116 protein-coding genes and 1 tRNA gene (1 of these 117 only partly in view) are annotated in these 110,265 nt (G+C 57.3%); 50 read left to right on the top strand and 67 right to left on the bottom strand.

What is annotated here, in order from left to right; all coding sequences use genetic code 11:
- Together ACR0D6_RS11235 and ACR0D6_RS11230 are read right to left on the bottom strand one after the other, a co-directional pair.
- On the bottom strand, window positions 1-22 hold the start of the coding sequence (locus ACR0D6_RS11235) for a tRNA1(Val) (adenine(37)-N6)-methyltransferase (protein WP_480765560.1). The gene continues 758 nt to the left of window position 1, outside the view; the window shows 22 of its 780 coding nt (coding positions 1-22); the start codon lies at window positions 20-22; its stop codon lies beyond the left edge, outside the window.
- Window positions 19-234 (bottom strand): putative signal transducing protein, encoded by a 216-nt coding sequence (locus ACR0D6_RS11230; protein WP_170654620.1) that lies wholly within the window; start codon window positions 232-234, stop codon window positions 19-21. The genes ACR0D6_RS11235 and ACR0D6_RS11230 overlap by 4 nt, the downstream gene beginning before the upstream one ends.
- Before the next feature lie 56 nt (window positions 235-290).
- Here ACR0D6_RS11230 and ACR0D6_RS11225 point away from each other — a divergent pair, with 56 nt between their 5' ends.
- The gene (locus tag ACR0D6_RS11225) at window positions 291-1,289 is read left to right on the top strand and encodes a polyprenyl synthetase family protein (RefSeq protein WP_170654618.1); all 999 of its coding nucleotides are present in this window, start codon (window positions 291-293) and stop codon (window positions 1,287-1,289) included.
- On the opposite strand, the gene ACR0D6_RS11220 is transcribed toward ACR0D6_RS11225, so the two are convergent.
- From ACR0D6_RS11220 to soxR, 4 genes are all read right to left on the bottom strand, one after another.
- Window positions 1,282-2,103 carry a 4-(cytidine 5'-diphospho)-2-C-methyl-D-erythritol kinase gene (locus tag ACR0D6_RS11220; protein ID WP_480765559.1) on the bottom strand — a complete coding sequence of 274 codons (822 nt, stop codon included), beginning with the start codon at window positions 2,101-2,103 and terminating at the stop codon, window positions 1,282-1,284. The genes ACR0D6_RS11225 and ACR0D6_RS11220 overlap by 8 nt on opposite strands.
- Entirely contained in the window at window positions 2,093-3,808 is a 1,716-nt protein-coding gene (locus ACR0D6_RS11215; RefSeq protein ID WP_480451544.1) for a tetratricopeptide repeat protein, read from the bottom strand. The genes ACR0D6_RS11220 and ACR0D6_RS11215 overlap by 11 nt, the downstream gene beginning before the upstream one ends.
- 103 nt (window positions 3,809-3,911) lie before the next feature.
- Window positions 3,912-5,558 carry an electron transfer flavoprotein-ubiquinone oxidoreductase gene (locus ACR0D6_RS11210; RefSeq protein WP_480765558.1) on the bottom strand — a complete coding sequence of 549 codons (1,647 nt, stop codon included), beginning with the start codon at window positions 5,556-5,558 and terminating at the stop codon, window positions 3,912-3,914.
- 136 nt (window positions 5,559-5,694) lie between these two features.
- Window positions 5,695-6,150 carry a redox-sensitive transcriptional activator SoxR gene (gene soxR, locus ACR0D6_RS11205; RefSeq protein ID WP_170654610.1) on the bottom strand — a complete coding sequence of 152 codons (456 nt, stop codon included), beginning with the start codon at window positions 6,148-6,150 and terminating at the stop codon, window positions 5,695-5,697.
- 85 nt (window positions 6,151-6,235) lie between these two features.
- Here soxR and ACR0D6_RS11200 point away from each other — a divergent pair, with 85 nt between their 5' ends.
- The 3 genes from ACR0D6_RS11200 (at window position 6,236) to ACR0D6_RS11190 (ending at window position 8,237) form a co-directional block, all read left to right on the top strand.
- Window positions 6,236-6,616 (top strand): VOC family protein, encoded by a 381-nt coding sequence (locus ACR0D6_RS11200; RefSeq protein WP_480765557.1) that lies wholly within the window; start codon window positions 6,236-6,238, stop codon window positions 6,614-6,616.
- A gap of 135 nt (window positions 6,617-6,751) precedes the next feature.
- Window positions 6,752-7,222 (top strand): transcription elongation factor GreA, encoded by a 471-nt coding sequence (gene greA, locus ACR0D6_RS11195; protein WP_170654607.1) that lies wholly within the window; start codon window positions 6,752-6,754, stop codon window positions 7,220-7,222.
- Window positions 7,223-7,235: 13 nt separating this feature from the next.
- Window positions 7,236-8,237, top strand: a complete 1,002-nt coding sequence (locus tag ACR0D6_RS11190; protein ID WP_170654605.1) for a hypothetical protein — start codon at window positions 7,236-7,238, stop codon at window positions 8,235-8,237.
- On the opposite strand, the gene ACR0D6_RS11185 is transcribed toward ACR0D6_RS11190, so the two are convergent.
- From ACR0D6_RS11185 to ACR0D6_RS11160, 6 genes are all read right to left on the bottom strand, one after another.
- Entirely contained in the window at window positions 8,200-8,847 is a 648-nt protein-coding gene (locus ACR0D6_RS11185; protein ID WP_480765556.1) for a GNAT family N-acetyltransferase, read from the bottom strand. The genes ACR0D6_RS11190 and ACR0D6_RS11185 overlap by 38 nt on opposite strands.
- Window positions 8,844-10,889 carry a molybdopterin-binding protein gene (locus tag ACR0D6_RS11180; protein WP_480765673.1) on the bottom strand — a complete coding sequence of 682 codons (2,046 nt, stop codon included), beginning with the start codon at window positions 10,887-10,889 and terminating at the stop codon, window positions 8,844-8,846. Before ACR0D6_RS11180 ends, ACR0D6_RS11185 begins: the two co-directional genes overlap by 4 nt.
- A gap of 20 nt (window positions 10,890-10,909) precedes the next feature.
- Entirely contained in the window at window positions 10,910-11,401 is a 492-nt protein-coding gene (gene mobB, locus ACR0D6_RS11175) for a molybdopterin-guanine dinucleotide biosynthesis protein B (protein ID WP_170654603.1), read from the bottom strand.
- Entirely contained in the window at window positions 11,398-12,042 is a 645-nt protein-coding gene (gene mobA / locus ACR0D6_RS11170) for a molybdenum cofactor guanylyltransferase MobA (protein ID WP_480765555.1), read from the bottom strand. Before mobA ends, mobB begins: the two co-directional genes overlap by 4 nt.
- Before the next feature lie 60 nt (window positions 12,043-12,102).
- The gene (locus ACR0D6_RS11165) at window positions 12,103-13,056 is read right to left on the bottom strand and encodes an AEC family transporter (RefSeq protein ID WP_480765554.1); all 954 of its coding nucleotides are present in this window, start codon (window positions 13,054-13,056) and stop codon (window positions 12,103-12,105) included.
- 112 nt (window positions 13,057-13,168) lie between these two features.
- On the bottom strand, window positions 13,169-14,110 hold the full coding sequence (locus ACR0D6_RS11160) for a formate dehydrogenase accessory sulfurtransferase FdhD (RefSeq protein WP_480765553.1): 942 nt from the start codon (window positions 14,108-14,110) through the stop codon (window positions 13,169-13,171).
- Between ACR0D6_RS11160 and ACR0D6_RS11155 the strand changes: the two genes are divergently transcribed.
- Window positions 14,109-14,825, top strand: coding sequence for an AzlC family ABC transporter permease (locus ACR0D6_RS11155; RefSeq protein WP_480765552.1), 717 nt, complete (start codon window positions 14,109-14,111; stop codon window positions 14,823-14,825). The two genes, ACR0D6_RS11160 and ACR0D6_RS11155, sit on opposite strands and share 2 nt — an antisense overlap.
- Window positions 14,822-15,154, top strand: coding sequence for an AzlD domain-containing protein (locus ACR0D6_RS11150; RefSeq protein WP_480451560.1), 333 nt, complete (start codon window positions 14,822-14,824; stop codon window positions 15,152-15,154). The genes ACR0D6_RS11155 and ACR0D6_RS11150 overlap by 4 nt, the downstream gene beginning before the upstream one ends.
- Here the strand turns inward: ACR0D6_RS11150 and ACR0D6_RS11145 are convergent.
- From ACR0D6_RS11145 to ACR0D6_RS11115, 7 genes are all read right to left on the bottom strand, one after another.
- A complete protein-coding gene (locus tag ACR0D6_RS11145; protein WP_480451561.1) occupies window positions 15,143-15,775 on the bottom strand; it encodes a hypothetical protein in 633 nt (210 codons plus the stop codon). The genes ACR0D6_RS11150 and ACR0D6_RS11145 overlap by 12 nt on opposite strands.
- 17 nt (window positions 15,776-15,792) lie before the next feature.
- Window positions 15,793-15,927 (bottom strand): aa3-type cytochrome c oxidase subunit IV, encoded by a 135-nt coding sequence (locus ACR0D6_RS11140; RefSeq protein WP_170654591.1) that lies wholly within the window; start codon window positions 15,925-15,927, stop codon window positions 15,793-15,795.
- A 66-nt stretch (window positions 15,928-15,993) separates the two neighbouring features.
- On the bottom strand, window positions 15,994-16,554 hold the full coding sequence (locus tag ACR0D6_RS11135; RefSeq protein WP_480765551.1) for a hypothetical protein: 561 nt from the start codon (window positions 16,552-16,554) through the stop codon (window positions 15,994-15,996).
- Window positions 16,541-18,379 carry a glycerophosphodiester phosphodiesterase family protein gene (locus ACR0D6_RS11130; RefSeq protein ID WP_480765550.1) on the bottom strand — a complete coding sequence of 613 codons (1,839 nt, stop codon included), beginning with the start codon at window positions 18,377-18,379 and terminating at the stop codon, window positions 16,541-16,543. Before ACR0D6_RS11130 ends, ACR0D6_RS11135 begins: the two co-directional genes overlap by 14 nt.
- A gap of 64 nt (window positions 18,380-18,443) precedes the next feature.
- The gene (locus ACR0D6_RS11125; protein ID WP_480451566.1) at window positions 18,444-18,896 is read right to left on the bottom strand and encodes a DUF6173 family protein; all 453 of its coding nucleotides are present in this window, start codon (window positions 18,894-18,896) and stop codon (window positions 18,444-18,446) included.
- Between the two features lie 3 nt (window positions 18,897-18,899).
- Window positions 18,900-19,946 (bottom strand): MBL fold metallo-hydrolase, encoded by a 1,047-nt coding sequence (locus tag ACR0D6_RS11120; protein WP_480765549.1) that lies wholly within the window; start codon window positions 19,944-19,946, stop codon window positions 18,900-18,902.
- Window positions 19,946-21,649: an acyl-CoA dehydrogenase gene (locus tag ACR0D6_RS11115; protein WP_480765548.1), complete on the bottom strand. Its 1,704-nt coding sequence runs from the start codon at window positions 21,647-21,649 to the stop codon at window positions 19,946-19,948. The genes ACR0D6_RS11120 and ACR0D6_RS11115 overlap by 1 nt, the downstream gene beginning before the upstream one ends.
- A 136-nt stretch (window positions 21,650-21,785) precedes the next feature.
- Between ACR0D6_RS11115 and ACR0D6_RS11110 the strand changes: the two genes are divergently transcribed.
- On the top strand, window positions 21,786-22,736 hold the full coding sequence (locus ACR0D6_RS11110; RefSeq protein WP_480765547.1) for an L-threonylcarbamoyladenylate synthase: 951 nt from the start codon (window positions 21,786-21,788) through the stop codon (window positions 22,734-22,736).
- Here the strand turns inward: ACR0D6_RS11110 and ACR0D6_RS11105 are convergent, their stop codons facing one another.
- Window positions 22,737-23,291, bottom strand: a complete 555-nt coding sequence (locus ACR0D6_RS11105) for a YqgE/AlgH family protein (protein WP_170654579.1) — start codon at window positions 23,289-23,291, stop codon at window positions 22,737-22,739. It abuts the gene before it with no gap.
- A gap of 144 nt (window positions 23,292-23,435) precedes the next feature.
- Here ACR0D6_RS11105 and ACR0D6_RS11100 point away from each other — a divergent pair, with 144 nt between their 5' ends.
- Together ACR0D6_RS11100 and ACR0D6_RS11095 are read left to right on the top strand one after the other, a co-directional pair.
- Window positions 23,436-24,248: a protein-disulfide reductase DsbD domain-containing protein gene (locus ACR0D6_RS11100; RefSeq protein ID WP_480765546.1), complete on the top strand. Its 813-nt coding sequence runs from the start codon at window positions 23,436-23,438 to the stop codon at window positions 24,246-24,248.
- A gap of 3 nt (window positions 24,249-24,251) precedes the next feature.
- On the top strand, window positions 24,252-24,692 hold the full coding sequence (locus tag ACR0D6_RS11095; protein WP_480765545.1) for an NUDIX hydrolase: 441 nt from the start codon (window positions 24,252-24,254) through the stop codon (window positions 24,690-24,692).
- Here ACR0D6_RS11095 and ACR0D6_RS11090 read toward each other — a convergent pair whose 3' ends face one another.
- From ACR0D6_RS11090 to ACR0D6_RS11065, 6 genes are all read right to left on the bottom strand, one after another.
- On the bottom strand, window positions 24,693-28,088 hold the full coding sequence (locus ACR0D6_RS11090; protein WP_480765544.1) for an efflux RND transporter permease subunit: 3,396 nt from the start codon (window positions 28,086-28,088) through the stop codon (window positions 24,693-24,695). It lies immediately after the preceding gene.
- Window positions 28,089-28,093: 5 nt separating this feature from the next.
- A complete protein-coding gene (locus tag ACR0D6_RS11085) occupies window positions 28,094-29,548 on the bottom strand; it encodes an efflux RND transporter periplasmic adaptor subunit (RefSeq protein WP_480765543.1) in 1,455 nt (484 codons plus the stop codon).
- A gap of 107 nt (window positions 29,549-29,655) precedes the next feature.
- A complete protein-coding gene (gene moaB / locus ACR0D6_RS11080) occupies window positions 29,656-30,198 on the bottom strand; it encodes a molybdenum cofactor biosynthesis protein B (protein ID WP_480451578.1) in 543 nt (180 codons plus the stop codon).
- A 6-nt stretch (window positions 30,199-30,204) separates the two neighbouring features.
- Window positions 30,205-30,822 (bottom strand): LysE family translocator, encoded by a 618-nt coding sequence (locus tag ACR0D6_RS11075; RefSeq protein ID WP_480765542.1) that lies wholly within the window; start codon window positions 30,820-30,822, stop codon window positions 30,205-30,207.
- Entirely contained in the window at window positions 30,819-31,418 is a 600-nt protein-coding gene (locus ACR0D6_RS11070; RefSeq protein ID WP_480765541.1) for a metallophosphoesterase family protein, read from the bottom strand. Before ACR0D6_RS11070 ends, ACR0D6_RS11075 begins: the two co-directional genes overlap by 4 nt.
- Window positions 31,415-32,182: a uracil-DNA glycosylase gene (locus tag ACR0D6_RS11065; RefSeq protein ID WP_480765540.1), complete on the bottom strand. Its 768-nt coding sequence runs from the start codon at window positions 32,180-32,182 to the stop codon at window positions 31,415-31,417. The genes ACR0D6_RS11070 and ACR0D6_RS11065 overlap by 4 nt, the downstream gene beginning before the upstream one ends.
- Window positions 32,183-32,962: 780 nt before the next feature.
- Between ACR0D6_RS11065 and ACR0D6_RS11060 the strand changes: the two genes are divergently transcribed.
- From ACR0D6_RS11060 to ACR0D6_RS11025, 8 genes are all read left to right on the top strand, one after another.
- Window positions 32,963-33,898 carry an aspartate carbamoyltransferase catalytic subunit gene (locus ACR0D6_RS11060; protein WP_480729365.1) on the top strand — a complete coding sequence of 312 codons (936 nt, stop codon included), beginning with the start codon at window positions 32,963-32,965 and terminating at the stop codon, window positions 33,896-33,898.
- Window positions 33,895-34,413 (top strand): hypothetical protein, encoded by a 519-nt coding sequence (locus ACR0D6_RS11055; RefSeq protein WP_480765539.1) that lies wholly within the window; start codon window positions 33,895-33,897, stop codon window positions 34,411-34,413. The genes ACR0D6_RS11060 and ACR0D6_RS11055 overlap by 4 nt, the downstream gene beginning before the upstream one ends.
- On the top strand, window positions 34,398-34,784 hold the full coding sequence (locus ACR0D6_RS11050; RefSeq protein WP_480765538.1) for a hypothetical protein: 387 nt from the start codon (window positions 34,398-34,400) through the stop codon (window positions 34,782-34,784). The genes ACR0D6_RS11055 and ACR0D6_RS11050 overlap by 16 nt, the downstream gene beginning before the upstream one ends.
- Window positions 34,781-36,061, top strand: a complete 1,281-nt coding sequence (gene pyrC, locus ACR0D6_RS11045; protein ID WP_480765537.1) for a dihydroorotase — start codon at window positions 34,781-34,783, stop codon at window positions 36,059-36,061. Before ACR0D6_RS11050 ends, pyrC begins: the two co-directional genes overlap by 4 nt.
- Complete coding sequence (gene plsY, locus ACR0D6_RS11040; RefSeq protein WP_480765536.1) at window positions 36,061-36,666, top strand: glycerol-3-phosphate 1-O-acyltransferase PlsY; 606 nt, start codon at window positions 36,061-36,063, stop codon at window positions 36,664-36,666. Before pyrC ends, plsY begins: the two co-directional genes overlap by 1 nt.
- Window positions 36,663-36,932, top strand: a complete 270-nt coding sequence (locus ACR0D6_RS11035; protein ID WP_480765535.1) for a hypothetical protein — start codon at window positions 36,663-36,665, stop codon at window positions 36,930-36,932. Before plsY ends, ACR0D6_RS11035 begins: the two co-directional genes overlap by 4 nt.
- A 199-nt stretch (window positions 36,933-37,131) precedes the next feature.
- Entirely contained in the window at window positions 37,132-37,605 is a 474-nt protein-coding gene (locus ACR0D6_RS11030; protein WP_480765534.1) for a YHS domain-containing (seleno)protein, read from the top strand.
- 265 nt (window positions 37,606-37,870) lie between these two features.
- Complete coding sequence (locus tag ACR0D6_RS11025) at window positions 37,871-38,425, top strand: porin family protein (RefSeq protein WP_170654548.1); 555 nt, start codon at window positions 37,871-37,873, stop codon at window positions 38,423-38,425.
- A gap of 58 nt (window positions 38,426-38,483) precedes the next feature.
- On the opposite strand, the gene ACR0D6_RS11020 is transcribed toward ACR0D6_RS11025, so the two are convergent.
- Window positions 38,484-39,467: a quinone oxidoreductase family protein gene (locus tag ACR0D6_RS11020; RefSeq protein WP_480451590.1), complete on the bottom strand. Its 984-nt coding sequence runs from the start codon at window positions 39,465-39,467 to the stop codon at window positions 38,484-38,486.
- 194 nt (window positions 39,468-39,661) lie between these two features.
- Here ACR0D6_RS11020 and ACR0D6_RS11015 point away from each other — a divergent pair, with 194 nt between their 5' ends.
- Entirely contained in the window at window positions 39,662-40,519 is an 858-nt protein-coding gene (locus ACR0D6_RS11015) for a DUF2189 domain-containing protein (RefSeq protein ID WP_480765533.1), read from the top strand.
- A 45-nt stretch (window positions 40,520-40,564) separates the two neighbouring features.
- Here the strand turns inward: ACR0D6_RS11015 and ACR0D6_RS11010 are convergent, their stop codons facing one another.
- Both ACR0D6_RS11010 and ACR0D6_RS11005 read right to left on the bottom strand, forming a co-directional pair.
- Entirely contained in the window at window positions 40,565-41,551 is a 987-nt protein-coding gene (locus tag ACR0D6_RS11010; protein ID WP_480765532.1) for an NAD(P)H-quinone oxidoreductase, read from the bottom strand.
- A 70-nt stretch (window positions 41,552-41,621) separates the two neighbouring features.
- Window positions 41,622-42,314 carry a COQ9 family protein gene (locus ACR0D6_RS11005; protein ID WP_480765531.1) on the bottom strand — a complete coding sequence of 231 codons (693 nt, stop codon included), beginning with the start codon at window positions 42,312-42,314 and terminating at the stop codon, window positions 41,622-41,624.
- Window positions 42,315-42,424: 110 nt separating this feature from the next.
- Here ACR0D6_RS11005 and rpsU point away from each other — a divergent pair, with 110 nt between their 5' ends.
- The 3 genes from rpsU (at window position 42,425) to ACR0D6_RS10990 (ending at window position 45,472) form a co-directional block, all read left to right on the top strand.
- Complete coding sequence (gene rpsU / locus ACR0D6_RS11000) at window positions 42,425-42,631, top strand: 30S ribosomal protein S21 (RefSeq protein ID WP_005614280.1); 207 nt, start codon at window positions 42,425-42,427, stop codon at window positions 42,629-42,631.
- A gap of 299 nt (window positions 42,632-42,930) precedes the next feature.
- The gene (locus ACR0D6_RS10995; RefSeq protein ID WP_480765530.1) at window positions 42,931-44,037 is read left to right on the top strand and encodes a CAP domain-containing protein; all 1,107 of its coding nucleotides are present in this window, start codon (window positions 42,931-42,933) and stop codon (window positions 44,035-44,037) included.
- Between the two features lie 202 nt (window positions 44,038-44,239).
- Entirely contained in the window at window positions 44,240-45,472 is a 1,233-nt protein-coding gene (locus ACR0D6_RS10990) for a CAP domain-containing protein (protein WP_480765529.1), read from the top strand.
- Between the two features lie 62 nt (window positions 45,473-45,534).
- Here the strand turns inward: ACR0D6_RS10990 and ppk2 are convergent, their stop codons facing one another.
- A complete protein-coding gene (gene ppk2 / locus ACR0D6_RS10985; protein ID WP_480765528.1) occupies window positions 45,535-46,452 on the bottom strand; it encodes a polyphosphate kinase 2 in 918 nt (305 codons plus the stop codon).
- Between the two features lie 330 nt (window positions 46,453-46,782).
- On the opposite strand from ppk2, the gene ACR0D6_RS10980 reads away from it, so the two are divergent.
- Window positions 46,783-47,622, top strand: coding sequence for a CPBP family intramembrane glutamic endopeptidase (locus tag ACR0D6_RS10980; protein WP_480765527.1), 840 nt, complete (start codon window positions 46,783-46,785; stop codon window positions 47,620-47,622).
- Window positions 47,623-47,631: 9 nt separating this feature from the next.
- On the opposite strand, the gene ACR0D6_RS10975 is transcribed toward ACR0D6_RS10980, so the two are convergent.
- On the bottom strand, window positions 47,632-48,090 hold the full coding sequence (locus tag ACR0D6_RS10975; RefSeq protein WP_170654529.1) for an Lrp/AsnC family transcriptional regulator: 459 nt from the start codon (window positions 48,088-48,090) through the stop codon (window positions 47,632-47,634).
- A 137-nt stretch (window positions 48,091-48,227) separates the two neighbouring features.
- Between ACR0D6_RS10975 and ald the strand changes: the two genes are divergently transcribed.
- Window positions 48,228-49,346, top strand: a complete 1,119-nt coding sequence (gene ald / locus ACR0D6_RS10970) for an alanine dehydrogenase (RefSeq protein WP_170654527.1) — start codon at window positions 48,228-48,230, stop codon at window positions 49,344-49,346.
- An 88-nt stretch (window positions 49,347-49,434) separates the two neighbouring features.
- On the opposite strand, the gene ACR0D6_RS10965 is transcribed toward ald, so the two are convergent.
- Window positions 49,435-50,247, bottom strand: a complete 813-nt coding sequence (locus tag ACR0D6_RS10965; RefSeq protein WP_480765672.1) for a mechanosensitive ion channel family protein — start codon at window positions 50,245-50,247, stop codon at window positions 49,435-49,437.
- A gap of 207 nt (window positions 50,248-50,454) precedes the next feature.
- On the opposite strand from ACR0D6_RS10965, the gene ACR0D6_RS10960 reads away from it, so the two are divergent.
- The gene (locus tag ACR0D6_RS10960) at window positions 50,455-51,153 is read left to right on the top strand and encodes a glutathione S-transferase N-terminal domain-containing protein (protein WP_480765526.1); all 699 of its coding nucleotides are present in this window, start codon (window positions 50,455-50,457) and stop codon (window positions 51,151-51,153) included.
- A 76-nt stretch (window positions 51,154-51,229) separates the two neighbouring features.
- Here the strand turns inward: ACR0D6_RS10960 and ACR0D6_RS10955 are convergent, their stop codons facing one another.
- The 9 genes from ACR0D6_RS10955 to ACR0D6_RS10915 form a co-directional block, all read right to left on the bottom strand.
- A complete protein-coding gene (locus ACR0D6_RS10955; protein ID WP_480729327.1) occupies window positions 51,230-51,679 on the bottom strand; it encodes a YtoQ family protein in 450 nt (149 codons plus the stop codon).
- A 170-nt stretch (window positions 51,680-51,849) separates the two neighbouring features.
- Window positions 51,850-54,246 (bottom strand): phenylalanine--tRNA ligase subunit beta, encoded by a 2,397-nt coding sequence (pheT, locus tag ACR0D6_RS10950; protein WP_480765525.1) that lies wholly within the window; start codon window positions 54,244-54,246, stop codon window positions 51,850-51,852.
- A gap of 78 nt (window positions 54,247-54,324) precedes the next feature.
- Window positions 54,325-55,119: a CE1 family esterase gene (locus ACR0D6_RS10945; protein ID WP_480765524.1), complete on the bottom strand. Its 795-nt coding sequence runs from the start codon at window positions 55,117-55,119 to the stop codon at window positions 54,325-54,327.
- A 243-nt stretch (window positions 55,120-55,362) separates the two neighbouring features.
- Complete coding sequence (locus ACR0D6_RS10940) at window positions 55,363-55,932, bottom strand: hypothetical protein (RefSeq protein WP_480765523.1); 570 nt, start codon at window positions 55,930-55,932, stop codon at window positions 55,363-55,365.
- On the bottom strand, window positions 55,929-57,002 hold the full coding sequence (pheS, locus tag ACR0D6_RS10935; RefSeq protein ID WP_480765522.1) for a phenylalanine--tRNA ligase subunit alpha: 1,074 nt from the start codon (window positions 57,000-57,002) through the stop codon (window positions 55,929-55,931). Before pheS ends, ACR0D6_RS10940 begins: the two co-directional genes overlap by 4 nt.
- A gap of 131 nt (window positions 57,003-57,133) precedes the next feature.
- Window positions 57,134-58,504 (bottom strand): glutamate--cysteine ligase, encoded by a 1,371-nt coding sequence (locus tag ACR0D6_RS10930; protein WP_480765521.1) that lies wholly within the window; start codon window positions 58,502-58,504, stop codon window positions 57,134-57,136.
- A 66-nt stretch (window positions 58,505-58,570) separates the two neighbouring features.
- The gene (locus ACR0D6_RS10925) at window positions 58,571-59,098 is read right to left on the bottom strand and encodes a hypothetical protein (protein ID WP_480765520.1); all 528 of its coding nucleotides are present in this window, start codon (window positions 59,096-59,098) and stop codon (window positions 58,571-58,573) included.
- A complete protein-coding gene (locus tag ACR0D6_RS10920; RefSeq protein ID WP_480765519.1) occupies window positions 59,095-59,472 on the bottom strand; it encodes a hypothetical protein in 378 nt (125 codons plus the stop codon). The genes ACR0D6_RS10925 and ACR0D6_RS10920 overlap by 4 nt, the downstream gene beginning before the upstream one ends.
- 428 nt (window positions 59,473-59,900) lie before the next feature.
- Window positions 59,901-60,626 (bottom strand): 16S rRNA (uracil(1498)-N(3))-methyltransferase, encoded by a 726-nt coding sequence (locus ACR0D6_RS10915; RefSeq protein WP_480765518.1) that lies wholly within the window; start codon window positions 60,624-60,626, stop codon window positions 59,901-59,903.
- Window positions 60,627-60,638: 12 nt separating this feature from the next.
- Here ACR0D6_RS10915 and ubiA point away from each other — a divergent pair, with 12 nt between their 5' ends.
- From ubiA to ACR0D6_RS10895, 4 genes are all read left to right on the top strand, one after another.
- On the top strand, window positions 60,639-61,601 hold the full coding sequence (ubiA, locus tag ACR0D6_RS10910) for a 4-hydroxybenzoate octaprenyltransferase (protein ID WP_480451617.1): 963 nt from the start codon (window positions 60,639-60,641) through the stop codon (window positions 61,599-61,601).
- A gap of 64 nt (window positions 61,602-61,665) precedes the next feature.
- Window positions 61,666-63,582 (top strand): OmpA family protein, encoded by a 1,917-nt coding sequence (locus tag ACR0D6_RS10905; RefSeq protein ID WP_480765517.1) that lies wholly within the window; start codon window positions 61,666-61,668, stop codon window positions 63,580-63,582.
- Window position 63,583: 1 nt separating this feature from the next.
- Complete coding sequence (locus tag ACR0D6_RS10900; protein ID WP_170654504.1) at window positions 63,584-63,904, top strand: hypothetical protein; 321 nt, start codon at window positions 63,584-63,586, stop codon at window positions 63,902-63,904.
- Between the two features lie 216 nt (window positions 63,905-64,120).
- On the top strand, window positions 64,121-64,651 hold the full coding sequence (locus tag ACR0D6_RS10895; RefSeq protein ID WP_480451621.1) for a hypothetical protein: 531 nt from the start codon (window positions 64,121-64,123) through the stop codon (window positions 64,649-64,651).
- Between the two features lie 49 nt (window positions 64,652-64,700).
- Here ACR0D6_RS10895 and ACR0D6_RS10890 read toward each other — a convergent pair whose 3' ends face one another.
- The 12 genes from ACR0D6_RS10890 to hemC all read right to left on the bottom strand — a co-directional run bounded on the left by ACR0D6_RS10890 (window position 64,701) and on the right by hemC (window position 75,829).
- Entirely contained in the window at window positions 64,701-65,144 is a 444-nt protein-coding gene (locus tag ACR0D6_RS10890) for a molybdenum cofactor biosynthesis protein MoaE (RefSeq protein WP_480765671.1), read from the bottom strand.
- Window positions 65,145-65,148: 4 nt separating this feature from the next.
- On the bottom strand, window positions 65,149-65,394 hold the full coding sequence (gene moaD, locus ACR0D6_RS10885; protein ID WP_480451622.1) for a molybdopterin converting factor subunit 1: 246 nt from the start codon (window positions 65,392-65,394) through the stop codon (window positions 65,149-65,151).
- A 3-nt stretch (window positions 65,395-65,397) separates the two neighbouring features.
- A complete protein-coding gene (gene pgsA, locus ACR0D6_RS10880) occupies window positions 65,398-66,066 on the bottom strand; it encodes a CDP-diacylglycerol--glycerol-3-phosphate 3-phosphatidyltransferase (RefSeq protein WP_170654496.1) in 669 nt (222 codons plus the stop codon).
- A gap of 116 nt (window positions 66,067-66,182) precedes the next feature.
- Window positions 66,183-68,057 (bottom strand): excinuclease ABC subunit UvrC, encoded by a 1,875-nt coding sequence (gene uvrC / locus ACR0D6_RS10875; protein ID WP_480765516.1) that lies wholly within the window; start codon window positions 68,055-68,057, stop codon window positions 66,183-66,185.
- Window positions 68,058-68,347: 290 nt separating this feature from the next.
- On the bottom strand, window positions 68,348-69,127 hold the full coding sequence (locus ACR0D6_RS10870) for an SDR family oxidoreductase (RefSeq protein ID WP_480729301.1): 780 nt from the start codon (window positions 69,125-69,127) through the stop codon (window positions 68,348-68,350).
- 21 nt (window positions 69,128-69,148) lie between these two features.
- Window positions 69,149-70,111, bottom strand: a complete 963-nt coding sequence (locus ACR0D6_RS10865) for a calcium/sodium antiporter (RefSeq protein ID WP_480451629.1) — start codon at window positions 70,109-70,111, stop codon at window positions 69,149-69,151.
- A 168-nt stretch (window positions 70,112-70,279) separates the two neighbouring features.
- Complete coding sequence (locus tag ACR0D6_RS10860; protein WP_480765515.1) at window positions 70,280-71,077, bottom strand: S49 family peptidase; 798 nt, start codon at window positions 71,075-71,077, stop codon at window positions 70,280-70,282.
- Window positions 71,078-71,194: 117 nt separating this feature from the next.
- Window positions 71,195-71,956 carry an ABC transporter permease gene (locus ACR0D6_RS10855; protein ID WP_480729294.1) on the bottom strand — a complete coding sequence of 254 codons (762 nt, stop codon included), beginning with the start codon at window positions 71,954-71,956 and terminating at the stop codon, window positions 71,195-71,197.
- Window positions 71,953-72,882, bottom strand: coding sequence for an ABC transporter ATP-binding protein (locus tag ACR0D6_RS10850; RefSeq protein ID WP_480765514.1), 930 nt, complete (start codon window positions 72,880-72,882; stop codon window positions 71,953-71,955). Before ACR0D6_RS10850 ends, ACR0D6_RS10855 begins: the two co-directional genes overlap by 4 nt.
- Window positions 72,883-72,973: 91 nt before the next feature.
- On the bottom strand, window positions 72,974-73,498 hold the full coding sequence (locus ACR0D6_RS10845) for an SRPBCC family protein (protein ID WP_480765513.1): 525 nt from the start codon (window positions 73,496-73,498) through the stop codon (window positions 72,974-72,976).
- An 81-nt stretch (window positions 73,499-73,579) separates the two neighbouring features.
- Window positions 73,580-74,545 (bottom strand): fatty acid desaturase family protein, encoded by a 966-nt coding sequence (locus tag ACR0D6_RS10840; RefSeq protein WP_480765512.1) that lies wholly within the window; start codon window positions 74,543-74,545, stop codon window positions 73,580-73,582.
- A gap of 327 nt (window positions 74,546-74,872) precedes the next feature.
- Complete coding sequence (gene hemC / locus ACR0D6_RS10835; protein WP_480765511.1) at window positions 74,873-75,829, bottom strand: hydroxymethylbilane synthase; 957 nt, start codon at window positions 75,827-75,829, stop codon at window positions 74,873-74,875.
- Window positions 75,830-75,935: 106 nt separating this feature from the next.
- Here hemC and hemE point away from each other — a divergent pair, with 106 nt between their 5' ends.
- Complete coding sequence (gene hemE, locus ACR0D6_RS10830) at window positions 75,936-76,970, top strand: uroporphyrinogen decarboxylase (RefSeq protein WP_480765510.1); 1,035 nt, start codon at window positions 75,936-75,938, stop codon at window positions 76,968-76,970.
- A gap of 10 nt (window positions 76,971-76,980) precedes the next feature.
- Here hemE and ACR0D6_RS10825 read toward each other — a convergent pair whose 3' ends face one another.
- On the bottom strand, window positions 76,981-78,066 hold the full coding sequence (locus ACR0D6_RS10825; RefSeq protein ID WP_480765509.1) for a CaiB/BaiF CoA transferase family protein: 1,086 nt from the start codon (window positions 78,064-78,066) through the stop codon (window positions 76,981-76,983).
- A 140-nt stretch (window positions 78,067-78,206) separates the two neighbouring features.
- Here ACR0D6_RS10825 and ACR0D6_RS10820 point away from each other — a divergent pair, with 140 nt between their 5' ends.
- Together ACR0D6_RS10820 and ACR0D6_RS10815 are read left to right on the top strand one after the other, a co-directional pair.
- Complete coding sequence (locus tag ACR0D6_RS10820; RefSeq protein WP_170654471.1) at window positions 78,207-79,067, top strand: crotonase/enoyl-CoA hydratase family protein; 861 nt, start codon at window positions 78,207-78,209, stop codon at window positions 79,065-79,067.
- 63 nt (window positions 79,068-79,130) lie between these two features.
- Entirely contained in the window at window positions 79,131-80,393 is a 1,263-nt protein-coding gene (locus ACR0D6_RS10815; protein ID WP_480765508.1) for a TAXI family TRAP transporter solute-binding subunit, read from the top strand.
- Between the two features lie 105 nt (window positions 80,394-80,498).
- Here the strand turns inward: ACR0D6_RS10815 and ACR0D6_RS10810 are convergent, their stop codons facing one another.
- On the bottom strand, window positions 80,499-81,062 hold the full coding sequence (locus ACR0D6_RS10810; RefSeq protein ID WP_480765670.1) for a cupin domain-containing protein: 564 nt from the start codon (window positions 81,060-81,062) through the stop codon (window positions 80,499-80,501).
- A gap of 165 nt (window positions 81,063-81,227) precedes the next feature.
- Between ACR0D6_RS10810 and ACR0D6_RS10805 the strand changes: the two genes are divergently transcribed.
- Window positions 81,228-82,505: a 4-aminobutyrate--2-oxoglutarate transaminase gene (locus ACR0D6_RS10805; protein WP_480765507.1), complete on the top strand. Its 1,278-nt coding sequence runs from the start codon at window positions 81,228-81,230 to the stop codon at window positions 82,503-82,505.
- Between the two features lie 2 nt (window positions 82,506-82,507).
- The gene (locus tag ACR0D6_RS10800; RefSeq protein WP_480765506.1) at window positions 82,508-83,965 is read left to right on the top strand and encodes an NAD-dependent succinate-semialdehyde dehydrogenase; all 1,458 of its coding nucleotides are present in this window, start codon (window positions 82,508-82,510) and stop codon (window positions 83,963-83,965) included.
- 271 nt (window positions 83,966-84,236) lie between these two features.
- Here ACR0D6_RS10800 and ACR0D6_RS10795 read toward each other — a convergent pair whose 3' ends face one another.
- The 3 genes from ACR0D6_RS10795 to ACR0D6_RS10785 form a co-directional block, all read right to left on the bottom strand.
- Window positions 84,237-85,004, bottom strand: coding sequence for a LuxR C-terminal-related transcriptional regulator (locus ACR0D6_RS10795; RefSeq protein WP_480765505.1), 768 nt, complete (start codon window positions 85,002-85,004; stop codon window positions 84,237-84,239).
- Between the two features lie 219 nt (window positions 85,005-85,223).
- Window positions 85,224-85,544, bottom strand: coding sequence for a hypothetical protein (locus tag ACR0D6_RS10790; protein WP_480765504.1), 321 nt, complete (start codon window positions 85,542-85,544; stop codon window positions 85,224-85,226).
- A 32-nt stretch (window positions 85,545-85,576) separates the two neighbouring features.
- Complete coding sequence (locus tag ACR0D6_RS10785) at window positions 85,577-86,083, bottom strand: hypothetical protein (RefSeq protein ID WP_480765503.1); 507 nt, start codon at window positions 86,081-86,083, stop codon at window positions 85,577-85,579.
- 588 nt (window positions 86,084-86,671) lie between these two features.
- On the opposite strand from ACR0D6_RS10785, the gene ACR0D6_RS10780 reads away from it, so the two are divergent.
- On the top strand, window positions 86,672-87,598 hold the full coding sequence (locus ACR0D6_RS10780; protein ID WP_480765502.1) for an adenylate/guanylate cyclase domain-containing protein: 927 nt from the start codon (window positions 86,672-86,674) through the stop codon (window positions 87,596-87,598).
- 136 nt (window positions 87,599-87,734) lie between these two features.
- Here ACR0D6_RS10780 and ACR0D6_RS10775 read toward each other — a convergent pair whose 3' ends face one another.
- Window positions 87,735-88,712 carry a hypothetical protein gene (locus ACR0D6_RS10775; protein ID WP_480765501.1) on the bottom strand — a complete coding sequence of 326 codons (978 nt, stop codon included), beginning with the start codon at window positions 88,710-88,712 and terminating at the stop codon, window positions 87,735-87,737.
- A complete protein-coding gene (locus tag ACR0D6_RS10770; RefSeq protein ID WP_480765500.1) occupies window positions 88,712-89,701 on the bottom strand; it encodes an alpha/beta hydrolase in 990 nt (329 codons plus the stop codon). The genes ACR0D6_RS10775 and ACR0D6_RS10770 overlap by 1 nt, the downstream gene beginning before the upstream one ends.
- A 182-nt stretch (window positions 89,702-89,883) precedes the next feature.
- Between ACR0D6_RS10770 and ACR0D6_RS10765 the strand changes: the two genes are divergently transcribed.
- On the top strand, window positions 89,884-90,801 hold the full coding sequence (locus ACR0D6_RS10765; RefSeq protein ID WP_480765499.1) for a LysR family transcriptional regulator: 918 nt from the start codon (window positions 89,884-89,886) through the stop codon (window positions 90,799-90,801).
- Between the two features lie 313 nt (window positions 90,802-91,114).
- On the opposite strand, the gene ACR0D6_RS10760 is transcribed toward ACR0D6_RS10765, so the two are convergent.
- The gene (locus tag ACR0D6_RS10760) at window positions 91,115-91,927 is read right to left on the bottom strand and encodes a LytTR family DNA-binding domain-containing protein (RefSeq protein ID WP_480765498.1); all 813 of its coding nucleotides are present in this window, start codon (window positions 91,925-91,927) and stop codon (window positions 91,115-91,117) included.
- Window positions 91,928-92,089: 162 nt separating this feature from the next.
- Between ACR0D6_RS10760 and ACR0D6_RS10755 the strand changes: the two genes are divergently transcribed.
- The gene (locus ACR0D6_RS10755; protein WP_480765497.1) at window positions 92,090-92,629 is read left to right on the top strand and encodes a cytochrome b; all 540 of its coding nucleotides are present in this window, start codon (window positions 92,090-92,092) and stop codon (window positions 92,627-92,629) included.
- A 620-nt stretch (window positions 92,630-93,249) separates the two neighbouring features.
- On the opposite strand, the gene ACR0D6_RS10750 is transcribed toward ACR0D6_RS10755, so the two are convergent.
- From ACR0D6_RS10750 to ACR0D6_RS10740, 3 genes are all read right to left on the bottom strand, one after another.
- Complete coding sequence (locus ACR0D6_RS10750) at window positions 93,250-94,263, bottom strand: hypothetical protein (protein WP_480765496.1); 1,014 nt, start codon at window positions 94,261-94,263, stop codon at window positions 93,250-93,252.
- A gap of 120 nt (window positions 94,264-94,383) precedes the next feature.
- Entirely contained in the window at window positions 94,384-94,968 is a 585-nt protein-coding gene (locus ACR0D6_RS10745) for a ferric reductase-like transmembrane domain-containing protein (protein WP_480765495.1), read from the bottom strand.
- On the bottom strand, window positions 94,968-95,468 hold the full coding sequence (locus ACR0D6_RS10740) for a twin-arginine translocation pathway signal (protein ID WP_480765494.1): 501 nt from the start codon (window positions 95,466-95,468) through the stop codon (window positions 94,968-94,970). Before ACR0D6_RS10740 ends, ACR0D6_RS10745 begins: the two co-directional genes overlap by 1 nt.
- Window positions 95,469-95,896: 428 nt before the next feature.
- Between ACR0D6_RS10740 and ACR0D6_RS10735 the strand changes: the two genes are divergently transcribed.
- Window positions 95,897-96,517, top strand: coding sequence for a cysteine hydrolase family protein (locus ACR0D6_RS10735; RefSeq protein ID WP_480765493.1), 621 nt, complete (start codon window positions 95,897-95,899; stop codon window positions 96,515-96,517).
- Window positions 96,518-96,838: 321 nt separating this feature from the next.
- Here the strand turns inward: ACR0D6_RS10735 and ACR0D6_RS10730 are convergent, their stop codons facing one another.
- On the bottom strand, window positions 96,839-97,777 hold the full coding sequence (locus tag ACR0D6_RS10730; protein WP_480765492.1) for a helix-turn-helix transcriptional regulator: 939 nt from the start codon (window positions 97,775-97,777) through the stop codon (window positions 96,839-96,841).
- Between the two features lie 187 nt (window positions 97,778-97,964).
- Here ACR0D6_RS10730 and ACR0D6_RS10725 point away from each other — a divergent pair, with 187 nt between their 5' ends.
- From ACR0D6_RS10725 to ACR0D6_RS10700, 6 genes are all read left to right on the top strand, one after another.
- Window positions 97,965-99,038, top strand: a complete 1,074-nt coding sequence (locus ACR0D6_RS10725; protein ID WP_480765491.1) for an alpha/beta hydrolase — start codon at window positions 97,965-97,967, stop codon at window positions 99,036-99,038.
- A gap of 51 nt (window positions 99,039-99,089) precedes the next feature.
- The gene (locus ACR0D6_RS10720) at window positions 99,090-99,656 is read left to right on the top strand and encodes an efflux RND transporter periplasmic adaptor subunit (RefSeq protein WP_480765490.1); all 567 of its coding nucleotides are present in this window, start codon (window positions 99,090-99,092) and stop codon (window positions 99,654-99,656) included.
- Window positions 99,657-99,697: 41 nt separating this feature from the next.
- The gene (locus tag ACR0D6_RS10715) at window positions 99,698-99,889 is read left to right on the top strand and encodes a hypothetical protein (RefSeq protein WP_480765489.1); all 192 of its coding nucleotides are present in this window, start codon (window positions 99,698-99,700) and stop codon (window positions 99,887-99,889) included.
- Window positions 99,890-99,944: 55 nt separating this feature from the next.
- Window positions 99,945-101,207: an MFS transporter gene (locus ACR0D6_RS10710; RefSeq protein ID WP_480765488.1), complete on the top strand. Its 1,263-nt coding sequence runs from the start codon at window positions 99,945-99,947 to the stop codon at window positions 101,205-101,207.
- A gap of 14 nt (window positions 101,208-101,221) precedes the next feature.
- Window positions 101,222-101,383: a hypothetical protein gene (locus tag ACR0D6_RS10705; RefSeq protein WP_480765487.1), complete on the top strand. Its 162-nt coding sequence runs from the start codon at window positions 101,222-101,224 to the stop codon at window positions 101,381-101,383.
- A 399-nt stretch (window positions 101,384-101,782) separates the two neighbouring features.
- Window positions 101,783-102,967, top strand: coding sequence for a tyrosine-type recombinase/integrase (locus ACR0D6_RS10700; RefSeq protein WP_480765486.1), 1,185 nt, complete (start codon window positions 101,783-101,785; stop codon window positions 102,965-102,967).
- 190 nt (window positions 102,968-103,157) lie between these two features.
- Here the strand turns inward: ACR0D6_RS10700 and ACR0D6_RS10695 are convergent, their stop codons facing one another.
- Window positions 103,158-104,921, bottom strand: a complete 1,764-nt coding sequence (locus ACR0D6_RS10695; RefSeq protein WP_480765485.1) for an AAA family ATPase — start codon at window positions 104,919-104,921, stop codon at window positions 103,158-103,160.
- 465 nt (window positions 104,922-105,386) lie between these two features.
- On the opposite strand from ACR0D6_RS10695, the gene ACR0D6_RS10690 reads away from it, so the two are divergent.
- The 7 genes from ACR0D6_RS10690 (at window position 105,387) to ACR0D6_RS10660 (ending at window position 109,910) form a co-directional block, all read left to right on the top strand.
- A complete protein-coding gene (locus ACR0D6_RS10690) occupies window positions 105,387-105,902 on the top strand; it encodes a hypothetical protein (RefSeq protein ID WP_480765484.1) in 516 nt (171 codons plus the stop codon).
- A gap of 120 nt (window positions 105,903-106,022) precedes the next feature.
- Window positions 106,023-106,262 carry a helix-turn-helix domain-containing protein gene (locus tag ACR0D6_RS10685; protein ID WP_480765483.1) on the top strand — a complete coding sequence of 80 codons (240 nt, stop codon included), beginning with the start codon at window positions 106,023-106,025 and terminating at the stop codon, window positions 106,260-106,262.
- Between the two features lie 122 nt (window positions 106,263-106,384).
- Window positions 106,385-106,603 carry a hypothetical protein gene (locus ACR0D6_RS10680; protein WP_480765482.1) on the top strand — a complete coding sequence of 73 codons (219 nt, stop codon included), beginning with the start codon at window positions 106,385-106,387 and terminating at the stop codon, window positions 106,601-106,603.
- 188 nt (window positions 106,604-106,791) lie between these two features.
- Window positions 106,792-107,175: a hypothetical protein gene (locus ACR0D6_RS10675; RefSeq protein WP_480765481.1), complete on the top strand. Its 384-nt coding sequence runs from the start codon at window positions 106,792-106,794 to the stop codon at window positions 107,173-107,175.
- Window positions 107,120-107,932 (top strand): hypothetical protein, encoded by an 813-nt coding sequence (locus ACR0D6_RS10670; protein WP_480765480.1) that lies wholly within the window; start codon window positions 107,120-107,122, stop codon window positions 107,930-107,932. Before ACR0D6_RS10675 ends, ACR0D6_RS10670 begins: the two co-directional genes overlap by 56 nt.
- 416 nt (window positions 107,933-108,348) lie before the next feature.
- Complete coding sequence (locus tag ACR0D6_RS10665) at window positions 108,349-109,116, top strand: hypothetical protein (protein WP_480765479.1); 768 nt, start codon at window positions 108,349-108,351, stop codon at window positions 109,114-109,116.
- Window positions 109,117-109,244: 128 nt separating this feature from the next.
- Window positions 109,245-109,910: a hypothetical protein gene (locus tag ACR0D6_RS10660; protein ID WP_480765478.1), complete on the top strand. Its 666-nt coding sequence runs from the start codon at window positions 109,245-109,247 to the stop codon at window positions 109,908-109,910.
- Window positions 109,911-110,181: 271 nt separating this feature from the next.
- Here ACR0D6_RS10660 and ACR0D6_RS10655 read toward each other — a convergent pair.
- Window positions 110,182-110,258 (bottom strand) — tRNA-Met (locus ACR0D6_RS10655).
- Between the last annotated feature and the right edge of the window lie 7 nt (window positions 110,259-110,265).

Below are 110,265 nucleotides of genomic sequence, written 5' to 3'. Positions count from 1 at the left end.
CGTTTTCGGAAAAGCCACTCATCTCCCCAAGGGAATTTCGTTGTCGCGCATCACCCGTGCGGCCCGGTCGAAATCATCAACGCGCACCATCAGGCGGCGCGGAAAGATTCCTATGCCGCCTTCTAGGACGCTCATATTTACGTCCATCTCAAAGCAGTCTATATCCTCGCCCTGAAGAAGAGCGGAAGCAAAGGCCATGATGGTCGGATCGGTGCTGCGCAGAAGTTCTTTCATGGGGATGGATGTAAGGGCAAGGTGGGGCGAAAGTCGAGCCTTGTAGCAGGAGTTTGATGAGCGTCGGCACAATCTCAAAACCGCATGAGCGTCTGGCGGAGATTCTGACCGCCGACATGGCGGACGTAAACGAACTGATCCGCACCCGGATGGCATCGGAGCACGCACCGCGAATCCCCGAGGTAACGGCGCATCTGGTCGAAGCGGGCGGCAAACGCCTGCGACCGATGCTGACGCTGGCTGCGGCACGGCTGTTCGGCTATTCCGGCGCGCATCATGTGCGGCTGGCCGCGACAGTCGAATTCATCCACACCGCCACCTTGCTGCATGACGACGTTGTCGACGAGAGCGCACAACGGCGCGGACGGCCCACGGCGAACCTGTTGTGGGACAACAAGTCTAGCGTTCTGGTGGGCGATTACCTGTTTTCACGCAGCTTCCAACTGATGGTGGAAACCGGATCACTGCGGGTTCTGGATATCCTTGCCAATGCCTCGGCCACGATTGCCGAGGGCGAGGTGTTGCAGATGACGGCAGCGACCGATCTGGGCACCGACGAGTCGGTTTATCTGAAAGTGGTTCGCGGCAAGACGGCGGCACTGTTTTCGGCGGCGACCGAAGTGGGCGGTGTGATTGCGGGCGCATCAGAGGAACAGGTCAAGGCGCTGTTTGACTTTGGCGATGCGTTGGGGATCGCGTTTCAGATTGCCGATGACCTGCTGGACTATCAGGGCGACAGCAAAGCGACCGGCAAAAATGTCGGCGACGATTTCCGCGAGCGCAAGTTGACGCTGCCAGTGATCAAGGCGGTGGCACAGGCCACCACCGAAGAGCGCGCATTCTGGCAGCGCACGATCGAAAAGGGCCGTCAGGAAGACGGCGATCTGGATCACGCTCTTGGGCTGATGAACAAGTATGGCACGTTCGATGCGACGCGCGCAGATGCATTTGGTTGGGCGGCCAAAGCCAAAGCAGCACTGGACCAGTTACCGGATCACGAAATCCGCGACCTGCTGCGCGATCTGGCCGATTACGTGGTGTCGCGGCTCAATTGAGTTGCGTCGCGCGGCACCACCAGTCGGGATGCTCAGCGCCGATCTCATAAGCCGCGAAATGCGCCGCTTTCATTGTCGGATAAAGCGCAAAACAGGTTGAACCTGACCCTGACATGCGCGCCATCAGGGCATCCCTTGTTGATCGCAGATCGTCCAACGCGCGCTCGATCTGGGGCGCCAATCCAATGGCAGGATCTTCCAGATCGTTACGTTGCTCGCGCAGCCATATGGCGCAATCCTCAGGCGTATCAAACTCTGGAATTTCGGAGGGCATCGGTGAGTTATCACGCCGCGCCAAGGCCTTGAAAACCGGGCCGGTTGGAACCGGAATGCCCGGATTGACCAGAACGGCAGGCAGGTTCGGCAGTGTGACAGATGAAACCCTGTCGCCAATACCCTGCATCCGCGCTGCTGCGGCCGTCATACAGACAGGAACATCAGCCCCCAGAGACAGCGGGAGGTGTTGTGGAACCTTTGCTCCCTGTCCGGCAAACGTGCGAAGGGCCGCCGCTGCATCCGAAGACCCACCGCCTATCCCCGCGCCGTGGGGCAGAACTTTGTTCAGATGAATTTGCCCTGTCCAGCCAACAGCCTGCGCTGCTTTCCAGACCAGATTGCGGCTGTCCTCTGGAACTCCTTCGGCATGTTCTCCGGCAACGGTAAGCGACAGATCAGCGCCGGGCGTAAAGGTCAGATGATCCCCTACATCGGCAAACACCACCAGTGAATCCAGCAGGTGATAGCCATCGTCACGCTGGCCGGTCACATGCAGGGTCAGATTGATCTTGGCGGGCGCGAATGCCTCAACCTTCATTGGCGACTTTCAAGGGGTCTGCGCCTTCTTCCTCCAGCACCGCGTCCAGACCGATTTCCAGCTTGCGGCGGATGCGGTCGGGGTCGGCCTCTCCATCCGTGTCTTCCGGATCGATAAAGGACAACGCGCGCTTCCACTGGAACTCGGCCTCACGCGCGCGGCCAACCGCCCAGTACACGTCGCCCAGGTGATCGTTCACAACCGGATCGACCGGCATCAGCTCGACCGCCCGTTCCATGTGATCCACGGCATCTTCATAACGGCCCAGACGGAACAGGACCCAGCCGAGGCTGTCCACGATGTAGCCGCTGTCGGGCCGGACGGCCACGGCGCGCTCGATCATGTCCAGCGCCTCGTCCAGCTTTTCCTGCCGTTCGACCAGCGAGTAGCCGAGATAGTTCAGTACCTGCGGCTGATCCGGGTTCAGTTCCAGAGCCTTGCGAAAATCCGCTTCGGCCTTGTCCCAATGCTTGAGCCGTTCATGGGATATCCCGCGCGCATAATACAGAAACCAGTTGCGGCCCGAAGTGTCCGCGGACAGATCAAGGGCCTTGTCGTAGGAGGCCACCGCGTCGGCATAGTTCTCCTGCTGTCTTTGCAGGTCGCCTAACGCGCTGTGAACGCCCGGCAGGGCCGGATGTTGCAGCGCCAGATTTTGCAGAACCTCGACGGCAGCGTCAGATTTGTCAGCTCGGCGCAGGGCGTCGGCGCGGCCCAGTTCAGCCGCATGGTAATCCGTGCTGTCCGGCGGCACCATGCGATAGGTCGCGACCGCCAGATCGTATTGGTTCAGCTCATCCAGCTTTTCGGCGCTGAGCAGCAAGGCGTCGATGTGATCCGGCCGCAGATATCCTGCGATGCGGGAATAGAGCAGAACATAGTCGTCAGCCGCTTCGCTGTTGAGAGCGGCACCGACAGTAAAGAACACCTCGGCAATTCCGTCCTGCGCCGTGCGAACATGCGTGAAGGGCAACGTTTCGCCTGCCTTCAGACGATCGATGACATCACTGACTGACGGATCGGTACCACCTGCGAAGACGTCCGACAGGAACGCAAGCGCGTCCTCATTGCGATCCAGTTGTGACAAAATCTCGACCCGGGCCAGCGCGGCGCGGCGTGAGATGCGCGAAACAACCCCGTCTTCGGCCGAAAAAACCGCCTCGGCCCCTTCAAAATCGCCGACAGAAGCCAGTGCCATTGCCTTGTGGTACAGCGCAAACTCGCGCAGACCATCCTGCCCGGCAACCGTGTCGAACTGTTCCAGGGCCTTCGACATTGCCCCGTTTCCGATGTGCGCCCAGGCAATCATCAAACCGTCGACAAGTGGACCGACACCCTCCGTTTCCGGATCCTGCGCCAGCAGTTCGTCATACTTGCCTTCGGAAACCAGACTGGCAGCGATGGTCATGCTGGCGGCCTGGCTGCGTAACTGCTGATCTGCCATGGCCTGGGCAATCGGCAACGCGCGTTCAACTTCACCCAATGCCAGACGGGCAAGAAGGACGCTTTCCAGCAGTTGAGTGTTCTTCGGATCGAAATTCAGCGCGCGGGCATAGTATCTGGCCGCAGCAGCATAGTCGCTTTCGTAAATCGCCTGACGCCCGGCCAGATAAGAGCCCGCGCCGGTATCTGCCAAAACCAGAACCGGAAGCGCAGAAGCGGTAGCAAACACGGCAAACGCCGCGCGACGAACCAGAGAAAACACCGAAATCCTGCCTTATTGTCGTTGTCTGACAGATAAGCTAGGGCCTGCGGAACAAAGAGGCAATGGCAGAGCTTTCACGTCCCCGCCATCACCCGATTTTTGCTTACATGTTCGGATAGTTCGGACCGTCCCCACCCTGCGGTGTGGTCCAGGTGATATTCTGGCTGGGGTCTTTGATGTCACATGTCTTGCAGTGAACACAGTTCTGGAAGTTGATCACGAATCGCGGACCGTTCTCATCTTCGACCATTTCATAGACACCCGCCGGGCAGTAACGCTGCGCGGGTTCGTCGAATTTTGGCAGGTTGACCTTAACCGGGATTTCGGGGTCCGCCAAGCGCAGGTGGCAGGGCTGGCTTTCCTCGTGGTTGGTTGCGGCGAAGGACACGTTGGTCAAACGGTCAAAAGACAGCGTGCCATCGGGTTTCGGATAGTCGATGGGCTTGTGCTTGCTGGCATCTTCGGTCGATTCCGCATCATTCTTGCCATGGCCCAACGTACCGAACAACGAGAACCCAAATGTGTTGGTCCACATATCCAGACCACCAAACACCAACGAGGCCGTCAGGCCCCACTTGGACCACATCGGCTTGACGTTGCGCACTTTCTTGAGGTCGCTGCCGATCGCGCCATTGCGGACTTCGCTCTCATAATCGGTCAGTTCATCACCCGAACGCTCGGCCTTGATGGCGTCATACGCGGCCTCGGCTGCGGCTTTGCCCGACAGCATTGCGTTGTGGTTGCCCTTGATGCGCGGGACGTTGACCATGCCCGCCGAACAACCCAGCAGCGCCACACCCGGCGCGACCAGCTTCGGCATCGACTGATAGCCGCCCTCGGTGATTGCGCGGGCACCATAAGCCACGCGCTTGCCGCCTTTCAGCAGCTCGGCCACCATCGGGTGATGCTTGAAGCGCTGGAATTCCATGTAAGGATACAAGTGCGGGTTCTTGTAGTTCAGGTGAACCACAAATCCGACATAAACCTGATTGTTCTCAAGGTGATAGATGAACGATCCACCTCCGGCATTACCGCCCAGCGGCCAGCCCATGGTGTGCGTGACCGAACCTTCCTTGTGCTTGGCCGGGTCGATCTCCCAGATCTCTTTCATCCCGACGCCGTATTTCTGCGGTTCTTTGCCAGCGGACAGGTCGTACTTGGCGATGACTTCCTTGGACAGCGAACCACGGACGCCTTCCGACAGGAACACGTATTTGCCGTGCAGTTCCATGCCCGGCTCGGTGTTCGGACCGTACGAGCCGTCTGCTTCCAGACCAAAGACGCCGGCCACAACGCCTTTGACCTCGCCGTTTTCGCCATAAACCACTTCGGAACAGGCCATGCCGGGGAAGATTTCGACGCCCAGTTCTTCTGCCTGTTCCGCCATCCAGCGGCAGACGTTGCCCATCGAGACGATGTAGTTGCCGTGATTGTTCATCAGCGGCGGCATCGGGAAGTTGGGGATGCGGATCTGACCCGCTTCGCCCAGCATATAGAAGTTGTCCTCGTTTACCGGCACGTTCAGCGGAGCGCCCTTTTCCTTCCAGTCCGGGATCAGCGCGTCCAGACCGCAGGGATCAAGAACCGCACCCGACAGGATATGCGCGCCAACTTCGGACCCTTTTTCCAGCACAACAACGTTCAGGTCGGCATCCAGCTGTTTCAGACGGATGGCCGCCGACAGGCCCGCGGGGCCTGCGCCCACGATAACCACATCGTATTCCATCGCTTCGCGTTCAATCTCGGCCATCGCGGGCTCCTTAGCTAACTTTCCGAATTGGCGCTTTCACCGCATGGTTGGCGCAATTTTGTTTCACGGGTGATTACCCGTTGTGAAAGTGTCTGGTCAATCGAAACACGGCGTAAAACTGCCGCAATGCGGCATATCAATCCTCTGGCGCGTCACCCATCAGGTATCTGGGACCGCTACCATGCGTTTTTGCACGGTCATCGGGGTTGTAGAGGGCACATTTAGGCAGGCTGAGGCACCCGCAGCCGATGCATCCATCCAGATTGTCGCGCAACCGAAGCAGAGTATCGATTCGCTGGTCCAGATGCGCACGTAGCCTGACGCTGATGTCTTTCCAGTCCTGCGGGGTGGGGGTGCGGTTGCCAGGCAGACCCGACAATACCTCTCGGATTTCGGGCAGGGTCAGGCCGAATTGCTGTGCGATCATCACAAAGCTCAGGCGCCGGATATCGGCGCGCTGATACCGCCGCTGCCCACCAGCGTTGCGCCAGGGCGCAATCAGGCCCTGCGCCTCGTAATACCGGATGGCTGAGACCGCCAGCCCCGTCCGCTGGGCCAAAGCCCCGATTGCCAGTCCTTCAGAAACAGCCATGCGACCCCCACAAATACCTTGACCTAAAGTTAGGTTTAGAAATTACGGTGAGTCGGGACAAGCCTGAAACAGAAAGGATGACCACATGATGGCGACACTTGAACACACCAATTTCACCGTGCGCGATCCAAAGGCCACGGCTGAGTGGATGCAGGATGTATTCGGTTGGAAAACCCGGTGGGAAGGCCCGGCGATTGCGGGCGGATACACCGTGCATGTGGGCAGTGCGCACACGTATCTGGCGCTTTATGCCCCGGGCGACCCGAAACCTTCGGGTGAGAGCAGCTATGACATAGTTGGTGGACTGAACCATGTGGGTGTGCTGGTCGATGACATCGACGCGACCGAGGCCAAAGTGCGGGCCGCCGGGTTTGAGCCGCACAATCACGCCGACTACGAACCGGGGCGGCGATTCTATTTCGACGACGACAATGGCATCGAATTCGAGGTTGTTGCCTATGATTAGGCTGTAATCCGCGTCAGTTATCACTGACCTCTTGCAATTTGCGCGCCATTTGGGTCAGGTATTCAGCGACCCAATCTGTCGCCCCGACGCTTTCGTGCGGCGGGGCGACACAATTTTTGCGTGGACGAAGAAAAAATGGAAAAGATCCCCATGACGCCTGCGGGCTTTGCCGCGCTTGAGGCAGAGCTGAAGACCCTCAAATCCGAAGAACGCCCGGCCATCATCAAGGCCATCGCCGAAGCACGCGAACATGGCGACCTTTCGGAAAACGCCGAATACCATTCGGCCCGCGAAAAGCAGTCCTTTATCGAAGGCCGCATCAAGGAACTTGAGGGGACCCTATCGCTGGCCGACGTGATCGACCCCAAGAAACTGTCGGGCGCGATCAAGTTCGGCGCCCGGGTCACGCTGGTCGACGAGGATACCGACGAAGAAAAAACCTGGCAGATCGTGGGTGAACACGAAGCAAACATCGAAAACGGTCTGCTGAACATCAAGTCACCGATCGCCCGCGCCCTGATCGGCAAGGATGAGGGCGACAGCGTCGAGGTACGTACACCGGGCGGTATGCGGTCTTACGAAGTTTTGAATATCCAGTACTCCTGACGGAGCAGTTATCATGTCCGGGCCCAACTCAGACCGGGAATCCGAGCGACCGACATCTCTGGGCATCTATGATCGGCCCGGCAACCCGTCCATCACGGGGATTGAGATTGCGGCCGTTGCACTCAGCCTGATCTGGCTGGTGGTTTCCGTAATTTTTCTGGTATTGCCGGGCGAAACCCGGAGCGGCGGGTTTATCGTCGCACTTCTGGCTGTCTTCATGCCGGTTGCCATGATCTGGGTTGCCGCGCTGGCGATGCGTGCCAGCCGGGTCATGCGCGAAGAAAGCGAGCGGTTGCAAACGGCTATCGACGCCATCCGGCAGGCCTATGTCATCCAACAGCAAAAAGCGGCCAGCGCCTATGAACCGGCCGTCAACCAGAAGCTGGATGAAATCGCGGAAGCTACCAAAAAGACCGAAGAAGCGCTGGTCACCTTTTCATCGAAACGGCACGAGCCCACACGGGCCACACAGCCCCCGAGTCCTGCGTCGCAGGACGACCAGACATCGCTGGAGCTTGGCACATCGGCCGAGGAGATTGCCCCGCCGCTGACATCTGAGACGTTTATCCGCGCCTTGAATTTTCCGGAAACGCCCGAAGATACCGAAGGGTTTGCCGCATTGAAGGCAGCCCTGAAGAATCGAAAGACGGCACAGCTTATTCAGGCCGCGCAGGATGTGCTGACACTGCTCAGTCAGGAAGGCATCTATATGGACGATCTGCGCCCCGACATGGCACGGCCCGAGATCTGGCGCCAGTTTGCGCATGGAGCGCGTGGGCGGGCGGTTGCCTCGCTTGGGGGTATCCGGGATCGCTCATCGTTGGCGCTGACGGCCGGCCGGATGAAACAGGACCCGATCTTTCGCGATGCGGCGCATCACTTTCTGCGCCGGTTCGATCATATGATCGTCGCGTTCGAACCAGAAGCCAGCGACGCTGAACTGACCGCGCTGGGGGAAACGCGCACGGCGCGGGCGTTCATGTTGCTGGGCCGCGTGGCGGGGACGTTTGACTGAGGTCGCTATCTGTCACCGGCCCTGCATCGACCGACCAGCTCATCCGGGTCGCTTTGCTGAAACCGAAGATGTATTTGAACAGTCCGGTCGTTTCTTCGCCTTTGGGTAAGAAACCTTCACGCTCGTACAGGGCGCGGGCGCGGGGATTGGTGTCGATCACGTCAAGCTGCACTTCGCGCATTCCTGTACGCCGGGCTTCTTCCTTGATCGCAGCCAGAAGTGCCGTGCCCACACCTTGGCCGCGGGCGGCTGCATCGACGAATATCCCATCCATCTGAAAGACATCCGGCTGAAGTTTGCGTTCCAGCACGCCCAGAATCAGACCCCGCCAAGTGGCCCCGAACCAGCCATAGACACGCGCCAGATCTGCCATACTTCCTTCGGCCAGCCCGCCTACATCGGTTTTGAACCCGGCCAGACCCAACATTCTGCCATCGGCATTTCGGGCCACGAGGGCAAAGTCCGGGTTCAGCGCCTGCTGGAAAAACTGCAGACCCTTGCTGTCCGGCCCCATGACCCGGTTCAACTTGGCCGCGAAGGCCTGCCAGAAGAGCGCCGCCGCCTGCGCGCGCTCATGATCCGAGAATCCGCGTGAGACCGAAACCGTCACAAGCCGAAGTTTCCATAGGGAATGAACCGCACGGGATCACCCGGTGTTATGTGGCACTCACCATCCCCGATCTCAACAAGACCTTCGGCCCAGCTCAGGCCGCTGATCCGTCCGGACCCTTCTGATCGGAAAACTTCGACCCGACCCTCCCTTACGCGGGCGCGCAGATATTCGCGGCGGCCCGGCTTCTTGCGCTTTTCAAACGCCGCAGGCAGGTCAAAGCCCTGCGGCACCTGCCAGCCTTCGCCAGCCATCAGCCCAAGGGCGGGGCGGGCGAATATCAGAGTGCAGACCATCGCCGCCACCGGATTTCCCGGCAACCCAAAAACCGGCGTTTGGTTCCATACGCCCAACGCCAAAGGCCGCCCCGGCTTGAGGGCGATACGCCATTCCTGCATGGCACCGGCCTCGCGCAGCAAGGCCGAAACGTGATCTTCATCTCCTGCAGACGCCCCGCCGCTGGTCAGGATGACATCGGCCTTGCCTGCCGCTTCATCCAGCTTGTCTTTCAAAACAGCCCGATCATCCGCGACCCGGCCGATATCCACCGCCTTGAAACCCAGCCTTTCGATCATCGCCAACAGCATCGGGCGATTGGCATCGTAGATCTGGCCGGGCCCAGCAGCGGCGCCGGGTTCGACCAATTCATCCCCGGTAGACAGGACGGCCACCCGCAAAGGGGTGCGTACAGGAACCTCGGCCACCCCCACAGCGGACAAAAGCGCCAGATCAGCAGGTGTGAGCCTGCGGCCCGCCGTCAGCGCGATGTCCCCTGCGGCGACATCTTCGCCCGCACGCCGCGTATTGGCCCCCTGCTTCAGCGGGCCGTGAAATGCGATGTGATTGTCCTGAACCGTCACATCCTCTTCCAGAATGACGGTATCCACCCCATCAGGCAGGGCCGCACCGGTCAGAACCCGCAGGGCGTGGCCCTTAGGGACTGTGCCGTCATAGGGTATCCCGGCAGCCGAACGCCCTTCGGTCAGCGGAAATACATGCGCGCCTTCGGGCACTGCCCCCGCAAAGCCATACCCGTCGACCGCCGTGTTCGGCTGTGGTGGGTTGGATCGCAGCGCGGTGACATCACCGGCCAGAACGCGGCCTGACGCGTGGGCCAGAGGAACCGTCTGAACCCCCGCGATCGGGCGCAATCTGTCCCGCAACAGGTCCAGAGCCTCATCAACAGGTGTCCAGTTCACACCTGCCGGTAACGCGAAACAGTCGTTTCTGAGTGGTGGGGGGGAAATATTCGGTTTGTCCTGTGTCACACCCAGTATCCAGCCTTCCTCTGACGCGCTGACATCCAATTGGATCGCCAATTCCTCAACCGTCAAGCGGGCCAGAGTCAAGGCGACCTGTTCTACCTGCCATGCATCCCTGATCCGGTTTGCGGGTTCCTTGCCAAAATTCAGCGAAGGCCAGATCTCGACAAACGCAACAGGTTTATCCAAGAGCTCGAACGGCCAGACGGCCACCTTTCCGGCGAAGCGGTTCCGCAACCGGGAAAGCACGGGCAACCCCATCATCACCTGACCGCCAACAGCCCCGGCACCCGCCATCTGCCAACACGTGAAACTACCTTTGGCCAGATGTTCAACCGCGCGACGATCTGGGAATGGATTACGATAGTCGGATTTGTTACGCGGCAAACCTGTAATGTCGCGTTGCAGGGCGTTCATCCAGAATGGCCCCTTTCCGCCAAATCCACGATTTATCTCACCGGCCAGATCGAACCGGTTGTTCCTGTCGGGCGCGTCTTCGATCCGGGCCTCGAACCATGACCACATCTCCAACGGATCGTCCGAACCCGTCAGCGCCCGCGCAAAGCCCTGTGGATAGCTGAAGGGGAAATCAAAGCCCAGAAACAGGCGGCGGCCCGCAGCCAATTCCGCCGCGATCAGCTCAGCCAGCCAGTCCTCGGCCAGTTTTCGGTTGCGCAGATATACCGGCTCTTCCGCCGCGCCATCCCGCGCTACGCAGGCCCAGATTGCATCCTTGCAGGGGCGCGGGCCTGTATCGTTTCCACCAGACCAGTCCACCATGGCAAAGGTCTGGAACGGTATCACAAACCGACCTCCCGCAGAATGAAGTCCGTGATACCTGCGGTGTCGTTCAGGTCAAAAACCGGGCGATCCAGATTCAATGGCGAGTCACTAGCCACGGCGCGGATCGTATCATCATCAGTCGCGATCAGCGGTTGTCCCGGCTCGGCCCGATGGGTTTCGATCTTGGGGTGACGCTCGCGTTTGTAGCCTTCGATCAACACCAGATCGACGGGTGAGAGACGCCCCAGCAAATCCTTCAGCGCAGGTTCTGGCGCGCCGCGCAATTCCTGCATCAGGGCAATACGGTATTGCGAGGCCAGCAAGACCTCGGCCGCCCCGGCCTGACGATGCCGATAACTGTCGCGACCCGGCTGATCGACGTCAAAGGAGTGGTGCGCGTGCTTTATGGTCGAGACGGTGAAACCACGTGCGGTGACTTCCGCCACAAGGCGCTCCATCAATCCAGTCTTGCCGGTATTCTTCCATCCGGTCACGCCATAGATTTTCATGCCTTCTCCAGCATCTTGTGCGCCAGTTCCAGATCATCGGGCGTGTTGACGTTGAAGAACGGATCAAAGGGGTCCGCCGGAAACAGCGCCTCACGCCCCTCATGTCTGTCGGTCCACAACACGACCTTGCGCAGCCCGTCGTTCAGTGCCGCCCGCAGGTCGTCCCGCAGGGCGACAGGCCAGAGACCGAAGGTCGGATGTCGGTTCACGCGCTTACCTCCACCGGATTTCAGCGCCTCATCCCCGGTGCGCGGCGTCGTGGCCAGAACCAGCGGATGGGTCTGCCCCTGCGATGCCTGCACCAGCCGTTCAACCAGATCACGCGGAAAGAACGGCGTGTCGGCAGCGGCGGTTACGATACGGTCAGCCCCCTGCCCGGCAGCCCAATCGAGCCCGGCAAGAACCCCGGCCAGAGGTCCGGCAAAACCTTCGATAGTGTCAGCAAGCACAGGCAGACCCAGATCGGCAAACCGTTCGGGATCGCCATTGGCATTCAGCGCAAGGCCATCCACTTGCGGTCCCAGACGGTTGATCACATGCGCGAGCAGGCTTTTTTGTCCAAGCTGAAGCAAACCCTTGTCACCACCGCCCATTCTGGTGGCAAGCCCGCCTGCAAGGATGACGCCAAGAGTCTGCTGCATTCTCTATCCCCAGATTCAAACCGATAACCGGTCGCCACTTCGCGACGATCCACAATCTAATCAATTCAGTTGAAATGCCGAGGGGTAAAGCTGGTGGAGGACAAACAGCCACATGATCAGTGTCCCGATTGACAGGAAGGATGTAGAGGAAACGATATGGGCTGCAAGCTTGGGTTCCTGCTCATAATGCTTGGCCAGCAGGAACACGTTCTTCGCCGTCGGAACCGCCGAGGAAACGGTTGCCGCGATCGTCCACAACGGGTCCAGCCCGATCAGATGGGCGGCCAGCAGCACCAGCCCCGGCGCGACGATCAGCTTTACCACCGTCAAAGACAGGATCATCGGCCCGGTCTGCACGATCGTGCGCACGCTGGTGGTAAACCCGATCGCAAACAGCGCAACGGCGGCCAACGCCTGGCTCAGCAATTCCAGATAGTCCGAAACCGAATCCGAGAACCCTATGCCGGTGAACGAATACGCAACACCCAGCAAAGTCGCGGCGATGATCGGATTTTTGAGAACGTTCAGGAATATCTTGTAAATCGGCGTCTTGGTGCCTGCCTTGTGCCCTGCCGAACTTTCCAGAATGGTTGTCATGACCAAAAGCAAAAGTGCAACGACCAGATTGGCCAATACCGCCGGCAGCGCACCCTTCGAGCCGAAGATCGCGTGCAGAACAGGCAGGGCGACCAGCGCGGTGTTTGAGGCGACAGCGGCAAATGCCGCCACAGTTGCAGCACCGGTCTGCAGATGCACCACGCCCCTCAAACAGAAAAACAAAACGATGAACAGGGCCAGCAACGTTCCACCGTAGGAGATGTAGAAGCCGTAGTTGATGAGGTTCTCGAATTTCTCCTGCCCGATCAGATAAAACATGATGGCTGGGATCAGGACGTAAACCGCGAATTGAACCAACGCATCGGCGGTGTTTTCGCTCAGAAGCTTTGTCCACGAAAACACGTAACCCGTCAGGATAACCGCAAATACCGGCGCAATAAGATTGATCAGTTCCATGTCTCTCTCCGGCCGGAGCCTGTTCAAATTCTGTATCTGCGCCCTCCATACTAGGGCACATCTATAAGAATTCGCATGATTTTCTTGAGACAGCTACCCTGAGAGGCAAAAATCAGGGCAAAGAGCTTTTTCTCTTATTCCGTTTTTCTTCGCTGGGAATGCTCGCCGGATCAACATCCCGAACCAGCCGATCCTCTCCTGACAGGCACACAAATCGCTGTCCGCGCATGCGGCCAATCAGGGTCAGGCCAACCTCGCGCGCGATCTCGACGCCCCATGCGGTGAAACCTGATCGGGACGCCAAGACAGGGATGCCCATCATCGCGGTCTTGATCACCATTTCAGAGGTCAGACGCCCGGTGGTGTAAAGGATCTTGTCCTCCGCCTGTTCACCTTCGGACAGCATCCAGCCAGCGATCTTATCGACCGCGTTGTGGCGACCGACGTCCTCCATATAAACCAGCGGGCGGTTTTCACGGCACAGGACGGTGCCATGAATCGCACCAGCCTCAAGATACAGAGACGGCGTTCGGTTGATTTTGGCCGCTAGATCATACAGCCACGAGGTGCGCACCTGTACCTGCGGCAGACGCACGTCTTCGAGCCCTTCCATCATGTCACCGAACACGGTGCCCACGGCGCATCCACTGGTGCGTGTCTTTTTCTTGAGCTTGTCCTCGTACGAGGTCTCACGTGCGGTACGCACGACGACGGTTTCCAGATCGTCGTCATAATCGACACGCACAATGTCGTCGTCCGCGAGCAACATCCCCTGATTGCGCAGGAACCCAAGTGCCAGATACTCGGGGTAGTCACCAATGGTCATCGCGGTCACGATTTCCTGCGAATTGAGAAATATGGTCAGAGGGCGTTCCTCGACCACCGAGATGTGACTGGCTTGCCCGTTCTGGTCCACGCCTTCGACCGCCCGGGTCAGACGGGCCGCGCCGGGATCCGGTGCGATGATATATTCCGTCAGGTCTGTTTCCGTGGCCAATTGCAACCCTTTCCCAAGCCCGCTACTGCTGATGCCGACACCATAGGATTTAGCCATGGCATTCACCACATCCAAGTCATACTTCTGGAAGGGTTTTCGGGACGGCTCACCTTTTGTTTTCGTGGCCATTCCCTTTGGCACGCTTTTCGGCGTGTTCGCCACCGAGGCTGGGCTGGATATCGTTCAAACCATGGCCTTTACAGCAACCGTGTTTGCAGGGGCAGCGCAGTTTGCAGCACTGCAATTGCTGCAGGACGGGGCACCAACGGCAATCGTGCTGGCCTCGGCCTTGGCGGTAAACCTGCGGATGGCGATGTATTCGGCCTCGCTGACGCCGTATCTTGGGGCGGCCCCGATGTGGCAGCGGGCCTTTGCGGCCTATCTGACTGTTGATCAGTCCTATGCCTGCTCGATCGTGCGGTTCGAAAACGAACCTGATCTGACTGTACCGCAGCGGATGGCCTATTTCTTCGGCTCGGTCACGCCGATAACCCCGCTGTGGATTCTGTCCACCTATCTGGGTGCGGTTCTTGGCACGCAAATTCCGGAAAGCTGGGCGCTGGATTTTGCCCTGCCCATTACGTTTCTGTCCATGATCGGCCCGATGATGCGGACGATGGCACATGTGGTGGCGGCACTTGTTGCGATTTTGGTGTCCCTGCTGACCGTGGCGATTCCGTTCAATCTGGGCCTGCTGATCGCGGGTTGCGCAGGCATGATGGCTGGAGCGCAGGCAGAAGTGATGCTTGAGCGCAGAAAGGCAAAGGCATGACGCAGATCGACCCCACCACCATGTGGATCATCATTGTCGGGCTGGCAGTTGGCAGCTTTGCATTGCGGTTCGTCTTCATTGGCTTTGTCGGCGACCGCCCGATGCCGCCGTGGCTGTTACGCCACCTCAGGTACACGGCAGTGGCCATCCTGCCCGCATTGATCGCGCCATTAGTTGTCTGGCCCTCGGCAACCGGTGGGGAAGCCGATGTGCCGCGGATGAGTGCAGCGACGGTCGCGCTGGCAGTAGGGCTGATAACGAAAAACGTTCTGGCGGCGATCTTTTCCGGTGCCGCCACGCTGTACGGGCTGCTGTACCTACTCGGTTGACACCCGGTCCAGCTCGTTCAGTTTGGCGTTGTTCTCTGCCAAACCTTTCTGCAGGTCGGCATCATCGTATTCATAGTAGGTTTCGGTCACTACGCCGGGGATTTGCCCGAACTGGTCCGACAGCTTTTTCGGCTGGTACACCACATCTATCTGCTCGAACCCCGGCACCTGTTGCAGGATGCGCGCGGTGTAGTTCGCGCAAAACGCGCCGGGAACCGGCCCGGTCTGTTTTGCCAACTGATAGGCGATTTCGGCCTGTTGCGGCGTCACCTGCAACGTCTGAATGACCGCGTGGTGGGTGGAACGCGCATGAGACGCCCGATACGCCTGTTCAACCGCCGGAGTGATTCCATAAAGCACATCATCCTTAACCGGTACGATGTCAGCCTGAAATGAACCGGCCGGGTCGAAAATCACACGCTCACGCGCATTGATCATCAAAGAGGTGTGCGCGCCCTGCCCTGTACGGTTGTTGATCATCGTATAGAGCGTAAGCGTCGAAGGGCCCGGATCGCGATAGGACCGGGCAACGATCTGTGCCGGATCACCCTCGGGACGTTTCGATCCCGCGCACCCTGCAACGGTTGCCGCCAGAAGACAGGCAATCAGAATTCTGAGCACAGACACACCCGTTCAGATCAGGAGGTGAACACAGCCATGAAAAGCAGTATGAAAAGGATGACCGCAACGGTCCATGTTGTGAATTTCACAAACCCTTCAAAGGTCTTTGTCTGAACGGTGATGTCCATTTCGCCGTGCTTGTGTTCAGCCATTTCAGAATCTTTCCTATTCGCGTGTTTATTTGGTGGATAATGCAAAAAAATGCGACTGTCACCACGTCATTCGCGCGCAGGCATCATGGATTGCAAAGGTGTACAACCCGGATATCCAAATCCCCAGCGCCAGGGCAGGCCAGTACAGGGGCCGCCACCAAACCGCACTGCAAGATACATCGAACCGGCAATCGTCGAATAGGCCGAACGGACCTGTTCCGGGGTCATCTGGTATCGAATGGCGAAGTCATCGGCGCGCTGGTTACCGTCCTCGACGACACATGCCTTCAGCGCCTCATCCGCAGCCAGACGGGCCTCAAAGCTGTCTTCGGCGGTCGAGGTACCTGCGGCATTGTGATAGGCCCGGTCATGGATCACACAACATGCCTCCCATGGGGGTGAGGAGTCGTGCATTTCACCGAATGCGGGGAAGGTATCGGCCACAAGCCGCCAACTGGATGACAGGCCACCAGAACAGCCGTCCGTTTCGAACGGCACAGGTTCACCCGTTTCCAGCACCTCCATCAGGGCGCGGTGGCCGGGCATTTCAACCGTTCGCATGAGGTCCTGGCTGGCCACCGGCGTTGCCATTAGCAACAGGCCCAGCACAAGATCACGGGTATTCATCACGCATCGCCTCGGTATCAACAGACAGACCGAACTCTGTCGCCAGCCACAAAAGCAGGCGTTCCGCCGGGCCCATTTCGGCACGCACCCGCAGAACCTCGTTCGCCATGGCGGGCCTGTCGGTGATTAAGCCGTCCACACCCATCGAGACCATGGCGGACATCTGCAGCGGGTCGTTGATGGTCCAGACGTAAAAATCCTTTCCCGCGTCCTGAACCGACCTGATCAAACCGGGTGAGGCCATGTTTGCGTTGACGGCGACGAAATCACCGTCAAGCCCCGCCAGATCGCCCACAGCCGTTGCCGCCAGAATCCCGACGCGCCAGTCCGGACGCAGCGCCCGCATCTTCTGAACCGCCGGGTATTTCAGGGACATGATGGCAATGTCTTCTTCCATACCCAGTTGCTCAACAATCTCAGCGACACGATTCTCCAGATCGACGTCGTGCCCATAGTATTTCAGTTCGATAATGACCTTGGCTTTACCTCGCGCAGCAGCCAGAACATCGCGCAGTGTCGGCGTGCGTTCATCTGCGTATTCGGGGCCAAACCAGCTGCCAATGTCGATATCGTCCAGATCGGCCATTGTTGCGTCCCAGATCTTGAGGTTTACCCCCGCCAGCTTCATGAAATCACTGTCATGAGCCACGACAACAACTCCGTCCGCCGTTTCCTGAACGTCGATCTCGACCCAATCGGCGCCGTCATCGATAGCTTTCAGGACAGATGCCATCGTGTTTTCAGGCCGTAAAGCCGCCGCACCGCGATGCCCGATGACATCGACATTTTCGGCACCTTGCGATTTGGCCAGCAAGTCCTGGCCAATCCAAATGCCCCCAATAACCGCCACGGCGGCCAGAGCCATCAAGCCAAATACTCGCCCACGCAGATTGCGGGGTTCGGGATGTGGCGGTTCGGGCGTTTCGATTTCGAAAAACCCATCCAGCAGAACTGCCAACGCCCCCAATGCAATGGCCGCCAGGACCAACCCCGCAAGCGACCACAGCATTGCCACGATCAGGCTGACGATCAGTGCCAGCCGCAGGTTGGTCCCCTCCTGCAAGGGAACAAGGCCAAAGACCAGACTGGCCAGACCGCCGATCGCCGCGGCAATTACGACGCGGATCAACAGCCAAAGCACCAGTTCTATCTTGAGGCGACCACGCTTACCCTCCATCCGCCGCGCACTTTCTTCAAACGCATCAGCGGGCGCCACCTGTTCAAACAGGACGAGGTGCAGCGACAAGGCCCAAGCGGAAAGACGGCGGATCAATACCCAGGCGAGAATGGCAATGACACCACCGATCAGCGCGACAGCAATCCAGAAAGACGGAGGATGGAAGGTCAGGTAATAGTTGATGTCGTATTCCGTCAGCGTCCACCACGCAATCAGCGCCGCAACCGCTGCGAAAGGAAGGACCAACAGCAGGACCTTCAGAACAAAGCGCACCGCAAAGCCAAGCAGATTGGGCAGTCTTGAGACAATCAGACCGATCGCGGAACTTCCCGCGTGCCACGGATCACGCTCACCCATCCGAAGGGACCCGGCCATGACGGAAAAGACCAGAACCTCGGCCAGCAGAAATAGGCTGAGAACTATAACGGCCGAAACGAAACCAACCGGCGACAGAATAAAGGCTGCAATGTCCTGATCTGTCAGTGCCGTCTGATCAGACAGTGAGACCGCTAGATTGACCGCGATGGCCACTCCTGGCGCGATCAGCGCAATGACCAGCAGGCGCACCGCGATGTAGATCGGAACGAACATGCGCCGACGCGCCCATGCTCCGGCGTAGGCGATTGTAACGGCTGAAAAATGTGTCACGCGGCAAACTCCTGAACGATGCAATCATTCAAAGCTGCGCAACACTGAATTGCAAGCTAAGAGGTCATTCCTCTTCCAGATCTGCCGCCAGACGGAAGCCGATGCGATTGGCCGGCTTGTCCTCGATCGATTTTGGCAGGGCGCGCAGCATCACGTTCAGCTGGCTGACATGTTGGACTAGCTGAGTTTTGCCCCCGGCCCCATCCGAGCCATAGAATGTCACGATATCCGGATCGAAATACCCCATCCCTTCGATACGCAGCACACCCGCGTCGCCACCGGTGAACCCCATGGCAACTTCCTGACTATTGTCGAGCTGCTTTTCAAAGTTCTGGATGTACAGGATCAGACGCTCATAGGCCCATTGCGCCGGGCTTTTGGCCTCGACCGGTTTCTGCAGCGTCTTGGGCAGTTCCTTTGTGCCCGAGTCCGCCTCGGAGTTCGCGTGGACCTCATAACAGCGCGGAAGCGCCGCGGCCTCGGCAGCTTCGGCTGACGTTTCGATCTTGTCTTCCATCTCTTACCCTTTGCGAAGGTATTGCCACGCCCCGTCCGCGCGCCGCGTCCGGGTTACCGATCCAATGTGGTAGAGATGGTTCAGGTGCGCAACCGCTTCGACCAAAGCAAGGCCATATTCCCCCTCGCCGATCGACCGCTTGAACAGAGGTACAAAACACTCCGCCGCGGTTTTCGGCGTATCGAGGTAGTCGGTCAACCTTCTAAGAGCGCCATGGTGATTGTCGATCAATTGCCGCATCCGAACCGGCAGTCCGGTAAAGGGCAGTTTGTGACCGCCAAGAGCCAGTTGATCAGGCCGGGCCAGCGGCTCCAGCCGCTCGCAGGCCTCGAGCCATTCGGCAACAGGGTCGGCCATGGGTTCGGTGGCGTATACGCCTATGTTGGGGCTGATCGAGCTGAGAATCTGATCGCCGGTGATGACGAGGTTGTCATCGCGGCTCCAGAGTGTCACGTGCTCGGGGGCGTGGCCATTGCCCATGTGAACGTCCCAGTCGCGCCCGCCCATGCGAAACACATCGCCCTGACGGACGCGGGTAAAACCCAGCGGCATGGGATAAACCATATCGGCAAAATTGAAGGGCCGGTCGGACATCCGCTTTTGCAGCACTTCGGGCGCCATGCCCGCGCTGCGGTAATAGTCCAGCGTCTCTTCCGGCCATGTCTCCTGCACGTCAAGCGTCAGCATCCGCGCAAACAACCACGCCGTGCGGCTGGTGATCAGTTCGGCCCCATGTTCGGACTGGAACCAGCCCGCGTTGCCGATGTGATCGGGATGGTGATGGGTCGCCACAACGCGGGTCACCGGTTTGCCCGCCAATGGCCCCGCCATCAGAGTTTCCCAGATGCCCCGCGTCTTTTTCGACGAAAATCCGGTGTCGATCACCGTCCAGCCATCGCCGTCATCCAGTGCGTATACGTTCACATGATCCAGCGCCATCGGCAGCGGCAGGCGCATCCACAGGACGCCTTCGGCCACTTCGATGGCCTCACCGGGTGCCGGAGGTTCGTCCCAAGGGCTTCGCATTACCATAGGCCGCGCGCCATCCATCACGCCACCAACTCGTCTGCGCTGAGCGCATACAGATCAGCCGATCCGGCCTGCGCCCGCACCAGCAGGCCCGCGTGTTCGGGCAACAGCGCGTTGATATAATAGCGCGCCAGTTTGGCGCGTGGGCCTTCAGGATCAGCCAGCGCCGCTGTCAGGTGATAATGACCGCCCAGAACGCGCGCGAACGCCCGTAGATAAGGCAGCGCTCCGGCAAATCGGTCGTTCATATCGCCCTGCGAGACCAGCCATTCGGTGGCTTCGCGAAGCGATTCCGTTGCCTCCCACACCGGACCGGCCAAGTCGGGCAGAACCGCACGGGCGCTTTCGGCCTGATCTTCGATCTCATCCAGCAGGCGCGACGCGGCCTCACCTCCGTCCAACATCTTGCGCGCCACAAGGTCCATGGCTTGTATGCCGTTGGTGCCCTCATAAATCGCCGTGACGCGGGCGTCGCGGTAGAATTGCGCAGCACCAGTTTCTTCGATGAAGCCCATGCCGCCATGAACCTGCACACCGGTCTCGGCAACGCGAATGCCGGTTTCGGTGCCAAACGCCTTGTCGATCGGGGTCAGCAAAGCGGCGCGCGCGGCCCACTCGGCGTCGCCTGTGGCTTTTGCCATGTCGATCGCCACGGCGTTTGCCAGCAGAATCGCACGTGCAGCGAACACATCGGCCCGCATTTCCAATAGCATCCGGCGCACATCAGCGTGGTCGATGATCGTACCAGAAGGTGTCTTGCCCTGCTTGCGCTCAAGCGCATAGGCCAGTGCGTGCTGATATGCCCCCTCGGCCGCACCGACGCCCTGACCGCCGACGCCGAGACGGGCGTTGTTCATCATGGTGAACATGGCCGCCATGCCGCCGTGTTCCTTGCCGACAAGCCAGCCTTTGGCGCCGTCATACTGCATCACGCAAGTGGGCGAGCCGTGCAGACCCATCTTATGCTCTAGCGAAACCACCTTCAGATCGTTTGCGACACCCGGATTGCCTTCTTCGTCGGGGATGTATTTCGGCACCAAAAACAGGGATATCCCTTTGGTTCCCGGTACTCCATCAGGCAAACGCGCCAAAACCAGATGGCACACATTTTCGCAGAAATCGTTGTCACCCCAAGAGATGAATATCTTCTGCCCGGACACCGAATAGGTTCCGTCGCCGTTCGGTTCCGCCCGGGAAGACAAGGCCCCGACATCCGAACCGGCCTGCGGTTCTGTCAGGTTCATGGTGCCGGACCACTCGCCCGAAATCAGCTTGGGCAGATAGAGTTGTTTCAACTCATCGCTGGCGTGGTGTTCCAGGGCCTCAATCTGACCCTGACTCATCAGCGGCGCCAGTTGCAGCGACAGGCAGGCTGCGCTCATCATCTCATTCACTGCGGTGGTCACCGTCATCGGCAGGCCCATCCCGCCAAATTCCGGATCGCCGCTGATTCCGATCCAACCACCTTCGGCAATCGCCTTCCAGCCGTCCGCATAACCCGGAGACGTGCGCAGCACGCCATTTTCCAGCCGCGCAGGCTCCAGATCGCCGGGGCGTTGCAGCGGGGCCATGATTTCTTCACACATCTTGCCGGCTTCGGTCAGGATGGCGCTGACCACATCAGAACTGGCTTCGGCGAAGCGGTCTGTCGCAGCGACCTGATCGAAACCGACCACATTTGCAAAAAGGAACTCGTAATCAGAGATTGGGGCGCGATACGGCATGGCTTCCCTCGGGGGCTGTCTGGCGTGGTGCACGTGCGGGCTTGGAATCCCCGGCACGCGTCGGTATTCATCGGGGCTTGGACGATTACCTATCCATCCGAATGTTTCAAGCAACCAAAACGCCGCGTCACCACTCATGATCCCCAACGGCACAGAATATCTGACTGCTAACGGCGCAGGCGTTACTCGCGCAGCGGAACTGCTGCGGCAGGGGCATCTGGTCGCCTTCCCGACCGAAACCGTTTACGGGCTGGGCGGCGACGCCCGCAATGGCGAAGCGGTTGCCGCCATCTATGCGGCCAAAGGGCGGCCCAGCTTTAACCCGCTGATCGCCCATGTGGCGTCGGTGGATGCCGCACAACGATATGTCGAATGGACGGACGAGGCAGAGTGTCTGGCCAACGCTTTCTGGCCGGGCCCGCTGACGCTGGTCTTGCCGTTGAAGGATGGCCACGGAATATCATCACTTGTTACCGCAGGCCTTGATACGCTGGCGGTGCGAGTCCCGGCGCATGAGACGGCGCGCAAACTACTTTCCGTGTTCGACGGGCCGGTCGCCGCACCATCGGCCAATCCGTCGGGCCGGATCAGCCCGACAACTGCCGCACATGTCAGCGCGGGGCTGGATGGCCGGATTTCCGCGATACTTGACGACGGCCCGTGCGGAGTGGGGCTGGAATCTACCATTGTCGGATTGGCGGGCGAGCCCGCAATGCTGCGCCCCGGCGGAGTGGCTTCAGAAGAGGTCGAGGCTGCACTGGGCCGCAAGCTGCACCGGCATAAAGCAGGCGATCAGCTGACGGCGCCCGGACAATTGCTCTCCCACTATGCGCCCGATGCACCGGTGCGTCTGGACGCCCGATCACGTCAGGGCGACGAGGTCCTGTTGGGTTTCGGTGCCGTGGATTGCGATCTGAACCTTTCGGCGGGAGCCAATCTGAACGAAGCTGCGGCAAACCTGTTCTCGGCTCTGCACGAACTGGACCGGACAGGGCGCCCGATAGCGGTCACTCCGATCCCGGCCCACGGGCTGGGTGTTGCTATCAATGACCGGCTTCGACGGGCCGCTGCACCGCGCAATACCTGATCAGGCGTGCCCGGCGTTGGCGGACAGGGTCAGCGGGTCGACACCCAATGTGGCCAGCGCCGCTTCCCATTTAGCATCATCTTCGGTCTCGAAAACCAGATCGGTCGCAGCGTCGGCGGTCAGCCAGCCGTTCATCGAGATTTCATCCTCAAGCTGCCCGGGTCCCCAGCCAGAATACCCCAGCATCAGCATCGCCTGTTCCGGTCCGCGACCGGCAGCGATGTCTTCGAGAATATCCAGCGTGGCCGTCATTCGGAACCCTTCCGAGATTGCCATGGAATGCAGATTCGCCTCGTATTCCGCGCTGTGCAGGACAAACCCGCGCGACATCTCGACCGGGCCACCAAAACGCACCAGACGTTCCCCGATAACCGGAATTCGGCAAGGAATATTCAACTGTGTCAACAAACCCTTCAGACGCAGATCGGCGGGTTTGTTGATGATCAGGCCCATCGCCCCGTCATCCCCGTGGCTGCAGATGTAGATCACCGAATGGTCGAATCGCGGATCGCCCATCCCGGGCATCGCAATCAACAGTTTTCCGGTTAGGTCCATGTGCTGACAACTCTTGCTTGTTTCATTCCAAGAATGACCCTGCGAAGACGGTATTGGCAAGTAAAGACGCGCATTTCGGCGAAAACGGCCCTTCTGACCTGAACGTGACTTGGCATTTCCGCCCGCACTGCGCATCTATAGAACATGACAGCGCGCATTAAATCCCTTTCCGTCGTCTCGGCCATTTGTCTGGCTCTTGCCACATCGTCCTCTGCAGGGGGTGTGGACAAACTGGTACAGCTGGAAATCCTGGACGGCGGGCTGACTGCCAAAGGCACCTATATGGGCGCGATCCGCCTAACGCTGGCGGACGGCTGGAAGACCTATTGGCGGGCACCGGGCGACGCAGGCATCCCGCCGCATTTCGACTGGAGCGGCTCGCAAAACGTCAGCGACATCGAGATCATATGGCCCGCGCCGTATGTCTTTGATCAGAACGGTCTGCGCTCGATCGGGTATAAGGATCAACTTGTCCTGCCCGTTGAAATCACACCGGCAAAGCCCGGCAAAGCGGTTCGGCTGAAAGGCGAAATGGATCTGGGTGTCTGCAAGGATGTCTGTGTGCCGGGCAATCTGGAATTCGACCACCGCCTGGACGCGCAGGCCGCCCGCAACCCCGCCATTGCGGCGGCGTTGGCGCAACGGCCCTATTCCGCCAGCGAGGCTGGCGTGGCAAAGGCGAGTTGCCTTCTGAAACCGACCGCCGATGGAATACAGGTTGAGGCGCACATCACAATGCCCTCGGCCGGTGGTGCGGAAATTGCCGTCATCGAACCCGGCAATCCCGCAATTTGGGCGTCGCAGACCGAAACCCGAAGGCAGGGAAGTAAGCTGGTTGCCAGCTCGGAACTGGTCAGCCAGTCGGGCGGAGCATTTGCACTGGATCGGTCCGAAGTTCGGATCACCGTATTGGGCGCAAATCATTCCGTTGACATTCAGGGTTGTGGTGCGGGCTGAGGGATGGCCAAAACCCCGTTGATCGGCGCGTTGGCCGTATTGCTGCATGAAGGCAGGGTGCTGTTGGTACAGCGCAGCAAAATGCCGGATGCCGGACTATGGGGTTTTCCCGGCGGACATGTGGAATGGGGTGAAACCGCCCTTGACGCCGCACGGCGGGAATTGCGGGAAGAGACCGGTATCGAGGCAGATCCCACGCGTTATCTGGACAATCTGGATCTTATTCGCCGGGACGAAGAGGGGCGAGTTGTCGCCCACTACCTGCTTGTCGGTGTGGCCTGCTCCTATGTTGAAGGCGAGCCAATGGCGGGCGATGATGCGATGGACGCGCAATGGTTTCCGATTGAGCAGATACGCGCGGGTGATCTTGCGATGAGTGCGCGGGTCATTGAGTTGTTAGAACACGCACTGGCGGTTCAGCATTCTGAGGCAAACCGCCACTGATCAGGTTTTTCTGCGACCGGACAGGCGGGCGTACACCAGCGAAGATATCGTTACTCCGACAAGCAGGATCAGCATGGCGCCAATAACAAACTGGCCCAACGCGACGCGAATGACGTTTGCGTCACCTGCGTCAAACATCTGCAAGACCGACCAGGGCGCGCCTGTGATCAATGGCCAGATCATCGTTACCACAAGCCAGAGCAGCATCGCACCCGCAGTTCCGGTTACCGCAATACGCACAGTCCGGTCCGGTGCGCGCAGGGCACGGCGCATTGCCGTCATGGGCCGCGAAATGTCACCCTGAATCGCAATCAGCGCTGGGACGAGAAGCAGAACAAGCAGCATCCCGAAACCCAGACCATAAACCAAGGTGATCACTGTCGGCTTCAGGAACTGTGCCTGTTGCGATCCTTCGTAGAGCAAAGGCGTCAGGCCCAGAACCGTTGTCAGGGTGGTCAGCATCACCGGCCGCAGACGATCAGCGGTCCCTTCGATGATTGATGGAACCAGTCCCCTGTCCTTCTGATAGGCATCAATGGTCGTCACCAGAACAATGGAATCGTTTATGATGATCCCCGTCATCCCCAGCAGGCCGACCACGGTAAACATGCTGAGAGGCACATCCCAGATGTAATGCCCCCAGATTGTTCCGACCAATCCGAAAGGAATGATTGCCATCACCACAAATGGCCGCGTCCAACTGGCAAACACCCAGGCCAGAACAAGGTAAATACCTGTCAGGCACAAGATCAGACCCGTTCGCGCCTCGGCAAGAAACCTGTCTTCCTGTTCGCTGAGGCCCTCCAAACGCCACTCCACCTGATGCTCGGACGCGATGTTCGGAAGGATTTCCTGCCGCAAGGCACGTTCTATTTCGGCAGCGCGGGCCGGGTCGTCTTCGGAGATGTCGCCATTTACCGTGATGGTCCGCAGACCATTGACGCGCCGCACTGTCGAAAAGCCGGATACGCGCTTGACCGAGACGATATCCGCCAAGGGCACATACACCCCATCCGGTGTGCGCATCAAAGTCCGCTCAAGAAAATCGGCGGTCAGTTCTCCCTCAGGCAGTTCCACCCTGATTTCGGTGCTGCGCGGCCCGTCGGGGAAGGTCGCCGCCTCGATACCGTTCAGCCGGTTGCGCAGAACACGGCCCAGAGTCTCGATCCGGAAACCCAGCGCTTCGCCCTGCGCGGTCAGATCCAGTATGTATTCTTCCTTGTCATAAGCCATATCATCCTCAAGCGCTGAAACTTCAGGATATTTCACTAGCTCGGCTTGAAGATCCTCGGAGGCTGCCTTGAGCGTTCCGACCTCCGCGCCAAAGAAATTCACTTCGATAGCATCGCCGCCCGGACCCGACCGCCACCCCCGGAAACTAATCACTTCGACCAGAGGATGCCTGACTGCGAATTCCTGTAACTCTCCCACAAATTCAAAGCTGGAATAGGGGCGCAGATCGGCATCGATCAACTCGATCGAAATACCGCCCAAAAGATCATTGTCCTTGCCTTCCGCGGCCGACAACCCGTACCCGGCAGAACCGCCGACTTCGGCCAGCACGTAATCAATCGGATTTCGTCCGTGCCGCTCTTCATAAATTCTTCCCAGCTCTTCCGTCGCCCGCTGCAATTCCCGCATCATTTCCATCGTGTCGGACCGCGTGGCCCCTTCGATCATGATGAAGTTGCCGGTGACCGATCCGCGTTCGGGCGCATTGAAGAACCGCCAGTGCACATCTCCCCGGATGAACAGGGAAATCTGGCTGGCAAGAATGGCAATCATGGCCGCCAGCACCACGTACCTTGCTTGGATAACCCATGTAATCAACCGCCGGAACAGGGTGTCACGAACCCATCTGAAGCCGCGGTTGACGACGCGGTTGGGCAGATCATACCAATGTTCTTTTGCCGAATGCTTGATGGCGTGGGCCATATGGTTCGGCAGTATCAAAAAGCACTCGACCAGCGACGCGATCAGCACCGCGATCACGGTGAACGGAATATCGCGGATCAGTTCTCCGAAACGCCCGCCGATGGATGTAAGACCAAAGAAAGCGATCACCGTCGTCAGTGTCGCTGCAAATACCGGCATCGCCATGCGCCGGGCTGCGCGCTCGGCGGCGACGACCGGCGGCTCACCCAGACGACGGGCGCGGAAATCGGCGTGCTCTCCGACAACGATGGCATCATCGACAACAATGCCAAGCGTGATTATCAGGCCAAACAGGGACACCATGTTGATCGACAACCCGCCGATATACATCAGGGCAATGGCCGCGAACATCGCCACCGGAATTCCGGCAGCAACCCAAAAGGCGATGCGCGCATTCAGAAACAGGAACAGAAGACACACAACCAGACCCAGACCGACCAACCCGTTGTCGACAAGTATATTCAGCCTGTCCGAAATCGCCTGCGCCCGGGTGCGGATCAGTTCAACCGTTATGCCCTCGGGCAAGCTGGCCTGCATCTCCGAAACCGCCCGTTCGACCGTGCGCTGAATTTCGATTGCATCGCCCTGATCCGACCGGTCCACCCGCACGGACATCGCAGGATCGTCGCCAACATAGTACCCGCGTTCCCGCGTTGTACCTTCCACCCGGATTTGTGCCAGATCACCGACAACCAGTTTGGAACCGTCCGGGTAGGACCGCAGAACGATACTCTCGATCTCTTCGGGCTTTCTTTTTTCAGCGCCAGTGCGAATGCGTGCATTGGCACCGGTCACATCGCCGGCAGGGCTGGCCGTCACCTCGGCTGCGATGGCAGATGCAATGTCCACCATGCCGATATCATTGGCGATAAGCTGTGCAGTTGGCACCTCGACCACGATGCGCGGGGCTGCGAGCCCGCGGATGGTGGTCCGGGTCACGCCCACGTCGAACAATCGGGTAATCAACTCATCTGTGAATTGCGCAAGCTGGCTGGTTTCGACCGGGCCGGTCAGGACCACATCGGTTACACGGTCCCGCCATGCCGCCCTGCGAATATTCGGCTCATCGGCATCTTCCGGTAGGTTCGTTACACCATCGATCGCGGTCTTCACCTCTTCGACCGCTCGCGCCATGTCCCAGTTTGGCTCAAAATCAAGCCAGATCTGTGCCCTGCCTTCCGTTGATCGGGCCCTCGTTTCGTTTACACCTTCGACGGCAAGCAACACCGGCTCGATCACCTGAACGATACCGTTATCAACATCTTCAGGACCGGCACCATCCCATTGAACCGTGATATCGACCCGTTCGAGTATGACGTCCGGAAAGAACTGCGCACGCATATTGGGGATCGAGGCGGCCCCCAAAACCAGCAGCACCAGCAGCAACAGATTTGCCAGCGTGCGATGTCGCGCAAAATAGCTGAGGATGCCGCTGGCCGTACCGGGAATCTCACGGATCATGCCCGTCAGCCTCCTGCCCGGTCTTCAATTCGCCGCACCAGTTGCATGGGAACCTGCTGGTTGCCCAGCTGGCTCAGGACTCGGGCCTTGACGTCCTGCGGCATACGTTCGTTGGCTTCGACCACCGCGACCAGCTGCGCCCGACGCTCATCGGATAATTCGACCATCTCGGGATCCGGGTCCGCCCGAGCTTCTACCCGCAGCGGACGCACACGCAGGCCCGTTCCCAAAAGCGGGGTACGCCCGATCACGACCTCACGCCCCTCAAGACCCTGACCGCGCAGCAGAACCTCGTCACCCTGACGGCGCACAAGCTGCACAGGCAGCGATTCGAGCCGGTCATCCGGGCCAAGGACCAGCACCGATCCGGATGCGTCCAGAACCGATGCAGGCAGGCGCACCACTTTATCCAGAGGCTGTTCTTCCACCGAAACCGTAACAAAATCACCCGGTTTGAACCCGGGGGCTGCGTCCAGACGTGCAAAAATCAGCCGTCCCGACTGACCCTCGCCTGCCGACCCGCTGTCCCGGCTGATGCGGCCATGCGCGACCAGATCGGCCCCGGTCACTTCAAGCGAAATGCTGACAGGCGCATTGATCAGATCGCCGTTTTGATCCAGCAACCGCACGTATTGTGCCGTCGAGACACGGAAAGCCACCTCAAGCGCGTTAGGGTCAACCAGTTCGGCCAGCTTTTCATTGGCCGCGACAAGGCGGCCCTCGACAAGGGTCACCCCCGACAAGGTACCGTCGAAGCGGGCGCGAATTGTCATGTCTTCCAAATCCCGCTCGGCCGCTTCCAATGCAATTCTCGCGCGCGCCAGAAGGGTTGTGGTCTGATCAACACGGGATTCCGCCTGCGCCAGCGCGATGCTGCGCGCCAGAACGGATTGCCGCGCGGACGCGGCGGTCAGCTCTGCCTCTTCCACGCTGGCTGTCGATCCGTATCCGCGGGATTCAAGATCCTTCTGCCGTTGCAGCGCCCTTGCCCGCAAATCCGCCTGATCTTCCGCCGCCTTCAGTTCATCCTGCGCCAACAGAAGCGAGCGTTCGGCATCACGTTCCTCGAATTGCGCGTCCAGCAGGTCGGACTTGGCGCGGTCCAAGGCCGATTGAGCGTCTGCCGGATCAAGCTCGACCAGTATTTCACCGGCGTAGACCGAGCCGCCGTCCTCAAAATCGCTGGACAATTCAATCACACGTCCCCCTGCGGCTGTGCGCAGTTCAAGCCGGCGTCGGCTCTGGACCTCTCCGAAGGCTTCGAGATATGGCGTGACAGTCGCCAACTCAGCAGTGCGGACGCTGACAGCAAACACACGTTCCCGCGATTCCGGCGGCTGCGAGTCTCGGGCCAGAACCTCCTGCACGGCACCTACGATGGACTGCGCGGCATAAATCAGCAGCGCCAGCGTCAAAGCCGCCAGAAAAACCCCCACAAGGCTTTGCCTTAGAAATCGCATCGTTCACGTCACTCCGGTCGCGTCGGGCTGCCACATGCTGAAGGTAGCCGGGCAGAAAAAAATGCCAAGCCACAAAGCAGTTATGAATAGTGTAACGTGAGTCCAGTCTACTTCCGTCGCAAGTGTTCGTCCAATCGTGGCATTATTTCCACGAAATTGCAGGGACGATGGCGGTAATCGAACTGTTTCTCCAGAATGCCGTCCCATGCGTCCTTGCACGCGCCCGGGCTGCCCGGCAGGGCGAACAGATAGGTTCCACCCGCCACGCCGCCGGTTGCACGGGACTGAACCGCAGAGGTCCCGATCTTGTCCATCGAGATGATGGTGAACACGGTACCGAAGGCCTCGATCTCTTTCTCATAGACATCGCGATGCGCCTCGACGGTAACATCCCGGCCGGTCAGCCCGGTGCCGCCGGTCGAGATCACCACGTCAATTTCCGGGTCAGCAACCCACAGCCGTAACTGGGCAGCGATTTCTGCGCGCTCATCCCGAATGATTTTGCGGTCAGTTAGTATGTGACCGGCCTTTTCGATACGGTCGGCAAGGGTCTGACCCGAGCGATCCTCTTCCACAGACCGGGTATCCGAGACGGTCAGTACCGCGATGCGAACCGGAATGAATGCCTTGGTTTCATCAATTTGCGACATGCCGTGTCAGGCCCTTTCCATGATTGCAAGACGGAGAGCCAGTGCAGCAAAAATGCCCCCCGTGATCCAGCCAACAATCTGCGAAAACCGAGGATTGTCGACCAGCCGTCGGCCCATGCCACCGGCAAATACGCCAACTGCCGAATTCACAAAAAAGCCGCCCAGCGCGATGATCGTTCCGAACATCAGAAACTGCATAAGAACCGAACCGGCCGGATCAACGAATTGCGGAATGAAGGCAAGAACGAACAAGATGACCTTGGGATTGGTCAGATTGACCAGAAACCCGTCCCGAAAGGCATATCGGGTGGGTCGCCGCTGAGCATCCCCCGCCACCGCACCGTTTCGTATGGCACCCCATGCAAGATACAGCAGGTAGCCCACGCCAAGCCATCGGATCGCGTCAAATAGCCAGGGCATAGTGGCAACCGCAGCGCCCAGACCCAGCCCCGCGATCACAACATGGACCAGAGTTCCGAGCGATATTCCCGCACTGGCGGTTACAGCCGATCCCGATCCCGAACGCAGCCCCTGCCCCAAACAGAACATCATGTCCGCGCCGGGAGTTAAGTTCAGTGCCAGTGCCGCAGGAACAAAGGCAAACAGCATAACCGGATCAATCACACTGTAACCTCGAACCAGTTTACCTTTGGACCCAGATTGGCAACCTCGGTCCGGCCAACAGTTCCGCGATACCCCCAGCTGTCGTGAATATGGCCGCAGAACGCCAGCTTTGGCTGAATGCGTTCAATCGCATCGCGTATAGCGACCGAGCCAACAGAGACACCTTGCGAGGTCGTGTCACCGGTTCCCTTCGGAGGTGAGTGCACAACAAGGATGTCCGCGTCATTGCACCGGGCCAGCATCTCGGTGGCCTCAGCCTCGGTTAGGTCGCAGGACCAATCACCGAACGGTGTTACCGGAACGCCGTAGCCAAGACCGAACAGTCGTAGACCGTCCATCGTCATGCCGGAACCGTGCAGGATGTGGACGCCTTCGGGTGCGGCCTCTTCCAATTCTTCGGCGCTTTCAGCGTTTCCGGGGACAAGCACAAGAGGCGCGGAAATGCCGGACAGCATTTCCAGCGCCTCGGGTAATCCGTGACGCATGTTGCAATAATCGCCCGCGCCGACCACCAGATCCGCGTCACGGCTGGCGGAAACCAGATCAGCGGCGCGGTTTCGCGCCATGTGCAGGTCCGAGAAGGCCAGAATTTTCATGACGTGCCTCCCAAATGCGCCCTGAGTTCCAGCAAATCCGCCCAGGCCTGTCGCTTCATCTGCGGCTGGCGCAGCAGGTAAGCGGGGTGGAACATAGGAATGACCGGAAGGTTCATGGCCTGTTCCCACTGTCCCCGCAGCCGCGTAATACCACGTTTGCCCAGCACCGCCTGACAACTGATATTGCCCATCAGAACCAGAACTTCGGGCTTTGCCAACGCGACATGACGTTCCAGAAACGGCTTCAACATGCCAATTTCCTCGGGCTTGGGATCGCGGTTCTGGGGTGGCCGCCACGGCAGAACGTTGGTGATATAGACATTCTCGGATCGTTTCAGGTCAATTGCGGCCAGCATGCGATCCAGCAACTGGCCCGCGCGTCCGACAAACGGTTTCCCCTCTCGATCCTCATCCCGGCCCGGAGCCTCACCGATGATCATGACGCGCGCGCCCGGCGTTCCGTCCGCAAACACCAGCTGCCGCGCACCACGTTTGAGATCGCAATGATCGAACGCATCCATCGCAGCGCGCAAATCAACCAGCGAATTGGCCGCTTGCGCTGACGTTTGCGCCACCTTCACCGGATCCACTTTGTTCGGTTTCACAGGGGCCGCCTGTGCCGGAGCGGTTTTCTTTGGCTTGGGCGTGGTGTCCGGCAAAGCATACCGATCGACCGGATTGTCCCCGACCGCGTCGGTCACGCCCAGTTCCACCTGCCATTCCAGCAGGGCGCGTGCGGTATGAAAGTCCAGAGCCGATTCCATGGCTGACAATCTAACCGCCTTTGCGGCGAGGGAAAGCGAATTGACCTTGCCTGAACCTCCGAACACCCCGACCATGGGGGAATTCATGCTGTTGATCGTTCGATTCCTTTTGCTGTGTGTTCTGCTTGCGCTGACAAGCGGTATGCCCGCTGTGGCCCATTTTCACGACAAGCTCAGACAATGCCCGGGGGGGCAGGCCCAGTGCGGCGCAAGAAACTGCTGCCCTTTGGGTCAGCGTTGCAGCTGGGATGGCCACTGTATTCCGCCCGGAGGCACCTATTGCGGCGGCGGGCGATCCTGCGGACCGTTCGAAAAATGCGTATCCGGCGGAACCCGCTGCGCGCCGGCGGGGGCAAACAAATGCGCCTCGCGCCTTGATTGCCCCGGTGGCAGCTTTTGCAATGCGCGTGGAGAGTGTGAGAGCAGCAGCCCGGAATTCGATCCCGGCCGCGAGACGAAATGTTCTGACGGGCGCAGCTGTGGGCCCGGGTCGGCCTGCCTGCCCGGCGGCGGATGCACCAGACCGGGTTGGTTTTTATGCGAAGAAACCGGTTCACAATGCCGCCCCGGTTTCAAATGTTCGCGAGAACAGGGCTGTGTCCCGAAAAAGGCCATCGATTGCGGGTTCGGGCGTTGGTGCAAACCCGGTGAACAGTGTCTGGAAGATGGCGGGTGCAAAAAACTGCCCGAAACGAAAAATAACCCATAGTCGCAGGACCGTGTTGCCCCGCCGCTCTGTCCTTTCTATAAGCGGCCCGATTGTCAGACAGGAGCCCGCCCATGCGTTTCGCCCATCGTCACCTTCTTGGCATCGAGCATCTGTCGCAATCCGATATTACCGCCATCCTCGATCTGGCCGAAAAATACGTCGATCTGAACCGGCAACCGGCCAAGCGTTCCGATGTGCTGTCGGGGCTGACGCAGATCAACATGTTCTTCGAGAACTCGACCCGCACGCAGGCCAGTTTCGAACTGGCGGGCAAACGGCTGGGCGCGGATGTGATGAACATGGCGATGCAGGCAAGCTCGATCAAAAAGGGCGAGACGCTGATCGACACTGCAATGACGCTGAATGCGATGCATCCTGATTTGCTGGTGGTACGGCATCCACATTCCGGCGCGGTCGACCTGCTGGCGCAAAAGGTCAACTGCGCTGTGCTGAATGCGGGCGACGGGCGGCATGAACATCCAACGCAGGCCCTGTTGGACGCGTTGACCATCCGCCGGGCCAAAGGCCGCTTGCACCGGCTGAACATCGCCATCTGCGGAGACGTCGCGCATTCCCGCGTAGCCCGATCCAACCTGATCCTACTGGGCAAAATGGAAAACCGCATCCGCCTGATCGGCCCGCCGACGCTTGTGCCGGGCCAGTTTGCCGAATTCGGCGCCGAGATTTACGACGACATGAATGAGGGCCTGAAAGACGTGGATGTCGTCATGATGCTGCGCCTTCAGAGGGAACGGATGGATGGCGGGTTCATCCCCTCGGAGCGTGAGTATTACCACCGCTATGGTTTGGACGCCGCCAAGCTGGCGCTGGCCAAACCCGATGCCATCGTCATGCATCCCGGCCCGATGAACCGGGGGGTCGAGATTGACGGAACACTGGCCGACGACATCAACCGCTCGGTGATTCAAGAGCAGGTCGAGATGGGCGTCGCCGTCCGAATGGCCGCGATGGAACTGCTGGCCCGCAATTTGCGAGACGCCGCATGAGCGATCTGACTGTCGCCCCCCATGAACGCGGTGTGATCCGCCTGTTTGCGCTGAATATGCGGCCCGAAGAGGCAAAATTTCTGCGTGAACCCGGTGCTACCGACCAGGTGCTGGGGGTCAAAGGGTTGGACCCTGAACAGATCGACATCTTCCCGGTCTCGGACCTCGAGGACCTTGGACTTTTTGGGTATCTGAACGAAGGTTGTGGCGTGTCCAGGGATCAACTGGACCGCAACGCCCTGGAGGCCATCGAAGGCTGGGTTATGGCCGTGCGCAGTGCCGCCTTTGGGGATCGCGCTGCCACGCTGAAACCGGACCCTCGCGTGCGCCTGATTGGTCTTTTCACGGAAGAGACCACAAACTGGGCCGGCGGCAAAATCGAAACCGAAAGCGCGAAACCGTTCTCGGCCCCTCAAACCGCACCGCAGGATGACAAGCCGCGCCGCATCGGTTCGGCCGTTCTGGCCCTGGTGATCTTGCTGGCCATCGGAGGCGCCCTATGGCTGATCCTGTAACCTTCGCGCCGGACAAAGGCGCTTATATCCGCACCAACGCATGGCTTGCCGCCGGGGCCATGGCGGCAGCCATGGCTGTGTTATGGCTGATCGGCAACCCCTATGTCTGGACCGGCGCGCCTGCGGGGCTGGCTGCCGTCGGCCTCCGCGCCTGGTACCTGGCCTCGGAAGAACTTGTCGCGACGTGGCAGATGACCGACACCTCCCTCACCGGCCCCGGTCCGCGCACTGTGGCGCTGAACCAGATCGAGGCGGTCAATATCATGGGCAGCTTTGTCCAGATCGTCACCAAGGGCGGCGATAAACGTCTGATCAAGTATCAGGCGGACCCCGCCGCCACCAAAGCCGCAATCGAAAGGGCCATTGCATGAGCAATACGATCTTCACCAACGCTCGCCTGATCGATCCCGAATCCGGTTCAGACAACATCGGCTGGCTGCAGGTTGCCGAGGGTCGGATTGCCGCGCGGGGTGACGGCGAAGCTCCGTCTGCGGATGCGCAAATCATCGACTGCGGCGGCAATTGCCTTGCACCGGGGATTGTCGATATCGGCGTCAAAGTGTGTGAACCGGGTGAGCGTCACAAGGAAAGCTACAAGTCCGCCGGTCTTGCCGCGGCAGCCGGTGGTGTGACCACCATCGTCACGCGCCCTGACACCAGCCCCTCTATCGACACACCCGAGAGCCTGGAATTCGTCACCCGCCGCGCGCAGGCCGACACGCCCGTCAACGTGCTGCCCATGGCCGCCCTGACCAAGGGCCGCGAAGGGCGCGAGATGACCGAGATCGGGTTTCTGCAGGACGCAGGCGCCGTGGCCTTCACCGACTGTGACCACGTCGTCACCAATACCAAGGTGTTTTCCCGCGCCCTGACCTATGCCCGCTCCTGCGGTGCCCTGGTCATCGCCCACCCGCAGGATCCCGGCCTCAGCAACGGTGCCGCTGCAACCAGTGGCAAGTTCGCGGCCCTGCGCGGCCTGCCCGCCGTCTCGCCCATGGCCGAGCGTATGGGACTGGACCGCGACATTGCGCTGCTGGAAATGACCGGTGCCAAATACCACGCCGACCAGATCACTACCGCCCGCGCCCTGCCTGCGCTGGAACGGGCCAAGAGGAACGGGCTGGATATCTCGGCTGGCACGTCCATACACCACCTGACGCTGAACGAGCTGGATGTGGCCGATTACCGGACCTTCTTCAAGGTCAAGCCACCCCTGCGATCCGAAGACGACCGTCAGGCGGTGATCGACGCAGTTCGCACCGGGTTGATCGACACGATCAGCTCAATGCACACGCCACAGGACGAGGAAAGCAAACGCCTGCCTTTTGAAGAAGCCGCATCCGGCGCGGTTGCGCTGGAAACCCTGTTGCCTGCTGCGCTAAGGCTATATCATTCTGAGCAACTTGACCTGCCGACTCTGTTCCGGGCGATGGCCCTAAACCCGGCAAAACGGCTGGGACTGGACAGTGGCCGTCTGACCGAGGGCGCCCCTGCCGATCTGGTTCTGTTCGACCCGGATGTGCCCTTTGTGCTCGACCGGTTCACTCTGAAATCCAAATCCCAAAATACCCCGTTTGACGGACAGCGGATGCAAGGTAGGGTTGCGGCAACTTACGTTGCAGGCAAAGAAGTTTACCGGAGACCCTGATGCCAATAATCGACGGTTCGACAGCCCAACTGATCCTGTGGGCAGTGCTGGGATACCTGCTGGGATCTGTCCCTTACGGCATGATCGTTGCGCGGGTGATGGGGCTTGGCAACCTGCGGCAGATCGGGTCGGGCAACATCGGCGCCACAAACGTTCTGCGCACCGGAAACAAGGCCGCAGCGGCACTGACCCTGTTGTTCGATGCCGCCAAGGGCGCGGTCGCGGTCCTACTGGCCCGCCTTGTTGCCGGTGAGGACGCCGCCCAGATCGCCGCTCTGACCGCGTTTATCGGGCATTGCTATCCGGTCTGGCTGGGTTTCAAAGGGGGCAAGGGGGTTGCGACTTTCCTTGGCCTGTGGCTTGCGCTGGCCTGGCCGGTTGGTCTTGCGCTGTGCCTGACATGGCTGATCGCTGCCGCGATCTGGCGCATTTCATCAATGGGCGCGCTGGTTGCTGCGGCTTCGTCCACCATGTGGGCGGTGTTCCTTGGGCATGGCGAGACGCTTTTTCTGGGCGCAGTTCTCACCCTGTTGGTCTTTTGGCGCCATCGCGCGAACGTCGCACGCCTGAAAGCCGGAACTGAGCCCAAAATTGGGCAATCGTGACACCTTGTGCAGCGTTTCTGGACGCCTTCCTTGACCTGCCGGATGGGACATTTTCGGGTCGGTCCGGTGGTCGACGCTATGTCGTCAGCCGGACATCATTTGCCGGTGGGTGCAGTCACAAGCTGATCGCGCATGAGCTTGGCGGCCCAGACTACATAAGCATGAATCTGTATCAGACGACCCGTAGCGGTGCATCGCTGAGACCATGCGAAATGCCCGCTGAAAAGGTCATCGCCTTTGTCATCGGGTTGGAACCGGAAGCCTGATCGGCGCTTCTCAGATCACTCATCCCTGCACACGTTCTATTCGCTGGCGCACAATCAAAAATGGTTGTTTTGAACGTTACCGGCGACGCGCCCAAATTCTGTTTCGTGACGGTCCATTTTGACCGCACAGCATTCCAACCCGGACCGGCGGGCGCAATTTCGGCATCTCCGGTCGGTCCGTTTCACGAAAGGTGAAATCATGAACAAGATGAAATCGCTGTTGGGTGGCGTCGCGCTGTCCGTTGCAATCGCTACTTCTTCTCTGGCCGCCGGGGTCGAAATCAATGCAAGCTCCACCGGGCTGGCCATGCAGGGCTATGATCCGGTCGCCTATTTCACCGAAGGCGAGCCGACCAAGGGCAACTGGAAAATCACCACGATCCATGACGACGCCATGTATCGTTTTGCTTCGGAAGAGAACAAGGCGGCGTTCGAGGCCAACCCTGCGGCCTATCTGCCGGCCTATGGTGGCTATTGCGCCTTTGGTGCGGCGATGGGTTTCAAATTTGACGGTGATCCGAACTATTGGCGGATCGTTGACAACAAGCTGTACCTGAACATTTCGAAAGATATTCAGGAGCGCTGGGAGGGTGACATCCCGGGCTTTATCGAACAGGCCACCGCGAAATGGGAAGACATTGCCGACAAAGATCCGGTGGCTCTTCAGCAATAACCTGCCTGTTTAACGGGTGGTCAGCGGCGGCGGAGCGATCCGCCGCCGCTTGTGATTTGAGTTCGCGCATAGACGCATTATCTTGTTTCATTATGTGATTTCAGGGATCGCGGACACCACATGAGCCGCTGATACTTCAATAATATACTTCGGTTCGGAACAGTTGGGTGAATGTTGATCCGGTCTTGCGACCGGACCGTATGATTCACTGCAGGCGGGGCGAATACGTGCTTTGCCCGCTTTTTTTCGACCGAAAGGATACGAGATGACTGGAAAACTGGCACTGATATCCGCAATCGCCTCGCTCGCCGCCGGGTCGGCTGCTGCACAATCGCCAACCTTGCTGAATACAAGCTCGGGTGACTGGACTGGTTTCTATGCCGGTGCGCAGGTTGGCTGGATCGACGTCGGCACCAGCCTACCCGGCATTAGCGGGGATGACTGGATCGGCGGTATCATCCTGGGATACGACTATGATTTCGGAACATGGGTTCTGGGTGGTGGCTTTGACTATGACTGGACCAGCGTCAGCCTGGGCGGCGCGGTCAAGGTCGAAGATGTCTGGCGCCTGAAGGCCCGTGCCGGATACAAGGTTTCACCTGACGGACTGCTGTATGGCGTCGCTGGCTGGGCAGACGCAGGCACCGACGTTCTGGGTGACGATGACGGCTGGCTGATCGGCGCCGGTTACGAACAAATCATCAACGGCAACTTCAGCTTGGGCGGTGAAATCCTGTATCACGAGTTCAACAACTTCAACTCCAGCGGTGTAGACGTGGATGCAACCACGATTCAGATTCGCGGGGCTTACAGGTTCTGAACCCGCGCGCATTTGCAACGCATTGACCCGCTGGGTAAATCAGCGGGTCAATTTCGGATTACGGTTCCAGCACAGTGCTTCCGGTGGTCTGCCGTGCCTCGAGGACACGATGGGCATCCGCCACCTGTTCCAGCGAGAACCGCTGGTCCATGTGTATCTTGACCTCGCCCCCTTCGACTTTTCCGAACAGCCGCCGTGCCATTGCCTGACAAATATTGTGGTCGGAAATATGCGTGAACAGGGTTGGCCTGGTTATCTTGAGCGACCCTTTCTGCGCAAGGACGCCGATATTGAAGTGAGGTACCGATCCGGAAGCGTTGCCGAATGAAATCATCATTCCCAACGGTTTCAGACAATCAAGCGACCCTTCGAATGTTTCCGCCCCGACCGAATCCATCACCGCATCCACGCCCTTGCCGCCGGTAAACTCCTTCACCTTCGCAACAAAGTCTTCGGTATTGTAGTTGATGCAATGCGCAGCCCCGTTGAACTGGGCCAACCGGCATTTTTCATCGGTCCCCGCGGTTCCGATCAAAGTGATCCCTTCTGATTTTGCCCATTGGCAGGCGATCAGACCAACCCCGCCTGCCGCCGCATGGAACAGCACCGTGTCCCCGCGTTTGAGCGGTGTCGTTCGGTGAAACAGATATTCAACCGTCATTCCCTTGAGCATCATCGCGGCACCGGCGTCAAAAGATATGTCATCCGGCAGCGGACACACTTGCGCCGCTGGCATGACCCGCGCCTCGCAATAGGCACCCGAAGGCGCCGCGGCATAGGCTGCCCGCTGTCCGGGCTCCAGATGAGTGACGCCTTCACCAACCGCTTCGACAATACCCGCCGCTTCCATTCCAAGCGCGTGCGGCAGTTCCAGCGGATAAAGCCCGGTGCGTTGATAGACATCGATGAAATTCAGTCCGCAGGCATGATGGCGGATACGAATCTGGCCGGGGCCGGGATCCCCGACCGGGCGGCTTTCGATTTTCAGAACCTCCGGTCCGCCGAATTCGTGAATGACAACCGTGCGCGCGGTTTCCTGCATAACGTCCTCCTCATGTTTGAGGCCAAGCTAGCACGCCTGAAAAATTGAACAATCACCTCGGTCTCACAAGGGTGATTCGCTGTTTTCCCAAAATATGCTAATATGATGGAAGGCGTTGCCGGCTGATCCGGCCACGGGCAACCCGAATGCCGGATTCATTCTGCGGCGCGATCACGCCGAAGAAGGGGATGAAGATGGCCAAAACAATCGGTAACCCTGTCAGCTGGGCCGCCCGGAACCTTGGGGCGACCAGTGACCACGTAACGGAAAGCGTCAGCCGCATCGGCAGCGCCGATACGCAGCATCTGCCGACAGTGCAGACCTTGACCATGCAGGATATCATTTCGTGCCTGAGGGCGGGATATCAGGATTTTGTCGAAACCCGGGCGGACGCGGTTTTCGTAATCCTGATATATCCGATCGCCGGGCTGGTGATGTTCGGTCTCGGAATGAATATGAACATGGTGCCATTGCTTGCACCTTTGATCGCCGGTTTTGCACTGATCGGACCGGTTGCCGCCGTCGGGCTGTATGAAATCAGCCGCAAGCGGGAACAGGGGCACGATGTTCATTGGCTGGACGCGTTCGGCGTATTCCGTTCACCTTCTTTCGGAGCAATCCTCGCGCTTGGCTTTTATCTGGTCATGCTGCTGCTGATCTGGCTGATGGTCGCGCAAAGCATCTACGTTCAGACGCTTGGTCCTGAACCGCCTGCTACCTTCGGTGCATTCATAACCGAAGTCTTCACCACCAGTGCAGGCTGGAGCATGGTTCTGATCGGTACGACCGTTGGCTTCTTGTTTGCCCTGATCGCGCTGGCCATCAGCGTAGTTAGTTTTCCACTATTGCTGGACCGAAAGGTTGGTGTACCCGTTGCTGTCGTAACATCCGTGCGGGTGTTCCGCCACAACCCCGGAGTCATCCTGACCTGGGGCTTTGTAATCGCGGCGATGCTGGTGTTGGGGTCGATCCCGATCCTGCTGGGCCTGATCTTTGTGATGCCGATACTGGGCCATGCAACATGGCACCTTTATCGCCGGGCAGTCGTCTGATCGCAGATACGCGCGCGAACAATAATTGATCGCGCGCGTTCGAGATTAGCCCGAGACTTTCAGAACGATCTTGCCAATATGGCCCGAACTTTCTATTCGGGCATGGGCCGCAGCAGCGTCTGACATATCAAATTCACTATCCATGACCGGGGCAATCCTGCCTGCCTCAAGCAGGGGCCAGACGGCTTCACGCAGATCCTGCGCAATCCGCGCCTTTGCAAGGTCACTTTGCGGGCGCAGGGTGCTGCCCGTCAGCGTCAGGCGCTTGACCATCATTAGTGCAAAGTTCAGCTCGACCACCGGCCCTTGCAGAAACGCGATCTGCACCAAACGCCCGTCCTCGGCCAACGCCTTGACATTGCGTGGGATATAGTCTCCGCCAACCATGTCGAGGATCAGGTTTGCGCCGCCTTCTGCCCGCATGGCCGCAACAAAATCCTCATCCCGGTAGTTGATTGCCTTTTCCGCGCCCAGCTTCAGGCAGGCTTCGCATTTGTCGTCAGACCCGGCCGTGGCAAAGACCCGCGCCCCGAACGCATTGGCCAGCTGGATCGCAGTAGTACCGATGCCGCTGGACCCGCCGTGAACCAGAAACCGCTCACCAGCCTGTAATCCGCCACGCGTGAACACGTTCGACCAGACGGTAAAAAACGTCTCGGGCAGGCAAGCCGCTTCCTTCAGGCCCATCCCGGCAGGAACCGGCAGACAATGAGCAGCCGGAGTCGCCACGTACTCGGCATATCCGCCGCCCGGCAACAAAGCGCAAACCTTGTCTCCGATGGCAATCCCTTCGACTCCGGAGCCGATGGCCACAACCTCGCCCGATGCTTCCAGCCCCGGCAGGTCACTTGCTCCCGGCGGCGGGTCATACGCGCCCGCGCGCTGCAAGGCATCGGGTCGGTTCACGCCCGCATATGCAACCTTAATGATAACCTGCCCGTTCTCCGGTTCGGGTACGGGGCGTTCGGTCAGTTTCAGAACATCGGGCCCGCCGGGAGTGGTTATTTCGACGGCACGCATCATCTGGGTCATCGGCAATTCTCCTTTGCGCCCTGCCTAGCAGGCAGGACAGCCAAGGCAAAGACTCTAGCTTAATTCCCGCCTATTTCCTGTTTGACAAAGATCCCGGCAAATCCGTCCGAGCGCCAGCCGGTGCCCGGACCTGACCCGCCAGCCAGTTCGGCACGGCCAGAAACGGCTTGAACAAAGGGTTGCCGTTTACCTGCGCCTTGAATTTTTCGAACTGCATGACATCGGCGATCCTGCGATCCAGAAACTCCCAAGTCGGTTGATGATCGGGCGTGTCATCCCCCAGCCAGAACAGCAATGTCGAGGAATACACTCCGGACAGCGTGGCCCGCTTGGTGTACCAGTTGACGTCTTCGGAGGTGTCCCCCAGCGCATTCCAGATCAGATCGCAGGTCCCCCAGATCGCCCGGGCACCGTCCGCCGCGTGCGTCGGCAGGGAAAACAGGGTCACACCCCGGCGTACGGCCTCTTTGTCATCAACGGCCTGCAACCTGAAACGAACCGCCGCTGCAATCTTGTCCCGAAACTTCAGGTCGCTCAGATCCTCGCTTTGCAGCCTGGACAGCATGGCTGCGTCTCCCCTTGCGTGAAACGCCAACGCCAGATCAACGGCACCACGGGGGCAGATGGCATGCGCCAGACCGTCATCCAGATCGCAGTCTGAAATTGCCGCGCGAAAGCTTGATTCGGACCATCCTTCGAACGGAACGTGGTTCAGAATGGCATCCAGCAGTTTCTCTTTTGCATCTTCGTATGTTGCGGTCATGACGGTTCTCCGGTTCACGGCCCAGTACTAGACAAGTTAGGCGCGCTTTGCTATACGGCCACTTCCTGCAATTTCCTTGCAACTCTATCTAGAAAGGTGGTGACAACCACATGCAGGTTAGTGTTCGCGACAATAACGTCGATCAGGCGCTTCGTGCCCTGAAGAAAAAGCTGCAGCGCGAAGGCGTGTTCCGTGAAATGAAGCTGAAGCAACATTTCGAGAAACCGTCCGAGAAGAAAGCGCGCGAGAAAGCTGAAGCGATCCGCCGTGCCCGTAAACTGGCACGTAAGAAAGCACAGCGCGAAGGTTTGCTCTAAGAGCGACCAAGACTCGTCCAGCTTTGGATGACACTATTTGACGACCCCCGAGGCATCGCCCGGGGGTTTGTCGTTTCTGGGGTCGGATGTATTTCGCCGACATAGGGCGGGCACCGCGCGGCAACCTGCCATTTCGCCCCAAGCAGAATTTTGCCCGGCATTTTGCAGCGCAGCGAATCCCGCAGAGGTAGCACGCCCCCGCCAAAACTCGCCTCAAACTCCTGAATCTCTATCGGTCCCTTCAAAGCCCCCTGTAACTGGCCCCGTCTACTAAGACAAAAAACCAAACGGAGGCTAATATGTCGACTGCAAGTACTTTCGAGCGGGAAATGCTGGAGCTTATCAATCAGGAACGCACGTCTCGCGGGCTGAACCCGGTGCAATTGGAAACCCGCCTGAATGACTCGTCCGAGGATCACAGCATGTGGATGCTGAATACAGACACGTTCAGCCATACAGGTTCAGGTGGTTCCAGCGCGACACAGCGGATGGAAAATGCGGGCTTTGATTTCTCAGGCAGCTGGCGATCAGGGGAAAACATTGCCTGGCAATCCGAACGCGGCGCCCCCGGCATCAGTGATGATGTTGCGCAGCTTCACCAGAACCTTATGAACAGCCCTGGCCACCGCGCAAACATCCTGAACCCGGACTTTGAATACGTTGGAATCGGGATCGAGACAGGGGACATGCAAGGCTTTGACGCGGTCATGGTCACGCAGAATTTCGCGGCGACAGATGCAGCTGTGGTCTTGGACAACGGCAATTCACCCACGCCCCCTGCGCCAACACCGCCAAACGAAGAAGTGGCGGAACCTGCAGAGCCCGAGGCGGAAACACCGGAAACCGATGTAACCATCCCCGAAGAACCCGCCACCGATGTCACTGAAACGGAGGAACCGGAGGCAGAAACACCCGATACCGATATAACCGAGCCCAACGAACCGGAAACCGACGTCACAGAGACGGATGAGCAAGACGGCGAGACGCCCGAAACCGAGGTCACCGAGACCGAGGAACCGGAAGCCGAGACACCCGAAACCGAAGAACCCGCCACCGATGTTACTGAAACAGAGGAACCGGAGACCGAAACACCCGAAACCGAGGTCACTGAAACCGCGGAACCAGCGAATGGATGTTTCAATATTCAGGAGTTTCTGGCTGCAATTGAAGATTTCAGGTTCGAACTGCAGGCATTCGTGGATCAGCTCGACTGGAACAAGACAGACACCGCGCCGAGTGACATTGTCGCTGAAACGAACATCGTGGATGAATTCATCACACCGCGCGCAGCAGACCTGGAAGATGCTACCTCTCCCGAAGAGTTCGCTTTGGAGTGCGTCGAAATGGACGAGCTCGATTTCAGGCCCATGCAATGTGATGCGGGCTACTTGATAGATTTTGTCTGACCAGAGATGGGCAACACGGGGCACTGGAAACGGTGCCCCTATTGATCCTGCTCTTCATCTCTGCGCAGCTTTCTGCACACGCAGCATCACAATTTGGTGGCAATTCGCTCATCCGGAATACACGGCAAGATTGTGACTTTCTCTCGCCAAAGTCTCGCCATTAATGTCCCACAAAAAATCACAATCCACCGGAGGCAGTACCATGTCCTATGCCAGCAGCCTTGAGCGGCAAATGCTCAATCTTATCAATGCCGAACGAACCTCGCGCGGGTTTAATCCGGTCCAGCTTGAGCTTAGACTCAACGATTCTTCTGAGGATCACAGCCGCTGGATGCTGGCCACCAACACGTTCGACCATACCGGGGTTGGTGGATCAAGTGCGGGCGATCGGATGGAGAGCGCCGGATTTAAATTCTCGGGCAGCTGGACCTGGGCCGAAAATATCGCCTGGCAAACGATACAGGGCGCCCCCGGTCTGAGCGATGACGTCATAGATCTGCACAACAGCCTGATGAACAGTTCCGGTCACAAGGCAAACATCCTCAACCCCAATGTGACGGTGATTGGAATCGGCATCGAGACCGGTAATTTCAATGGTTGGAACGCCATTATGGTCACGCAGAACTTTGCGCGCACCACGGCACCGGTTCAGGTGGACAATGGCGCACCGGGCAATCCGCCTGCGCCTCCTCCAAGCGCCCCGGCAAGACAGGTTGTATCCTCGGATACGACAGGGACTGACAACGCGGACTGGCTTGTACTGGAATCAGGGACAAGCGGACGGCTGGAAGGTCGGGCAGGCAACGATATCCTGACGGGCCGACAATTCGCCGACACGCTGCTGGGCGGCGGCGGGGACGATGTTCTGAAATCCAACGGCGGCAATGACGTAATCTTTGGCGAAAGTGGAAACGACAAAGCTTATGGTTCAATCGGCAACGACAGGCTTCACGGCGGTAGCGGCAAAGACGAGCTCTGGGGTGGTCAGGGCGCCGATTATCTGAGCGGTGACGATGGTGCTGATTTCATTTCCGGCGGCTTTGGGAAAGACGTTATCCGGGGCGGAAACGGGAATGACCGACTGTTTGGCAATCGGGGTGCGGACAACCTCAAAGGTCAGGCCGGAGACGATGTGCTGAATGGCGGTTATGGCAATGACCGACTGGACGGAGGCGCAGGCAACGACGTGATGACCGGTTCCCTTGGGGCCGATGACTTTGTCTTTGCAACCGGCCGCGACCGCGTCACCGACTTTCAGGACAATGATCAGATTGTCCTGAACGGGTCTGCGCCGATCCGCAACTACGGCGACCTCAGGGCCAACCACATGTTCCAGTCAGGCCAGGATGTCCTGATTTATGACGGTCTAGGGAATTCGCTGCTACTCGAGGACACGCTTTTGGCGCAACTTGATCAGAGCCATTTCCTCTTTTGAGGAAATTTTAAAACGAACATGAGCCACATTTCGCAACGCCCCCGATCCGGGGGCGTTTTTTGTCAGTAGACCTTGGGCACATACAATTCATCGGGCAAAACCCGACGCTCGTAATCCGGGTTGTATCTGCGATCAGGTAAATTGACCTTGTCCTGCGGGACATCCTCGTAGGGGATTCTGGTCAAAAGATGCTCGATACAATTCAGACGCTCACGCTTTTTGTCGTTCCCTTCGACGATGTACCACGGAGCCTCGGGGATATTGGTGCGAAAGAACATGTCTTCCTTGGCTTTGGTGTAGGCCTCCCAACGGATGCGGGATTCCAAATCCATCGGTGACAGTTTCCACTGTTTCATCGGATCATGGATACGCATGAGAAATCGCAACTGCTGTTCTTCGTCGGTGATCGAGAACCAGTATTTCAGCAGAATAATGCCCGACCGGACCAGCATTCGCTCAAATTCCGGAACGTCCTGAAAGAACTGTTCGACTTGATCCTCGCTGGCAAATCCCATCACCCGCTCGACACCGGCGCGGTTGTACCAGGACCGGTCGAACAACACGATCTCTCCGGCGGCGGGCAAATGCGGCACATATCGCTGGAAATACCACTGGCTTTGTTCGCGACGGCTGGGCGCGGGCAGCGCCACCACTCTTGCGACCCGGGGGTTCAGGCGCTGTGTTATCCGCTTGATCACCCCACCTTTGCCAGCACTGTCGCGGCCTTCGAACAGGATACAGACCTTGGCACCAGTATGAAGAACCCAGTCCTGCACCCTGATCAGTTCAGCCTGCAACCGCAGAAGATTCCGGAAGTAAACCTTTCGGTCCAGCATGTCGGGATGCTGGTCCTTGTAGATCTTGCGGACCTCCATCGAGAGCATCGGTTCGCTGAATTCAATTTCGAAATCTTCGTCCAGCGTGTCCTCAAGTTCGGCCTCCAGCCAATCCTTGGGCGCGCGGTCGTTTTCGTAAGCCACGGTCTGCTCCTTATCTTTTACTGGGTCGGCACCGTATCTGACGCTTGTAAATCCCTGATGTCAGAAAATTGTTCTGTACAAACAGATCAATTTTTGCAGGCGGCTGCCACCGAAAAAGCGGCCAACTAACCCGCCGACCCATAATTCCAAGTTTCAAATGTGAACTTCAACCGTACCAGATACAAGCGACAGATTTGCCGCATCACCGGAGCACGGTGCAAACCAAGGCCGGTGATGTTGAACCTTTCCGGCAATAGTGACTGGTGATTCCAGTCTTGCGCAATCACATCCTTTCCTTTCATCAATGGGCAATCTGCAGCAGGACGGCATATGGCATTCTTTTTCTCTGTGCTTCCGGCCATTTGGCCTTGGATCATTCTGGTATCGGCCCAGGTCGCCGGCTTGGCCGGAAAAATTCAGCTCGCCTTTGTTCTGCTGGCATTGTTTTGCGGGGTGTGCCTTTTTCTGGGCTTGCTATCGCCAGTCGCATTGTCGGCAATCGTGATCGGTCTGACGTTGGCCGCATGTCTGCCGAAAGCAAAGGGTTGGGTGCAAATTGCGGGCCATGTAGCGTTGATCGGTTGGTGTCTGACGCTTGGCGCGCATTTGCTGCCCGGATTTCACAATCTTAAAGTTCTGGATCATGTTCAGGCGGGGGCGCAAAGCACGTCATTCACCATGTATCTGAACCTCGACAAGCCGATGGTTCTGTTTGCTCTGCTTCTGGCCTGGCCTTCGATCTTGTCGAACAATGTTTCGACGCGGCCTGTAACTTTGGCTGCCGCGTTTGCTTTGCTGCCTGCGCTTTTTGTTGTGGGGATGAGTGTCGGCGCGGTCAGGTTCGAACCGGGGCTGCCCGAATGGTGGCTTGTTTTTGCATTTTCGAATCTGTTTCTGACCAGCCTTACGGAAGAGGCTTTTTTCCGGGGCTACCTGCAGTCGGCAATCACGTCAAAATTCGGCGCGGCCACCGGGCTTTTGTTGGCGAGTGGGCTTTTTGGGCTGGTGCATTTTCCAGGGGGACCAGGTCTGGTCATCTTTGCCGCGCTTCTGGGGCTGTCCTGCGGCTTGGGATATCTCGCAACCGGAAGACTGTGGGTGCCTATCCTGATGCATTTCGGATTTAACTTCGCGCACCTTGCCTTGTTCACCTATCCGGCGCCCGCCTGATACTCCCTGTCAGACCGGCAAAGCCGTGGTTTTGAATACCGTCCTGAGCGCAAACGAGCTTTGCATTTGGGCAACGCCGGGCAAACGTGACAGATACTGCCGATGGATTCTGGCGAAATCCTCGGTGTTCTCGGCCACGACCTTGAGAATATAGTCAGCCGTCCCGGCCATGAGATGACACTCCAAAACATCGGGAATTCGGGCAACCGCTTTTTCAAACCCCTCCAGAACCTCTTCGGCCTGACCTTGTAGGGTAATTTCGACAAAGACCGTTGTGGGGACACCCATCTTGCGCGCGTCAAGCAGTGCAACATAGTCGCGAATATACCCCTCGGCCTCCAGACGCTGCACCCGCCGATGGCACGCCGAAGGCGAAAGGTTCACCCGATCAGACAGTTCCGAATTGGACAGTCGCCCTTTGCGCTGAAGCGCCGCCAGAATCTTTCGGTCAGTTGCATCAAGGGCCATTCGCGCACATCCATTGCATGAATTTCGTCTATGTTCGAATATTATCCCGCAACAACATCAAATGACGAGTGGGGTTTCACAGAAATTGCAGTCACTTTCTGCACATAATTTAGGCAGTTTATGAATGGAGAGGATTCATGAAGATCGGTTGCCCGAAGGAAATCAAACCACAGGAATTCCGTGTCGGCATGACGCCGAACGCAGCCCAAGAGGCGATTGCGCACGGACATGACGTCATCATCGAAACCAATGCGGGACTGGGTTCGGGGTTTGACGACGCCGCCTATATCGCCGCAGGCGCAAAGATCGTGGATACCGCAGAAGAGGTTTTTGCCACCGCGGACATGATCGTCAAAGTGAAAGAACCGCAGGCCGTGGAACGCAAGATGCTGCGCGAGGGGCAGTTGCTGTTCACGTATCTGCACCTTGCTCCGGACCCGGATCAGACACACGATCTGCTGGCGTCGGGCTGTACCGCGATTGCGTATGAGACCGTGACAGATTCCAATGGCGGGTTGCCGCTGCTGGCGCCCATGTCCGAAGTGGCAGGCCGTCTTGCGCCTCAGGTCGGGTCGTGGACGTTGCAAAAGGCCAATGGCGGACGTGGTGTCCTGATGGGCGGCGTCCCCGGAGTGGGCCCCGCCAAGGTTGTAGTCATCGGCGGCGGTGTCGTCGGCACACACGCGGCCAAAGTCGCCGCCGGTATGGGCGCGGATGTAACCGTGCTAGACCGGTCGCTGCCTCGTTTGCGTTATCTTGATGACGTCTTCGGCGACACGTTCAAGAATCAGTATTCCACGGCTGGCGCAACGGCGGAACTCATTCAGGACGCAGATATGGTCATCGGCGCGGTTCTGATCCCCGGGGCCGAAGCGCCCAAACTGGTTAGCCGCGCGCAGCTTTCGACCATGAAACCCGGCGCTGTGTTGGTGGACGTCGCCATTGACCAGGGCGGATGTTTCGAAACGTCGAAAGCAACCACCCATGCCGACCCAATTTATGATGTGGATGGCATCATGCACTATTGCGTGGCCAATATGCCCGGCGCTGTGGCCCGCACCTCGACCATTGCGCTTGGTAACGCGACGCTGCCCTTCATGCTTGCACTTGCCGACAAGGGCTGGAAACAGGCCTGCATTGATGACGAGCACCTGCTCGCCGGCCTCAATGTCCATGCAGGGCAGTTGACCTATTACGCAGTAGGCAAGGCACTGGGGATCGACGTTGTTTCGCCAAACATCGTGGTCAAATCCTGATAAACCAAAAGCGCCGTGTCGCAAGACACGGCGCTGAACCCAATGGGAAGATGGCGCGCCAACGCGCCATGACAACGGGCACGAAAACTCAGCCCTGTTTCTGAATCTCGACCGAATGGGGATAGGGAATCGAGACACCTTTTGCATCAAAGGCCTCCTTGACGGCCTTGGTGATCTCAAACTTCAGATCCCAATAGTCAGCAGCATTGCACCACAGGCGCGCAGTCAGATCGACCGAGCTGTCACCCAGATTGGTCACACGCACCCACGGTTCCGGATCGCCCAGAATGCGGCTGTCTGCCTTGGCAACATCCAGAATAATGTTCATCGCTTCATCGGCACTGTCGCCATAATCGATGCCAAACACCAGATCGACCCGCCGCGTGTCATGCGCGGAATAGTTGACGATGATCGAACCCCAGGCCTGACCATTCGGAACAATGATCTGAACATTGTCCGGCGTCACCAGTTCGGTCGTGAACATGTTCAGGTCCTTCACAGTCCCCGCAGTGCCGCCGATATCGACATACTGGCCCAGTTTGTACGGCCGAAAGATCACAAGCATCACGCCCGCGGCCAGATCGCTCAGTGTCCCCTGCAATGCCAGACCGATTGCCAGCGAAGCAGCACCAAGGATTGCGACAATGCTTGTGGCCTCGATCCCGAAGATGCCCAGAACGGCCACAAGGACCATCGCCAGGATCGCCCACTTGACCATGCTGGCCGCAAAGTTGCCCAGTGTCTGATCGATCTGCGGGGTTTTGTTTATCCGCCGACGCACCATACCGCCGACTGCACCGGCCACAATCCAGCCGAGAACGAGAACAATCAGCGCTTTGATCGCGCTCAACAGCAGCGGAGCAAAGGCTCCGACCTGATTGACAACCTCTTCCACACGCATCTCCTGTACAAAGTGAAACCCGCGTGGATACGCGGGGTTGCGCGCGATTTTGGCCAATAATCACGCTGCGGTCTAGGTGCGAGTTCAGCAAGTTTTCCCCGCAATGTTCACCAACGAACAATTCCTGACCGGCTCTGCACAAAAAACATCTGAAAAAACGGCACCGAAGTTCCTAGGTTACAAACACCGTCAGCCGAGGAGTGCAAAATGCTGGATACCGTTTCCCACCCGATCATGGCCAAATGGCCGCCGAAGTCACTGGATGTAATTCAGCTCTACTCTTTTCCGACACCCAACGGTGTCAAGGCGTCGATCATGCTGGAAGAAACGGGCCTGCCCTATGAGGCACACAAGGTCACGCTGGCTGATGCAGATGTCAAAAGCCCGGAATTCCTGTCATTGAATCCAAACAACAAAATTCCAGCGATCATTGACCCCAACGGCCCGGACGGAGAGCCCATCGGCCTCTTCGAAAGCGGCGCCATCCTGTTGTATCTGGCCGAAAAAACCGGGAAATTCATCGGCAGCTCCACCAGCGACAAGCACCGCATCACACAATGGCTGATGTTTCAGATGGGCGGAGTTGGCCCGATGCTCGGGCAGCTTGGGTTTTTCTACAAGTTTGCGGGAAGCGAGATCGAAGACCCGCGTCCGCGTGAACGATACATCAACGAGGCCAAGCGCCTACTGAATGTCGTAAATACGCAGCTTGACGGGCAGGACTGGATCGCAGGCGAGTATTCGATTGCGGACATTGCGATCGCCCCATGGCTTCGCGCGCTGGATTTCTATGGCGCCAAAGAGGTACTTGGTTGGGACGATTACAAAAACACCGTTGCCTATGTCGATCGTTTCGTTGAACGCCCGGCAGTCCAGAAAGGTTTGGTTACCCCGGCCCGCGATTGATCGCTGTCGGACACTGATCTGAAAACATGATGATGAGAGCAAATTTGTTCCCACCGATCTGACTATCTGCGAATTGTTACCCCGGCAGTTTACCGGTCAAGACATAGCGCAAGATTTCAACGACTTGATGCGGTTCCTCGGCCACAGCCAAAGCCGCGGCGTCGACCTCTTTCAGGGCGTGCTGATGATCGGGGCCGTGCAGGACGATGATGGATTTTCCCAGAGCCGCAGCAAAGCCCGCGTCAAAGGCAGCATTCCACTGTTTGTATTTGTCGCCGAACCGCACCACCACGACATCCGCATCAGCGATACCCTTTCGCGTACGGATCGCATTCACCATCGCACCTTTGTGGTCGTGCCAATACTTGTTGGGCTCAGCTCCCAGAACAGCAACACCGCAATCGTCGCTGGCGTCATGATCGGTTACCGGGCTGTTGAACGTGATATCGAGACCCTGTGAGCCATCGATAATTTGCTCTCGCCAATCCGTATGAATTTCTCCGGACAGATATACGTTCAGGCCCATTGCCACCTCCTTTGATCGTTGACCCTGTATCTAACGACGAAATCCGAAAATCCCAATGTGCAATCTACGACAAGTGTTTTCGGAAAAACGATCAACGGAACACGACGGTGCAAACCAAAAAAGGGGCCCTGAAATCAGAGCCCCTGTTCCACAGTCGTCGTACCGGAAACTCAACCGCGTAGAACGCCGCCGGTGGCTTTTGTCACCTTGGCGACGATCTTGTCTGCGACCGCCTCGATGTCTTTTTCCTGCAGCGTCCTTTCGGTAGGCTGCAACCTGACCGTAACGGCCAGTGACTTTTTGCCTTCACCCAGACTGCCGCCGATAAATTCGTCGAAAACCCGCACATCCTCGATCAGGGCCTTGTCCGCCCCAGCAGCCGCGTTGACCAGTGTCAGCGCTTCGACATCGGCATCGACGACAAAGGCAAAATCACGCTCGACCGCCTGAAGATCGCGCAGTTCCAGCGCCGAGCGGGTTGCTCCGGATTTACGCGGCAACGGCACTTCCTCGGGCCAGATGGTAAAGGCCATCGCTGGGCCTTTGATGTCCATTGCCTGCAGCACGCGCGGGTGTAATTCACCGAATATTCCCAACACTTTCTTGGGGCCGAGGCAGATTTTGCCGTGACGTCCCGGATGCCACCATTCACGCGCACCGCGCAGAATCTGCACCTTGGCCGGAGCGCCAATGGCCGCCAACACCGCCTCGGCATCGGCCTTGACGTCAAACACATCGACTGGCCGCGACGCCCCATGAACGTCCTTGGGACCGGATTGCCCGACCAGCAGACCTGAAATCAGCGTATGTTGCTCGCCCGGTTCGCCACCGTGAAAGGCCGGACCAACCTCGAACAGGGCAAGATCCCTGAAGCCGCGCGCCTGATTGCGCGCCGCCGCCTGCAACAATCCGGGCAGAAGCGCGGGGCGCATATGGCTCATTTCCGACGAAATCGGGTTTTCCAGCATCGTCGCGTCATCCCCGCCACCGAACAGCGCGGCCGAGGCCTGATCAATGAAGGTATATGTCACGCATTCATTGTAACCCAGCGCAGCGCAGGTCCGTCGCGCCATCGTCTGGCGGCGCTGCGCGGGCGTCATCACCGGTTTGGGAATGCCCGGCGTCACCCGTGGTAGCGGTTTACCCTGAAGCTTGGTCAGCGAAGCGATGCGCGCGACCTCTTCGACAAGGTCTGCCTCGCCCATGATATCGGGGCGCCAGCTGGGAACATGTGCCATGTCCCCTTCCAGACGGAAGCCCAGACGCGTCAAGGTCTGGCGCTGCTCACTTTCGGGAATATCCATACCCACCAGCGACTGCACCCGTTCGGCATCCAACCGGTAGGCGCGGGAATGATCCGGCGTTTTACCGGCAATCACCACGTTCGACGCCTCGCCGCCGCAGATATCCAGAATCATCTGCGTCGCATGTTCCAGCCCTTCAAGCGTGTATTCCGGATCAATACCCCGCTCGAACCGGTATCGAGCGTCCGAGTTGATTTTCAGGGCCCGACCCGTCAGCGCGATTTGCACATGGTCCCAGAACGCGCTTTCCAGAAACACGTTCTCGGTCTCTTCGGTGCATCCGGTTTCCTGACCACCCATGACGCCGGCAATGGATTCCGGACCGTTGTCGTCCGAAATCACCATCATACCGGGCTGAAGGGTGTATTCCTTCTCATCCAGTGCGACCAGCTTTTCACCACCCTTGGCGCGGTGCACCCGCAGATTGCCCTGCACCTTGTCCGCATCGAACACGTGCAGCGGGCGGTTGTGATCAAAGGTCATGTAGTTGGTGATGTCCACCAGCGCCGAAATCGGGCGCAGGCCAATCGCCTTGAGCTGATCCTGCAGCCATTGCGGGCTGGGGCCGTTCTTCACCCCCCGGATCAAACGGCCGGTAAAGTGCGGCGCGCCGTCCAGCGTGTCTTCGTCAATCGAAACCTTGATGGGGCTTTCATATTCACCGGCCACTGCTGCGTAGTCGCGCGTCTTCAGCGTGCCCAGACCACGCGCGGCCAGATCGCGGGCAATCCCCTCGACACCCAGAGCGTCGGGCCGGTTGGGGGTAATGGCGATCTCGATCACTGGATCAACCTTGGATGGATCGTTTTCGGCCAGCCAGTCGACGAACCGGTCGCCCACTTCGCCCGTAGGCAGCTCGATAATGCCATCGTGCTCGTCCGACAGCTCCAGCTCGCGTTCCGAGGCCATCATACCAAAGCTTTCGACGCCACGGATCTTGCCGACGCTGATCGTCAGGTCGAGCCCGGGAATATACATGCCCGGCTTGCAGACGACGACGGTGATGCCTTCGCGCGCGTTGGGCGCACCACAGATGATCTGCAGCTCACCCTCATCCGTGTCCACCTTGCAGACGCGCAGCTTGTCGGCGTCGGGGTGTTTCTCGGCATGTTTCACGTAGCCCAGCGTAAAGCCCGCCAGCCGGTCCGCAGGGTTCACGATCTCTTCGACCTCAAGCCCAAGGTCGGTCAGCGCTTCGGCGATCTCATCGACCGACGCATTGGTGTCGAGGTGGTCTTTCAGCCAGGAGAGGGTGAATTTCATTGCTCGGGGCCTTTTTTGGCAAACATCCAGTCGGCACAGGCAATGGCAAAGAATGGCCCAAGGTGCAAGCGCTGCGCGTCACGGATAGGTGGGGGTGCGGCCCAAAAGCTCGTCCAGTTGCCGTCCGATCCAACCATGAGGTATGAAATGCCCACCGGGATGGGTGTCCAGAGTGACCTGCCCCTGCGCGCAATCGGTCCATTCAACCCGGCTGAGCGTCAGGATCGGCACCACGCTCCAATCCCCGCGCGGGGTCGCGGTGTTGCAGCCGTATTTCTGCCGCCACAGCGCTACCGGATAGGTCGTATCGCCGCCCGCGCCATAGGGAAAATCCATCACCGTATCGCTGAGACCATGCACATGGCGCACCTGAGCCGGGGCCTGAGGACAATCCTCGGTCTGCCGGATTGAACCCGCAACGGCCAGCAACGCGGCTGTGTCGTTGCCCGACTGGCAGACATAGCGCCAAGCCATCGCGCCGCCGAAGGAATAGCCCGAGACATAGATGCGCTCCGGGTCAATCGGATAGCGTCTGGTCACATCTTCAAGCACCCGGTCGGCAAAAGGCACGTCACCGGTGTCCGAAGTCCAGAAATCCCAGCTTTTACCCAGCCCGTTCGGGGCAACCAGCAGCACGCCGCGCAGTTTCGTCGCGCCCGCGATACGCTCATGGTTCACCACCACGGTCCCTTGCCGTGCCCAGCCATGGAAATGCAACAGCACGGGCAGTGGCGTTTCACCGTTCCACCCGTCCGGCTCCAGCACATGGTAGGATCTGTCACCGGCCTGACAGGCGGTATCGCCGTGGCAGGTATCCACGGCAGCGGCTTGTGTGGCGGTCAGCAGGAAGAGGCAAAGCAATCGGTAAATCATGCGCCGGAGCCTACCCGCCCAGCGCCCGCTGTCACGTCACAACCCCGTGGGATTATGTGACAATCCGCGCTGTCACCAGACCGCGGGATGGCGATCCTCGGGTCGTGGTGGGCAGTTAATGGTCGCCAAATCCGGGCGCTGTTCGAACCGAGCACTAGCGGAGGCAAATCGCCAGCCCGTGCGGGCGGTCTGGTGATGGCGCGGCGACCTATCGGTCTTTGTTTCGCGCAATTCTAAGTTAGTTCAAACACCCACCAACAGACGCAATACGAAGTAGATTGTACCAACTAACCCAGCGAACAACAAATAGGCGATAGAATAGTTAAATAGCTTGCCAAATTGGCGATTTGGCACAAAATCAACAGATTTTGAAATCACATCCGGACAGTTTACCGCGAGCAATCTCGGATCATTAAGCGCAATCTCGATCATGTCCACAATGAGAAGCTCTCGCGGCGCTAGTGAGGGTATATGGAGAACAAAGTTCCCATTCTCTAATAACTTCTTCTCGTGATCTCGCGGTGGCCAAAGATTGTAACTTGTCGGAGGCGCACTAAAAACGATTTCGATATCTTTGGCTGGTTTTCTTCCTTGGTTTTGAACGTAGAATTTTTCAGTCCAAATAGACGCGTTTCCAGCTTCTTCACCCAGAGAAAAACTGTGGTAGTTGGAACTAGTAGACCCCCAGATCAAACTTACGCGCGCCTGCAAAAGCCTTAGCAGCAGGGAAGTAAGGACTGAGATTAAAACAGCTAAGACAAGCTCTTGGGCGGGTCCCAAAAGTTCCCATGCTTTTGAAAGCAGTTGGATCACCGAGACAAACCACCATGCAGGTTCGGCATATCCAACGCCGCAAACCCGTAGTTGCGTAGCCAGCGCAGATCGCTGTCAAAGAACGCCCGCAGATCGGGAATGCCGTATTTCAGCATTGCCAGACGGTCGATGCCGATACCAAAGGCAAAGCCCTGATAGACCTCGGGGTCGATGCCACCCGCGGCGATCACCTTGGGGTGGACCATGCCGGACCCCAGAATCTCCATCCAGTCGTCGCCCTCACCAATCTTCAGCTGGCCGTTATCCCAGGAACAGCGGATATCGACCTCGGCCGACGGCTCGGTGAAGGGGAAGTGCGAGGCGCGGAAGCGCAGTTCGACATCGTCGACCTCAAAGAACGCTTTCACGAACTCTTCCAGAACCCATTTCAGGTTCGCCATCGAGATGTCCTTGTCGATGGCCAGCCCCTCGACCTGATGGAACATCGGCGTGTGGGTCTGGTCATAATCGGCGCGGTACACGCCGCCCGGACAGATCACGCGGATCGGCGCGCCCTGCAGCTCCATCGAACGGATCTGCACCGGAGACGTATGAGTACGCAGCACATGCGGTGGACGATTGTCGCCCTCGGCGCGGTGCATATAGAACGTGTCCATCTCGGCCCGCGCGGGATGGTGGCCGGGGATGTTCAGGGCGTCAAAGTTGTGCCAGTCGGTCTCGATCCGCGGCCCTTCAGCGACGGAGAAGCCCAGTTCGGCAAAAATCGCGGTCAGTTCCTCGCTGGCCTGGCTGACCGGGTGCAGCGTGCCCTGACGGCGTGGGCGGGTCGGAAGGGTCACATCCAGCCATTCGGTGCGCAGGCGTTCATCCAGCGCGGCATCGGCAAGGGCTGCCTTCTTTGCGACCAGCGCCGAGTTGATCTCATCCTTGAGCGCATTCAGTGCAGGGCCTGCGACCTGACGTTCCTCGGGCGTCATCTTGCCCAGCTCGCGCATTTTCAGCGCCACTTCGCCCTTTTTGCCAACGGCGGCGACGCGAATCGACTCGAGCGTGTTTTCGTCGCCCGCATCGGCGATCTGCCCCAGATATTTTGCCTTAAGATCGTCCATGACGGTCCCCTGAATTCTGTTGCTGACCTGCTATCGGCCTAACCCGGCGAATGCAAGGCAGGCCGCGCCAGTTTGGCACAACTGGCGCAACTCGGTTGCATTCCTGCCCTGAACCCGGCGTGACAATCAGGTCAATAGCTGTATTCAGGGTAAATCCGCGTCAGATCGCCGTTCCAGTCGCCCTCATAACAGTCCAGCAACTCGTCCGCCGGAACCTTGCCGGTATCGATGCTGTCCTTGAGGGCGCTGAGGAAATGCGTCTCGTCCGGTACCAGACCGCCGGCACCGGGATATGCACGGGCTTTCAGACCAGATTCGGCGATGGATACAACCTCGCGGGCCAGATCGTGCATGTTGATGTTGCCGACCTGTGCCTGCAGTCCTTTGATCGAGGCTTCGACACGCAGGGCTTCACGGGTTTCGGCGTCCCAGCCTTTGACCAGATCCCACGCAGCATCCAGAGCGGACTGGTCGTAGGTCAGGCCAACCCAGAATGCGGGCAGCGCGCACAGACGCCGCCACGGACCACCATCGGCTCCGCGCATTTCCATGAATTTCTTGATTCGGGCCTCTGGGAAGGCCGTGGTCAGGTGATCCGCCCAATCACTGAGCGTTGGCGTCTCGCCCGGCAGGGCGGGCAGCTTACCATTCAGGAAGTCACGGAACGACATGCCCAGCGCGTCGATGTACTTGCCATCGCGATAGACAAAGTACATCGGCACATCCAGCGCGTACTGAACGTAGCGCTCAAAGCCGAAACCGTCTTCGAAAACAAATGGCAGCATTCCAGTTCGCGCATCATCAAGATGCCGCCAGATATAGCTGCGCCAGCTTTTGTGGCCGTTGGGTTTGCCTTCAAAAAAGGGCGAGTTGGCAAAAAGAGCCGTGGCCACCGGCTGCAACGCCAAAGCGACGCGCAGCTTTTTTACCATGTCAGCCTCGGATCCAAAGTCGATATTGACCTGAACCGTGCAGGTGCGCCGCATCATCGCGCGGCCCAGACTGCCGACCTTTTCCATGTAGTCGTTCATCAGCACGTAACGCCCTTTGGGCATTAGCGGCATATCCTCGTGCGTCCAGATCGGCGCGGCACCCAAGCCGATGAATCCGACACCGATCTTGTCGGCGATATCCTTCACGTCGCGCAGATGCGCGTTCACCTCATCGCAGGTCTCGTGAATCGTTTCCAGCGGTGCGCCTGACAGCTCCAACTGTCCGCCCGGTTCGAGCGAGACATTCGCACCGTCCTTTTCCAGCCCGATCAGCTTACCGCCTTCTTCGATCGGCGCCCAGCCGTGCAGATCACGCAGCCCCTTCAGCACAGCGACAATCGAGCGTTCGCCTTCATAAGGCAGCGGCTTCAGCGTATCTTTGCAATAGCCGAATTTCTCATGCTCGGTGCCGATGCGCCAATCCTGTTTGGGCTTGCAGCCCGATTCCAGATATTCGGCCAGTTGTTCGTGGCGTTCAATCGGTCCGCCGCCGGACTGAGGGATGGACATGGAGGAAGCTCCGATCCTGCTGTGTCTTGACTTGAAGGCCAGTCGTGGGCGCAAACGGCCCGGGTGTCAATGCAGCCTTATGTGGGGTGGGCGCGATGGTGTGCGCTCCCATATCACGACGGGATGAAGGGAATCACCGTTGAGTTCGGACAACATATGTTCGGTTCGTAGTCCCGGAAGGCTGGAGAATACGTCAAACAGCATTTCGGCCCCTTCCGCATTCACTGGAATGTGAAGGGACGGCTGCCCGGGCTGTTCCAACACCCAATGCGCCGGACGCGAGGTCGGGTCGAGTGCCAGCCGCTCGATTTCCCGCGCGGCGACAATGCCACCGGCAAGGGGACCAAGATAGGTGATTTGCCCTTCGTCCACGGTCACGACGCCGGGGCCGCCTGCCCCCTTGCGAAATCGCGCCCGCTGCACACCGATGACGGCCAGCGCCAGCGATACAAGAACCAGCACCCAGCCCAGCCAGCCCAATAATCCACCCGGGCCGCCAATCCAGCTCATGCCCAGAACCAGAACAAAGACCGCGGCAAGAACTTCACGCCAGCGCCACAAGGCAACTTTCGCTTCCGGACGAATGAAACTCATCTGGCCAACCGCTCTGAGATACCCTGGTAAGGGGCTCGTGTTTCCTGAAACTGCATCTCAGAGAGATTGTGTAGCATTGTCTTTTCGTCAAGGGTTCCATCGCGACAAAGCTTTCCCTGCCAAATCGCTCCGGCTTCAGCCCATTGAATCTTTTCTCCGCATTTGTCAGCCCATTGCCAGTCAGGCAATTCAATAATCCGCTTATCAACGGATGAAACCAACACGTAGCGATTCGAAATCAGCGCCCTGTTTGACTGGCCAACAGCAAAGCTCAGTCTCAACTCCCATTGTCGCGACACAGGTTTTCGCAATTCGGTTTCATAACCGCTGCCTGAAACATGCCTCCATCCCCGACGCAACATCTGGACCTTCACAAGATCTCCAATGTGAAATCCATCAGTCGAGTGCGGGTAAGCGTCTGAATCCGAGGGTTTCAGCCCGTCCGGCAAATCACGGGCCGCCCGCGAACCGTTCAGCCAGAGAAGCCCGCCGTCAGTGAAAGCCCCACCACCGCACCAACTGCTGGATTGCGGCCAGAGCGCAATAGCCGTAAGCCATGGAGCTCGTGAAACCGCGGTCCAGCATTGTCCACCCTTACACGCAAAATAGACGAGGTGGCGACCATCCGGTGACAGATCGCACCGGTATTCATGGATGCGCCCTTTAAGCCATTGCGCGGTTTCAAACCGGTTGCTGCACCGGTCCCAAAATACGGTTGCGACTTCGTCGCTCGGCCCCCGTCTGAGCACAACTGCGCTGTCCGAATTAGTGGAGGTCAGCACATAAAGGCGTGGCGCCGGCCTCAAGCCCAATCTCCCAACGCCTGTTGCCACATTGTCATAGCTGCAACCGCTGCCGTATCAGCCCGCAGGATACGGGGTCCAAGACTGACCACATGCGCAAAAGGCAGGGATGAAAGTCGCTTACGTTCCCGTTCGGAAAACCCGCCTTCGGGACCGATCAGGATGGCCCATGGGCACCCGGTTTCGTTTTCCGACAACCGCAGGGCCGAGCCGACCTCGGCCTCATCGCAGAACATCAACTGGCGCCCTTCGGGCCAGTCGTCCAGCATACGGTCGAGTTTTTGCAAGTCGCCCACCTGCGGCACGAAGGTTCCGCCGCATTGCTCGGCGGCCTCGATAGCATGCGCCTGCAGACGATCCTGCCGGATCCGTTCCGAATTCGTGAACTCGGTCTGCACGGGGATGATCCTCGCAGCCCCCATCTCGGCCGCTTTCTCGACAATGAAATCGGTGCGCGCCTTTTTGATAGGGGCAAAGAGCAGCCACAGATCGGGCGGCATCTGAAGCGGCTTTGTCTGACTGGCGCAGAGCAGCGCGCCACCGCGTTTTCCCGCCTCGACAACTTCAGCCAGCCACTCGCCATCCTTTCCGTTGAACAGCGCCAACGATGCTCCAACGGCCAGACGCATGACGCCGAACAGGTAATGCGCCTGATCCCGCGTCAAAGGAACCGATTGCCCCTCACCCAAAGGGTGCTCTACATACAGTCTGATCTTTGCACTCATGAGAGCCTACATATGCAAGGCAATGTCCCAACGCCAGATGGACAAGTCGCTGATGCCGTTTCCGGCAATTGGGTAGATAGTTACGCACCCGCGTTCAGCCGGCCATATTTGCGGCTGTCGCGCGCGGACCGTCCGATTGGAACGTGGTTGCTGTTGATTCCCTGCTGGTGGGGTCTGGCACTGGCGATTCTGAACGATGGCAACCCACGCTGGGAGGACGTCTGGATCGCCATCGGTTGTGCCTTGGGGGCATTTTTGATGCGAGGCGCGGGGTGCACCTGGAATGACATCACCGACCGCAATTTCGATGGTCAGGTCGAACGAACACGGTCCCGGCCGATTCCATCGGGTCAGGTGTCCGTCAGACAGGCCGTCGTCTGGATGGTTCTGCAAAGTCTTTTGGCGCTGCTGATCCTGCTGACGTTCAATCGGGCCGCCATCGCCATGGGTGTTTTGTCGTTGTTGCCGGTTGCAATCTATCCTTATGCCAAACGCTTTACTTGGTGGCCTCAGGTTTTTCTGGGCCTTGCGTTCAACTGGGGGGCCTTGCTGGCATGGACGGCCCACAGTGGCTCGGTCGGGTGGCCAGCGGTTATATTGTATGCCGCCGGTATTTCATGGACGTTGTTCTATGACACGATCTACGCCCATCAAGACACCGAAGATGATGCCCTGATCGGCATCAAATCCACCGCCCGGTTGTTTGGCACGGACACTGCGCGCTGGCTAAAGTACTTTCTTGTTGCGACCATCGGCTTAATGGGCCTTGCCGTGATCGAGGCCGCTTTGCCAGACGCATCCGTTCTGGCACTTGTGCTTGCCATTGCCGGACCATGGGCGATGGGCTGGCACATGGCATGGCAACTGCGCGGACTGGACATCGAGGATAATTCCAAGCTGATACAGTTGTTCCGGTCCAATCGGGATACCGGCCTTATTCCGCTGATCTTCTTCTGCGCCGCCCTGCTGGCCTGATTGCACCTCGGGATTATGGCCTATATGACTTCGCACCAACCGTTCGAAGAGTGACCGTCCGTTCATGCGCCTTTCCTATTCCATCGTCGTTCTTCTGACTTTTGCCGTGGCAGCGGGACTTGCCCTGACCGGAGCGATCTTTGCTGTTTCGCGGGTCGAGGCGGAATCGGAAAGGGCGGTGCGTCGTGCGCTGTCACTGGAAGCGCATGAATGGGCCGAGGTTCAGTCGGACGGGCTCCGGGTTGTCCTGACGGGCACGGCCAAGGACGAAGCGACCCGGTTCAACGCTTTGACCGTTGCGGGAACCGAAGTCGACGCCTCACGCGTGATCGACGAAATGGACGTTGCTCCGACCGCGGATCTTGCGCCGCCCCGGTTTTCCGCCGAAATCCTGCGCAACGACAGCGGTATATCCGTCATTGGCCTGATACCGGCCAGCGAAGACCGCGAAGCGTTCGTGCAGACGCTGCGCAATATTGATGGCAATGCCAACGTCTCGGATTTGATGGAAAGTGCCGACTATCCCAAACCCAAGGGGTGGGACGACGCGATGTCCTATGCCGTGCAGGCGCTAACACGTCTGCCACGCGCCAAGATTTCGGCCAGCCCTGGCCTCGTAAAGATAACAGCGATTGCCGATAGTCAGCAGGAAAAAGAAAAGCTGGAACAGGAACTGACGCGTTCCGCACCGCCAAGTTTGCGAATCGGTTTGTCTATCACGGCCCCTCGCCCGGTCATCACACCATTCACCCTGCGCTATCTGATTGACGAGAACGGCGGTCGTTTCGATGCCTGTTCGGCTCAGGATGACGCCGCGCGCGACAGCATAATCGCCGCCGCGCAACGATCTGGGTTGAGCGGCCGGGCAAGCTGCACGATCGGTCTTGGTGTGCCCTCCCCTAGATGGGCAAGAGCCGCGGAACTGGGCATCCAGTCGGTGGCTGCACTGGGTCAGGGCTCGGTCACCATGTCCGACGCAGATATCACGCTGATCGCTGCCCAGGGAACCGACCAGTCCCTGTTCGACAGAGTTGTGGGCGAGCTTGAAAACGCTCTGCCCGATGTTTTTGCCCTGCATGCAGTGCTGCCCGAGCCCGAGATTGCAGAAACAAGCGGCCCGCCCGAGTTTACGGCAACCCGCAGCCCCGAAGGATTGGTTCAACTGCGCGGGCGGGTGAATGACGAAACTTTGCGTAATATGGTGGACAGCTACGCGCAGGCAGCCTTTGGAACCGGCAGGGTTCATATCGCAACCCGCATGGTACCCGGACTTCCGGCGGACTGGCCCGTTCGCGTTCTGGCCGGTCTTGAGGCGCTATCTTATCTGAACAACGGCGCCCTCACCGTAACCCCTGATGCGGTTGTCCTGAGCGGCATGAGCCACGATCAAGACGCCAAAGCCGAAATCGCGCGCATACTGTCGGACAAGCTGGGCGAGGCGCAGGATTTCACCCTGTCCATAACCTATCAGCCACCACCCGAGCCCGAAGATACATTGCCCGACCCGGAAACCTGTGAAGCACGCATCGCCGAAGTGCAGGACAGCCGGAAGATCGCATTTGAACCCGGTTCGGCCACGGTAGCCTCGGACGCGCTGGAGACACTGAACCAGATTGCGGACATCTTGCGCGAATGCGGGCCGATCCGGATGGAGATTCAGGGCCACACCGACAGTCAGGGCCGCGAAGAAATGAACCAGCAGCTCAGCCAGTCGCGGGCTCAATCCATCCTGAACGAGTTGCGCACCCGCCGGGTTCCGACCTCCAGTTACCTTGCCGTGGGATATGGGGAAACACAGCCTATCGCCGACAACGATACCGAAGAAGGCCGCGAAGAGAACCGCCGAATCGAGTTCAGGCTGATCCGCCCCGAACCGGTGGAGGATACGGAAACAGGCCTTGATGCTCTGGAAGCATCCCAACAAGAGCAGGAAGCCGAACAGGCCGAGGACAGCCCGGAAGCAGAGGCGCAGGAGCAGTGACATGAACAGAACGGAATTCATCATCGCAACGGCGATCATCCTTTTTGTGGCCTTCTGCATGGGTTGGTTCGCCAACTGGCTGGCGCATCGTCTGTCGCGCGTCCGGCAAAGCGATGTGGCGGATCTGGATCGGATGAGTCAGGAGCTGCATGAGGCAGAAGAAACCCGCGATCAGGCGATCACCTATTTGCAACAGCGCGAGGCCGAGCTGACCAATCAGCTGACGCAAACCGAAGCAGAACTTTCTGCCGCTATGGAGGGTTTGCGCGCCGCCCGGCAAGAAGCCGAGGAGTTGCGCGGCAGGATCAACAACGCTGACTGAACGCGCCGCTACCCGTTTTGCCGCCGGTTCGTCCGGCATTTTCAAAGCCAACTTCAGGCCACCCCGCCAATGAAATTGCGGGTACGTTTTCGCGTCGGCGTAAATTGGCCGGTATCCGCGATACAACTTTGACTTGTCCAATAAATTCAACATACTGCATGGGTGCATTTTTGCCTGCACCACTTGGAAACACCATCCAGCACAATGGAGCGTGCCATGAATTTCAAGACAACTTTCAAAACCGCAACCATCCTGAGCGTATTCGCTGCCACTTCGGCCTTGGCGTCGGACGATGTAATTCCCTCAGAAAACGACACCTTCACAAAGTGGGGTGAAGAATCGGGATGGACCATCTTTGTGGATGACAACCGCAAGTCCTGCCTTATCGAGCGCATGGACGAAAACGCCAACGTCGTACAGATGGGCCTGACCGCAGATCATGAAATGGGGTATCTGGGCGTCTTCACCAAAAACGACATCGGGCTGAAAGGGAAAAAGGAAGAAATCATCCTGTCCCTCGACGGAAATCTGTATTCGGCGGAAGCCCATAAAAAGACCAAGCACCTGGCAGAGGGTTACACCGGTGGATACATACTGGCGAATAACCCGCAATTCGTCGATGACGTCATGAAGAAACACGAGATGATCGTGTTCCCCGAGAAAGAGTTTGCATTTGGGGTAAATCTGGACGGCACCTTCAAGGCCATCGAAGCGGCCCGTGAGTGCAATACGGAACAATCCGGCTGATTTGAGTCTGCCCTCGCCGACATCCCTAACGCGGGTGTCGGCAACCGGTTTACCAGCGGGTCAGCGCATCCTCGTCTTCGTCCTTGGCCTCGACCCAATCCGATCCGGACGTGGTAATTTCCTTTTTCCAGAACGGCGCGCGCGATTTTAGGTAATCCATCAGGTATTCTGCCGCCTCGAAAGCATCCTTGCGGTGACGGGCAGAGGTTGCAACCATCATGATCCGATCCCCGGGCGCAAGCCGACCGTGGCGATGAATGACCAACACATCGCCCAGCGACCAACGTTTTTTGGCTTCTTGAGCAATCTTTTCCAGCGCCTTTTCGGTCATCCCCGGATAGTGCTCAATCTCCATCACATCCAGATCGCCGCTGGCCAAATCCCGGACAACACCGGTAAAGGTCACCACGGCGCCACTGGTGGTATCCCCGGCGGCAAAGGCGTTGGCTTCGGCCCCCAGATCAAACGCATCCTGCTGCACGACGATCCGCATGGGTTCAGCCACCTGTCATCGGTGGAAAAAATGCAACTTCGCGCACACCGTTCAGCGGGGCATCGAAATCGGAAAGCTCCTGATCCAGCGCAACGCGCAATGCGGAAAGATCGGCAAAGGCGGCCTCGTATCGGGGTTCGCGTGCGCGCAGTTCGGCCACCAGTTCGGATACCGTGGAAGCGGTCGTTTCAACGCGCTCTTTCGGCAGACCGATCCGTTCGCGAACCCAGGCAAAATAAAGCACATCCATACCTTAGGACTCCTTCAGATGGGGCATGGCTTTACGTAGGTAGTCATAGCCGGTGATCAACGTCAGGGTGGCGGCAATCCACAACAGCCACAGGCCGATCCGGCCAGACCAAAACATGCCTTCGAGTTTCCATCGCAGGCCGTGCACATCCTCTACCTCGCCATTAAGGATTTGCGATATCAGCGCGTCGTCCATGCCAAAGGACGACATAACAAGATAGTGTTCGAATATCCCCTGCGAGAACAGGACGGCGATGGCAACCATTTGTGCAGTCGTTTTCCACTTGGCCAGTTTGGTCACCTTCAGGGTCCCTGCAACATCGCCAAGGTATTCACGCAGGCCGGAGACAAACACCTCACGAAACAGGATCACGGTTGCCGGAAGCACCAGCCATGGTGTCCAGTGTTCGGTTGAATATCCCACAAGGATCATCAGCGCGATCACAACCATCGCCTTGTCGGCGATGGGATCCAGCATCGCACCCATCTTGGTTTCCTGCTTCCATGCCCGGGCAAGGTAACCGTCGAACCAGTCGGTAATGGCGGCGGACAGGAACAGGATCAGCGCGAACCAATCGGCGTACGGCCGCGTAAAATACAGAAACATCACGGCAAGACCGGGCGCGGCCAGCAGGCGGAGCAAGGTCAGAATGTTGGGCAAATTCCACTTCATGCGGCGGACACTATATCGGTCATGCGGGACAGGGAAGGCACGGCGTTGAAAAACCATGCAATGCACGGTGTCACCGATGAAGGTATTTTTGCGCAGAAGAAAATACGAAGGCTTTGCTAACCCTTGTCGTGGAAGAAGTCATAGACCTTTTGCGCCAACCCCGCCGAGATGCCATCAACCGCCCTCAGGTCTGCAAGGTTCGCACGGCTGACAGCCTTGGCGCTGCCGAAATGAGCAAGCAGGGCGCGTTTGCGGGCGGCCCCAACACCAGGGATTTCATCCAGAGGCGTCGCCCCGACTGCCTTGGCGCGTTTGGCGCGGTGCGTGCCAATGGCAAAGCGGTGCGCCTCGTCCCGCAGGCGTTGAATGAAGTACAAAACAGGATCGTTGCGTTTTAGCGCAAAGGGGCGCTGTCCGATACGGTGGAATTCCTCTTTGCCGTGGTCGCGGTCGATGCCCTTGGCCACGCCGACCATCGGAATATCCCCAACCCCATGGGCCAGCATGATCTCATGCACTGCGCTGACCTGCCCGGCGCCGCCATCGATCAGCAGCAGATCAGGCCACAGCCCCTTGTCGCGGTCGGGATCTTCTTTGAGAAGGCGGGTGAAACGCCGGGAAAGAACCTCTTTCATCATGCCGAAATCATCACCCGGCGTCAGGTCGTCGCCGCGAATGTTGAACTTGCGGTAGGCGTTTTTCACAAAGCCGTCCGGGCCAGCCACAATCATACCGCCCACGGCGTTGGTGCCCTGAATGTGCGAGTTGTCGTAGACCTCGATCCGACCCGGCGGGCCATCCAGGTCGAACGCTTCGGCCACACCGCGCAACAGCTTGGCCTGCGTGGCACTTTCCGACATGCGCCGGGCCAGCGACTCGCGGGCGTTTCGCAGGGCCCCGGACACCAGTTCGGTCTTTTCCCCGCGTTGGGGGACAAGAATTTCAACCTTGCGCCCGGCCTTGTCCGAAAGCGCCTGCTGCATCAGATCCGCGTTTTCGATGGCATCGGAAAGGATCAGTTGCCGGGGCGGTTCCTTGTTGTCGTAGAACTGGCCAAGGAAGGCCTCCATCGCCTCGGCCGCGGATACGTCCGGACCCACGCGTGGATAAAAATCCTTGTTGCCCCAATTCTGGTTGGCTCGGATAAAGAAAACCTGCACGCAGGCCTGTCCACCTTCCATATGCAGGGCGATCACATCCGCCTCGGCCACGCCACGCGGATTGATACCTTGCGAGGTCTGAACCTGTGTCAACGCGCGTATGCGATCGCGCAGACCGGCAGCGCGCTCGAACTCCATAGCGTCAGACGCTTCCTGCATCTGTAGCGCCAGATCTTCCTGCACTCTGGTTGAGCGGCCCGACAGAAAACGTTCTGCATCCTTGACGCTTTCGGCATACCCCTCCTCCGATATTAGTCCCACACAAGGGCCCGAACAGCGCTTGATCTGAAACAGAAGACAGGGGCGCGTACGGCTTTCGAACATGGAATCCGAGCAATTGCGCAGCAGGAATGCCTTTTGCAGCTGGTTCAGTGTACGGTTCACCGCACCCGCACTGGCAAATGGGCCAAAGTAAGTTCCCTTTTCCTTCTTGGCGCCACGATGTTTCTTGATCTGAGGAAAGGCGTGGTCCTTGGCCACCAGAATGTTGGGAAAGCTTTTGTCGTCCCTCAGCAGCACGTTGTATTTTGGCTTGAGCTGCTTGATCAGGTTCTGTTCCAGCAGCAACGCCTCGGTCTCGGTTCGCGTCGTCAGAAACATCATCGAAGCGGTCGCGGCAATCATCCGCTCGATCCGCCCTGAATGGCCCGGCCGCGCATAGTTCGAAACGCGGGCCCGCAGATTGCGGGCCTTGCCGACATAGAGAACACGGCTGTCCACATCCAGCATTCGGTAGACACCGGGCGAACTGTCCAGTGACTTCAGATAGCTCTGGATACAGGCATAGCCGGTAAGGTTTTCGGTTGAGGTCGATTCGCTCTCGGGAGTCATTGCACTGAAATATGATTCTCTGGCGTCGGCTGCAATCTTGAGCAGCTCAAATCAAGAGGAAACAAATCCACGGTTTCTGTGGATAACTATGCATATAACTTTTGTGAGCTTGCAGATTCCCCATGAAACGTTGGGCATTCCTTGAGTTGCACAAAAAATAGGCACAATATTAAGGTGTTGAAACCAAACACAAAAAACAGTATCACCTGTCAAGTATATGAAAAATAAGACATTTTTGTAACGTCAAAGTAACGGAAACGCGAGCGGTGCAAAACTTGCATCGATTCCGCCTATTCAACCCCAAGAATATCAGGTGTTCGCCAGCCAAGATGCTGGCCTCCATCCACACACAACAGCTGTCCCGTGACAGCATGTGCGTCCAGAAAATAGCCCAGCGCGGCCGTGATATCCGACGGATTCGCACCCCGCTCCAGAATCGTATTGGCCCTTTGAGCGGCGAAATGAGCATCGCTTTGACGGTGCCCTTGCAATGTCGGGCCGGGGCCGATTGCGTTCACGCGAATGGCCGGTGTCAAAGCCTGCGCTGCAGTCCGCGTCAAGGCCCACAGCCCCATTTTAGCAATCGTGTATGACATGAACTCGGGCGTCAGTTTGCGGACACGCATATCGACCATATTGACGATCAGACCCGACGCTATCGGTTCACCATTTGCATCGATTTCCGCCTGCAAACCTTGCTCGGCCATCTGCTGCGTCAGAAGGAACGGCGCGCGCAGGTTGCTGTCCATATGCCGATCCCAGCTTTGCCGGGTTGCGGTGTGGATATTGTCGTACTCAAAGACCGACGCATTGTTGATCAGGCAAGTGATTGGCCCACCCAATGCCTCGACAGCATCCGGCAAAAGCGCCTCGACCCGGGATTCGTCAAGCAAGTCGGCTTGCAGAGCGACCGATTTGCGCCCCATTGAGCGGATGGCCGCGACGGTATCTTCTGCGGCTTCTGCTGACGTGGCATAGTGGACCGCCACGTCCATTCCGCGCTCGGCCAAATACAGCGCCATCGCGCGGCCCAGACGAATGCCCGCACCGGTTACGAGTGCTCGGGTCATGACGAGGCTCCCTTAAAGAAATTACGCCAGCAAAATGATCACATAGACTGCGTAGAGCAAGGTCAAGACAAAGCCCCACGCACGGGTGATATCCTGTTTGAAGAACACGAACGGAACCAGCAAAAGCGACGCGCCCAGCATGACCCAAAGGTCAAAATACAGGAACTCCGGGTCGACCGGTATTTTGCCGAACAGCGTGGCGATACCGACAATGGCCAGCAGGTTGAACATGTTCGAGCCGATCACATTGCCCAGCGCGACATCGGCCTGTCGCCGCAATGCGGCCATGACGGTGGTCGCCAGTTCCGGCAACGATGTGCCAACCGCCACCAGCGTCAAACCGATAACGGTTTCGCTGACGCCGTAGGTCCGCGCGATAACCGTCGCGTTTTCGACCAGCAGATGCGCCCCGATGGGCAGGCCGATCAGACCCAGGATCAGGTACATCGCGACTTTCCAGTACGGCATATCCGGGTCGGCTTCCTCCAACCCTTCCAATTCGTCTTCTTCCTCGCATGCTGCACCGCAGGCCTTGCGATGCGCGCGCGCCTGCCGGAACGCATTCCCCAAAACAAGCGCAAGTGCCGCAAGCAGGATCGCCCCGCTTAGGACGGTAAAGACCCCACAAAAGGCCAGTGCAATGAACAGAACGGATGCAATCAGCATGAAAACATAGTTTCGGCGGCTGTTGCATTCACTGGTGTGAAGCGTGGCAAGCAGGGCCGGAAGCCCCAGTACAAGAAGAATGTTGGCCGTGTTCGAACCGACGACGTTACCCAGGGCGATGCCCGGCGCGTTTTCCTTCACCGCGCTGATGGCGATCAGCAGTTCCGGTGCGGACGTCCCGAAAGCGACGATTGTCAGGCTGACGATCAGCGCAGGAACACCTAGGCGCAGGCTGAGATTTACGGCGCCACGCACCAGCGCGTCGCCCCCCAGCAGCAAAATCAACAGCCCAAGCCCCGAAAACAGCCATGCCGTCATGTGCGGTCCCCCCGCTCGCAGGCGCAGGGGCCTTTACCGATCCGATATCTCCCGCAGCGCGGGCATTTGGACGATTGCAGCCGACGTTGCCCCGGAAACCGAAGTCTTCCGAACATCGCCAGAACGGCCATGGCGACGAGGAAAAGGGTGACCACCTTTATGATCACGTCAGAGACCAAAGCGCGCGTAGGCCGCCCGCTCCTCTATTCCGGCAACCGCATCCTGCGCCAATTCGGCACCAAATCGCGACCAGAGCGGTTTGCGAACGCCGTAGCGGCGGAACTTGACCTTGTCTCCGAATTTTTCCTGCATCTTGGGCTTGAGATGCGCAATTCCGTCAATCAGGCCAAGTTTCTCGGCGCGCTTCGCCAGCCAGATTTCGCCCGTGAACAGATCGGTCTTGTCGTCCAGCTTGTTGCCGCGCCTGTCTTTGACGTGATCAATAAAGTTCTCATGGATATCGCCAAGGATATGCTTGAGCCGCTCGACGTCTTCTTCCTTTTCCGGCGAAAACGGGTCCAGCATGGATTTTGATTTTCCCGCCGTGTGAACACGCCGCTCAAGTCCCTGCCGGGCAAGAAACACATGAGCGCCGAAGCTGGAGGAAATAACTCCGATCGATCCCAGAACAGAACTGTCGTCGGCCCAGATTTCATCTGCTGCCGCAGCCAGCCAATATCCCCCCGATGCGGCCACATCCTCGACAAAGGCAAAAACCGGAACGTCCAGTTCGTCCGACAGCCGCCGGATGCGCGCACCGATTAGTGAGCTTTGCACCGGGGAACCTCCGGGCGAATTGAGCTCAAGCGCGACCGCCGCCGGCTTGCCCTTGCGAAACGCCTTTTCCAGTACCGGCGCCAAAGTGTTGTCATTCAGTGACGCACGACCTGCCATTCCGATAGCTCCGGACATCCGGACCACGGCCACGACAGGCTGCTTCTTGATAAACGGAAGGCTTAGTTTCATGGGTGCCGATGTAGAGTGCCGCCACCCGGTAAACAAGACGCCCGCGATAGCAGAGACGCTACGTGAACGAAATTGGCACAGCCGATGGGCAAAAATGCAACGCCTGCTGACGCTTCGCTAGCTGCGAATGCGCCAGCCGGTTTTGAAGATCCACCAGATGATTCCAAGACACAGACCCGTAAACGCCAAGATGGCAAGAAGGCTGAGCAGGATCGGCACATCCGCTAGACCGTAGAAGGACCAGCGAAACCCCGAGATCAGATACAAAACTGGGTTGAACAACGTAATCGTCTGCCAGATCGGCGGCAGCATCGATATGGAATAAAAGGTCCCGCCCAGAAAAATAAGCGGCGTCACTACAAGTTGCGGGATCAGCGACATCTGTTCGAAATTGCTGGCCCAGATACCGACGATGAAGCCCAGCAACGAAAAACTGAGACAGGACAGAACCAGAAATGCCACCATCGCAAAAGGATGCTCGATGCGGATTTCAACAAAGAATGTGGCCGTGACGAGTATCACCACACCGACGAACAGGGCCTTGGTAGCAGCCGCCCCAACATAGCCGATCACGATTTCGATAAAGTTGATCGGGGCCGACAACAATTCGTAGATCGTGCCAAGAAACTTGGGAAAGTAGATGCCGAACGACGCGTTCGAAATCGACAGCATCACAACCGACAACATGATCAGACCGGGCACGATGAATGCGCCGTACGAGACGCCCTCAACCTCCTGAATGCGGCTGCCGATGGCTGTGCCGAAAACCACGAAATAAAGCGAGGTGGACAGGACCGGTGACAAAAAGCTCTGCGCCAGCGTTCTGAAAAAGCGGTTCATCTCGAAACGATAGATTGCGGCAATCGCGGACCAGTTCATGCGGCCTCTCCCGAAACGAGATTGACGAATATCTCCTCAAGGCTGGACTGCCGGGTTTGCACGTCGCGCAATATCAGCCCAGCCTGCGATACGTCATTCAGCAGAGTGGTGATACCTGTTCGGTCTGCATGGGTATCATAGGTGTAGATCAGCGAGTCCCCTGCGCCGTTCAAGGTCAGATTGTGTTCGGAGAGACAGTCGGGAATTGCGCTGATGGCTTCGGTCAGCATGACCTCAAGCTGCTTCTTGCCCATCTGCGCCATCAGCGTGTCCTTGTCCTGAACCAGTAGCAATTCGCCCTTGTTGATAACGCCAACCCGATCCGCGATGGCCTCGGCCTCTTCAATGTAGTGTGTGGTCAGGATGATCGTCACGCCGCTTTTCTTCAGCTCGCCAACGATGTCCCACATGTCCTTGCGCAATTCGACGTCGACACCGGCGGTGGGCTCATCAAGGAACAGAATGCGCGGCTCGTGCGCCAGGGCCTTGGCGATCAATACGCGGCGCTTCATGCCGCCGGACAACTCCTTGATCGCATTCTTGCGTTTATCCCACAGCGACAGCTTGCGAAGAATTTCCTCGATCCGGGCGCTATCCTGACCATGACCAAAAAGCCCGCGCGAGAACCGCACCGTGTTCCAGACCTTTTCAAACGGCTCAAGCGCGATTTCCTGAGGCACCAGACCGATCATCCGGCGGGCGGCCCGAAAGTCGGCCTGTATGTCGTGCCCACCAACAGTCACCGATCCGGATGTTGGCGTCGTTATCCCGCAAACCGTTGAAATCAGAGTCGTCTTCCCAGCCCCGTTCGGGCCGAGCAGAGCGAGAATCTCGCCCTCTTCAATATCCAATGAAACGCCTTTGAGCGCCTCGAAACCATCGGCGTAGGATTTGCGCAAATCCTTGATCGACAGAATTGTTGCCATGCATTTCCCCCGTTCTGGCGGTGACCCTATCGCGCCGGTCAGCTCCGGAACAGGTCAAATGCGCACAAAGCGCTGCGCGTTTGCGCAGGTGTCAGTCGCGGCCGGTCAGACGTCCAAGCCAGCCTTTTTTTCCTTCGCTCTGATCTTCGCCCTCGGTCGCAGCTTCTTCTGCCGGTCCTTCCAGATACTCCTGCAGGTTCGAAAAGAATTGATCCGCCATTTTCTTGGCAAAGCCGTCAATCAGGCGGCTGCCCAGCTGGGCCAGCTTGCCGCCAACCTTTGCGTCAACATCATAAGACAGCAGTGTCCCGCCGCTTTCACTCGCGCTCAATGTGACGCTGGCGCTGCCTTTCGCGAAGCCGGCCGCGCCCCCCTTCCCTTCACCCGCGATGGTGAGGCGCTCGTTTTCCACCATATCCGACATGGTGACGGTCCCCTTGAAGGTCGCCTTCACCGGCCCGACTTTTTGCACAACCGTTGCTTCATACCCGTCGGTCGGGTTGCCGGAAATCTCCTGCGTTCCCGACACACACACCTTAAGCACTTCCGGGTCCAGCAATGCCGCAAAAACTGCCGCAGGTTCCGCCTGAATTTCCCTTGTGTCGCTCATCTGCATGGTGGACTGCCCCCAATTTCCTGCTGAAAAGGTATCAGAACAGCATTACCGCCCTGAACCGGACGTGGCTAGCCCAAGCGTTCACGGGGTCGGTGTTGCTTTTGCGGCTGACCGCCAACCTGCTTCGCGCAGGGCATGCGCGTAACTGGGGGCGTTACGCATCTGCGGTCCAAGCCCCTTTTTCAGCAGGGACTTGTGCAGTTTGGGCAGATTGAAGCAGGGCACATGCATGATCATGTGATGCTCCAGGTGGTAGTTGACCCAGTACGGCGCAACAAGAAGGCGCGCCAGAGGCCCCGCATAAGTGGTCCGCACGTTTTGCAAAGGATTGTCTGATTGTTCGGTCGCGCCATGCTCGGCAATGTTGCGGACGCGCAATACGAACTGAAACCAGGTGAGATAGGGCAAAAGCCAAAAGGCCAGCCCCCACCACCAGCTGCCTAAAAGGCCCATCAGGACCATGACAAACAGAAACACCGGAAGGGATTTCCATAGCTGAGGGGCTTTGAAGCTTTGGGCAAAATCAGATGCGGCCGCCTTGATGGCATCCTCGTCCCCGGCCAGACGGAAAGACATCAATATCTGCCCAAACAACTGCTTCACACCGGTCTGCCCTGTCAGATCCCGGGTGAATTTGCGTTTCAGCGACGCATGAGACGTGGGAAACTTGGCCGACAGCACCAGATCCGGGTCTTTATCCGTCTGGGTAAAGCGATGATGGGTCAGGTGATAGTGACGATAGGCCGCCAATTCGGCCAGAATCGGGCGTCCACACAGCCATTCACCGACAAAATCATTGGCACGTTGAGACGAAAACAGTGCATTGTGTGCAGCTTCGTGCATCAGAATGGCCAAGCCTAACTGACGTGAACCGATCACGATTACCGCGATCAGAAAGGTAAGCGGGTTTGGAAAAAAGCCAAACAAGGCGACGGCAAGTGCAATCAAACCCCAGCAGTGCACAACCAGCCATGCGCCCATGATATTGGAACGCCTTGCCAAGGGCCGGATTTCGTCGGTGCCAAGGTATGCTTTGCCGGGGGTCATGGTGGTCTCCTCGACCAACATTGTCTCAAACGCCCGCCCCCCCGTCAAAGAAACCGCAGCGTCACTTTCTACAAAGCTTAATCGGGAACAATCCTTCCAAAGATTGATCCGGCTGGATGTTTTCGCGCTACCAGAGATTTGGGGAAGGGCCTACCGGATTAGGACAGAGGATCAATCCCACCCCCTCGAATACCACCAAAAGAAAAACTCACACAAAATTTTCGATGTATACGGGACTGATCCTCAAACCCAACCGGGATGAGTACGTTTTGAAGCAAATCTCACCGGACAACAGTGAACTAGTTCACATTCAAGAAAAAAATTGCCCTACCGCCAATCAAAAAAGCCGTCACCTGCCCGGGAAAGCAGCCCTGCCGCCATTGATCGGCCCATTTCAGCGCCATCTTCTACACTTCCGGTCACATCATCCGCAATGGATTCGGACCCATCCGGGCGCAGCACCTCTCCGCGCAGGCGCAGAGTACCAGCCTCCAGCTCCGCCAGACCGGCGATCGGGGTTTCACAGGATCCGTCAAGCGCCGCCAGCAAGGTCCGTTCCGCCGCCAGGCGCAAACCGGTGTCTCGGCTGTGAATGGCTTCCAGCATTTCAGCGGCCCGATGATCATCGCTGCGCCGTTCGATGCCGATAGTCCCCTGCGCGATGGCAGGCAGCATATCATCCGGCGAAATGGCGGTTGCCGGCACGTCGTCCATCTGCAGCCGCCGGAGACCGGCCATCGCAAGGAATGTGCATTCAGCAACACCATCTGCCAGCTTCTTAAGCCGGGTCTGCACGTTTCCGCGGAATTCCACGACCTTCAGGTCCGGGCGTCGGTGCAACAGCTGGGCCCGCCGCCGCAATGATGACGTGCCCACGACCGCACCGTCCGGCAGGTCATGAATCGAGCCAAGCCGCGGGGAAATGAAGGCGTCGCGCACGTCTTCGCGCGGCAGGAAGGTGTCCAGAACCAGCCCCTCGGGCTGCTCGACCGGCATATCCTTGGTAGAGTGCACGGCGATATCGATATCGCCTTTCAGCATCGCCTCTTCGATTTCCTTGGTGAACAGGCCTTTGTTGCCGATCTCTTTCAGCGGACGATCCGCGTCGATCATGGCGCGGTTGTCGCCTGTCGTCTTGATCACCACGATCTCGAACGCCTCTTCCGGCAGATCGAAAGCCTCACCCAGTCGGTGGCGGGTCTCATGGGCCTGAGCCAGCGCCAGTGGAGAGCCACGGGTGCCGATCTTCAGCGGCGATGCGGGGGAGGGTAGGATCAAAGTCATGACGCAAGCTTTAGTCGCGTCACATTGCCCTGACAATGGGGGCAGAGCTTGACAAATTGACGCCGAAGGCAGACCGGTATCGCAAACCGGAATATTGGGGACGAGCATGGCCGAGAAAAAGAAACTGCTGCGAACGCTGGCGGGTGAAGTGCAGGACGTGCCGCCTATCTGGATGATGCGGCAGGCAGGGCGGTATCTGCCCGAGTATCGTGCGACGCGCGCGCAGGCCGGGGATTTCCTGTCGCTGTGCTACAACCCGGAACTGGCCGCCGAGGTGACGCTGCAGCCGATCCGCCGCTATGGCTTTGACGCTGCGATCCTGTTTGCCGATATTCTGTTGGTGCCACAGGCCCTAGGTGCGGATTTGTGGTTCGTGACCGGCGAAGGGCCCCGCCTGTCCACGATCACGCAGAAATCGGAATTCGACGCGCTGAAACCCATCGATGCCATTCACGAGACCCTTGCGCCCGTCTATGAAACCGTTCGCATTCTGTCGCGCGAACTGCCTTCCGAAACGACACTGATCGGATTTGCAGGCGCGCCCTGGACGGTCGCCACATACATGATCGCCGGACGTGGAACACCGGATCAGGGACCCGCACACGCCCTGAAAGATGGCGATACCGCCCTGTTCGAGGCGCTGATCGAACGGATCACTGCGGCAACCATCGAATATCTTTCCGCCCAGATTGAAGCCGGTGCGGAAGTGGTCAAGATCTTCGACAGCTGGGCCGGATCCCTGAAAGGGGAAGCATTTTCAAAATACGCAGTGGAACCCTGCCGCGTCATCACGCAGGCGATCAAGGAACGCCATCCCGGTATTCCGGTAATCGGCTTCCCCCGCGAAGCAGGTGATGGCTATATCGGGTTTGCCAACGCAACCGGGGTTGATTGCGTGGCGCTGGACAACTCGGTTTCGCCCGAATGGGGTGCTGAACATGTTCAGGTGGATGGCTGCGTTCAGGGCAATCTGGCCTCATCGCATATGGTGACGGGCGGGCAGCCGCTGGTGGATGAAACCCGCCGCATTGTCGAGGCATTCTCGGGTGGGCCGCACATCTTCAATCTGGGCCACGGGATCACACCGGACGCCGACCCAGAAAACGTACAGTTGATGATTGATACGGTGCGCGGCAGGTAAGTCAGCAGATTTATCGGTTATCGAGTTCTGCAAGAATCTCTTGCGTGTGCTCTCCGCGTGTGGGGCTGGGTTTGGGTTCCCATTCCTGTGTTGAAAACCGCGGTGCAGCGGCTGCCTGCAGGTTGCCATCAACATCCCGCCAAGTGCGGCGCGCGGCGTTCATTTCGTGATCGCGGGCCTCTTCTGGGCTGAGGACCGGGGCGACACAGGCATCCGTTCCCAAAAACAGATCGGCCCAATGGTCGCGGGGCTTTCCGGCAAAAATCGACGCAAGGCGTTTGGTCAGCTCCGGCCACATTCCCGGATTGTATTGCTGTTGAAAACCCGGATCATCCGTCAGATCCAAGAGCTTCAGAAACTCGGCGTAAAACTTGGCCTCAAGACACTGAACGGACACATATCCCCCATCCGCGCAAACGTAGGTGCGACTCCAGTGCGGGCCGTCAAGCAGGCTGTGACCCCGTGCGTCCGACAGGTTGCCTGTCTGTCGCAACCCCATAAGCAGATTCATCATATTTGCCGAGCCATCATATATTGCGGCGTCAACTACGGTCCCCTGACCGGTCGAACGGGCATTGATTATGCCTGCCAGCATTCCAACCACCAGATACATAGCGCCGCCACCGATGTCTCCGACCAGTGTGGCAGGCGTTTGCGGTGCATCGCCGGGCGCCGATCCGTACCAAAGTGCACCTGACAGTGAGATGTAATTCAGATCATGGCCCGAAGCATGCGCCAGCGGACCGCCCTGCCCCCAACCCGTCATGCGCCCGTAAACCAGACCGGGATTCAGTTCGTGGCAAACCTCTGGCCCCAGCCCCAGTTTTTCCATCACACCCGGGCGAAACCCCTCGATCAATCCGTCCGCCGAGGCAATCAGCCGTTTTGCGGTTTCCAGATCGGTCGCATCCTTCAAATCCAACTCAATCGACCGCTTTCCCCGGTCCAGAACAGATTTCACTGCACCGCCGGGCGCTGTAGGACCACTTTTGCGATGCACGGTAACGACGTCAGCGCCAAGATCAGACAACATCATGGCGGCAAACGGGCCGGGGCCAAGCCCCTCGATCTCGATGATGCGGATACCTGTCAGCATGTCTGCTCCTCCCTCTGCGCCAACGTTCCGGCCAAACAGACGGATTGCAAGGCCCGACCGCCGCGACGTGACGTCTTTTTCATGGTGACTAGGCAGTTACGAATACGAGTGATTTCCTGCCGCTGGAGAAGGAGGAGCTCATGTCAGTCGTTTCCTACGAAAAAGATGGGCGCATCGCGCGGATCACGCTGAACAGACCGGACGTCATGAATGCGATCAATGACGAACTGCCGGTAGAATTATCCGAAGCCGTCGCGCGGGCTGATGCCGATCCGGGCGTTCACGTCATGATCCTGTCCGGCAACGGCCCCGCCTTTTGCGCCGGATACGATCTGACCTTTTACGCCGAAGGCAATGGCAGCGGAGAGGCAACCCAGCCCATGCCGTGGGATCCGATCAAGGATTACAGTTTCATGTGGCGCAACACGCAGCATTTCATGTCTCTCTGGCGGGCGATGAAGCCCGTGGTCTGCAAAGTTCATGGGTTTGCCGTGGCCGGAGGATCCGACATCGCATTGTGTGCGGATATGACCATCATGGCCGAGGACGCGCAGATCGGGTACATGCCCGCCCGCGTCTGGGGCTGCCCGACCACGGCCATGTGGGTCTATCGTCTGGGTGCTGAAAAAGCTAAACGGATGCTCTTTACCGGCGACAAGATCACTGGGCGCGAAGCAGCGGATATGGGGCTGGTGCTCAAGGCGGTGCCTGCGGATCAACTGGACGATGCGGTCGAGGAAATGGCCGCGCGCATGGCGACAGTTCCGATCAATCAGCTGGCCATGCAAAAGATGGTCATCAATCAGGCAATCGAACAGACCGGAATGATGCAAACGCAGCGTCTGGCCACAATCTTTGACGGCATTACGCGGCACTCTCCCGAAGGCATCAATTTCAAGACCCGCGCGGAACAGGTCGGCTGGAAGCAGGCCGTGACCGAAAGGGATCAGGGCACCTGGGATTGGACAGAAGACGAAGAATTACCAAAGCGTAATCGTTAAGTCCCTTGCCAGAGCATTCCGGGAGGAATAGCGTCCCGCAAATGGTCGCACGGTGAGGGGATGATGCGCGTCTGGATTCTGATCTGCGTTTGCGTTGTTCTTGCGATTCTGACCGCAATTCTCATTCGCCTGCACCCTCCGGGCAGTCTGAGCCTGGCGTCGGGTCCGGCAGGCGGCGCTTACGTCTCTGTCGCCGACGACTATGCCCGCGTTCTGGCCCGAGATGATATCCACCTCGACATTATCGAAACAGCTGGATCAGTTGAAAACGCACGGTTGCTGGAAGAGAAAATAGTGGATGCCGCGATTCTTCAGGGTGGCATAGACGTCCCTTCTCAATACGCCGAGGCGGTGGGCGCAATCTTCTTTGAACCGGTCATCTTTCTGACGCGAAGGGGCGACGCGATCCCGCGCAATCCCGCCCATTGGAAAGGCTTGCGCATAAACAGCGGCGCAGACGGATCGGGCACAGCAGCAGCCTTCCGTGATTTCGAACAGGCTGTGGGGTTGTCGATTGAAGACAACACTCACCTCTCGATTCCCTACGACAAGGCGGTTGACGCCTTGCTGTCAGATCAGGTCGATATCGCCGTTTTTGTCGCGCCGATTGACGCGCCCTATCTCATGTCCGCTTATGACCGGCCCGGGCTGGAATTGCTGGATCTTGAACACGTCGAAGCTATTTCCCGCCGGCTTGAATATGCCAGCGTCGTCACCGTTCCACCTGGCGGTATGTCGCTGGACCCCGTACGCCCCCCCCGCCCGATCGAGTTTATTGCGCTTGAGGCACGACTGGCCGTGCGCCCCGGCCTTCACCCCGCGCTGGTCAACCGCCTGACCATGGCCGCAATCGAATTGCATCGGTCACGGGGTATCATTACCGATCCGGGCATCTTCCCTTCGATTGAAGGAACCGGCCTTCACATGAACAACACGGCACGACAGCTTGTGCTCGAAGGGCCATCGACCTGGCACAACTGGCTGCCCTACTGGATCGCCGCGCAGATCAACCGGGTCCTTCTGCTGTTCCTGCCGTTTTTCTTCATCGTGGTCCCACTGCTTCGGCTACTACCGCTGGCGTATGCCTATCTGATGCGGTGGCGGGTCTGGCAGCACTATCCCGAAATTCGTCAGATCGAAGATGATCTGGGTAGTAACCCAAGCGCGGCTGAACTTGAGGAAATGCGACTACACCTGGCTGAGCTGGATGAACGGCTGGCCGGATTGCGGTTGCCAGCCGCATATCGGCAGGGGCAATACGATGCGCGACTGCACCTGGAACTGGTGCAGAAACGAATTGCCGAAATGCAGCGAAACGCATCCTGACAGGCTTGAACTGATCACCTAGAACTCAACTTCTTCGAATACCTGAGTGCCTTCTTTGGCATCTAAGACCGGCGACGATCATCAAGAGTAGTGCCAACGCAGCATTTAAAATGTCGGTGGCGTGCAGGCGCTGACGATAACACAGGGTTCCGGCCCAACCTGCCTGAAACGATGCGGTCGGCGGCTATCAAACAGGTACGCGTCTCCAGCCCCGAGGATTTTGCGTTCGCTTCCGACCGTGATCTCAATCCGACCCGAGACGACCACCCCGCCTTCTTCACCCTCGTGTTCATACATTTGCGCGCCCGTGTCCGCGTGAAGGGCATAGGTTTCATACAAAATCTGCAATGTCCGCCCCACGGGGCTGTCGCCGACCTGTTTCAGCGACAGTTTCCCCTTGCCGATTTCCTTCAGTTCTTCTGCAGCGAAGAAAATTTTGCGATCCGGTTCGGGCGCAAAGGCGAAGAACTCCGACAACCCCACCGGTATGCCATCCAGAACACGCTTCAGGGCTCCGACCGATGGATTGGTCTTTCCCGACTCAATCAAAGAAATCGTGGAATTCGGCACACCGACTTTTCTGGCCAGCGCCCGCTGGGACAGGCCAGCTTGTTCGCGCACGTATCGAAGGCGAATTCCAAGGTCGATTTCTTCCTGCGCCTTTTCCATTGAGGTGTTTTCCCCGTTCACTATTTTGAACAAATTATCACCGCTACCAATATTATTAAAGGCTTACGCAGTAAAACAAACAGACTATTTTCTGCCATTCAAATCGAACACCCTCTTACCGACTTCGAATCGGGGCCATGGCCCGCTGAGAGAGGGTACAAAAAGATGACGAATGCAGAGCTTGCCAAACGGCGCGATGACGCGATTGCCCGTGGGGTCGGGATGGTGACTCAGATCTATGCGGATCGCGCGGAAAACGCGGAAGTCTGGGATGTCGAAGGCACCCGATACATCGATTTCGCAGGCGGGATTGCAGTCGTGAACACTGGGCATCGTCACCCCAAGGTGATGGCGGCAGTCGAGGCGCAGCTTGCGCGTTTCACCCACACCTGCCACCAGGTTTTGCCCTACGAAGACTATATCCGTCTGGGCGAGCGTTTGAACGCAGCTGTTCCCGGTGATTTCGACAAGAAAACGATCTTTGTAACAACCGGCGCGGAAGCGGTGGAAAATGCGGTCAAGATCGCCCGTGCGGCAACCGGGCGTCAGGCAGTGATCGCCTTTGGCGGTGGCTTTCATGGTCGTACTTTCATGGGCATGGCGCTGACCGGCAAAGTGCAGCCCTACAAAGCTGGTTTTGGCACGATGATGCCCGATGTCTACCACGTGCCATTTCCGATTGACCTTCATGGTGTGTCGGTCGAGGGGTCTCTTGAGGCAATCAACGGTCTGTTCAAATCTGACCTCGATCCCGGCCGTGTGGCTGCGATCATCCTTGAACCCGTTCAGGGCGAAGGCGGTTTCTATCCCGCGCCCACCGGATTGATGACCGCCCTGCGATCGCTGTGTGACGAACACGGGATCGTCTTGATTGCCGACGAAGTACAGACGGGATTTGCCCGCACCGGGCATCTTTTCGCGATGGAGCAATATGACGTTGCCGCCGACCTCACGACTATGGCCAAGGGGTTGGCAGGCGGCCTGCCGCTGGCGGCAGTGACCGGCCGCGCCGAGATCATGGATGCCGCAAACCCCGGCGGTCTGGGCGGCACCTATGGCGGCAACCCGTTGGGCATCGCGGCCGCAAATGCGGTGCTGGACGTGATCGCAGACGAAGACCTCTGCGCGCGGGCAAACGAACTGGGCTCGCGTCTCAAGCAGCGTCTCGCGGCGATCCGAGCAGATGTGCCGGAAATCGCCGACATTCGTGGCCCTGGTTTCATGGTGGCCTGTGAGTTCAACACCGCTGACGGCAGCACTCCGAACGCAGAATTTGCCAATGCTGTAAGGGCCGAAGCCCTGAAACGGAACCTGATCCTGCTCACCTGCGGTACCTACGGAAATGTGGTGCGCTTCCTTGCGCCAATCACCATTCAGGATGACGTCATGGCAGAGGCGATGAACATCCTTGAAGCGTCAATCAAAGCGGCGAAGGAAGCATAACCATGGATCTGAAGGACAGCAGCCTTCTGGAAACCCGGGCCTATATCAACGGGGACTGGCGCGAAGGGAGTGAGACCTTTGCCGTAACCAACCCGGCCACAGGCGAGGTGATCGCCAATGTGGCCGACTGCTCGGTCGCCGACGTACGGGAAGCAATCGACGGAGCCTATACGGCGCAGAAAGCGTGGGCAGCCAAAACCGGCAAAGAGCGCGCGGCAATCCTGCGCAGATGGTATGAGCTGATGATCGAGGCGCAGGACGATCTGGCCACAATTCTCTGCGTCGAAATGGGCAAGCCGCTGGCGGAAGCCAAGGGCGAGATCGCCTATGGCGCCAGCTTTATCGAATGGTTCGGTGAAGAGGCCAAGCGTGTCTATGGCGACACCATCCCCGGTCACCAGCCTGACAAGCGCATTGTCGTTCTGAAACAGCCGGTGGGTGTGGTCGGCGCCATCACCCCCTGGAATTTCCCGAATGCGATGATTGCGCGCAAAGTGGCCCCCGCATTGGCGGCAGGCTGTTCCTTTGTAGCACGTCCGGCAGAGTTGACGCCGCTCTCAGCGACTGCCATGGCGGTGCTTGCCGAACGCGCAGGGGTGCCTGCCGGTGTCTTCAGCGTCGTGACCAACTCGAAGGCTGCGGAAACCGGGCAGGAAATGTGCGCCAACCCGAAAGTGGCAAAAATCACTTTTACCGGATCAACCCGCGTCGGTCGGATTCTGATGCGTCAGGGCGCGGACACTATCAAGAAGATGTCGCTTGAACTGGGCGGCAACGCGCCGTTTCTGGTCTTTGACGATGCCGACCTGGACGCCGCCGTCGAGGGCGCAATGATTGCGAAGTTCCGCAACAACGGCCAGACCTGCGTTTGCGCCAACCGCATCTATGTACAGGCGGGTGTCTATGACGCATTTGCCAACAAGCTTGCCGCCGCTGTTTCCGCCCTTAACCCCGGCAACGGCATGGAGGAGGGGGTGACCACAGGCCCGCTTATCAATGAAGCCGCCGTCGCGAAGGTCGAGGAACACTTGTCCGACGCTCTAGCCAAAGGTGCCCGAGTGATGACCGGTGGCAACCGTCTGGAAGGCAACTTCTTTGAACCGACCCTGATTGCTGACGTCCCGGTCACCGCCAAAGTCTCGCACGAAGAAACTTTTGGTCCGATTGCGCCGCTGATCAGGTTCGAAACCGAAGAAGAGGTGATTGCGCTTGCCAATGACAGCGAATTCGGTCTGGCCGGTTACTTCTATGCCAACGATCTGGCACGGGTCTGGCGCGTGGCCGAGGGTCTGGAAACCGGCATGGTCGGCATAAACACCGGGCTGATTTCAACCGAACTGGCCCCGTTTGGCGGCGTCAAGCAGTCTGGTCTGGGCCGTGAGGGATCGAAATACGGCATGGATGACTATCTGGAGCTGAAATACCTTTGCCTGAGTACCGCAGAGCAAAGGCGGTCTTGATTGAAGCTCTCTGCCGAAATCAAACTTGCGGCGTCCAATAAGGGCACTAAAATTGGGATGCTAACGCCTGACTGGCGGTGCCAGAGGCGATCCGGAAACCTGCCGGGCAAAAAAAGGCCGCGTTTTAAGGTCGGTCTGTTCCCCTGCAGTGGGGACATACGCAATTGGTCACTCAGACATCTGCGATGCGCAACAAGGTGAACGTTCCCACAGCCCCTCACATGCTCTGTGACAAGATGTTCTTACTATTCTTGGTCCGCTGCGGAGACATCTATGGCGTAATGATACCGTATATTAGGGCTCTTGAAACAGCGTGTGTCCTGTTTCGTGCATTCAGGCGTTTGGCCGCATTCTTTACGTGCAACTCAACAGTTTTGTCGGACAGGGACAACCTGAAAGCTATCTCCTTGTTCGTCAGTCCGGCAGCCACCCAATGCAGACATTCTTTTTCACGGACTGAAAGCGGGAAGAATTGCCGCATCATGTCGCCTTCTTGAACCCGAGAATGAAACAGCATGGCGGCGCTTTCTACCAATGGAGTTACGCGCGCGACAATTTCGTCCCCCTCCCTGTCGCTGCCCGCCTCAAAACACACACCAGTTCCACCCAGCTTCCAGTTTGATGCGTCCCGAACTGGAATGGTGATGCCGTAGTTCATTCCAAAATCAATCATCGCGTTTTGAAAGAACTCAGATTTTTCCGTCTGGAATTGTTTCGCCCGCGGGTCCCGCCAAGAGATTGGGCGATGGTCTTCAGTCATCGCATATTGGGCAAAAGGATCGTGATCGATGTATCCCTCATCCAGATAGAGCTCATTGAACTCCTCGCGATGGGACGACATTGCCACGACTTCGGATGCGATCGAACGGCCTACTGTCTTTGGAAAAAAACCATAAACTGCGCTTTTGGCCCCAAGTTTTGCCAATGCGTCCGAGTAAAGCGACCAGGCCAAATCGACTGTCGCAGCGTTAGTCAGCTTTTCCGAGAAATCCAGAAGACGGTTTGTCCTCTCCTTATCGATAAAAGTAATTCTATTCATTTCATAAACTTAACAATAATCACTCCAATACCTCGTCATCTTCGCTTTGCTCTGTTCATGCAGTCAACCCACAACAATCATGTGGTGGTCAATTTTGCGGGGTGCACCCAAACAGCGGTCCATGATGACAGAAAACGGACTTACACTGGCTTGATTGCAGCACCGCAATGGCACCGCCTTTGCAGCCCTGTTTCGATCAACCGGGTTCGTCCGTCGACCTTAGCCACCACATTGCTGTCTTGTTTCGCTCTCAAAATTCATCAAGATCACAGCCAGACCAGCCATAGTCAGCATCCCGTCAAACCCGGCTTGCTTTCGAAGCTTGGCTGCTTCGGCCTGGTCCCCTTTTGCACCTGCCATTACGATCGCAAAAACCTCTTCATCCAGCTCGGTTTTTGCCAACTCGTACTGACATGAGCAAAACTCTTCTGAACCCGCACCCATACCGACACAATGATCGACAAATGCAGATTTGTCCCGATCACCCCAACACCCTGACACTGCCAGGGCGATGGACGCACTCGCCAAAACTCTTTTCATACTCTTCCTTCTCTTTAGTTCAGACGTAACCTTCACTGGCTTATTGCGACGGATTCAGCGCAGTCATCCTCGCCCATACGACAACTAACGTTGGAAATTTTGACAACGAAAGAAGTGTCGCAAGCGCCCTTGGACATGCGCGCAGCCACTTTACTAATTCCACTTGGCAGATTGCGATAACGAAGCTTGTCAGTGTCAAACGGCCCACCGGACCACTTGCCGGTAGACATGTCATAGAGTCGCTCTTCCGAAGCCTCGGGGTCTGCAATGGTAATTTCGAAGCCGAGATGGTCGATTTTTTCAGAGTTTGCGTTATCCACCTCAAAAAAAATATCGCACCCTGCAAGAATAACACCCATAACTTCTTTACTGACCGGCACTGAACCTGTGTGGGTGATCGAAATTTCATCTGGCTTACATGCTCCGAGAAGTCCGACAGCCAATAGAAGCGGAACCGCAGTTTTTGGATACGAGTACCGGAGTGTACGGATGATCAGGCAGCTTGCCAGTTTTTGTAATTTTGCAGTACTTTTATTCATGTTGGATACCTACTACGCGACAGTCAGTGTCAATTTCGAAATTTATCTGTCCAAATCAGTTCAATAGCAGTGATACAGGCAGCATCAATTGTAACGCTTCCTCAGATAGTTCCTCGCCACCGCTGTTTTCCAGCGCGACTTGAAGCAGAGTCCGGACCGTGCCCGCCCTTTGTTGTTGCTCGAATGCGCAGTCTAAAAATATATAGGAATTTCCCTATGTTGCACAAAAACCTGAGGTGGTTTCACTAACTGCAGAATGTTGCGACACATTGCCAAGCGAGGGACGAGGCGCAGACGTTAAGCGGATGATCCATTGGATCGATTGTAGTCCGAACGGGCTGTGTTGAGATTATTCGACCTGATTGTGTCAGCAGGATTTGACCTTAGCCGAACAACCGCAGAACTAAAGTAAAACAAGCGTTTTTCCTTTGAGTTATTGCTGTTCGTATCATCTTGGCCGGAAGCTTTTAGGGAGCTCAACCAGAGCCAGAACGAAGTGAATTTCTCTCGAACGCAGACGAGGTTGTTCATATTTTTGCGAATCGCAAAAAATGGTAGTCTGCGCGGCATCTACAAATAGGATTGGCGATGAGAAATGCCCGGCTCATCGAAGCAGGTGTTTTAACCTTTCAGATCGCGTTTATAGCTGCGGCGACATACGTGGCGCTTAAATTTTCGATCCTCGCAGGAGTCCTTTTGTTTTTCGGTTTGGTTCTTGGTTTTACAGTTTTGATTTACAATCACGACGCTTGGTTGATCAAAAAGCTGACATCGGAAAAGCAGCCGCTTGCATTTAGTCTGTGTCAGAGTGGATTCGTGGGTCGAGTTCGGAGATTCACTCGATTGCTTCCGTCTTCCCCCAGGTGTCGCCTATGTCTTGTGCCATTTCGAGGTTTTGGCAGAATTTTGGGCATCAAACCCGCATCAGAAAACCCGAACTTCTGTAGAAGCTGTTTTGAAGGATTGCCGACGAAAACACTCGATGCCGAGGTGGGAATGCTATTTGCCGATATGAGAGGCTTTACGCCTTGGTCCGAACAGCATTCGCCAGCTGAAGCTGCCGAAATGCTAACCCGGTTCTATGGCATAGCGGAAAAAGAAATTGCCCGTGACGATGCTTTGATCGAGTTTGTCGGTGATCAAGTCATGGCGATTTATCCAGTTCAGATGGCGTCGCTTAGGGAACGAACGGCAGACGTAATGCTTCGGGCAGCGCAACGCCTATTGGACAGCATAAGATCTGAACCCAGCATGCTAGGCGTAGGGATTGGGATAAATATGGGCGTCGCGCAAGTTGGGGAAATGGCTACCGGCTCATCCAGAAGTTTTACTGCCGTCGGCGATGTTGTTAACACGGCCGCCCGCCTCCAAAGCCAAGCTTCGGAAAACGAAATCCTTCTCTCAGAAACTGTATACAACAAACTAAGTTCTCGAACGCTCGACTTCGAAGCTGGTGAAATCTCGCTAAAGGGCAAGTCCGAAGTGGTCCGAACCTATCTTCTGAAAACGAATTGATTTCTACCGCTAACCTTCCGAAAACTCAGAGGAGCCAACAGTTGACGACGTCGAATGTTGCCCAAAACCCGTTTTCGACTAACTGTGGGCATCTTCACGCGGAAGCTTGGCGCCATGGAAACCAGAGTATGTGCGTCTATTGGTTGAGATTTTGTGCCGCCTGAGACGGCAATTCCGCATAGGATGCGTCATAGAAATAAGTCAGCCAAATTGACGACCCATCGAAGAAAATATCAGATATCCCACGCGAATGAGATGCGGTGCTCAGCGGAAAAATGTTTCCATCAGTTTCAACGCGCATGAGTCTTGCATCGGGGTATTTCTCGTGACCCCGATAACCTCCGACAACAACTGTGCCGTTGACGATTTCAACCGATTCCAAGTTACCGAAGCCATTCGCAAGTCTTACAGCAGTATTCTCGTTACCGGGCTGCGGAACCCAATACAAAGCGCTGTCCCATGCCTCGTCGCTGCCCCAGGACACAGCGTAAATTCCTGTCTCTGCGATTGCAAAGCGAGCAAGCCCACTGATACGCAAATCGTCGAGGTAAGGTTGAATTTGTCCGGTTTGGGTTGCGACGGATAGGAATACGCCCCGCCCAAAGTCACTTACGAGAAGGGTGTTCTCGTCGAGCGTTTCGATATCATAGAGAAAGACACCATCGTCATCGAGAGCTTGTCGCCAGTTTACCGTGCCATCCGCAGCGGCAGAAATGACCTCATTGCCATCCACAATGACAATCTGGTTGCCAGAACGCACCATGCCTGTCGGGTTGCGCAGGCCTTGCCCATCCGAGAGTTTGATTTCTTCGGTCCCGCCGTCGGGAGTAAGCTTGTAGAGCCCGCCATTGGTTGCGTCTGAGCTGAACTCTTCATCTGGCCCACCCGGTCCAATCGATACGGCATAGATATCGTTCCCCATTGGCAAAACGGCTTCTGTAAAGGGCGGCAGCTTCTGTTCGGCGACAGCAGGGCAAGCCACGGTGCAAGCAACCAATAGCGAAAGAAATTTCATCTCAAACAATTCTCCTGTGTAGTTGCGCTTCGATGTTGTCGCCCGGTTTCCCTGCAATGATTGCTCCGGAGCAACCGTGACGAACCAAGCGTTCTGCATCAAAGGCTTCGCTCGAAGGCCAGAAAATGCGGGGCCAGCGCATTGACGGCAGTGTCAATGATCAGCGGGTCTTCGTAAAACTGAAGCTGGTTGGCACCGTCGATCCAGTGCAGCGTCTTCTGCTCTGAAGCGATGTCTTCAAAAATGCGGCGCGGAATGTCCTGACCGCTTGCAGCCCTATCACCATGGATCATCAATACGGGCAGGTTCAGCTGAGGGGCTGTTTCATCGATCCGCCAGCCCCAAATGCCAGCTTCGCTCATTGCGGTGATGCGGTTTTCCCAACCCCCTTTGAAAGTCAGCCAAGGGGCCCTGTTGTCCCAAGGCAGGTACCAGTCAGCGATGGCCGTTGCGGTCAGAAGGGCATCCTCAGAGCCGACGATCGGAATATAACTTGCTTCCCCTGTATTTGCGAAATCGGCGGCTGCTTTGGTCGCGCGTTCCATACGTGCTTCAACTGCTGCATCGCTGCCAAGGTACATTCTGGCGGTTTCCGCAGTCAGATAGTGGCCCGCAACAACCCCGAGAGACGCCACTCGATCATCTATCACCGCTGTTTCAATCGCCCAGTTGACGCCCTGGCAGATCCCGAGAAGGTGAAGCCGATTTGCGTCAATACCTTCCTGGATGGCGAGAAAGCCGAGGGCCGCCTGGCAGTCTTCCACCTTGGCTTCGCCAGACTCGTAGCGCCGGGGCACGCCTGTGCTTTCTCCGTGATAGCGCGGGTCGAAAATCAGAACGGCCAGCCCGCGCGATGCCAAGCGGGTTGCATATTGCACCGGTGATTGTTCCTTGACGAAAGCGACAGGTCCGACAATCACAACTGCCGGGTGAGGCCCGTCCGCAGCAGGCATCAGCAACTTTCCAACAAGGGTTTCCCCAGAGCTGTCAAAGGACACTGTCTGGACATCGTAGGAGCCAAGTGCCGATTGATCTACGTCGCCGGACGGCGCCGCGGCGCTGGGCCGGGCAGCGAAAACTCCGCTCATGGATGAAGTAATCGCAATTGAGTTGAACTTGCGACGTGTAATCATTGCTGCTGCCCTTTCGTATTCTGTTTGATGGCCTCCGCACCCAAAAGATCGGGGGCGCCCGGATTGGCTGTACTTGTCAGTTAACTTGTGATCTTCATAATTTGGATGACGCAAACAGCATGGTGGGCATGCAATAAATGAATGATGGTCTAACTTCTCTGGATGTACGGACTTTGCGGTTCCTGCAGCTCCTGCTTCGTACAAGCAGCGTCACACGCACGGCAATTCATCTGGGGATCAGCCAGCCCGCCGCCAGTCGAATCCTTGCCCGGGTGCGCGACTTGATAGGAGATCCCGTGCTGATCCGAACACAGTCTGGATACCAGTTAACGGATCATGCTCTGGGCTTGAATGAACCAGTCGATGCAGCACTGTCGGCGGTAGCTGACGTCTTCAGGCCATCCGCCTTTGATCCGGCACAGTCCAACCATTGCTATCGCATCGCCTCGACAGACTACGGCGTGGCGGCTGTCCTCGGGCCCATGATGGAAGTCTTTGCCGTTACCGCACCAGCACTAAGATTCGATGTCTCGCCATTGGTGCCGCAAAGTTTTGACGACCTGGAAAAAGGAGCGATTGATCTGCTGCTATACGCGGATTTGGATGCCAAGGACGATTTACTCATTCAGAAGCTATTTGATGAGACCTACGAAGTTCTTTTCCGACAGGGCCATCCTCTTGAGGAAGATGCGGCATCGAAGCTGGCTCTTAGTCCGCAGGACGTGTCCCCTTACCGGTTAATCGAGTTCAGTTTTCCGGGTACGACGGGTTTGAAACCGGATACGATCATGCGTCAAGAAGGAGATGGTTCGAATGCTGTATTCCAGCAGCCCTACTTCACCACGCTGCCATTCCTTGTAGGGAAGACGGATGCGGTTGCAGCTGTCCCCAAGCGTCTGGCAAAGCAAGTCCAGAAACTGACCTCTCTTTGTTCATCTCCGTTTCAACCGAGTTGCGGTTTCCCTTACTACTTGGTCCGCCACGAGCGTAGCCGCTTCAATCCAGCCGTCAATTGGTTGAGGGAACAAGCACAGGAGATTACCAAATCCGACTGAATTGAGGTTCGAGCCGTGACGATGGTTTGAACCAGGTAATTTCGAAGTACAGAAAGGCCATCCAAATCACCGCACGCTCTTGGATCTTAACGAATCCACAATCCATGGACGGCATGGTTTGTTGGGCTGAGCCGCAACATCGACCGTTACTGTTACATCTCTGCTCTTAGCCTGCTCCAGGTCTTTATCTACTTTCCAGCTTTTCGATCGCAGCGAATGTCTGTTCAGTGCAGGCCGCACAGCCGCGACGGTGATCACGGTCGAGCGGTGGGAATGGCGCCTTAGTGGTCAAGCGGATTGGAGAAAAGCCGAGTTACGGCTTTCGGGTATTTTTGATGGCAGCGCCAACTTTATCGCGCAATTCTGAATATCGTCTCCGACTGACCGGAACCTGATCGCCATTGCTCATCGTGCACGAATAAGCGCTACCTTTGCGTGCAACACTGTCGACATGCGCCAGATTGATCCAGTGAGACCTGTGGCATTGTATTCCGTCCAGGTTTTTGAGTTTTTCCAAACAATCGCCGAACTGCTCTGAAAGCAGTGCGCTTCCATTAGATGTAACGATTTCCACATAATGATCCTGCGCGTGCAAGCGGATGAGATCATCGCCTAGAGAATGCGGGACACTGTTAATGAGTTGCTTCAATGTAGGGGAATCTTCTTCCACGTGCTCATCCGTCTGAGGCGCGTCCTCTTCAGAAGGGTTTCGGCGAAGAAGAAATGTCATTGCCAGCGCCACGGCCAATGCGAGCGGGGCAACTGTAACAACCTCATTCAGGAAAATTGAAACGGGCGTTTCAGCCGCCTTCAGATCATCATCTGCGTTGTCGAAGCCAAAGTCTAATCCAAGCGATCCCAAGGCAAATGGAATTGGCAACAGAATTGCAGAGACAATTGCTGGTATCGGGTCGGGACATCTGAACCGTTGCAACAACATAACGACCGCCAGAAAGAGTACAGCGGCCAAGAAAAGATGGGTAAACCATAGTGCAAATGCCGCCAGTAGAGGCACGTTTTGCGTATGGCTTGGTTCAAGAACCAAAATGAAGCCCGCGCCGATCAATGCGGCGAGCAGGACCTTTCTGAAGAGCCCAGCAGAGAAAGCAACTTGATCCAACTTCATAAAGAGTATCTAGCGGCCCCATCGCGAATGGTCGAGACGCGACCGTTCGCGAAAGAACCCCTACCTTTGGCGCAGATGGATTACCGTTCCAGCATCCATCCTTGAATGCGCACTTCTCTCTGCAGCATCTCACGGAAATGCTTCAAAGAAAGGGCGGCTAACATGGATCGCTACAGTTTTTCCGCGCGGGTTCTTCACTGGTTAATGGCGATTTTTTTCGTCTTCATGTGGGTCTGTGGATACACAATGACCAAACTGGTGACGGACGATTCTCCGCTACAGGAAACCTTGTTTTCCCTTCACATCTCTATGGGCATATTGCTGCTTCTTCTGATCATGCTGCGCATTGCTGTTCGGTTCATCACACCGCCTCCTGCGCCTTTGGCGGCCCTGGCCAATTGGGAAAAACTGCTCTCGCATTTAGGCCATGCGGCGCTTTACGCTCTGCCATTGATGATCATCTTCATTGGGTGGGCTGAGTCGGATTTTGGTGGGCACGGCACATCATTGTTCGGCCTTGCCATGCCAAAGATCTTCCCGACACAGGAAACGCTATGGGGCTACAATCTAGAAGCGACCACCTCCGCCATTCACAGATGGCTTGCCTACACCATGCTGGTCGTTGTTTTCGGCCATATTGCGGCCGTCGCGAAGCATCGCATCGAAGGCCATGATGTTTTGCGAAGGATGTCATTCAAATGATCAACGGACGTAAGCGCAGCCGCAACGAGCACGATAGCCCTGCCATGCGCGTCACTCGCAAACAAGGATTTCTGGACAGTCGGCTCTAATGAAAGCGCTGAACGAGACAAAGACATGCTGCTGATCGGGTTTCCTCAGAATGAACAAAACCGCCCTGAGGCGGCTTGTTCAACACTTTGTTCGACCGTTGTGGCGATTCTCGACATGCAGGGTAACTTGATAGCTATGCTCAAAAAGCAAAGGCGGGAATTGATTGCGAAGACAGTTCTCTAAAGTTGGTTGCGGGAGCAGGATTTGGCCTTTGCCGAACTATTTCGCTTCTAAGCAGGAATGCCTAGTCCAAATCTAATTTTGACAGTGCTGCAGATACGGTCGTACAGCTGTCGTTCAAGGACGTCCGCTCTGCGCAGGTAGTGCCCTTTGCAAAGTCGTGCCCTAATTCCAGTTCAACCGCGCAGACCGCCTTCAAAATGCTGCGGCCCCGTCCGCCAAACCCACTATTCGCTGCATACGCAAAATCAGCGGGCAAACGAATTCACTGATCGCGGATAAAGCAGAAGTATGAACTCAGCCGCGAGAAAATCTTCGCACACATCTGGCAAACTGACTCAATGCTGCGATCAGAACCTGACCCTAAACGCCAGCCCAACCAATGGCGCTGTTTCATAGCTCTGCCGACTAATTTCCGCTCCATTCGCATCATCTAGCGTCAAGCGGCCGTCAAATTCTGCGCCTGCAAATACGCTCAATGAAACCCCAGGATTCGGGTTGTACCCAACAGAAAGAACTACAGGGATACTCTTATCTTCACCCACCCCATCCGGGGCGAGGCCATCCCCATCCAACCTGATACGAATTCTCTCTGATCGTGCGCTCAACGAAAGGTCGATTACCTCATTTAGCGCGTAGCTCAGCGTCAACCCGGGACCTTGCGTCGCTCCGACACCAGAGCCAGTGTTCAAGTTCCAGCGGTCATTTATGTCCCAGTCGATCAGCAGAGCCGGAAAAAAATCAGTACCGCTTTCGTCTAATTGAGAAAACGCGCCGAAGGCCGGGCCTATCGTCAGGCGCTCGTTCAGTTGCCATGCAATACCTGCAAAAACACCGTAGGTTCTGCCGTCAGATGAGGAAGCCCCGCTTTGGTAGTCCCACCTGATCTGTGGCGACACAAATACCGTTGTTGTATCACCCACACGAAACCGCACAGGAACAGCTACGCGAAGGTCACGGATGTTTTCCCAAGGCTGGTTGTTCGATTGGCTGAAATTGTAATCCAGCTTGCCAAAGCTGGTGGAAAATCCAACGGAGTTTCCTTCTTCCAGATTATAAAGTGCGGTGGCACGTAGAAATGTTCGACTTGCAGAGAACTCGCCACCGTCACTCAAATCCGCATCCCTTTGAAAAGCGGCAAGCCCATCAATCTGATACGCCCAACCTAGCTGGGGCTGTGCAGCAGACGGAAACGCTGTGAACCCTAGGGAGATAGTTCCAAAGCAGCACGTTAGAACAAGGTTTTTCATATGACATTTCCTACGTGACGCTGGATTCCCTTTGGGTTGCCATTCCTGAACGAGCGGTTCAAGTCCTTTAAAATCTGATTTGCGGACGAAATGCGCTTTCGCCGCGCCGTCCATGAACGTCCGTTTGGGCCATGCAGTTCAGGGAATTGCGCAGCTACCTAAATATTGCTTGCACCGGCTTTTCTGAAGGTGGGCGACGAACGGCCCGGTACGCACGATCTGTTATCGCCTCAGTTAGCGGAGCATTCGCCATATGCGGCGGCGATACAAGGCCCATGCTCCTGCCCCCAAAACGATCACGCAGAGTGCCCCTTTCGTCACGTCCTCCATCGCACCTTGGATTAGCCAGGCGTGTACGACTGTGCCTGTGACGATCACGACCGCCGCCACGCTATGGCCGAGGCGCCAGATGCGCAGTCCCAGTTGCTTTCTCACGGCAGCAAGGATGGCGGTTGCGAAGAGGGCCCACATTGCCACCGCACCCCAGACGGAAAACGGAGTCGGAGAGCGGAACAGCAAGACATCCACCACGTCCGGCGGGCTCGTGACCCAAAGACCCGCCACGTGGACAACCACCGCGATAACCAGTGCCGTTCCGGTCCAGATATGGATGCGCCGCGCCGGGATCCCCGGAAGCACGCCGGTGATTAGAAGAGGCTGAACAAGCAAAAGCGCCAATCCGACGATCCCAGAAAATCCGGCAATGACATAGAGCGGCTCGCGCCATTGCAGAAGCGGGCTTTGCGCTGCGGCGATCAAGGGCACCGCAATTGCCAAGGCTAGAGCCCCCCATGCGACCACGCCGCGCAATAAGCTCATCAGACAGGACGCAGAACGAACTCAACATGCAGGCTCGTGTCCGATGCCCGCTCCATCACAGGCCGCAAAAAAACCGTCTCGAAGCCGCCATCATCGTATTCTGCATCGTAAGCCAGATGCGCATGCGGCTGACCGAAGGCGGGTACAATCTGTGGCATCTCGATGCGGAATACGCCGTCGGCGTCGGTGAGCGTCGCGCCATGAGACCGCGCGTCCCGTTCGTGACCTTCGGTCGTATGGGCCCACACCTGAATGCGCCGGCCAGCAAGGGGTGCACCGTCGCCCGCGCGTCGCACGGTTCCAGTGGTCCAAAAGCCGCCATTGCCGATCCTTTCCATGATCGGAGCGCCAGGGCGGTAATTGTTGGCTCCTCCCCGCATCGTCGGAGTGGCCGCAACAGTTTGCGCGCGTGCCGGCAAGGTCAGGCCGGAGGCACTAGTGAGAAGCGCAGCGCCCGCGGTTGAAACGACAGTTCTCCGGGTCAGGTATGGGGTTGTCATGTCGATCTCTCCCAACTGCAGTATCCAATACGTACTTCTGCAATCTGCTATATGTATACAGGTGGAAGGAGCCATTCAAGCACAGCACCCGTCGCTCTGGGCTCTGACCGCCAGTCCAAGCGCGCCGCAGTGAATGGCTGCAGTGGAGCCCTGAGCAGACCTTCATCGGTGGCCTGAGTATTGCACGTGCGGCAAGTTGCAAACAGCGCAAACCGGACATTAGTACTACCAACCGCTTGAGATTTGTGAGTGGACCAAGCCGACAATGCCGGTTTGGGTGTGAACGTCTGCTATTCATCCCAATGCAAATATGCCCATACCCTTGACCAAGCGCCCTAGCACATTTAGGCAAAATTGATCTGCCCGCCGGGACGACCCGGCCAGGAACGGCGCTTAGTCAGGACGACCTGATAAAACTGAGGTCGAAGATGACAACCAAACACAAAAATGCAAAGAAACTGATCGAGGGTCGACCCGCCCTGATCGTGATCGACATTCAGAAGAGCACGTTCATTGATAACAGCGCAGTCCGCTCAATCGACAATATGCCGGGTTATAAAGAACGGATGCTCGCTGCGCGCGATTTGGTTGATGCCGCACACCAAAACAATGTGCCCGTCATTTTCATTCAGGAAGTTCATCGTTCCGACCAGATCGACTTCGGCCGGGAGCTGGATGGCGATGAGGACATACACTGTCTCGAAGGTGATCCGCGGACAGAGGTTGCCAAAGAAGAGATGGGATATTGCGCTGGTGACTATTTGGTTCCGAAGCGGCGTTATTCTGCGTTTTTTGGAACCGATTTCGAAATTCTGCTGCGCGGCCTAAAGGTAGATACTCTGATACTATGCGGAGGCCTGACCGATGTTTGTGTGCACTACACGTTCGTTGATGGCCATCAATCAGACTACTTCTGCCGCGTTGTGGAGGATTGCGTCGGCGGGTCATCCCTCCAAGCCCATGAAGCTGCGCTCAGAGCAATGGAGTATTTGCAAACGGGCGCTGTTCAAAACCGCGAAACGGTGATCAACGCGATCTCTTTGCTCTGATACGCAAACGGCTCCTTTATGTCTGTTTCGCATTGCCTAAAGCCCAAACCAGCAATTCGAAATGTGTCGAATGCTGGCAGCTTAGGGCTCACAGCAGACATTCGAAAGTTCACAATAAGGAGGGACGTCCGCTATACGGGACCTTGCTGACATTCGCCGCGCCTGCAATCTGTGGGGCAAGGCAAGGGATACGGCCACACAGCAGACTTTCGCCGCGGTTGCCAAATTCATGCTATGAGCGCGAAAGTATCTGCCGAGAGGGCGGAAACTGAACCTTCGCTGCGCATTGCGCCAATGTCCGCTCCATTGAGGCCTTGCTACCTAAGTACCGCTCAATTTGCGAAACTTAGATGGTGAAATTCCAAACCAGCTGGCAAATGTGCGGCGGAAGCTGTTGACCTCGCTGAACCCAAGATTGAAGGCAACCTCCGCGACAGAAAGGTCAGTGCCCGACAGCAGCGACCTGGCTCGATCTGTCTGTTCAGCCACACGGATCTCTTTGAAACTGGTGTTCTCTGCAGTGAGTTGCCGTTGCAGCTTGCGTACGCTGACACCCAATGTGGCCGCCACCGTTTCGATGTCGGCGTGCCCCATGGCGAGTTGCGCGCGCAAGGCGTTCCCAACCAACTCTTTGGTGGTTGAGGGCGTTTGCCGCGACCGGACATCGCGGATGCCTGCCAACGTCATCGCCAGCCTCTCATCGGTTGTCCGCGGATTAGGGGTTTCGATTTCTGACAGAGGGATCGCAATGCTGGCGGCGGATCCCCCCACACGCACCTCTGCATTGTAGATGTACTGCAACGCGGTTTCGGTACCTCGGTGCACCTCTGGCATCTCCACCCAGCTCGGCCGCCAGCGGCGTCCACAGAACTCGCGCACCACAGACTGCAGCACAAACGGAAGGTCCTGATCGATCAAATTTGCCCCGGCGATTCCGCCGAGCATGGCATCAAACCCAAGCACAAAATGATCGCCAACCACGCGGGTGCGCATAACTGACCCCCGTTGCAGGAACGGCAGGATTTTTTCGGCCCGCGCCAGGGCCACATCCAGTTTCGGCGCGCCGAGCACATAGTCTGCGTAGGCCCCAAAGGAGGCGTAATGGAAGTCTTGCGTGATATAGGCACCGATGTGTTTTTCGGAGATCTTCAGGCTGGCGGCTTGCATGAACCGCGCCTGAAGCCGATAGGGGAGGAACACCGTCGGGTCTTCCATTACCGCTCGCGACAGTCCAGCTTCTTTCAGGGCATGTTCGGACACCCGCGGCGATGCAATTTGGTCAAGCCCTTGTAGCGCGGGGCGAAACGCCAAGGTGCTTTGCAAAACCGTGTCCATGACGGACAGTTTGTCGTGAAATGATCACTTTTGGAAGTGGCGCGGCCTCCCCCCACAAATTACCTCCAGTTTAGCAAAACGAATGACCCAAACTGAAAGTTGGAGACCAAACATGAAACGCCGTTCCGTCCTGAAAGTTGTTCTGACAAGCGCACTGATTGCGGCTCTTTCGGTGCCTGCGGTCGCCACCGCAGACAGCGCAAAGCCCGTGATTGAAGGTCTGCCAATGGCGGCGCGGACCGCACCGGTTCCTGCGGGCGTGTCCCCGGAATTGGCCGAGCTCATCGAAAGCCGTCAAGTTGGAACGCATGCCGAAACGCCATCCTCCACCGAGCAATGGCTTACGTTGCAAGCCGAGTTTGACGCTGCCTCCCTGCAAGGGGTCGCACGTTTGCTTGAGATGACCGGCGCTCATTTTGCCATCGAGAACGTGGCGGGGGTGACCACCTACCGTGTCACGCCAACCACCATTGATCCCCGGTGGGCGGACACCGTTTTTGTGCATGTGCACGGCGGGGCCTTTGTTTTTAATGGTGGTGAAGCCGCCATGGCCGAAGCGATCTGGATGGCGCATGGTTTGGGTGTTGAGGTGGTGTCCGTCGATTATCGCCGCCCACCGCTGCATCCGTTTCCTGCCGCAACAGATGATGTGATCGCCGTGTGGCAGCAAGTTATCAAGGACCATGATCCAGCCAAAGTTGCGATGTTTGGCACCTCTGCGGGGGGCAACCTGGTGTTGTCGACAGTTTTACAACTGCGCGACATGGGCACCCCTTTGCCTGGAGCCATTATGGCAGGCACGCCCGCTGTGGATCTGGCGCAGGCGTCGGACAGCTGGATCACGTTGCAGGGTCTTGATCCGCTTGGCGCCCGCGAGGGTGTGATTGAAGGCACGTTTGACATTTATGCGGACGGTACCGACCGCACCGATCCGCGACTGTCCCCGATCTACGCCAATCTGGACAACCTGCCACCGACGGTTCTTCTGACCGGCACACGCGACCTGTTGCTAAGCGACACGGTGCGCATGCACCGCGCCCTACGCGCCGCCGGAGTTGCCGCCGATCTACATGTCTACGACGGCCAGTCACACGGCGACTACATGGCAGGTTTCTTCGTGAACGCGCCAGAGACTCATGACGCTTGGCGTGAGCTCAACACCTTCTTTGACCTGCATCTGGAGTGACCAACAATGACCGTTTTTGCAAAACTCCCGCTTCTGCTGTTGGGTCTTCTGATGACCCACAGTGCCCACGCAGAGCCTGTTAAAGATTTCACCAACATGCTCGCCGCAGAGACATTTACCGGACGGATAGAGGCCAGTGAGAGCGCTCTGGTGGCCAATTCGGTGCGCGGCATCCTTGCGGCGGTGCATTTCAAGCCGGGCGATACGGTTGAGAAAGGCCAATTGCTGTTTGAAATTGCGGCCCCCGCTTACGAACAAAAGCTCGCCGCCAGCCGTGCGGTCGAAAACCGTCGTGAGGCCGAATTGGCAACAGCGGAGGCCGAGGCGCAACGGCAGGCGAAACTTGGTGCGCGCGATGCGGTTTCCGAACTGGCCGTTCAAAATGCTACGGACCGGCTGATACTGGCCAAGGTGGCGTTGCAAGAGGCGCAGGCGCACCGTGCATTGGCAGAGCTTGAGCTGGCTTCGACACAGATCAGAGCGCCGATTTCGGGGCAAATTGGGCTCGCCCACAAACAGGTGGGCACCTATCTGGACACAGAAAACGGTCAAGCGCTGGCGCAGATTGTGCACACAGACACGGTCCGCGTCGTATACGGAATGTCGTACAATCCCTGATCGCGCTGAACCAGTCGACGCCAGAGGGCCTGAGTGCTCTGATGGAGCGCTTTCAGGTCGACTTGCATTTGCCAGGTGACGTTCAGCCACTGGCACAGGGTGGCCGCGTGCTTTTTGCTGAAAGCGTGCTGGCCGCGAACGAAACCCTGCGCATCTGGGCGGAAATCCCAAATCTTGAGCGCGGCCTTATTCCCGGTTTGAACGTCGAAGTCAAAGTCAGCTTTTCAAACTAAAGCAGGTCGCGCGTCAGGCGCGGCCCACTTTTCCTCTCTTTCCTGGAGCAGTTCCATGGCCCGGTTCAGCGATCAAATCCACACCCTGAAATACCTGTTTATCGCGGTCGCGGCGATACAGCTGGTGACTGCGGCATCGGGCACCATCGTCGCGCTCTATTTTGCCCAAACCGGCGCGTCTCAAGAAATCGCCGCGCTGGCGCCCGCTGCTTACTCGTTGGGGTTCCTGATCGGCTGTTTCTACATTGCAGGCTGGATCACCAGCATTGGACATATTCGTGCATTTTCTGCGGCGGCGGCCATATGTACCGCTGCCGCCCTGCTGTTTTCCGTGACTGACAACGAGCCCACGCTGCTAATCGTGCGCCTGATGACCGGCGTTGCAACCGCGGGTCTTTTTGCCATCGGTGACGCCTGGATCAGCGAAACCGTCGACGAAAAATCGCGGGGCCGATTGCTTGCCGTGTTTGCCATTATCCTCGGGTTGATGTCGGTTCTAAGTCAGGTTCTCGTCATCGTTACACCCGACGACCTGAACCAGTCTTTTGTGCTGATGTCCTTGCTCTACTGTCTGGCCATCGTGGTGATCGCCGCCACGCCCAGCACGCCGCCCGAGGGCAAAGAACGGGCAAATGTGCGTTTCAAGGCGCTGTTTCAAGACGCGCCCACTGCCGCCCTCGGCGCGCTCACCGTTGGTATCGTGTCCACCGTGTTCATTAATGTTGTGCCGTATCGGGCGGCTGTCATTGGCATTGATGCCGCGGATGTGGCCATTGGCATCGCTGCTATTTACGTCGGGCGTATCCTGTTTCTCTATCCGATTGGATTTTTGTCAGACCGCATGGATCGGCGCCGCGTCATTGTAGTGACGGCGACAGTCGCAACCGGCGCTCTTGCGGCCTTCGCCACTTTCGCCACTGGTGACGGTGCGCGCCACGCTGACATCGTGGGCACACCACTATATATTGCAATGCTCGCCGGATTGATCCTGCTGGGCGGATCGATGCTCACCCTCTACTCACTGCTTTTGGCTCACGCGATGGACCGCACTGTGCCCGTCTATGTCGCGTCCAGCGCTGTCACAATGCTGTTTGTCTTCACCATCGGCGGCATTGCAGGCCCACTCATGACCAGCGCGCTTTCGGCGGTATTTGGCGATGCGGTCATGGGCTGGGTGCTTGTAATTGCGATGGCCGCCTTCGTGGGCTTCACTGCTTTCAGGATCAAAACAGTGGCCCCGGCTGCCAGAGCGGAACAAACCCACTTTAAGGCGACCGAAACCACCAGCCTCAAATCCGTCCCCACCCAGAAACGGTAAGGTAGGAGACCACCATGACCACCCCCTTCACTAACCTCTTTCGCGCAGAAAAAGCCACTCTGCTCATCTGGCTGGTATTTGTTGCTATGACCTTCGCCGGCGACCTCATCAAGCCAACGGCCATGGGTTCCAGCATGTCCTGGCTCCTGCTGGGCGGCATTTTTGAGAGGACGTGACTGCTTTTTTCCAAAGGTGAAGAAGCATCAGCTAGCAGGCGCATTGGCGAGTTCGCAGCGAATAAAGCGCCGATATTTGATCCGTAACGTAGCACCGCTGTAGCACCAGGCACGGCAGCCCTAAACACAGAAAGCGCCCCTTGGGCGCTACAGTGTTGTATTATATGGTATATTTGTTGGTTGCGGGAGCAGGATTTGAACCTGCGACCTTCAGGTTATGAGATAGCTTACGCTCACCTGCACCAACTACGCTCGAAAACGCTGCCTTACCCTATCTTATTGGAATCGTTTATTTATTATTGACGACCAGCGCGCCCCGTTCCTACCTCTTACGCCATGAACCGCTTCCAGTTGCTTCCACAATGCTTCCACGGGGTGATGACAGAGAAAGGATGAGGGATGCCCAAACTGACCAAACGCGCCGTAGAAGCCTTACCGGTTGAGGCGAAAGACTACTTCGTATGGGACAGCCAGATTGCCGGGTTTGGTGTCCGCGTGATGCCCTCCGGGGCCAAGACCTATCAGGCGCAATATCGCAAAGGTGGACGGACACGGCGCGTTTCCATCGGACGACATGGCAAGATCACCGTGGACGAGGCGCGAAAGCTGGCAAAGGAACTCATGGGGCAAGTGGCTAAGGGTGAGAACCCTGCCGAGGAGATTGCCCAGCATCGCCGCGCACCCACGGTCGCGGCATTGTGTGAGCGGTTCTTTGATACCCACGTCAAGGAACGCTGCAAGCCGTCCACCCAAGGCGAGTATCGCAGGGCAATTGACCTGTTTATCGTTCCAGCCATTGGCAGCTTCAAAGTGGTCGACGTAGAACGGAAAGATATTGCCGAACTGCACCACAAGTTTCGGGACAAACCCTATCAAGCCAACCGGACATTGGGCGTTTTGTCCAAGATGTTCAATCTGGCGGAAATCTGGGGCTTGCGGTCTGACGGGTCGAACCCCTGTCGCCATGTCCCGAAATACCGTGAAGAAAAACGGGAACGGTTTCTGAACCAAGTTGAGTTGCAACAGCTCGGGCAGGTTTTGGCAGAGGCGGAGCAGGACGGGTCAGAGTCGCCCTTTGTTATCGCCGCTTTCCGGTTGCTGATCCTGACCGGGTGTCGCCTTGGTGAAATCCAAACCTTGCAATGGTCCTTCATCACAGACGCAGGAATGGAGCTTCCAGACACCAAAACAGGCGCGCGGCGCATTCCCCTGCCCCAAGCCGCCCGAGCGGTTCTGAGCGCCCTGCCACAGCTTCCTGAGAACCCTTACGTCATCGCCGGGGCTGTTCCGGGCCACTACGCCACCGACCTGCAAAAGCCATGGCGTCGTATACGTGAACGGGCTGGTCTGCATGATGTCCGTATTCACGACCTGCGCCACACCTATGCGTCGAATGCCGTATCGTCGGGAATGCCCATTCAGATGGTCGGGCGGTTGCTGGGCCACAGCCAAATTCAAACTACGATGCGGTATGCGCATTTAGCCGATGACCCGGTACGGCAGGCAGCGGAAGAAAACGCAGCGCGGCTCAATACAATCGTAGGCGCGCAGGAACCTAACCATGGGCTGCGTATAGTTAGGTAAGGCGCTCAGCGCGACCAACCCCCTAAACGTATACATAGGCGGATTACATTACGTGGGGCGTCTACGTATACGATACGTTACATAGAGGTTTTCTTCCTACCCGGGGTATACGCGGGGCCGGGTATACCCCGGGTAGGGAAATCCACGCTGGCGACAGCGAACTCACAGACTGAGATAAGTAGGGCTTGGCTCAGTTTGCCGTTCTAATGAAATCTACCAGAGCCTCAACGCGTTCAGCCAAGTCTAACACTTCCAGATTTGCAGGTGCTTCGCACACCAGCCGGGCGACCTTCACTTTGTCTACGTCCTTGAAAACCAACTCGCCGTCCTCTTTATCCACTTCGCCTTTAGTGCGCTTCCTGATGAAATGCAGTGCATGGTCATATTTTCCTCCCCGATGGGGTTTCGAATATCTGGTTGGGCGGACCTGCTGGACGGCCGACTGCAAGACGTCGTGGTCGACGTAGTTTTCGATCTCGCGCCCGTCCGTCACCCAAACCAAGCCCTCCGCGTCAGCAAATTCGTCAACGACGCGCTGTTTGGTTTCTCGGATTTTCCCGGCAGAGCTAGCAAGATCACTGTCAATCACGACGGCGCTGTGCTGGTTCAAGGCCCGCAAATCAATCAGGCCCGCAACGTCTTCTTCGTCGGCACTCAGGTGGCTCAATAGGCGGCCGCCGTAAAACATTATGGAATAGTGCGTCCCTTCCTTCAAAGAACTATCGACTGCGCTTATCCAATGGCGCAAGTAGATACGATCCGAAGGACCTTCCACCCAAATTACAGCATTTGCCTGCACTATATCGGACGCCTTGTACCCGAGGTCGTTGCACAGCTGCCGCCTGTCCTTCTTGAGGCTGATATTGCGCACCCTCGTTTGGTTCCCGTCGTTGGCAACGTGAAACACCGATGCGTCCGCGCTATCAATGAATGCTGCCGAGTGCGTGGCAATGAAATACTGGTTCTTGGTGTTCTTTCGCAGGTAGGCGATGAGCTTTCTTTGAAGCAGCGGGTGCAGATGGATTTCCGGTTCTTCGATACAAACAATCGCGTTCTCTTGAAGCGTGCAATAGGATGCGATCAAGACGACTTCGTGGATGCCGGTGCCCAATGAAGACAAGGGTAGGATTTTATCGTCCATGTGGACGTGTACGTGTTCTTTGTCGTGGGGAATTTCTATTTGGGCGTCCGGTTTGCCTGTCACGTCTCGCAAGAATGCGTTGATTTGCGCAAAGCGCTTTCTGTCATCTAGCTTCTCTAAGCTGGGGTTTTGAAGCTCCGCAAGTCGGTTAATCAGCCCTTTTCCACCGAAGCCTTCAAAATTATCAGTTTTAGGACCGAGCACGCGTTTAGCTGGAATTAAGCTAATGGGTGCCGAAACAGGCGCTGGCAATCTGCAAAGATTGTTGACCAAGTCTTGCTCTAGCCTTTGTTGCCCAACGCTGCTGGATACCGACATAGTCAAAGCAGCATATCGTAAAGTATGCGGATGGGTTTCACGCAGAATATCCTGCGGAATAGATGATTTAAGCGGAACACTACGGTTGTTGGAAGACGTTGGGGGAAAAGACCAAAGCGCTCCGTTTATGGCTAGCGCATGCGTCAATTTAGATAGAAACGTCTCGACAAACTTGCGGTCTACAGATGGGATTGAGCGGTTCTCAATAGCTTCCAGAATTTTACTTTGGACAGCCGAAATTGGGGTTCCAAGCGCGAATTTCAATTCTCCGCTGGGACGACCACGGTAAGTTTCAACTGGCGACAGCGCCGGAGTATAACTCCTCTGATTGTCTCGCCGGACAAGTTGTTCTGCAATAAAGTTTAGGACGGTAGACTTGCCTGCGTTGTTTGCACCGACGAAAATGTTCATATCACCGAAAGGGGCTATGAACTGCATTTCTGACCCAATGCCTCTGTAAAACTGTAAAGCCAAGCCGTGAAGAAAAACGGGCATTTAGTCCTCAATACTGATTGTTGTTTATGCTCGCCACGGACCTTGTTTCGCTCGACAGAATACAGTGCCGCGACAGCGATTTTCGCGACACCCCAACTTAACTCGACGGAATAGTCAAATACTATTCCTCACCAAGTAGTTGCGCGGTTTAGTCCCTACCCGGGGTATACCCTGCCAGACGCATACCTTAATCGGTAAAACGCAAACCCATATTCGAAGAATCGAAACGCCGTTTGGTTTGAACACGATCGAAGAGGCAGTCCCATACTTATCGTAACCGACAATCAAGTAGTTCCCCCAAGGTTCTACGAAGACACATACGACGACAACGCCGTTCAATACCTTTGTGAAGTTGGGGAACTCGCCCCTGCGAACACCCGGGTTTTCGCGGAAAAACTTGAACATAGCGCCGCTATATACCGCTGGGAAACTGCGAAGTTTGAGAACCTTCCTCGAAACAGCGATGTGGCGCGAGAGCTGAAGGACATAGCAAAACAAGCCAATCGGCTGAAATCTTCACTTGATCAGTTGTCATGGAAAGCAAAGTCGGAACTCGACAAGCACGCTGATATTGATGCGCAACATGCTATCTCTGGTTCATTGGCCGCCCCAAGCGAACCCTCTCTGGCGGTGTCTTTGAAGCATCTGGAAATTGGCGTCCCTTGCGTGATTATGAATGTTCCAACACTGAGTTCAGTGATTGAAGGTTTGGAAATTGCAGCCACCAGCAGAAGCGCAAATCTTCCAAAAGGAAGACCCGGACAAGTCCGCTCATACGGATTGCGGCTTTGGATGCGTAACATCGCTGATCTTTGGGATGGAACGACAAGTCAGGCGTTTACACGGGACGTTACTTCGACAGGCGAGCCTATAACAAACGCCGCTCGCTTTTGCGCTGAAGCATTTCGAAGTATCGACCCAAGCATTCCAACGTCGCGCGTCATGAGGGAGTTAAAAGATTGCATCCGTGAGCGCGATTAGCTTACTGGACGAATTGTTGTTCAAATTCGCGGTTAATTCGTCCAGCGCTTTCGCTCGAAAATCGCACCCAAGCGCCCCTATGTTCGCCTCATAGCAACTTACGTTGAAAGGTCGAACAGAATGCAACAACAGGCAATTGCCACCGAGCAGACCATCCCCACTTCTGACTATTGGGATGGTTTTATTACCGAGATCGAAGCGGCAGACTATCTCTGCCAAAGCGTGCGCACCATGCAGAAATGGCGCGTCACTGGCTTTGGCCCTTCCTACTACAAACCGGGCCGGTCGGTGCGCTATCGCCGCCGCGATCTGCGCATTTGGGCCGAAGGTCGCCGCCGCCGTAACACCTCGCAAGTCTAAGTTTTACCCGTACGGGGTTGGCAGCGCTGTGCGGGATTTTGGGGCCGGAATGGCTCTGTAGGGGCGCGGGCGAAACGGACCCGCGCCCCTTTCCTCAAACATCAACAGAAAGACACTGAACCATGGCTAACCAGCCTGCACAGAAATTCAAAATTGGCCTGATCACTGCAACCATCTGGGACAATGAAGGCTTCTACACCGTCGACATGTCCCGCGCCTACAAGACCGACACCGGCGACTGGCGCAATTCGAACAGCTTCCACCATTCGGACCTGCTCAATCTCTCGAAATGCGCGGAGCGCGCCGAAATCTGGATTGGTCGTCAAACCAATGCCAGGTGATGGCAGCGCCGGAGCGGCTTCGCTCCGGCCCCAAAACAAATGCTGCCCCGCCGGAGGCACTAAGGGGGCGTAAGCCCCCGCATTCTTTTTCCCAACATCGCCACACAATCCAGCGGCAGGGCGTGCCGCGATAGAGGGGGGTCTTGTAACACCCCCCTCCACGAATACGAAAGCGAAGGTCAGCGCAAATGGAAGCAACGATCCTGCATTCTGGCTTCGATGGGCTGAAATTCACTGTTCAGGCAGATATCCCTGACTGTCTTCGCGAAGAACTGGCATCCGCCAAGCAACATGCCAAAGAAACCTATGGCGACTGTGTTCTCGAATTTGGCACTGTGTCGCTCAACGTGACCAGCAAGGGCGCACGCGGCTTCACCGCTCATTCCGGCGATCATGGGGCCGTGTGGCTGTTTCAGGACCCACAGGACCGCGTTCCAAACAATCCCGGCATCACCCCGTGCCTTTGGGCTGGCCACGGTTGGTCTGGAAGGCGCGGAGCGACACTTTCGCGACTGCATGGAAGCATTCGGGGTCAAGTACGTGGAAACGCAATTGCGAGTCGCGCGGGCTGACTTCGCGGTGGACTTGCTGGCCCCATGGTTTGAACCTGACCGCGAAGCACTGGTTGTGCCACCCGGCACAAAGGTCACGGAATATACTGGCGTTGATGAAACCGCGACCGTATCCAGCGGCGCGCGCGTGGTTGGCTTGCGTGCTGGGGCCGTCGCCAATCGTCAACTGGCGATCTATGACAAGCGGGCCGAGGTTATCCAGCAAAACAAGATGGGCTGGCTGACCATCTGGAACGCAGCGCTAGAAGCGGTAGGCAAACCGCCCCTTGATCTGACCGACCGGGCAACAAGTCAGGTCTGGCGCTTCGAGATGCGACTTGGCTCCAAGCAACTCCGCAACCGGTTCGAAATGCGAAACTGGCAGGATGTGCACGATATCATCGGAGATGCCTTTACAGACGCGCTGAGGCGCATTCGCTACTGTATGCCCACAGCAGATGGAAACCGCGCCCGATGGCCCACACACGAGCTTTGGCGGCAGTTTGAAGCTGTGGTTGGCAATGATCTTTATCAGAACTGCGCGGGTGTTCTGCCCAACGAGGTAATTCAAGCCAATCGCGCAGCAAAGATGCGGGAACTGGATGCACAACTAGCAGGACTGTTTGTCACTCGAGCGGCGATTTCAGACGTTTCTGCGGACAGTTTCAGTAATTTTTTGGAAAGTCACTCTGACGTGTTGGTTCGGCTCGTTGAAGAGCATACCACCCCACTCGAAGAACGGCTTTCCAAGGCGCGCGGTAAGTATCGGTTGTCTTGAGGGGCCACCAAGCCGTCATTCGCTGCGGCTGCGACACTGGTACCTACTGACAGCAGCTATGCGCAGAAAACGGACTTTGCAAAGTCGCCGCCGCTTCCAACATCTGGGCCAAACTCATTGAATGACCAGCAACGATGCAATCGTTTCGTGCCGCTATTCTCTGCGGTCAAATCGCACTAAAGTCACGCGGCATCTGCGAAGCAGCAGAAGTCGGGACTTTTCGTTATATGCCCTTCTCATCATAGGCATTTTTCTTGTAGTCCTTTGAGATGCCATGTTTCTACTTCCCTCTGCTATTTTGGGCTCCATCCTCTAACGAGGATGTCAAAATCGCGCCATTTGGGCTGCATCATCGTCGCTGGGATGTGTCCATTTTTGACTTGCATTCATTGGTGGCGGAGAAGCATCCAATTAGAATGAGTGCGGAGCTAATGCAGATCTTCCTGCCGAGCGTCAATATCGAGATTTCGGTAGATGCACCGGACCATGTTGAGGCAATAAAGCTATTAGATACACTAAGGGTAATGCTATACCTAAAGGGCATGGCACCGACCATTGCGCCATTTGCTACAAGTCATTCTATTAACGAATACGCTGGCATCAATGCTCGCAGTTCCAGCCTTCGGAGCGAAGAACTTCCCGAGAGAATGCGACACGGCATCACTGCTAAAAATTCTCGGGTAGAAGGATGGCCGACAGAGCTGAGTTTTACTGTATTGCGCGGAGGTAGTGAGAGCTTCTCGAACAAACTTGACCCAACTGATTTCACCCAAGCTGTTGATGCTGTGTCGGCTTGGCAAGAAATCGAGAACCAGTTCAGCAAAGCTACAACTCTACGTGCGGCTTTGGCTAAAGCCCCCTTGATGCCTGACCGGGCGTCCTCGATCCTTCACATCTGGCAGTCTCTAGAGGCCGTCTTTGGCAAGGGGCCGGAGTTGTCATTTCGAATGTCCCTGGCATTGGCTGAGTTGTGCGGCCCTGTTGCATTGCGCGCGGAAACGTACTCCGAAGCCAAGAAAAGTTACAAGGATCGAAGCGAAATTACCCATGGGAAAGCGAACCTTGTGAACGACGAAAAATGGTTGCGAGCCTGGGGACTTCTAGTGAGAACAATTCAGTCGATACTGTACCGAAAAACCATCCCTTCAGAGGACGAGCTCTTCTCGGAGCTTCTTTCCCGCTGAACTCACAACTAACAAGTAGAACCAGCGGATCAGCCAATGTCTGGATTTCAGTCAGCTTCAACTCAGGAAATCACGAACTGTGGCTCCGGCTCAGGTTTTCGCTATTGTACTGTGAAGTGGGGATTTAGGTGACCAATTCTGGATCGGGCAAAACACCAGAAACTTCGCGTTCCATTCGTCAGCCAAATGTTGAGCGTCGCGCACTAGATCATCTGGTAATGATGAGATCTCATCTAGAATCGATAGGACGAATAACGGCCAAGGCTTCAAAGGCGAACCTGATTGGCCCTTGGTCCACTTTGGCCGTTCGGCAGTCACAGCTCGATATTCGATTTGTTGTTGAGGAGATGTTGTTACTCAGCGTTGCAGCCAACCAACAGGCTGGAGAGACTATTTCAAAGGGTATTCGGAAGGAGTACAAAGCTGGCATTCTGGCAAAGAAACTAGCCCAGTTAAACCCGAATTTCTTTCCGATTCCGATTTCGGTGGTCGATACGGATGAGCCGGGGATAGCCGGTCGCTTTGTAATTCGTGAAGGGAACCACCTAACCCAAGAATTGGCTATTGAGTACTGGAACAGATCTGGAAACATCCTACACGCAAATTCCCAAGTCCTTTCCCATGATAAAGTTTCAAATTGCTTGGAAAGAGCCCGAGAGTTCTTGGATCTATGCAAAAGTCTTTTGGAGACTTTTGAGGTGGATGTGTCAGGTAAAGGAATGTGGATAGGTGGTCATCTTAATTTCGGCTCTGATCAAGCACCGGAGCTATTCTATGCCTCAGTGACAGCTTGAAATGAAGAATTCGATCGAACTAACTACCTTGAGCGTATCGCCTCTTTGGGCTGTGACCGACGTGCTGCGTTTGCAAAGCAGGCTGGCTTGGGCAAAGTCCACTATGGGCTCATCGAGGCCTCTACGGCGACTTGTGCAAGTAGTCTCTGTTGCGCATTCACCACAGGCCCAATTCACCCCATTTGCTTCCACAGTGCTTCCAGTTGTGTTTGCGCAAATAGAAACACCGCCCTGAGGCGGCGTGTAGCGTGTTGTTTTTGTGTGTTAATTTTGGTTGCGGGAGCAGGATTTGAACCTGCGACCTTCAGGTTATGAGCCTGACGAGCTACCGGGCTGCTCCATCCCGCGACACTTT

This window comes from Ruegeria sp. BJ6 (assembly GCF_056537885.1).
This window is presented reverse-complemented; position numbering and strand designations above follow the sequence as displayed.

What these genes read in the sequence shown, in the direction of transcription:
- ACR0D6_RS11140 (WP_170654591.1), bottom strand. Translation starts at nt 15,927, where the DNA reads ATGGCTGAACACAAGCACGGCGAAATGGACATCACCGTTCAGACAAAG.
- pgsA (WP_170654496.1), bottom strand. Translation starts at nt 66,066, where the DNA reads ATGAAGTGGAATTTGCCCAACATTCTGACCTTGCTCCGCCTGCTGGCC.
- moaB (WP_480451578.1), bottom strand. Translation starts at nt 30,198, where the DNA reads ATGTCGCAAATTGATGAAACCAAGGCATTCATTCCGGTTCGCATCGCG.
- ACR0D6_RS11055 (WP_480765539.1), top strand. Translation starts at nt 33,895, where the DNA reads ATGAGCGATCTGACTGTCGCCCCCCATGAACGCGGTGTGATCCGCCTG.
- ACR0D6_RS11105 (WP_170654579.1), bottom strand. Translation starts at nt 23,291, where the DNA reads ATGGACCTAACCGGAAAACTGTTGATTGCGATGCCCGGGATGGGCGAT.
- rpsU (WP_005614280.1), top strand. Translation starts at nt 42,425, where the DNA reads ATGCAGGTTAGTGTTCGCGACAATAACGTCGATCAGGCGCTTCGTGCC.
- ACR0D6_RS11150 (WP_480451560.1), top strand. Translation starts at nt 14,822, where the DNA reads ATGACGCAGATCGACCCCACCACCATGTGGATCATCATTGTCGGGCTG.
- ACR0D6_RS10980 (WP_480765527.1), top strand. Translation starts at nt 46,783, where the DNA reads ATGGCATTCTTTTTCTCTGTGCTTCCGGCCATTTGGCCTTGGATCATT.
- ACR0D6_RS11200 (WP_480765557.1), top strand. Translation starts at nt 6,236, where the DNA reads ATGATGGCGACACTTGAACACACCAATTTCACCGTGCGCGATCCAAAG.
- ACR0D6_RS10870 (WP_480729301.1), bottom strand. Translation starts at nt 69,127, where the DNA reads ATGACCCGAGCACTCGTAACCGGTGCGGGCATTCGTCTGGGCCGCGCG.
- ACR0D6_RS10825 (WP_480765509.1), bottom strand. Translation starts at nt 78,066, where the DNA reads ATGCTGACAGGTATCCGCATCATCGAGATCGAGGGGCTTGGCCCCGGC.
- ACR0D6_RS10710 (WP_480765488.1), top strand. Translation starts at nt 99,945, where the DNA reads ATGGCCCGGTTCAGCGATCAAATCCACACCCTGAAATACCTGTTTATC.
- ald (WP_170654527.1), top strand. Translation starts at nt 48,228, where the DNA reads ATGAAGATCGGTTGCCCGAAGGAAATCAAACCACAGGAATTCCGTGTC.
- ACR0D6_RS10795 (WP_480765505.1), bottom strand. Translation starts at nt 85,004, where the DNA reads ATGAATAGAATTACTTTTATCGATAAGGAGAGGACAAACCGTCTTCTG.
- ACR0D6_RS10915 (WP_480765518.1), bottom strand. Translation starts at nt 60,626, where the DNA reads ATGAGTGCAAAGATCAGACTGTATGTAGAGCACCCTTTGGGTGAGGGG.
- ACR0D6_RS10675 (WP_480765481.1), top strand. Translation starts at nt 106,792, where the DNA reads ATGGAAGCAACGATCCTGCATTCTGGCTTCGATGGGCTGAAATTCACT.
- ACR0D6_RS10790 (WP_480765504.1), bottom strand. Translation starts at nt 85,544, where the DNA reads ATGAAAAGAGTTTTGGCGAGTGCGTCCATCGCCCTGGCAGTGTCAGGG.
- mobB (WP_170654603.1), bottom strand. Translation starts at nt 11,401, where the DNA reads ATGAAAATCTATGGCGTGACCGGATGGAAGAATACCGGCAAGACTGGA.
- ACR0D6_RS10745 (WP_480765495.1), bottom strand. Translation starts at nt 94,968, where the DNA reads ATGAGCTTATTGCGCGGCGTGGTCGCATGGGGGGCTCTAGCCTTGGCA.
- ACR0D6_RS10695 (WP_480765485.1), bottom strand. Translation starts at nt 104,921, where the DNA reads ATGCCCGTTTTTCTTCACGGCTTGGCTTTACAGTTTTACAGAGGCATT.
- ACR0D6_RS10905 (WP_480765517.1), top strand. Translation starts at nt 61,666, where the DNA reads ATGCGCCTTTCCTATTCCATCGTCGTTCTTCTGACTTTTGCCGTGGCA.
- ACR0D6_RS10720 (WP_480765490.1), top strand. Translation starts at nt 99,090, where the DNA reads ATGACCCACAGTGCCCACGCAGAGCCTGTTAAAGATTTCACCAACATG.
- greA (WP_170654607.1), top strand. Translation starts at nt 6,752, where the DNA reads ATGGAAAAGATCCCCATGACGCCTGCGGGCTTTGCCGCGCTTGAGGCA.
- ACR0D6_RS10955 (WP_480729327.1), bottom strand. Translation starts at nt 51,679, where the DNA reads ATGGGCCTGAACGTATATCTGTCCGGAGAAATTCATACGGATTGGCGA.
- ACR0D6_RS10700 (WP_480765486.1), top strand. Translation starts at nt 101,783, where the DNA reads ATGCCCAAACTGACCAAACGCGCCGTAGAAGCCTTACCGGTTGAGGCG.
- ACR0D6_RS10820 (WP_170654471.1), top strand. Translation starts at nt 78,207, where the DNA reads ATGTCAGTCGTTTCCTACGAAAAAGATGGGCGCATCGCGCGGATCACG.
- ACR0D6_RS10725 (WP_480765491.1), top strand. Translation starts at nt 97,965, where the DNA reads ATGAAACGCCGTTCCGTCCTGAAAGTTGTTCTGACAAGCGCACTGATT.
- ACR0D6_RS10760 (WP_480765498.1), bottom strand. Translation starts at nt 91,927, where the DNA reads ATGAAGTTGGATCAAGTTGCTTTCTCTGCTGGGCTCTTCAGAAAGGTC.
- ACR0D6_RS10945 (WP_480765524.1), bottom strand. Translation starts at nt 55,119, where the DNA reads ATGATTTACCGATTGCTTTGCCTCTTCCTGCTGACCGCCACACAAGCC.
- ACR0D6_RS10810 (WP_480765670.1), bottom strand. Translation starts at nt 81,062, where the DNA reads ATGGAAAAGGCGCAGGAAGAAATCGACCTTGGAATTCGCCTTCGATAC.
- ACR0D6_RS10665 (WP_480765479.1), top strand. Translation starts at nt 108,349, where the DNA reads ATGAGTGCGGAGCTAATGCAGATCTTCCTGCCGAGCGTCAATATCGAG.
- plsY (WP_480765536.1), top strand. Translation starts at nt 36,061, where the DNA reads ATGCCAATAATCGACGGTTCGACAGCCCAACTGATCCTGTGGGCAGTG.
- ACR0D6_RS10670 (WP_480765480.1), top strand. Translation starts at nt 107,120, where the DNA reads ATGGAAGCATTCGGGGTCAAGTACGTGGAAACGCAATTGCGAGTCGCG.
- ACR0D6_RS10755 (WP_480765497.1), top strand. Translation starts at nt 92,090, where the DNA reads ATGGATCGCTACAGTTTTTCCGCGCGGGTTCTTCACTGGTTAATGGCG.
- ACR0D6_RS11115 (WP_480765548.1), bottom strand. Translation starts at nt 21,649, where the DNA reads ATGCCGTATCGCGCCCCAATCTCTGATTACGAGTTCCTTTTTGCAAAT.
- ACR0D6_RS10995 (WP_480765530.1), top strand. Translation starts at nt 42,931, where the DNA reads ATGTCGACTGCAAGTACTTTCGAGCGGGAAATGCTGGAGCTTATCAAT.
- ACR0D6_RS10845 (WP_480765513.1), bottom strand. Translation starts at nt 73,498, where the DNA reads ATGCAGATGAGCGACACAAGGGAAATTCAGGCGGAACCTGCGGCAGTT.
- soxR (WP_170654610.1), bottom strand. Translation starts at nt 6,150, where the DNA reads ATGGCTGTTTCTGAAGGACTGGCAATCGGGGCTTTGGCCCAGCGGACG.
- ACR0D6_RS11090 (WP_480765544.1), bottom strand. Translation starts at nt 28,088, where the DNA reads ATGATCCGTGAGATTCCCGGTACGGCCAGCGGCATCCTCAGCTATTTT.
- ACR0D6_RS10765 (WP_480765499.1), top strand. Translation starts at nt 89,884, where the DNA reads ATGAATGATGGTCTAACTTCTCTGGATGTACGGACTTTGCGGTTCCTG.
- ACR0D6_RS10840 (WP_480765512.1), bottom strand. Translation starts at nt 74,545, where the DNA reads ATGACCCCCGGCAAAGCATACCTTGGCACCGACGAAATCCGGCCCTTG.
- ACR0D6_RS10855 (WP_480729294.1), bottom strand. Translation starts at nt 71,956, where the DNA reads ATGAACTGGTCCGCGATTGCCGCAATCTATCGTTTCGAGATGAACCGC.
- ACR0D6_RS11030 (WP_480765534.1), top strand. Translation starts at nt 37,132, where the DNA reads ATGAACAAGATGAAATCGCTGTTGGGTGGCGTCGCGCTGTCCGTTGCA.
- ACR0D6_RS11060 (WP_480729365.1), top strand. Translation starts at nt 32,963, where the DNA reads ATGCGTTTCGCCCATCGTCACCTTCTTGGCATCGAGCATCTGTCGCAA.
- ACR0D6_RS10785 (WP_480765503.1), bottom strand. Translation starts at nt 86,083, where the DNA reads ATGAATAAAAGTACTGCAAAATTACAAAAACTGGCAAGCTGCCTGATC.
- ACR0D6_RS11010 (WP_480765532.1), bottom strand. Translation starts at nt 41,551, where the DNA reads ATGACCCAGATGATGCGTGCCGTCGAAATAACCACTCCCGGCGGGCCC.
- pheS (WP_480765522.1), bottom strand. Translation starts at nt 57,002, where the DNA reads ATGGACGATCTTAAGGCAAAATATCTGGGGCAGATCGCCGATGCGGGC.
- ACR0D6_RS10865 (WP_480451629.1), bottom strand. Translation starts at nt 70,111, where the DNA reads ATGACGGCATGGCTGTTTTCGGGGCTTGGGCTGTTGATTTTGCTGCTG.
- ubiA (WP_480451617.1), top strand. Translation starts at nt 60,639, where the DNA reads ATGCAAGGCAATGTCCCAACGCCAGATGGACAAGTCGCTGATGCCGTT.
- ACR0D6_RS11155 (WP_480765552.1), top strand. Translation starts at nt 14,109, where the DNA reads ATGGCATTCACCACATCCAAGTCATACTTCTGGAAGGGTTTTCGGGAC.
- ACR0D6_RS11070 (WP_480765541.1), bottom strand. Translation starts at nt 31,418, where the DNA reads ATGAAAATTCTGGCCTTCTCGGACCTGCACATGGCGCGAAACCGCGCC.
- ACR0D6_RS10965 (WP_480765672.1), bottom strand. Translation starts at nt 50,247, where the DNA reads ATGCGTGTGGAAGAGGTTGTCAATCAGGTCGGAGCCTTTGCTCCGCTG.
- ACR0D6_RS10685 (WP_480765483.1), top strand. Translation starts at nt 106,023, where the DNA reads ATGCAACAACAGGCAATTGCCACCGAGCAGACCATCCCCACTTCTGAC.
- ACR0D6_RS10800 (WP_480765506.1), top strand. Translation starts at nt 82,508, where the DNA reads ATGGATCTGAAGGACAGCAGCCTTCTGGAAACCCGGGCCTATATCAAC.
- ACR0D6_RS11160 (WP_480765553.1), bottom strand. Translation starts at nt 14,110, where the DNA reads ATGGCTAAATCCTATGGTGTCGGCATCAGCAGTAGCGGGCTTGGGAAA.
- ACR0D6_RS11210 (WP_480765558.1), bottom strand. Translation starts at nt 5,558, where the DNA reads ATGGCCGAGATTGAACGCGAAGCGATGGAATACGATGTGGTTATCGTG.
- ACR0D6_RS11020 (WP_480451590.1), bottom strand. Translation starts at nt 39,467, where the DNA reads ATGCAGGAAACCGCGCGCACGGTTGTCATTCACGAATTCGGCGGACCG.
- ACR0D6_RS11095 (WP_480765545.1), top strand. Translation starts at nt 24,252, where the DNA reads ATGGCCAAAACCCCGTTGATCGGCGCGTTGGCCGTATTGCTGCATGAA.
- ACR0D6_RS10850 (WP_480765514.1), bottom strand. Translation starts at nt 72,882, where the DNA reads ATGGCAACAATTCTGTCGATCAAGGATTTGCGCAAATCCTACGCCGAT.
- ACR0D6_RS11190 (WP_170654605.1), top strand. Translation starts at nt 7,236, where the DNA reads ATGTCCGGGCCCAACTCAGACCGGGAATCCGAGCGACCGACATCTCTG.
- ACR0D6_RS11005 (WP_480765531.1), bottom strand. Translation starts at nt 42,314, where the DNA reads ATGACCGCAACATACGAAGATGCAAAAGAGAAACTGCTGGATGCCATT.
- ACR0D6_RS11135 (WP_480765551.1), bottom strand. Translation starts at nt 16,554, where the DNA reads ATGAATACCCGTGATCTTGTGCTGGGCCTGTTGCTAATGGCAACGCCG.
- ACR0D6_RS10815 (WP_480765508.1), top strand. Translation starts at nt 79,131, where the DNA reads ATGCGCGTCTGGATTCTGATCTGCGTTTGCGTTGTTCTTGCGATTCTG.
- ACR0D6_RS10715 (WP_480765489.1), top strand. Translation starts at nt 99,698, where the DNA reads ATGGAGCGCTTTCAGGTCGACTTGCATTTGCCAGGTGACGTTCAGCCA.
- ACR0D6_RS10805 (WP_480765507.1), top strand. Translation starts at nt 81,228, where the DNA reads ATGACGAATGCAGAGCTTGCCAAACGGCGCGATGACGCGATTGCCCGT.
- ACR0D6_RS10775 (WP_480765501.1), bottom strand. Translation starts at nt 88,712, where the DNA reads ATGCAGAACGCTTGGTTCGTCACGGTTGCTCCGGAGCAATCATTGCAG.
- ACR0D6_RS11230 (WP_170654620.1), bottom strand. Translation starts at nt 234, where the DNA reads ATGAAAGAACTTCTGCGCAGCACCGATCCGACCATCATGGCCTTTGCT.
- ACR0D6_RS10890 (WP_480765671.1), bottom strand. Translation starts at nt 65,144, where the DNA reads ATGCGGATCGTCGTGCAGCAGGATGCGTTTGATCTGGGGGCCGAAGCC.
- ACR0D6_RS11110 (WP_480765547.1), top strand. Translation starts at nt 21,786, where the DNA reads ATGATCCCCAACGGCACAGAATATCTGACTGCTAACGGCGCAGGCGTT.
- ACR0D6_RS10925 (WP_480765520.1), bottom strand. Translation starts at nt 59,098, where the DNA reads ATGAGTTTCATTCGTCCGGAAGCGAAAGTTGCCTTGTGGCGCTGGCGT.
- ACR0D6_RS11015 (WP_480765533.1), top strand. Translation starts at nt 39,662, where the DNA reads ATGGCCAAAACAATCGGTAACCCTGTCAGCTGGGCCGCCCGGAACCTT.
- ACR0D6_RS10960 (WP_480765526.1), top strand. Translation starts at nt 50,455, where the DNA reads ATGCTGGATACCGTTTCCCACCCGATCATGGCCAAATGGCCGCCGAAG.
- ACR0D6_RS10900 (WP_170654504.1), top strand. Translation starts at nt 63,584, where the DNA reads ATGAACAGAACGGAATTCATCATCGCAACGGCGATCATCCTTTTTGTG.
- ACR0D6_RS11025 (WP_170654548.1), top strand. Translation starts at nt 37,871, where the DNA reads ATGACTGGAAAACTGGCACTGATATCCGCAATCGCCTCGCTCGCCGCC.
- moaD (WP_480451622.1), bottom strand. Translation starts at nt 65,394, where the DNA reads ATGGATGTGCTTTATTTTGCCTGGGTTCGCGAACGGATCGGTCTGCCG.
- ACR0D6_RS10780 (WP_480765502.1), top strand. Translation starts at nt 86,672, where the DNA reads ATGAGAAATGCCCGGCTCATCGAAGCAGGTGTTTTAACCTTTCAGATC.
- ACR0D6_RS10895 (WP_480451621.1), top strand. Translation starts at nt 64,121, where the DNA reads ATGAATTTCAAGACAACTTTCAAAACCGCAACCATCCTGAGCGTATTC.
- ACR0D6_RS11085 (WP_480765543.1), bottom strand. Translation starts at nt 29,548, where the DNA reads ATGCGATTTCTAAGGCAAAGCCTTGTGGGGGTTTTTCTGGCGGCTTTG.
- ACR0D6_RS10770 (WP_480765500.1), bottom strand. Translation starts at nt 89,701, where the DNA reads ATGAGCGGAGTTTTCGCTGCCCGGCCCAGCGCCGCGGCGCCGTCCGGC.
- ACR0D6_RS11165 (WP_480765554.1), bottom strand. Translation starts at nt 13,056, where the DNA reads ATGGAACTGATCAATCTTATTGCGCCGGTATTTGCGGTTATCCTGACG.
- ACR0D6_RS10975 (WP_170654529.1), bottom strand. Translation starts at nt 48,090, where the DNA reads ATGGCCCTTGATGCAACTGACCGAAAGATTCTGGCGGCGCTTCAGCGC.
- ACR0D6_RS11125 (WP_480451566.1), bottom strand. Translation starts at nt 18,896, where the DNA reads ATGGAAGACAAGATCGAAACGTCAGCCGAAGCTGCCGAGGCCGCGGCG.
- pheT (WP_480765525.1), bottom strand. Translation starts at nt 54,246, where the DNA reads ATGAAATTCACCCTCTCCTGGCTGAAAGACCACCTCGACACCAATGCG.
- ACR0D6_RS10705 (WP_480765487.1), top strand. Translation starts at nt 101,222, where the DNA reads ATGACCACCCCCTTCACTAACCTCTTTCGCGCAGAAAAAGCCACTCTG.
- ACR0D6_RS11180 (WP_480765673.1), bottom strand. Translation starts at nt 10,889, where the DNA reads ATGGTGGACTGGTCTGGTGGAAACGATACAGGCCCGCGCCCCTGCAAG.
- hemE (WP_480765510.1), top strand. Translation starts at nt 75,936, where the DNA reads ATGGCCGAGAAAAAGAAACTGCTGCGAACGCTGGCGGGTGAAGTGCAG.
- ACR0D6_RS11065 (WP_480765540.1), bottom strand. Translation starts at nt 32,182, where the DNA reads ATGGAATCGGCTCTGGACTTTCATACCGCACGCGCCCTGCTGGAATGG.
- ACR0D6_RS10680 (WP_480765482.1), top strand. Translation starts at nt 106,385, where the DNA reads ATGGCTAACCAGCCTGCACAGAAATTCAAAATTGGCCTGATCACTGCA.
- ACR0D6_RS11225 (WP_170654618.1), top strand. Translation starts at nt 291, where the DNA reads ATGAGCGTCGGCACAATCTCAAAACCGCATGAGCGTCTGGCGGAGATT.
- hemC (WP_480765511.1), bottom strand. Translation starts at nt 75,829, where the DNA reads ATGACTTTGATCCTACCCTCCCCCGCATCGCCGCTGAAGATCGGCACC.
- ACR0D6_RS10735 (WP_480765493.1), top strand. Translation starts at nt 95,897, where the DNA reads ATGACAACCAAACACAAAAATGCAAAGAAACTGATCGAGGGTCGACCC.
- ACR0D6_RS11100 (WP_480765546.1), top strand. Translation starts at nt 23,436, where the DNA reads ATGACAGCGCGCATTAAATCCCTTTCCGTCGTCTCGGCCATTTGTCTG.
- mobA (WP_480765555.1), bottom strand. Translation starts at nt 12,042, where the DNA reads ATGCAGCAGACTCTTGGCGTCATCCTTGCAGGCGGGCTTGCCACCAGA.
- ACR0D6_RS10930 (WP_480765521.1), bottom strand. Translation starts at nt 58,504, where the DNA reads ATGTCCATCCCTCAGTCCGGCGGCGGACCGATTGAACGCCACGAACAA.
- pyrC (WP_480765537.1), top strand. Translation starts at nt 34,781, where the DNA reads ATGAGCAATACGATCTTCACCAACGCTCGCCTGATCGATCCCGAATCC.
- ACR0D6_RS11120 (WP_480765549.1), bottom strand. Translation starts at nt 19,946, where the DNA reads ATGGATGGCGCGCGGCCTATGGTAATGCGAAGCCCTTGGGACGAACCT.
- ACR0D6_RS11050 (WP_480765538.1), top strand. Translation starts at nt 34,398, where the DNA reads ATGGCTGATCCTGTAACCTTCGCGCCGGACAAAGGCGCTTATATCCGC.
- ACR0D6_RS11220 (WP_480765559.1), bottom strand. Translation starts at nt 2,103, where the DNA reads ATGAAGGTTGAGGCATTCGCGCCCGCCAAGATCAATCTGACCCTGCAT.
- ACR0D6_RS10860 (WP_480765515.1), bottom strand. Translation starts at nt 71,077, where the DNA reads ATGAAACTAAGCCTTCCGTTTATCAAGAAGCAGCCTGTCGTGGCCGTG.
- ACR0D6_RS10740 (WP_480765494.1), bottom strand. Translation starts at nt 95,468, where the DNA reads ATGACAACCCCATACCTGACCCGGAGAACTGTCGTTTCAACCGCGGGC.
- uvrC (WP_480765516.1), bottom strand. Translation starts at nt 68,057, where the DNA reads ATGACTCCCGAGAGCGAATCGACCTCAACCGAAAACCTTACCGGCTAT.
- ACR0D6_RS10750 (WP_480765496.1), bottom strand. Translation starts at nt 94,263, where the DNA reads ATGGACGGCGCGGCGAAAGCGCATTTCGTCCGCAAATCAGATTTTAAA.
- ACR0D6_RS10990 (WP_480765529.1), top strand. Translation starts at nt 44,240, where the DNA reads ATGTCCTATGCCAGCAGCCTTGAGCGGCAAATGCTCAATCTTATCAAT.